Origin of the sequence: Pseudomonas sp. SWRI92 (assembly GCF_014268685.1) — a bacterium.
Taxonomy (GTDB): Bacteria; Pseudomonadota; Gammaproteobacteria; order Pseudomonadales; family Pseudomonadaceae; genus Aquipseudomonas; species Aquipseudomonas marvdashtae.
In genome coordinates this window covers 1-115,343 of record NZ_JABWQY010000001.1, presented here as the reverse complement: position 1 = coordinate 115,343, position 115,343 = coordinate 1, and the positions used below count along the sequence as shown (strand labels likewise).

The 115,343-nt window shown below is 61.6% G+C and carries 89 protein-coding genes and 1 pseudogene (1 of these 90 running past the window's edge); 37 read left to right on the top strand and 53 right to left on the bottom strand.

The window, feature by feature from the left end; translation table 11 throughout:
* The 8 genes in view from HU762_RS00440 to HU762_RS00405 are tightly spaced (at most 53 nt apart) and all read right to left on the bottom strand, a layout consistent with a single transcriptional unit that may run on beyond the window.
* Positions 1-177, bottom strand: the 5' end (the start) of a protein-coding gene (locus HU762_RS00440) for a hypothetical protein (RefSeq protein ID WP_186631382.1). It extends 294 nt beyond the left edge of the window; 177 of the gene's 471 nt are visible here — the first part of the coding sequence; it begins with the start codon at positions 175-177; its stop codon lies beyond the left edge, outside the window.
* Positions 178-190: 13 nt separating this feature from the next.
* Positions 191-1,519, bottom strand: coding sequence for a FliI/YscN family ATPase (locus tag HU762_RS00435; RefSeq protein WP_186631379.1), 1,329 nt, complete (start codon positions 1,517-1,519; stop codon positions 191-193).
* Positions 1,516-2,109, bottom strand: a complete 594-nt coding sequence (sctL, locus tag HU762_RS00430; RefSeq protein WP_186631376.1) for a type III secretion system stator protein SctL — start codon at positions 2,107-2,109, stop codon at positions 1,516-1,518. Before sctL ends, HU762_RS00435 begins: the two co-directional genes overlap by 4 nt.
* Complete coding sequence (locus HU762_RS00425; protein WP_186631373.1) at positions 2,106-2,741, bottom strand: type III secretion protein; 636 nt, start codon at positions 2,739-2,741, stop codon at positions 2,106-2,108. Before HU762_RS00425 ends, sctL begins: the two co-directional genes overlap by 4 nt.
* Complete coding sequence (gene sctJ / locus HU762_RS00420) at positions 2,738-3,520, bottom strand: type III secretion inner membrane ring lipoprotein SctJ (protein ID WP_186631369.1); 783 nt, start codon at positions 3,518-3,520, stop codon at positions 2,738-2,740. The genes HU762_RS00425 and sctJ overlap by 4 nt, the downstream gene beginning before the upstream one ends.
* Before the next feature lie 3 nt (positions 3,521-3,523).
* Positions 3,524-3,964 (bottom strand): hypothetical protein, encoded by a 441-nt coding sequence (locus HU762_RS00415; protein ID WP_186631366.1) that lies wholly within the window; start codon positions 3,962-3,964, stop codon positions 3,524-3,526.
* 9 nt (positions 3,965-3,973) lie between these two features.
* The gene (locus HU762_RS00410) at positions 3,974-4,192 is read right to left on the bottom strand and encodes a hypothetical protein (protein WP_186631363.1); all 219 of its coding nucleotides are present in this window, start codon (positions 4,190-4,192) and stop codon (positions 3,974-3,976) included.
* A 53-nt stretch (positions 4,193-4,245) separates the two neighbouring features.
* Positions 4,246-4,809 (bottom strand): type III secretion protein, encoded by a 564-nt coding sequence (locus tag HU762_RS00405; RefSeq protein WP_186632899.1) that lies wholly within the window; start codon positions 4,807-4,809, stop codon positions 4,246-4,248.
* Between the two features lie 217 nt (positions 4,810-5,026).
* On the opposite strand from HU762_RS00405, the gene HU762_RS00400 reads away from it, so the two are divergent.
* Positions 5,027-5,809, top strand: a complete 783-nt coding sequence (locus HU762_RS00400) for a tetratricopeptide repeat protein (protein ID WP_186631360.1) — start codon at positions 5,027-5,029, stop codon at positions 5,807-5,809.
* Between the two features lie 11 nt (positions 5,810-5,820).
* On the opposite strand, the gene HU762_RS00395 is transcribed toward HU762_RS00400, so the two are convergent.
* The 7 genes from HU762_RS00395 to HU762_RS00365 form a co-directional block, all read right to left on the bottom strand.
* The gene (locus HU762_RS00395) at positions 5,821-6,228 is read right to left on the bottom strand and encodes a hypothetical protein (protein WP_186631357.1); all 408 of its coding nucleotides are present in this window, start codon (positions 6,226-6,228) and stop codon (positions 5,821-5,823) included.
* Between the two features lie 13 nt (positions 6,229-6,241).
* Entirely contained in the window at positions 6,242-7,561 is a 1,320-nt protein-coding gene (locus HU762_RS00390; RefSeq protein WP_186631354.1) for a type II and III secretion system protein family protein, read from the bottom strand.
* Positions 7,558-9,699, bottom strand: a complete 2,142-nt coding sequence (sctV, locus tag HU762_RS00385; RefSeq protein WP_186632896.1) for a type III secretion system export apparatus subunit SctV — start codon at positions 9,697-9,699, stop codon at positions 7,558-7,560. Before sctV ends, HU762_RS00390 begins: the two co-directional genes overlap by 4 nt.
* Entirely contained in the window at positions 9,699-10,037 is a 339-nt protein-coding gene (locus tag HU762_RS00380) for a type III secretion protein (RefSeq protein ID WP_186632893.1), read from the bottom strand. The genes sctV and HU762_RS00380 overlap by 1 nt, the downstream gene beginning before the upstream one ends.
* A gap of 11 nt (positions 10,038-10,048) precedes the next feature.
* Positions 10,049-10,408: a hypothetical protein gene (locus HU762_RS00375; RefSeq protein ID WP_186631351.1), complete on the bottom strand. Its 360-nt coding sequence runs from the start codon at positions 10,406-10,408 to the stop codon at positions 10,049-10,051.
* The gene (locus HU762_RS00370) at positions 10,405-11,349 is read right to left on the bottom strand and encodes an FHA domain-containing protein (RefSeq protein WP_186631348.1); all 945 of its coding nucleotides are present in this window, start codon (positions 11,347-11,349) and stop codon (positions 10,405-10,407) included. The genes HU762_RS00375 and HU762_RS00370 overlap by 4 nt, the downstream gene beginning before the upstream one ends.
* Positions 11,350-11,468: 119 nt before the next feature.
* Positions 11,469-11,633, bottom strand: coding sequence for a hypothetical protein (locus HU762_RS00365; protein ID WP_162835389.1), 165 nt, complete (start codon positions 11,631-11,633; stop codon positions 11,469-11,471).
* A gap of 674 nt (positions 11,634-12,307) precedes the next feature.
* On the opposite strand from HU762_RS00365, the gene HU762_RS00360 reads away from it, so the two are divergent.
* Positions 12,308-15,709: a type III effector HrpK domain-containing protein gene (locus HU762_RS00360; RefSeq protein ID WP_186631345.1), complete on the top strand. Its 3,402-nt coding sequence runs from the start codon at positions 12,308-12,310 to the stop codon at positions 15,707-15,709.
* 115 nt (positions 15,710-15,824) lie between these two features.
* Here the strand turns inward: HU762_RS00360 and HU762_RS00355 are convergent, their stop codons facing one another.
* Together HU762_RS00355 and HU762_RS00350 are read right to left on the bottom strand one after the other, a co-directional pair.
* A complete protein-coding gene (locus tag HU762_RS00355) occupies positions 15,825-19,541 on the bottom strand; it encodes an ATP-binding protein (RefSeq protein ID WP_186631343.1) in 3,717 nt (1,238 codons plus the stop codon).
* 23 nt (positions 19,542-19,564) lie between these two features.
* The gene (locus HU762_RS00350) at positions 19,565-20,641 is read right to left on the bottom strand and encodes an ABC transporter substrate-binding protein (protein WP_186631340.1); all 1,077 of its coding nucleotides are present in this window, start codon (positions 20,639-20,641) and stop codon (positions 19,565-19,567) included.
* Positions 20,642-20,862: 221 nt separating this feature from the next.
* Between HU762_RS00350 and HU762_RS00345 the strand changes: the two genes are divergently transcribed.
* From HU762_RS00345 to HU762_RS00335, 3 genes are all read left to right on the top strand, one after another.
* Positions 20,863-21,387, top strand: coding sequence for a transporter suffix domain-containing protein (locus HU762_RS00345; RefSeq protein ID WP_186631337.1), 525 nt, complete (start codon positions 20,863-20,865; stop codon positions 21,385-21,387).
* Between the two features lie 70 nt (positions 21,388-21,457).
* A complete protein-coding gene (locus HU762_RS00340; protein ID WP_186631334.1) occupies positions 21,458-22,579 on the top strand; it encodes an HlyD family secretion protein in 1,122 nt (373 codons plus the stop codon).
* A complete protein-coding gene (locus tag HU762_RS00335; protein ID WP_186631331.1) occupies positions 22,569-23,609 on the top strand; it encodes a DUF2955 domain-containing protein in 1,041 nt (346 codons plus the stop codon). The genes HU762_RS00340 and HU762_RS00335 overlap by 11 nt, the downstream gene beginning before the upstream one ends.
* Here the strand turns inward: HU762_RS00335 and HU762_RS00330 are convergent.
* Positions 23,606-24,928: an APC family permease gene (locus HU762_RS00330; RefSeq protein WP_225923557.1), complete on the bottom strand. Its 1,323-nt coding sequence runs from the start codon at positions 24,926-24,928 to the stop codon at positions 23,606-23,608. The two genes, HU762_RS00335 and HU762_RS00330, sit on opposite strands and share 4 nt — an antisense overlap.
* Positions 24,929-25,416: 488 nt before the next feature.
* Between HU762_RS00330 and HU762_RS00325 the strand changes: the two genes are divergently transcribed.
* From HU762_RS00325 to HU762_RS00310, 4 genes are all read left to right on the top strand, one after another.
* Entirely contained in the window at positions 25,417-27,579 is a 2,163-nt protein-coding gene (locus tag HU762_RS00325) for a methyl-accepting chemotaxis protein (RefSeq protein WP_186631328.1), read from the top strand.
* Between the two features lie 220 nt (positions 27,580-27,799).
* Entirely contained in the window at positions 27,800-28,723 is a 924-nt protein-coding gene (locus HU762_RS00320) for a universal stress protein (RefSeq protein ID WP_186631325.1), read from the top strand.
* Between the two features lie 65 nt (positions 28,724-28,788).
* Positions 28,789-31,572 carry a cation-transporting P-type ATPase gene (locus tag HU762_RS00315; RefSeq protein WP_186631322.1) on the top strand — a complete coding sequence of 928 codons (2,784 nt, stop codon included), beginning with the start codon at positions 28,789-28,791 and terminating at the stop codon, positions 31,570-31,572.
* 48 nt (positions 31,573-31,620) lie between these two features.
* On the top strand, positions 31,621-32,055 hold the full coding sequence (locus HU762_RS00310; protein WP_186631319.1) for a universal stress protein: 435 nt from the start codon (positions 31,621-31,623) through the stop codon (positions 32,053-32,055).
* 150 nt (positions 32,056-32,205) lie between these two features.
* Here the strand turns inward: HU762_RS00310 and HU762_RS00305 are convergent, their stop codons facing one another.
* The gene (locus HU762_RS00305) at positions 32,206-33,639 is read right to left on the bottom strand and encodes an HD domain-containing phosphohydrolase (RefSeq protein WP_186631316.1); all 1,434 of its coding nucleotides are present in this window, start codon (positions 33,637-33,639) and stop codon (positions 32,206-32,208) included.
* A gap of 114 nt (positions 33,640-33,753) precedes the next feature.
* On the opposite strand from HU762_RS00305, the gene HU762_RS00300 reads away from it, so the two are divergent.
* Together HU762_RS00300 and HU762_RS00295 are read left to right on the top strand one after the other, a co-directional pair.
* Positions 33,754-34,515, top strand: a complete 762-nt coding sequence (locus HU762_RS00300; RefSeq protein WP_186631313.1) for an alpha/beta hydrolase — start codon at positions 33,754-33,756, stop codon at positions 34,513-34,515.
* A 165-nt stretch (positions 34,516-34,680) separates the two neighbouring features.
* A complete protein-coding gene (locus HU762_RS00295) occupies positions 34,681-36,240 on the top strand; it encodes a GMC family oxidoreductase N-terminal domain-containing protein (protein WP_238340319.1) in 1,560 nt (519 codons plus the stop codon).
* Between the two features lie 3 nt (positions 36,241-36,243).
* Here the strand turns inward: HU762_RS00295 and HU762_RS00290 are convergent, their stop codons facing one another.
* Positions 36,244-37,170 (bottom strand): LysR substrate-binding domain-containing protein, encoded by a 927-nt coding sequence (locus tag HU762_RS00290; protein WP_186631310.1) that lies wholly within the window; start codon positions 37,168-37,170, stop codon positions 36,244-36,246.
* Positions 37,171-37,286: 116 nt separating this feature from the next.
* On the opposite strand from HU762_RS00290, the gene HU762_RS00285 reads away from it, so the two are divergent.
* The gene (locus tag HU762_RS00285; protein ID WP_186631307.1) at positions 37,287-38,063 is read left to right on the top strand and encodes an SDR family oxidoreductase; all 777 of its coding nucleotides are present in this window, start codon (positions 37,287-37,289) and stop codon (positions 38,061-38,063) included.
* 10 nt (positions 38,064-38,073) lie between these two features.
* Here HU762_RS00285 and HU762_RS00280 read toward each other — a convergent pair whose 3' ends face one another.
* The 6 genes from HU762_RS00280 to HU762_RS00255 all read right to left on the bottom strand — a co-directional run bounded on the left by HU762_RS00280 (position 38,074) and on the right by HU762_RS00255 (position 45,176).
* On the bottom strand, positions 38,074-38,373 hold the full coding sequence (locus HU762_RS00280; protein WP_186631304.1) for a hypothetical protein: 300 nt from the start codon (positions 38,371-38,373) through the stop codon (positions 38,074-38,076).
* A 136-nt stretch (positions 38,374-38,509) separates the two neighbouring features.
* Positions 38,510-38,890: a hypothetical protein gene (locus HU762_RS00275; protein WP_186631301.1), complete on the bottom strand. Its 381-nt coding sequence runs from the start codon at positions 38,888-38,890 to the stop codon at positions 38,510-38,512.
* 85 nt (positions 38,891-38,975) lie between these two features.
* A complete protein-coding gene (locus HU762_RS00270; protein ID WP_186631298.1) occupies positions 38,976-40,628 on the bottom strand; it encodes a RopAA-2 in 1,653 nt (550 codons plus the stop codon).
* A 217-nt stretch (positions 40,629-40,845) separates the two neighbouring features.
* A complete protein-coding gene (locus HU762_RS00265) occupies positions 40,846-42,498 on the bottom strand; it encodes a N,N-dimethylformamidase beta subunit family domain-containing protein (RefSeq protein ID WP_186631295.1) in 1,653 nt (550 codons plus the stop codon).
* 52 nt (positions 42,499-42,550) lie between these two features.
* On the bottom strand, positions 42,551-43,876 hold the full coding sequence (locus HU762_RS00260) for an MFS transporter (RefSeq protein WP_186631292.1): 1,326 nt from the start codon (positions 43,874-43,876) through the stop codon (positions 42,551-42,553).
* Positions 43,877-43,925: 49 nt separating this feature from the next.
* On the bottom strand, positions 43,926-45,176 hold the full coding sequence (locus HU762_RS00255; protein WP_186631289.1) for an MFS transporter: 1,251 nt from the start codon (positions 45,174-45,176) through the stop codon (positions 43,926-43,928).
* Between the two features lie 100 nt (positions 45,177-45,276).
* On the opposite strand from HU762_RS00255, the gene HU762_RS00250 reads away from it, so the two are divergent.
* Entirely contained in the window at positions 45,277-46,239 is a 963-nt protein-coding gene (locus tag HU762_RS00250) for an AraC family transcriptional regulator (RefSeq protein WP_186631286.1), read from the top strand.
* 214 nt (positions 46,240-46,453) lie between these two features.
* Here the strand turns inward: HU762_RS00250 and HU762_RS00245 are convergent, their stop codons facing one another.
* Positions 46,454-47,563, bottom strand: a complete 1,110-nt coding sequence (locus HU762_RS00245; RefSeq protein WP_346656811.1) for a serine hydrolase — start codon at positions 47,561-47,563, stop codon at positions 46,454-46,456.
* Positions 47,564-47,855: 292 nt separating this feature from the next.
* Complete coding sequence (locus HU762_RS00240) at positions 47,856-48,842, bottom strand: AraC family transcriptional regulator (protein ID WP_238340318.1); 987 nt, start codon at positions 48,840-48,842, stop codon at positions 47,856-47,858.
* A 311-nt stretch (positions 48,843-49,153) separates the two neighbouring features.
* Here HU762_RS00240 and HU762_RS00235 point away from each other — a divergent pair, with 311 nt between their 5' ends.
* Complete coding sequence (locus tag HU762_RS00235; RefSeq protein WP_238340317.1) at positions 49,154-51,124, top strand: TonB-dependent receptor; 1,971 nt, start codon at positions 49,154-49,156, stop codon at positions 51,122-51,124.
* 36 nt (positions 51,125-51,160) lie between these two features.
* On the opposite strand, the gene HU762_RS00230 is transcribed toward HU762_RS00235, so the two are convergent.
* From HU762_RS00230 to HU762_RS00220, 3 genes are read right to left on the bottom strand one after another with little or no spacing between them, the layout of a single operon-like run.
* Positions 51,161-53,308, bottom strand: a complete 2,148-nt coding sequence (locus HU762_RS00230; protein WP_186631277.1) for a TonB-dependent receptor — start codon at positions 53,306-53,308, stop codon at positions 51,161-51,163.
* Positions 53,309-53,340: 32 nt separating this feature from the next.
* Positions 53,341-56,436, bottom strand: coding sequence for a hypothetical protein (locus HU762_RS00225; protein WP_186631274.1), 3,096 nt, complete (start codon positions 56,434-56,436; stop codon positions 53,341-53,343).
* On the bottom strand, positions 56,433-57,317 hold the full coding sequence (locus HU762_RS00220) for an ABC transporter ATP-binding protein (RefSeq protein ID WP_186631271.1): 885 nt from the start codon (positions 57,315-57,317) through the stop codon (positions 56,433-56,435). The genes HU762_RS00225 and HU762_RS00220 overlap by 4 nt, the downstream gene beginning before the upstream one ends.
* 304 nt (positions 57,318-57,621) lie before the next feature.
* Between HU762_RS00220 and HU762_RS00215 the strand changes: the two genes are divergently transcribed.
* The 13 genes from HU762_RS00215 to HU762_RS00155 are packed head-to-tail and all read left to right on the top strand — an operon-like array spanning position 57,622 to position 82,763.
* Positions 57,622-64,059, top strand: a complete 6,438-nt coding sequence (locus HU762_RS00215; protein ID WP_186631268.1) for a non-ribosomal peptide synthetase — start codon at positions 57,622-57,624, stop codon at positions 64,057-64,059.
* A gap of 38 nt (positions 64,060-64,097) precedes the next feature.
* Positions 64,098-69,581 (top strand): non-ribosomal peptide synthetase, encoded by a 5,484-nt coding sequence (locus HU762_RS00210; protein WP_186631264.1) that lies wholly within the window; start codon positions 64,098-64,100, stop codon positions 69,579-69,581.
* A complete protein-coding gene (locus HU762_RS00205; RefSeq protein ID WP_186631261.1) occupies positions 69,578-71,317 on the top strand; it encodes an ABC transporter ATP-binding protein in 1,740 nt (579 codons plus the stop codon). Before HU762_RS00210 ends, HU762_RS00205 begins: the two co-directional genes overlap by 4 nt.
* On the top strand, positions 71,314-73,059 hold the full coding sequence (locus HU762_RS00200) for an ATP-binding cassette domain-containing protein (RefSeq protein WP_186631258.1): 1,746 nt from the start codon (positions 71,314-71,316) through the stop codon (positions 73,057-73,059). The genes HU762_RS00205 and HU762_RS00200 overlap by 4 nt, the downstream gene beginning before the upstream one ends.
* Positions 73,053-74,156, top strand: coding sequence for a saccharopine dehydrogenase NADP-binding domain-containing protein (locus HU762_RS00195; protein ID WP_186631255.1), 1,104 nt, complete (start codon positions 73,053-73,055; stop codon positions 74,154-74,156). Before HU762_RS00200 ends, HU762_RS00195 begins: the two co-directional genes overlap by 7 nt.
* Positions 74,153-75,184 (top strand): class I SAM-dependent methyltransferase, encoded by a 1,032-nt coding sequence (locus tag HU762_RS00190; RefSeq protein WP_186631251.1) that lies wholly within the window; start codon positions 74,153-74,155, stop codon positions 75,182-75,184. Before HU762_RS00195 ends, HU762_RS00190 begins: the two co-directional genes overlap by 4 nt.
* Complete coding sequence (locus tag HU762_RS00185; protein ID WP_238340316.1) at positions 75,184-76,896, top strand: methyltransferase; 1,713 nt, start codon at positions 75,184-75,186, stop codon at positions 76,894-76,896. Before HU762_RS00190 ends, HU762_RS00185 begins: the two co-directional genes overlap by 1 nt.
* A complete protein-coding gene (locus HU762_RS00180; RefSeq protein ID WP_186631249.1) occupies positions 76,893-78,038 on the top strand; it encodes a Gfo/Idh/MocA family oxidoreductase in 1,146 nt (381 codons plus the stop codon). The genes HU762_RS00185 and HU762_RS00180 overlap by 4 nt, the downstream gene beginning before the upstream one ends.
* Entirely contained in the window at positions 78,035-78,754 is a 720-nt protein-coding gene (locus HU762_RS00175; RefSeq protein ID WP_186631246.1) for a VOC family protein, read from the top strand. Before HU762_RS00180 ends, HU762_RS00175 begins: the two co-directional genes overlap by 4 nt.
* Complete coding sequence (locus HU762_RS00170; protein WP_186631243.1) at positions 78,747-80,345, top strand: AMP-binding protein; 1,599 nt, start codon at positions 78,747-78,749, stop codon at positions 80,343-80,345. Before HU762_RS00175 ends, HU762_RS00170 begins: the two co-directional genes overlap by 8 nt.
* The gene (locus tag HU762_RS00165) at positions 80,342-81,100 is read left to right on the top strand and encodes an alpha/beta fold hydrolase (RefSeq protein WP_186631240.1); all 759 of its coding nucleotides are present in this window, start codon (positions 80,342-80,344) and stop codon (positions 81,098-81,100) included. Before HU762_RS00170 ends, HU762_RS00165 begins: the two co-directional genes overlap by 4 nt.
* Positions 81,097-81,405, top strand: coding sequence for an isochorismate lyase (locus HU762_RS00160; protein ID WP_186631237.1), 309 nt, complete (start codon positions 81,097-81,099; stop codon positions 81,403-81,405). Before HU762_RS00165 ends, HU762_RS00160 begins: the two co-directional genes overlap by 4 nt.
* Complete coding sequence (locus HU762_RS00155; protein WP_186631234.1) at positions 81,402-82,763, top strand: isochorismate synthase; 1,362 nt, start codon at positions 81,402-81,404, stop codon at positions 82,761-82,763. Before HU762_RS00160 ends, HU762_RS00155 begins: the two co-directional genes overlap by 4 nt.
* 52 nt (positions 82,764-82,815) lie before the next feature.
* Here the strand turns inward: HU762_RS00155 and HU762_RS00150 are convergent, their stop codons facing one another.
* The 5 genes from HU762_RS00150 to peaA all read right to left on the bottom strand — a co-directional run bounded on the left by HU762_RS00150 (position 82,816) and on the right by peaA (position 89,149).
* On the bottom strand, positions 82,816-84,504 hold the full coding sequence (locus tag HU762_RS00150) for an AMP-binding protein (RefSeq protein WP_186631231.1): 1,689 nt from the start codon (positions 84,502-84,504) through the stop codon (positions 82,816-82,818).
* An 83-nt stretch (positions 84,505-84,587) separates the two neighbouring features.
* Positions 84,588-85,706, bottom strand: a complete 1,119-nt coding sequence (gene peaD, locus HU762_RS00145) for a quinohemoprotein amine dehydrogenase subunit beta (protein ID WP_186631228.1) — start codon at positions 85,704-85,706, stop codon at positions 84,588-84,590.
* A gap of 24 nt (positions 85,707-85,730) precedes the next feature.
* Complete coding sequence (gene qhpC / locus HU762_RS00140) at positions 85,731-86,054, bottom strand: quinohemoprotein amine dehydrogenase subunit gamma (RefSeq protein ID WP_007933151.1); 324 nt, start codon at positions 86,052-86,054, stop codon at positions 85,731-85,733.
* 1 nt (position 86,055) lies between these two features.
* Positions 86,056-87,486, bottom strand: a complete 1,431-nt coding sequence (peaB, locus tag HU762_RS00135; protein WP_186631225.1) for a quinohemoprotein amine dehydrogenase maturation protein — start codon at positions 87,484-87,486, stop codon at positions 86,056-86,058.
* An 82-nt stretch (positions 87,487-87,568) separates the two neighbouring features.
* Positions 87,569-89,149: a quinohemoprotein amine dehydrogenase subunit alpha gene (gene peaA, locus HU762_RS00130; RefSeq protein ID WP_186631222.1), complete on the bottom strand. Its 1,581-nt coding sequence runs from the start codon at positions 89,147-89,149 to the stop codon at positions 87,569-87,571.
* Positions 89,150-89,628: 479 nt separating this feature from the next.
* On the opposite strand from peaA, the gene HU762_RS00125 reads away from it, so the two are divergent.
* Positions 89,629-91,119 (top strand): aldehyde dehydrogenase family protein, encoded by a 1,491-nt coding sequence (locus tag HU762_RS00125; protein WP_186631219.1) that lies wholly within the window; start codon positions 89,629-89,631, stop codon positions 91,117-91,119.
* 50 nt (positions 91,120-91,169) lie between these two features.
* On the opposite strand, the gene HU762_RS00120 is transcribed toward HU762_RS00125, so the two are convergent.
* The 4 genes from HU762_RS00120 to HU762_RS00105 are packed head-to-tail and all read right to left on the bottom strand — an operon-like array spanning position 91,170 to position 96,751.
* Positions 91,170-92,465, bottom strand: coding sequence for an FAD-dependent monooxygenase (locus HU762_RS00120; protein ID WP_186631216.1), 1,296 nt, complete (start codon positions 92,463-92,465; stop codon positions 91,170-91,172).
* Positions 92,462-93,139 (bottom strand): S8 family serine peptidase, encoded by a 678-nt coding sequence (locus HU762_RS00115; RefSeq protein WP_186631214.1) that lies wholly within the window; start codon positions 93,137-93,139, stop codon positions 92,462-92,464. Before HU762_RS00115 ends, HU762_RS00120 begins: the two co-directional genes overlap by 4 nt.
* Positions 93,129-94,847: an ABC transporter ATP-binding protein gene (locus tag HU762_RS00110; RefSeq protein ID WP_186631212.1), complete on the bottom strand. Its 1,719-nt coding sequence runs from the start codon at positions 94,845-94,847 to the stop codon at positions 93,129-93,131. The genes HU762_RS00115 and HU762_RS00110 overlap by 11 nt, the downstream gene beginning before the upstream one ends.
* Positions 94,847-96,751, bottom strand: a complete 1,905-nt coding sequence (locus HU762_RS00105) for a sigma-54-dependent Fis family transcriptional regulator (protein WP_186631210.1) — start codon at positions 96,749-96,751, stop codon at positions 94,847-94,849. The genes HU762_RS00110 and HU762_RS00105 overlap by 1 nt, the downstream gene beginning before the upstream one ends.
* Before the next feature lie 310 nt (positions 96,752-97,061).
* Between HU762_RS00105 and HU762_RS00100 the strand changes: the two genes are divergently transcribed.
* Entirely contained in the window at positions 97,062-97,421 is a 360-nt protein-coding gene (locus tag HU762_RS00100) for a hypothetical protein (RefSeq protein WP_186631208.1), read from the top strand.
* Here HU762_RS00100 and HU762_RS00095 read toward each other — a convergent pair.
* Positions 97,394-98,221, bottom strand: coding sequence for a nickel/cobalt efflux protein RcnA (locus HU762_RS00095; RefSeq protein WP_186631205.1), 828 nt, complete (start codon positions 98,219-98,221; stop codon positions 97,394-97,396). The two genes, HU762_RS00100 and HU762_RS00095, sit on opposite strands and share 28 nt — an antisense overlap.
* Before the next feature lie 7 nt (positions 98,222-98,228).
* A complete protein-coding gene (locus HU762_RS00090; RefSeq protein WP_186631203.1) occupies positions 98,229-98,519 on the bottom strand; it encodes a metal-sensing transcriptional repressor in 291 nt (96 codons plus the stop codon).
* Positions 98,520-99,025: 506 nt separating this feature from the next.
* On the opposite strand from HU762_RS00090, the gene HU762_RS00085 reads away from it, so the two are divergent.
* Positions 99,026-99,763: a HupE/UreJ family protein gene (locus tag HU762_RS00085; RefSeq protein WP_186631199.1), complete on the top strand. Its 738-nt coding sequence runs from the start codon at positions 99,026-99,028 to the stop codon at positions 99,761-99,763.
* Positions 99,764-99,775: 12 nt separating this feature from the next.
* Positions 99,776-100,414, top strand: a complete 639-nt coding sequence (locus HU762_RS00080; RefSeq protein WP_186631196.1) for a transmembrane anchor protein — start codon at positions 99,776-99,778, stop codon at positions 100,412-100,414.
* A gap of 82 nt (positions 100,415-100,496) precedes the next feature.
* Here the strand turns inward: HU762_RS00080 and arsJ are convergent, their stop codons facing one another.
* From arsJ to HU762_RS26635, 7 genes and pseudogenes are all read right to left on the bottom strand, one after another.
* Positions 100,497-101,717, bottom strand: coding sequence for an organoarsenical effux MFS transporter ArsJ (arsJ, locus tag HU762_RS00075; protein WP_186631193.1), 1,221 nt, complete (start codon positions 101,715-101,717; stop codon positions 100,497-100,499).
* A 9-nt stretch (positions 101,718-101,726) separates the two neighbouring features.
* Entirely contained in the window at positions 101,727-102,731 is a 1,005-nt protein-coding gene (locus tag HU762_RS00070) for an ArsJ-associated glyceraldehyde-3-phosphate dehydrogenase (RefSeq protein WP_186631189.1), read from the bottom strand.
* 82 nt (positions 102,732-102,813) lie between these two features.
* Positions 102,814-103,527, bottom strand: a complete 714-nt coding sequence (arsH, locus tag HU762_RS00065; protein ID WP_186631187.1) for an arsenical resistance protein ArsH — start codon at positions 103,525-103,527, stop codon at positions 102,814-102,816.
* Positions 103,520-103,771, bottom strand: coding sequence for a hypothetical protein (locus HU762_RS00060; protein WP_186632978.1), 252 nt, complete (start codon positions 103,769-103,771; stop codon positions 103,520-103,522). Before HU762_RS00060 ends, arsH begins: the two co-directional genes overlap by 8 nt.
* 2 nt (positions 103,772-103,773) lie before the next feature.
* Complete coding sequence (locus tag HU762_RS00055; protein WP_186631185.1) at positions 103,774-104,259, bottom strand: arsenate reductase ArsC; 486 nt, start codon at positions 104,257-104,259, stop codon at positions 103,774-103,776.
* A 27-nt stretch (positions 104,260-104,286) separates the two neighbouring features.
* Positions 104,287-104,658, bottom strand: a complete 372-nt coding sequence (locus tag HU762_RS00050) for a metalloregulator ArsR/SmtB family transcription factor (protein WP_186631184.1) — start codon at positions 104,656-104,658, stop codon at positions 104,287-104,289.
* Between the two features lie 8 nt (positions 104,659-104,666).
* A pseudogene (locus tag HU762_RS26635) lies at positions 104,667-104,753 on the bottom strand (arsenate reductase ArsC); the annotation flags it as partial.
* A gap of 304 nt (positions 104,754-105,057) precedes the next feature.
* Here HU762_RS26635 and HU762_RS00045 point away from each other — a divergent pair.
* Positions 105,058-105,195 (top strand): hypothetical protein, encoded by a 138-nt coding sequence (locus HU762_RS00045; RefSeq protein WP_186631183.1) that lies wholly within the window; start codon positions 105,058-105,060, stop codon positions 105,193-105,195.
* Here the strand turns inward: HU762_RS00045 and HU762_RS00040 are convergent.
* Positions 105,192-105,881 (bottom strand): DMT family transporter, encoded by a 690-nt coding sequence (locus HU762_RS00040; protein ID WP_238340332.1) that lies wholly within the window; start codon positions 105,879-105,881, stop codon positions 105,192-105,194. The two genes, HU762_RS00045 and HU762_RS00040, sit on opposite strands and share 4 nt — an antisense overlap.
* On the opposite strand from HU762_RS00040, the gene HU762_RS26630 reads away from it, so the two are divergent.
* From HU762_RS26630 to HU762_RS26625, 3 genes are all read left to right on the top strand, one after another.
* A complete protein-coding gene (locus tag HU762_RS26630) occupies positions 105,850-106,092 on the top strand; it encodes a hypothetical protein (RefSeq protein ID WP_238340315.1) in 243 nt (80 codons plus the stop codon). The two genes, HU762_RS00040 and HU762_RS26630, sit on opposite strands and share 32 nt — an antisense overlap.
* A gap of 173 nt (positions 106,093-106,265) precedes the next feature.
* Positions 106,266-106,883: a TetR/AcrR family transcriptional regulator gene (locus HU762_RS00035; protein ID WP_025214418.1), complete on the top strand. Its 618-nt coding sequence runs from the start codon at positions 106,266-106,268 to the stop codon at positions 106,881-106,883.
* A gap of 67 nt (positions 106,884-106,950) precedes the next feature.
* On the top strand, positions 106,951-107,382 hold the full coding sequence (locus HU762_RS26625) for a hypothetical protein (protein WP_238340314.1): 432 nt from the start codon (positions 106,951-106,953) through the stop codon (positions 107,380-107,382).
* Between the two features lie 16 nt (positions 107,383-107,398).
* Here HU762_RS26625 and HU762_RS00025 read toward each other — a convergent pair whose 3' ends face one another.
* Entirely contained in the window at positions 107,399-109,387 is a 1,989-nt protein-coding gene (locus tag HU762_RS00025) for a M10 family metallopeptidase C-terminal domain-containing protein (protein WP_186631182.1), read from the bottom strand.
* 266 nt (positions 109,388-109,653) lie between these two features.
* On the opposite strand from HU762_RS00025, the gene HU762_RS00020 reads away from it, so the two are divergent.
* Both HU762_RS00020 and HU762_RS00015 read left to right on the top strand, forming a co-directional pair.
* A complete protein-coding gene (locus HU762_RS00020) occupies positions 109,654-110,556 on the top strand; it encodes a bestrophin family ion channel (RefSeq protein ID WP_186631181.1) in 903 nt (300 codons plus the stop codon).
* A 126-nt stretch (positions 110,557-110,682) separates the two neighbouring features.
* Positions 110,683-111,294 carry a transferase gene (locus tag HU762_RS00015; RefSeq protein ID WP_186631180.1) on the top strand — a complete coding sequence of 204 codons (612 nt, stop codon included), beginning with the start codon at positions 110,683-110,685 and terminating at the stop codon, positions 111,292-111,294.
* 379 nt (positions 111,295-111,673) lie between these two features.
* Here HU762_RS00015 and HU762_RS00010 read toward each other — a convergent pair whose 3' ends face one another.
* Both HU762_RS00010 and HU762_RS00005 read right to left on the bottom strand, forming a co-directional pair.
* Positions 111,674-113,059 carry a DnaJ domain-containing protein gene (locus HU762_RS00010; protein WP_186631178.1) on the bottom strand — a complete coding sequence of 462 codons (1,386 nt, stop codon included), beginning with the start codon at positions 113,057-113,059 and terminating at the stop codon, positions 111,674-111,676.
* A gap of 6 nt (positions 113,060-113,065) precedes the next feature.
* Positions 113,066-114,757 carry an Hsp70 family protein gene (locus HU762_RS00005; protein ID WP_186631174.1) on the bottom strand — a complete coding sequence of 564 codons (1,692 nt, stop codon included), beginning with the start codon at positions 114,755-114,757 and terminating at the stop codon, positions 113,066-113,068.
* Positions 114,758-115,343: the final 586 nt, after the last annotated feature.

Sequence of the window (115,343 nt, the reverse complement as noted above, 5' to 3'; positions counted from 1 at the left end):
GATGCGCTCGGCCTCGCGAGCAAGCGATTCCCGATGCAAGTGCAATTTGTCCCTGGCGTCATTGAGGGCATGATGCGTGTCGCTGCACCGTTGCTGCTGAGCGGCCAACTGGCTGGCGGCACGCTGCTCGCGCAGCTGACGCAAGGCCTGCAAGGTGCGTAAATCATTGGTCTTCATAAAGCCTCCGGATTCATGCCAAGACCTTGCGCATGTGGCTGAGCGTCTGTTCGGCACTGCTCGGTTCAGCCGCGCCCTGGCGCATGAACGCTTCGATGGCGGCATGCCGTGCGATGGCCTCGTCGGCCAGCGGATCACTGCCGGCGGCGTATTCGCCGACGCGGATAAGCATTTCGATTTCATTGCGCCGCGCCATCAGCTCGCGGATGCGCATGGCCAGGTGACGCTGCTCATCGCTGCAAACCTGATCCATCAAGCGGCTGCGGCTGCGCAACACGTCCACCGCGGGGAAGTAATTGCGCTGGGCCAGTTCAGCGCTAAGCACAATATGTCCGTCGAGAATCGAGCGCGCCTCTTCCGCCACGGGGTCCATCGATACGTCGCCCTCCGTCAGCACGGTGTACAGCGCGGTGATGCTGCCGACCGGGCCAGGCCCTGCGCGCTCCAGCAGGCGCGGCAACGCGGAAAAGAATGACGGCGGATACCCGCGCCGGGTCGGTGGTTCGCCCACAGCCAAGCCGATTTCCCGCTGCGCACGGGCGAACCGGGTCAGGCTGTCCATCAGCAGCAACACATTGCGGCCCTGATCGCGGTGATATTCCGCCAGCGCCGTGGCGACGTATGCCGCGCGCACCCGCTCAGCGGCGGGTCGATCAGAGGTCGCGACCACCGCCACGGTGCGTGCGCGTGCCTGGGCATCCAGTTGCACATCCAACAGCTCGCGCACCTCCCGCCCCCGCTCGCCGATCAGGCCGATGACGATCACGTCCGCGTCGGTGTGGCGCACAATGCTCGCCAGGAGCGAAGACTTGCCCACCCCCGGCTCGCCGAAGATGCCCATGCGCTGCCCTTGGGCCAGGGTCAGCAAGCCATCGATTGAGCGCACGCCGAGGGACATGGGTTTGACGATCAGTTGTCGGGAAAACGGTGGCGGCGGTTCGGCATGCAGCGGGTAATGCCGCATGATTCCCAGGGGCAGGACACCGTCGCCGTCCAGATAATCCCCCATCGGGCTGATCACCCGGCCCAATTGCGCGTCGCCGACGCTGACCCCCAGCGTCTCGCCGGTGGCAATGATTTCGGTGCGGGTCGACAGGCCTTCCATCGAACCGATGGGCGACAGAATGGCTTCGTCCTGCTCAAACCCGATGACTTCCGCCGCCAGGCTGCGACCGCTGCTTGGATCGCGCAGTTGGCATAGCTCGCCGATGCGCACGCCGGCGACACTGGCCCGCAAGAGCACGCCGCGAATGCTGCGCACTGTGCCTTTCATGGGCCGCGGCCGCGCTTCGCCGAGGCGCTCGGCCAGGCGTGGAATAATCGCCGTCACTTCAACGCTCACGACTGCTGACCTTCTGCAAACGGTAGCAGGTAGCGGCGCAGATTATTCAGTTGCGCCTCCAGACCCAGTTCCACAGACCCGACAGGGCTGCTCAGCCGCGCCTGGCCAGGCGCCAGTTGATCGTCAGCTTCGACCGTGATCAGTGGCGGGCTGTCCAGCTTCGAGTTCAGGCGATGACGTACCGCCTCGACGTCCTGTCGGGGTACGAACAGGCACAGGGATTGATCCTGGCGAAACGCGTTCAGTGCCTTGCGGGTGCAACGCACAATTCGCTCAGCGTCGTCCATGTCGTCGAGCACTTCACGCACGATGCCCAGGGCCAGATCGGCCATGGACGCTTCCAGGCCGGACAACCAGCTATCGACCTTCAACGACGTCTCGACCAGCAACGCGCCAACTTCTTCGGCGCCCTGTTGGCGAGCGCTTTCGAAGCCCGCCTCGCGAGCCTGCTCCAGCCAACGCGCGCTGTCGTTGCGCAGGTTCTGCGCCTCCTCCTTCGCGGCCTGGACAAAGGCATAGCCATCGATCCACAGGTCGGCCTGTTCGGCACGAAGGATGCGCGCTGCGGGACGGGTGGGTAGTCCGCTCATCCGGCCACCTCCCCGTCTGGCGGGCCAAATGCCGCGGCGGCGCGGCGCACGATGTTCGGGTCCGCCGTGCTGGGCGAGTCGTCGACCTGCGTCAAGTCCAGACGCAACCGGAGCCAGTCACGCAACCCGGCCGGCTGGCGCTGCAGCCAGGCCGTCACACAACGGGCGCCATCATGGTCAATGGCTTCGAGCAACTCGGCAGGTTCGCGCAACAGGTCCGCAGCGCCCGCCAGCAAGCGATGCGCGAGGGCCAGCGCGAACACCTCGCTGCCCAGCGCATTGCGCAATAAGTTGACCCGGTCGCTGCGAATTTCGCGGCTCAACGTCTGCGCGTGCCAGATCGCGCCGCACAGACGCGGCAAGCGCTTGAACGCTTCGGGAGAGAGCAACAGCACCGCAAGATCCTGTTCGTCCGGCGGCGGCACAAGCGCGAGCGCCGGCAGGCGGAAATGGCCCATCAACTGCTGAAGCAGCCGCTCCTGGAAACGCGGCATGGTGTACAGCGCCGCATGCTGTTGAGCGGTTAGCGGCTGCGACCAGCACTCATGCAGATGGCGCGTATTGACGAAGGCCAGCGGTTGGTCCAGCAAGGTTTGCCAGGCTTGCCGCAGAGGGCTTGGAACCGCTGTCATTGCGCGTCTTCCAGCACGTACACCGACTGGGCACCGCGCCGCTGCCAATGCTGCCAACCGATAACGCCGGCAAGCCCCAGAGTGCAGAGCAGCAGGAAACCGAAGATCAGCCGCGCCCGGGGCAGATTGTCTTCCAGCATCCACATGCCCAGAAAGCTCGCCAGGCGCGGCTGGGCACCGCTGCGTTGGCCGGCGACAGCAGCCTTGATGGCCGTCACCGAAACGCCTTCGTAGCTCAGGCCGGAAATCCCGTTGGCGACCAGCGTCTTGATCTGCGGGATCAATTGATTGATATCGGTGGCCGGGTCGTAGCGCACCAGCACGGATGCCGAGGAAGGCGATATCACGCGCTTGAGCAAGTCGTTGTCCGGCAGCACGACGTGCACCCGAGAAGAGATGATGCCGTCGATTTCCGACACGCTGTGGGACAGTTCTTCGCTCAAGGCGTAGACCATTTGCGCCCGCTCCTGGACCGGCGATGACACCAGGCCGTTACTCTTGAAGACCTGGCCCAGGTTGGAAAACGACTGGCCCGGTAAACCTGCTTCATCAAGCAACGCCATGGCTTGGGCGAAACGTTTTTCGTCCACCACCACCGTCAGTTGGCCGTTGTCCTGTACTTTGCGCGAGGCCGGAACGCCGTCGCGCAGCAGGACGGCGACCATGGCATTGGCCTCGCGCTCGCCGAGGTTGGTGTACAGGTCGATATCGCAGGCCTGCAACAATCCAGCAAAGGCAACGACGATCGTCAAACGCAGGGCACGACAGCGGTAGGACATGGCTTATTGACCTTTCAATAGCGTGTTGGCGGAGCCGGATATCTGCGTTGCACCGCGCACCACCATTTGCGTCTCGATGGAATAGTCGAACATCTTGCCCAGCGAATGGACGATCTGATCCACCTGCTGTTCACCGACCTTTTTCGGCGGCTGCCCGCTGTTGGCGTGGTTTTGTGCCGGCGCTGCCGCTGGCGTATTACCTGGCCCCGAGGCAGCGCCCGGCGGTGAGCCGCTGGTGAGGGCATCGGCGCGTTCGGAAAAACTGCGTGAGCGGTCGATGAATCCGTTCAGGCGCTCCATCAAGCCTTCGCCGATCTGATGCGGGCTGGCGCCCTGGGGCATGCCCTTGGCATTGCCGGCCATGTGTTCGAAGAGATTCTGCGAGGCCTGTACGCCTGACGGCGGCAATGCCGCCGTGGCGGGTGCTGCGAGACTTGCGGTCATGGCGGCGGCCTACTCTTCGTCGTCTTCGGATGACTGGGCTTCGTTCAGCATTTCCTGGGCCTTGGGCATGATGATGAACTGCCCGGCGACGGTAACGGCTTGGGTGATCAGGGCTTCGGTGAGTTCGTCATCGCTCATTTCTGCCTTGGATTTGTCCACTGCGGCATTGAACTGCGCTTCCGGCGTGGCGGTGATGTGGGTGGTGCTGTCGACAGGGCTGACTGACATCGTATTGCTCCTTACCAGTGGGTTATGGGCTTGCTGTTTTTGCTTGTCGGGTTTCAGTGGCTGGCTTCAAGGGTCACCACGCCCCCACGAAATACGCGCACACCGCGCTCACGCGCGACGGGCGCAGTGACGGGGCGTTGCTGGTGGTCGACATGCTGCTGGACCATGCCCAGGTACGCCGGTGGTCCCGAGACGAACAGCTCATCGCCATCGGGGCCCGCACGGGACGACAGCTGCTTGCCGTGGACGTCCAGGCTGCCCAGGTAATCTTCAAGCTGCTCAAGGTCGTGCCCCTGAGCCTTGAACAGGCGCGTGGCGTTTTCCGCATCGGCGCTCAGGTACAGAATGTTGCCGTCGAAGTACCAGCTCAGGCCGTTGACGTTGCACAGCTGCGTCAGGAAATCCCCCGCCGACTCGCCACGAACCTTGCTGCGAGACTTGCCACGAACCTTGTCCGACATGACCACGACCAGCCCCAGGTTGTGGCCGAACTCTTCGAGTGCGGCGCGCACATCCTGCTCGACCAGCACGTAGGCATACGGCTCGGCGAACCACTGCGGCGCATCGCCGGCCGGCGCGTCTGCGGCGCGTATGCCGGTCGAGGCCAGAACCGTCATCAGTGCCGAGAAAAACCATTTTTTGAATGAAGGATTACCCATGACGGCGTCCCCCACGGGTGCCGACGGTGGAACGGGAAACACCGCGCACATAACGTTCGCTATTGCGCTTCAACTCGATAAAATGAGGCTCGCGTCGGGTGAGCCGTTTCGGTTGACCGGCCCCCGCAGCTGATCGAGCAATTGCCCCGCTGTCCTCGACCCAAGAGTCTTTCCCATGCCCAGTCGCTTCGCCCCCACGTTGATCTTGCTTGGCAGCGTCACGCTCGTATCCTGCAGCACCCCGTCCGCCTCCGACGGCAGTTACGAACGCTTCATGGGCCTGGCAGCCGACCTGCAACAACGCGGCGACACCGTGACCGCCGCCGGGCTTTATGAAAAGGCCACGCAGCTGCCGCAGGCGCAACTCGAGGCCTGGCTCAAACTGGGCGAAACACGATTGGCCAACGGTGACGCACGAGGCTCCGAGCGCGCCTATCAACAAGCGCTGGAACGCCAACCGGACAGCGCAGCCGCCTTGCTGGGCCTGGGCAGCGCACAACTGCGCCAAGGTAAGCTGGACCGCGCGGTGACGGTGCTGACCCAGGCCAGTGCGCAACCCGATCAACCCGAAGCGTTCAACCGGCTGGGCATCGCGCAGATTCTGCGGGGTCGACCCGACGCGGCCCAGGCGGCGTTCAACCAAAGCCTCACGATGGCGCCCAACGACCTCGACACCCGTTGCAACCTCGCCCTGGCCTACGCCCTGGGGGGCAAATCGCAACGGGCGCTGGACACTATCCATACCGTCGTCGAGTCCGCACGGGCCCTGCCCCGTCACCAACGCAACGCGCTGTTGATCAGCGTGCTCGCCGGCCGCGAACAGGACATCCGCACCCTGGGCCTTGACGACATTTCCAACGCGCAACGCGAGAAGCTGTTGGCTGAAGCGCGACGCATCAAGGCCATGGAAGACCCGCAAGCCCAGGCGCGCGAATTGGGGCTGGTCGATACTCACTAGGGCAAGGACAGTCATTGGCGCTCCTGCTTGTCGGCCCTTGCCTGCTGCTCGGATTGGCGCCGGCGCAGCTCCTCGCGGTCATAACCATCAATGTAGACCTGCGCCGCGCGCCCCACCGGCGCGGCCATGGTCGGACCGGTCGCCCTGCCCTGGAACAAATCCGAACGCTGCTCGACCATCTGCAAAAGCGTAAGGTTGTTGGCGCAGCCGGGTGGCAATAACGGCACGTGCGTTTCTTCATCGTCGCCCAACTGATCCTCGACCGAAGGCTTCAAGCATTCCACCGGCACCAGTTCGACCCGGCCGTCGGCGCGGGTCAGCGCCTGGTAATCCGGCGAGTAGCTCGCGGGTGTCAGCTGGGTCTTGCAACCCGCCAGCAGCGTCAGCGCCAGGCCAATCAGCAGCAGTACACGATTCATGGTTGCTCCCTGTTCAATTCATGTAGAAGCCGAACATCCCGCCGTTGCGCGGCCCCGCCGATGCCGTGGTGGTGTCCGCAGGTCGAGTGTCGAGTGGCGTGGCAAGGGTTCGCGCACGTACCGGCTGTACCAGATACGGCGTGATCAGAATCACCAGTTCGGTTTCATTGCGCTGAAAGCGCTTGGAGCGAAACAGATTGCCGAGGATCGGCATGTCGCCAAGCATTGGTACTTTCTCTACGTCCTGGCTGCTTTCGCGCTGGAACAGCCCGGCGATCGCGAAGGTCTGGCCGCTGCCGACCTCAACCCGCGTATCGGCACGCCGCACCCTGAACGACGGCACTTGATAACCGCCCACCCTGACCGTACTGGAGGCCATCAGACTGCTCACTTCAGGACGCACCTGCAGGGCGATTCGGTCGTTGGGCAGGACCGTCGGGCTGAACAGCAGCGACACGCCGTATTGCTTGTATTCGATGCCGACCAGATCGCGGTTTACCGGCACCGGCACGGCGACTTCACCCCCGGCAAGGAAACTCGCGGTCTGGCCGGTCATGGCCGTGATGTTCGGCTCGGCAAGGATCTCGAGGATGCCGTTGCTTTGCAGCGCCTCAAGCATCGCGTCGATATTCACATTGCCCGACGTCAGCCCGGCGCTGATCACGTTGGAGCCACCACTGGCCGCCTCTGCCGCCAACGCGCCGCCCGTGAGCAGGCCGAATGAGAACGTGCCGTTGTTGAACAATGCGTTCCAGTTGACGCCGTAGCGCAGCAGTTCGGAGCGCGACACCTCGGCAAACCGCACGCGGATGTTGACCTGCGCCGAGCCCTCGTATGACGCACCGTTGATTGCGCTCTTGAAATCCTGGCCTTCGGTACTCAGCAGCGCGTTCAAGTCGGTGGCCTCGCCCACACTCTTGACGCTGCCTTTGGCCACGACTCGATTACCGGTTGCCGATATCTGCGCGCTGCTGCCTGGATGCAGCGCCTTTAGCGGGCGACTGATGGCCTGGGTACCGCTGCTGACGGACAGGCTCAACGCCGCCAGTTGCTCGCCATCAGGGCTTAGGGCGATCAGGCTGGTCTGCCCGGGGGCTTTGCCAAACACGTAAATCAACCCGGGTGACACCACCTGCAAATCGGCAATACCGGGGTCTGCGACGAGCACCGAGTCAACCGGTGCCGTGAAGCTCAAGATGCGCCCTTCGCCGGACGCCAGGTCAAGGTTGCCGGTACTGCCTTCGGCGATGGTCTGCGCACAGGCGATCACGGGCAGCGCCAACGCTGCAACGGCGGCTATCCAGAAGCCACGAAACTGCACAAAACACGTCATGAGGCGCTCGCCATCTGAGTAATCGGGACGCCGCTGGCTGGGCGTCGATGAGTGATTTCGTTCAGGCTGATGGTGCCGAGTGCTTGCAGGTTGTACTCGCCGGCCAGCTCGCGAAACGACAGGACCGCCAGTTCCAGATCGCCGCGCACCACCAGGCGACGCATGCCACGCCGCAATTCGGGATGCACCAGCAATACCGTCTGGCCTTCCTCAGGCAAGCGCTCACAGGCGTGACGCATTTGCGTCAGCAGCGCGCGGTTGGTGTGTTCGGGCAATGAATCGCCAGGGTTCTCCAGACGCCGCGTGCTCGTGCGCAATTGTTCTTCCAGGCCCGGGGTGAGCACGAAGGCGCTGATGACCCGGTTGCGGTCGGCGAACTGGTGGCTGATCTGGCGGGCCAGTGCGGCGCGCAGTTGTTCGGCCAGACCCGGTGCATCGGTTTGCCGTGCGCCCCATTCGACCATTGCCTCGAGCAATGCGCGTTGATTGCGGATCGAGACACCTTCAGCGACCAGCAAGCGCAGGGCCTCGGCGATGCGTTGCAACGGCACGATGCGCAGCACTTCCTTGACTAACTCGCTGTAGAGGCCTTCCATGCGCTCGAGGATCGCTCGGGTCTCCTGGATCCCGAGAAAATCCGCTGCGTAACGGCGCACCGTGCGCTCGACCATGGCGCGCAGCACCTCGTCAGGCAGCATGAAACCGATGCCGGCCTCTTGCAGGCTGTCCTGATGATGCCGTTCTAGCCAATGCGCCGGCCGCTGGCTGAGGGGCGAATCGTGCTCCAGCAGCGCAATGTCGAGCAAGTGCGCATGCACCGGATCGTCCTTGAGCAACAAGCAATCGGGGGGCAAGTCGCCTTCGCTGACCGGCACGCCCTCCAGCTCAATGACAAAGCGGTTGGCCGCCATCGACGGATCGATATACAGGTCGGGCACGGGCACTTCGATTCCCAGGTCAGCGCGAATGTCATGACACAAGGCTTCAAGTCGCTGGCGCAGCGGCAGCTCCGGCGCCGCCTGGCCCAACGCCGAGCCCATGCTGAGCAACAGCCGGCTGTCCAGCGGCTTGCCAAGCAGCTGGGATGGTTCGGGCACGGGTGCTTGATCGTCAGCCGCTTCGCTGACAGCTTCAACGGCAAGCACCTCGACCACCCGGCCACGGCGGTACATGACGAATGCCGCGCCTCCAAGCACCGCTGCCAGGCCAATGAAAACCAGCGCCGGGAAACCTGGCAGCAGCGCAACGCCCAGCAGGATCAACGCCGTCAACCCCAGCGCCATGTGACTGGCGCCCAGTTGCTGCAGAATTTCCGTGCCGAGGTTTCCGCTGGCGTTGTCGCTGTTGACGCGGGTGACCACCGTCCCCGCCGCCACTGAAATCAACAACGCCGGAATCTGCGCGATCAGCCCGTCGCCCACCGTCAGCAGCGAGTAGGTATGCGCCGCGTCGCCGAATGACATATCCCGCTCGAGCATGCCAATCAGCATGCCACCCAGCAGATTGACCGAAAGAATCACCAGCCCGGCGATCGCATCGCCTTTGACGAATTTCATTGCGCCGTCCATGGCGCCGAACATCTGGCTTTCGCGCTCAAGTCGCGAGCGACGGCGACGGGCCTCGGGCTGATCGATGTCGCCGTTACGCAGGTCGTTATCGATGCTCATTTGCTTGCCCGGCATCGCGTCCAGGGTAAAGCGCGCCGCGACCTCGGCGACGCGCTCGGCGCCTTTGGTGATCACCACGAACTGCGCCACCGTGATGATCAAGAACACCACCAGGCCCACCACCACCTGGCCTGCGATGACAAAATCGCCGAAGGCCTTGACGATGTGGCCGGCGTTGCCATCCAGCAGAATCAAACGCGTGGTGGTGATTGACAAGGACAGGCGAAACAGCGTGCTGAGCAGGATCAGCGGTGGCAGCGCGGAGAACTCCACCGAGTGCGAAATATAAAACGCGACGATCAGGATCAGGATGCTCAGCGCAATGTTCATGCCGATCAGCGCGTCGACCAGCCAAGTGGGCAGAGGGATGATCATCATCACGATGGCCATCAGCATGAACGCAACAATGACCACGTCGCTGCGCGTGGCGGCGACGCGTGCCAGGGCATTCAGGTGGTTCATGACCCGCATCATCGAGCGGCCCTGCGGGCGGTCACATAGCGTTTGAAGCACTGGCGCGCCTCTTCCTTCCGGGCGGCGCCCCACAACGCGCGGCTGCGTAGCAACAACGCGCCCGGCGATTCGCCTTCGGCCGCCACCAACCGGTCCAACGCATTTAATGCGCGGGCCGGCTGGGCGCTGTCGGTGAAGGCCATCGCCAGGCCACGCAGCAAGATGGGATCACGCGGCGCCAGATGCACCGCAATCAACAGCATCACCAAGCCTTTTTGCGGTTGGCCGCCACGGCGATAGAGCTCGCCCATGGCCTTGAGCAACTCGACGGCGTCCTGCTCTTGGCGGCTGAGCATTTCGTGGCGCATCAGGCCTGCACCTCGGCGCGCTGTTGCTCCAGGCTGCGGCGCATGTCGATTTCCTCGCTGATCAGTTCATGGGCCAGGGTCTTCACCTCCGTCTCTGCGTCCAGGCCCGGCAGGACGTTGTGCAGGACGTATTCGAGAATCTCCAGGGAACGAGTGCTGCCGAAAAGCTGCGCAGCGATACCGTCGACACTTGAAGACTGCTCGACGTCGCCGCGCAATGAGCGACGCGCCAGGACTTCACGCTTGCTCAGGACCGTTTCGAAACGCGCGCCCTGACGCACGTTCGCCGGTTGGACAGGGTCGGTCGCAGGGGTTTTCCCGGTAGTGGTCGGCAGCAGCGGACGCGGATCGATTTTCATAGGGTGAAGGTGAACCGTTCTTCGCCCCGGGCGAGAATCACTTGGTCGTTTTCGATGCGCTCCAACGTCCAGTCATCGGCCAGGGCGGCGCCTGGGTACAAGCGCTTGCCACTCTCATTGACGACATAAGGATTAGTGCCGAACCAGACTGCCTGGAAACGTACCCGTGGCGTGGCGACTTCGGCGCGAGGAGCGACATCTGCATGCAGCACCACTTGTTGGCCAAAGCGGCCGTCATAGGCTTGTTGCACGCGAATCCACTGGCTTTTCTGCGCGGGATCGTAGCGGCCCTGCACGTTGAGCTGGCCATCGGATTCGCTGACGTTTATCTGATTCAAACGGGCTGCCGCCAGCTGTTGCTCAAGCCAGGTCGCGGCTTGCGCTGCCGTTGCGGTGCTCGGGTGATTTGCATCGACGGGCGCACTCAGTTGGCTGCGCGTCGTCGGCTCCATGGGTGAAACGGGTTCACCGCGAAAGGCAAACGCGCCGAGGCATAAAAACATCAACAGCAACGCGATGATCCATTGCGGCGCCCGCCGCGATGAGCGCATGACGTGGTCCGCAGGCTCGGATTGATTGCAGGCATTGTTCAGGGTCAAGCGAGCATCGCCAATGCGCACAGACAGCGGAAACCCCGTGCGATGGCCGCTGCCGATGGGAATCCTGAGCGTCTGGGCATCAGGCCCGATGACGATGACATCGCCGCCAAGGGCTTCGACCGCCACTCGGCCGTTAGCGAAACGCAGGGCCATGTGCCGCTCAGCAATGCCGGCGTCACTGAGCAACAGATCAGCGCTACCGGCACTGCCAATAATGTAGGTGGCTTTGTCGAGGGAGAGCGTTACCCCTTGATGCAGGCCATGGGTGATGCTGAGCAGTGGAACGCTCTTTCCCGCAGCCGATGAACCAGGCGCCGGGGTCAGGGAAATCAGGGCTGTCATATCGGGTTACCCGAGTGGTGCGCGCAGGCAAGGGCGAGTCAGACACCGAAAAGCGTAGAGTGAAATGCAGCGTAAGGGCCAGGTAGGCGAGCAGCCTTGCGGCTGCCCGCGCAGCGACGTCAGTTCTGCGGACGTTGCTTGGTCGCATCGAGCTCAGCTTTTTTGGCTGTGGTCAGCTCGGTGATCTTTGCCGACTTCTCGATAGCCATGTTGAACGTGGCTTCCATTTTTGCGATTGCGGCATCTGCGCCGCCGCCGGAGCTTGCTGGAGGGACTTCACTCATGTTGGATCTCCTTGCTTTAGATGGGATGTCTTCAGCCGCAACGCGGCGTGTTCATACTTCAGGCATCACAGTAAGGAAGCTTTATTACAATTAAACTTCAGCTCACCGCCCTGCACGAACCGATACTACGCAGATGAAACTATTCAAGGCTGTGAAAACTTGTGAAACCTCGCACCCACAACTAACAGACAGCTGCGCAATATCATTTAGCCTTCACCCAACAACTATTTGCAAAATATAATTCAAAACATTTCCCTTGATGCTGTCAGGAACTTTATTTTTATTAGTGGTCGCTGCCACTCAGTACTGGCTCCTCAATATCAGTGAATATGCTTTCGCCTCTAAGCCTCAAGCTAGAGCTTGATTTTAAGGAAAGCAACGTTGTGAAACGTTGTGAAACCTCCGGACGCCTCCTCTCCTTTGCGCATCATTCTGATAATGTCCCCGTCTCACCGAAGTTCAGCTTCGGTCGCTGCGACGATCAACTTTGCCGAAAAAATCAAACGATCAGAAGACTGAAGCGCGCCGCCTAAGACATACCACTCTCAGGACTAATATGTGCGCCACGTCACATTACTCATTGTGCGTCACTGATATTTAACACAGCGAATAAACAGCTAATCAGCAGTGTTCATAGTGACAGCCTTGATACTCATCGATACAGGAGCCCGACTATGTCTCTCACCGTGACGGATGTGACAAAAACCCCGGATAAAAACCAATCCGAATCCCAGTGGGACGGCTCGGTTCAGCGCGCCAAGGCCAAGGAAGCCGGTATCGAATGGCTACTGTCCGAGAACGATCATCGCTCGACGCAAGAGATCATCGACGGCAGTCCATTGCTCAAGAATCTGGGCAATCAGGCTGGCGTGAAAGATAAGCTCAAGGAGCGAGTGGGCGACTTCGAAACCGACCGTGACGCGGCCTATCGCGCAACGCAGGTGCTCGAACACATCGAGCAGTTGGACGAAGGCGGTAACCGCGTGGCCAGTAAAGATGTCAACAACGGCCGAGTGGACGGTTTCACCAGCCGCAGGGAGGCGCGGCACGGTACCGAAGCCGGGCGCCTGCAGGATTTCGGCAAGTATGGCTTCGATAACCTCGAGGGCCAGCTCAAGAACGTCGACGCGGTGGCCGATGACCCGGCCGTGCGTGAAAAGGCCGATGCACGGGGCATCCAATGGGAAAGGCCGGAAAATGACCAACGTTCCGCGCGGGAGATCATCGACGACAGCCCTTTATTGAAGAACCTCGGCAACCAAAGTGGCGTGAAAGACATGCTCAAGGAGCAGGTCGGCGACTTCGAGAATGACCCGGACGCCGCCTATCGCGCCAAGCAGGTGCTGGACCACATTGTGCGGTTTGACGCGAACGGCGAACGCCTGGCGGGCAAGGATGTAAACAATGACCGCGTCGATGGCTTCACCAAAAGCGGCGAGGCCAAACACGGCACTGAAGCGGGTCGCCTGCAGGATTTCGGCAAGGGCGGCTTCGACAGCCTCAATGGCAAACTTGAAACTGCCGCCAACGTTGGCAGCGATCCCAAGGCTCGCGAGGCAGGTGAAAAAGCCGGCATCGTCTGGGAGCTTCCGGAGGGCGACGAGCGCTCTGCCAGCGATATCATCGACGCCAATCCCCTGCTTAAAAACCTCGGTAACCAGAGCGGCGTAAAAGATGCCCTCAAGGAACGTGTCGGCGACTTCGAGAATGACCCGGACGCCGCGTTCCGGGCCAGCCAGGTGCTTGATCGCGTGGTTGGCTACGATGAGAGCGGCAAGGTTCTCAGCGGCGGCGACGTAGCCAACAGCAGTGTCGACGGCTTCACCAAAAGCGGCGAAGCCAAACACGGCACCGAGGCAGGACGTTTGCAGGATTTCGGCAAGTTCGGCTTCGAGTCACTGCCCAAGGCCCAGGCCAGCGAGGATATCGCCAGCTACAAGGACTTCCTCAAAGCCAAACCCGACGCCGACGCTGGCTCCAAACAAATCGCCCAGTACGCCGCCATCCTGGAGCAGAAGTACGACTCGATTCGCGGCAAGACCGGCGCCGACAGCACATTGACCGAACAGAACATCAGCGACTACAAAGACGCCAACCCCCAGCTCAGCGCCAAGGAGAAGGAAGCGCTGGAGTTCTGGTCCCAGCCGGGTGCGTTCAACATGCTCGACGCCGCCAGCAATCCACTGGCCAATAGCGCCGACGGCAAGGTCAGCAAGGCCGACATCCAAACCTGGCTGAAGAACACCGCCCCGGCGGATGCCCCTGGGCTGACCAGCATGCTGTCGAGCGTGGTATCGGGCAACGTGACCGACAATGTCGACACCAGCAAGCTGGGCCCAGATGTCTTCAAGCACCCCGAAAAATACACGGCAGAGCAAAAAGCCGCTGTGCTGATGGACCTGCAGAATGCGCAAAAACTGGTGGTCGACGGCGCCACCGCCGGGATGTGGGGCGACGACTACGGCAAGGTAGCCATTGCCAACGGCTCCGGCGCGTTCTGGGAACCGGACAAGGTGCTGCAGGATATCAACGACCACATCGCCATCCTCCAGAAGGACAAGCCTACGGCTGAGTTTCTCCAGACCCGTGGCGATGAAGCCATGAAGGAGCTGTTTGATGACAGCCCGGAGCTCAAGGCAGCGGCGACCAAAACCTACGAGGACCAGATCAAATCCGGCAAGGCACTGGACAAAGCCTGGGACGCCGCTACCAAGGACGGCAAGGTTGATCAACCCAAGGCGCTGGCGGATTTCTATGCCACTGCGCGCAGTCTCCAGACGATGTTGGGCATCGACAAGGCCGACGAGATCCAGGCAGGCGTAGGCAAGTCCTCCCACAGTGAAGAATTCAAGGCCTACTACAAAGACACGCTGGCCTCGGGCGATCGTCTGCGCGAGCTGCTCAAGACCGAAACGCCGGAAGCGGCTGCCGGCGCTTTCAGCATGGAAGTTGCGCTCTACAACGGCGCGTTGGACCCGGAGTTCACCGGCACGCTCGACAAGCAGCTGAACGACAACTTCTCCAGCATCGTCCAGGAGAACGCCTTCAAGGGCGCAACCTTCGATGACCTGAAAGCGGCCTACGGCAAGGATGGCGGCGCGGAGCTCGACGAAGGAAAAGTGCGCAAGCTGATTGACGAGATACGTCGCGAATCACCCGAACTGCTGATGAACAAAGACGGCACCATGACCACAACCGACCAGATCCTGGCGGGTTTTCGCGGCAACTGGGACATGTTCCGCCAGGGCATCAAGTCCCTGGACAGCATGAACGCCCTGGCTAAATTCGATATCAGCGGCGAGGGCAAAGGTGCGTACAGCAGCGGTGTCCTGCACGGGGTAAGTGGCCTGTTTCTGGCTGGCGTGACGATTGCCCGTGGCGTACAGGGCGCAGGCAAGCTGACCGAAAGGAACATGGTCGATATTGCCACCGGCTCAGTCATGACCGCCACCGTGCTCACCGAAGGCGGCACCAAGGCTTACAAGGAGTATCTGGATACCGCGATCAAGAACGGAGAACAGTCGATCGACGACATGCGGACCGGCAAGCTACCCAGCGATTTGCTTCAGCAGCTCAAGGACAACGTCAAGGACGGCAAGAACGCCAAGATCATTGCCAACAGATTCGAAGACAGCGCAAAAGGCCTGGGTGGGCTGGCAGGTATGGCGATGGGCGCCTACGGGATCTTTGACGGCGTGCAGGCGATTCGTCGCGGCGACAAGCTGACCGGTGGTTTCGGCATCACGGCCAGCGCGCTGGGTGCCTTGGCCGGTGCGGCGTCAGCCGTAGAGGGCGGCCTTGGGTTGCTCAGCGCCAGCCTGCCACGGCTGATCCCTTACATGTCCGGTATAGCCGGTGCAGCCGGGGTCTTGGGTGTCCTTGCCGGGGGCGTCGCCGTGCTCGCCGCGCTGATCCCCGGGTTGGTCAGGGAGGGGCAGCAACAGGCCAAGGCCGATGACTTCGCCCAAGTGCTCGGCGGCTCGATCGAGCGCTACGGCATCGACGGTGTCAAAGAAGGCACGATCAGCGACATCCCGACGAAAGATTGGCCGGGCGGCGAAGAATCGATGTCCTGACATCAATCGACGACCGTGGGCGGCAGCGCAACATTCCTCGCGTTGCCGCCTGCGCTGTCTATTTGATGAGCCAGGCCTGGTCAATCCAGTAGAAAATCTGCCGCTTCGGTGCTCATCACTTACCCAGCGGCGCATCAAGAGGAACATCGAGGGTAAAGGTCGCGCCCTGTCCAGTCCCGTCGCTGTGCACGCTCAAGCTGCCACCCATTTCCTGCGCGGCCAGCGCGCAGCTGTGCAGGCCGAAACCGTGACCGTCTTTGCGCGTAGTGAAACCATGGGAAAAGATCCGCGTCAGGTGCTCAGGCGCGATCCCATTGCCGTTGTCAGCCACCGTGATACGCAACACTGGCCCGTCAGTGAGAGCGGCGCTGAACGTGATGCACGGGCTGCGATCGATCACACCGCCCAAGGCCTGTTTGGCATTACGGATCAGGTTCACCAGAATCAACAACATCCGGTGCCGGTCCAGCGACAGCAGGGGCAAGTCGGCAACTTCCTTGACCACCGCCACCCCCTGGCGCTCCAGTGATCCGGCACTCATGCGCAAGGCATCATCGATCAACTCTGCGACCGGCACGGTCTCGACCACACTGACAGCAACGGCATAGGACTGTTGGGCAGCGACAATGGTTTTGATGTGGTCAATGCCCTTGGTGAGCTGTCCAAGCTCTTCGATGATGCCCTGTTGCTCTGCCGTCACCACCTCCGCCAGCTTGCGCAGGTAGTCAGGCAGCATCTTTCCTTTGTGGTCTTTGGTGAGAAAGTCGCTCAGGTCATGAATATGTTCGTTCATCAGTTGGGCCACCTTGCCCAGCCCCTGGGCTTTGGAGGTGCGCATCAGGCTGCTGACCAGTTCTGCCGAGACGTTCACGCTGTTCAGAACGTTGCCGACGTTGTGCAGCACAGTGGTGGCGATTTCGGCCATGCCCGCCTGGCGGGATTTTGCCTGCAGTTCGGCTTGCACCTGGCTCATGCGTAGCGCCGCGCGTATGCGCGCCTTGAGCTCCAGTGGCGAGAACGGCTTGGCGATGTAATCATCGGCGCCACTCTCCAGCCCGGAGACGCAGGCCTCGGCGCCGCCGCGAGCGGTCAACAGGATTACCGGCAAATGGGCGAAACCGGCGCTGGCTTTGATCCTGGCGGTCAGGCCGAAGCCGTCGAGCTTCGGCATCATCACATCCGAGAGGACGACATCAATGGGGCGACGCTGCAGGAGTGCCCACGCCTGCTCTCCATCCGTTGCGGTGGCGACGATGTAGTCGTTTTGCAAAAGTTCGCCCAGGTAGCTGAGCATTTCCGGGCTGTCGTCTACCACCAGCACTCTGGAATGCGAAGCGCGTTCCGGGTGTTGCCCATCCGGGACTTCCATTGAAGCTCGGTCATCGCCACTGCCATGACGCCCGTCATCGAAACGCAGGTGGCGCTGCTCGGCTGTACTCGCTGTACTCAATGACGATCGCTCATGCATCGTACTGGCTTCGGCCGGCAAGATGTTTTGCTCAGCCCCCAGCGGAAGCCGGACAAAGAAGCACGAACCCCGTCCGGGCTCGCTGTTGACGCCAACTTCGCCCCCCATCAGTTCGACCAGGTCCTTGACCAGGGCGAGACCAATGCCTGTGCCGCTGTAGTGACGCGTAGCGGAGTTGTCGATCTGGGAAAAACGCTGGAACAACAACGGCAGTTTGTCAGGCGCAATACCAATGCCCGAGTCCTGCACCGCTAGTTCAAATCGCTCGCCATCAAGGGGCGTCACTGTCAGGTGCACGGTGCCGCCGGCGGGCGTGAACTTGATGGCATTGCTCACAAGGTTAAGAAGAATCTTCTCGAAGTGCCGGGGGTCCAGGAACACCGTGCCGAGCGCGGGATCGATGCTGCAGGTCAAGGTGCAGCCTTTACCCTCGGCGACCATGGCGGCATCCTCGGCCAGCACACCCACCATCTTGTTCAAGTCGATGGGCGCCGGACACAACTCAAACTTGCCCGCTTCGGCCTTGGAAAAATCGAGGATGTCGTTCACCCGGTTCATCAAGCGCAGCGCATTGCGTTGGGCGCGTTCGACTTGCGCATGCCAGTCCGCCGGCGGGATGGCCGCCGCCGAGAGCTGCTCCAGGGGGGCGAGAATGAGGGTCAAGGGGGTGCGCAGTTCATGGCTGACCGTGGCAACGAAATCGCTTTTTGCCTGGTTAGCCGTCTCGGCCTGGTTGCGCGCCTGTATGAGTTCGATGGCTTGCGCCTCGAGCACTTCGGTCTGGTGGTGCAGCGTGTCGGTCCGTTCGGCGACCATTCTCTCCAAGGAGGCCTGGACTTGCTGTCGTTCGGCCTCGGCCTCAGCCTCCAGCACCCGGATGCGCAGGGCATTTTCCTGGAACACCCGTACGGCGCGGGTCATGATTCCAATTTCGTCGCCGCGTCCGGCCCTGGCGATCTCGGCGTTCAGGTCGCCAGCCGCAAGCCGGCGCATGACCGAGGCCAGGGCCACGATCGGCTGCGCGACGAATCGCGACGTGCTCCAGGCGATGGCGCCCGCCAGGAGGATGGCGACGGTACCGGCAACTATCGTCGCGAGCATGCCGCGATCATTGTGGACCAAGGCGTCGGAGCGCGCTTCACCCGCGAAGCGCGCCACCAACAGGCCGGCGCTTCGAGCCTCGTTGCGAACCTGGTCACGCGCGCCGCTCAAGGCGTTGCTCGCTTGATGGAACCTGGCGAATGCCGCCCGGTACCCGGCAATCTGATCGGTGACCGTCAGGGATGTAGCCCTGCTTTGCAGCCCTGCTGACGATGGAAGAACGCGGGATAGACGGGAAAGTTCGTCCAGGATGGCACCGACCGAATTGGCGATCTCGGCCGAAGGAGACAGGCGAAACGACAAGGTCTGCGCTTCCAGGGTGGCCACACGCTCGGCGAAACGCTTGGACAACGCGGCTGCATTTTGCAGCAAACCGGTGGCTGCCTGAATGTCGCTGGCGTCATGGGCAACCTGCCCATCCGTGTCACCCAACATTATCTCGAGGCGCTCGGCCATATCCCCGACGGCAGCGAGATGCCGTAGAGCCTCGCCTCCCCGAAGCTTGGGCGCCTCGCCAAGGTGCTCGACCGACAAGCTGGCAGCAGCGAGCGCCGTCGCCAACTGCTCCAGGGCCTCTCTCTCCTGTGGCGCCCCCATCACCTCGCGCAATTGTTCGACCACGGGCTGGAGTGCCGCGCAGGCGTTGCGCGCCGCAGTCGCCGATGCCTCATCACCGCTCGCCAGCATCTTGGCCACATTGGCGGTGATGATACGTTCGCCGTTACGCAGGATATCCAGGATGCGATGGGCGCTTTCGATGTTGCTCACCCGCGCTTCGTGATCATCGGCGCGGGAATCGAGCCCCTTCAGCCCATCGGCAATGCCCTGTTCAACGAGGATCGTCGCCTCTCGCATCCGGCCGTAGTGAGCCGTCATGTTCTCCGTTTCGCCATCCATGGCCAGGCTCGCCGCGCCCAAGGTGGCGATCGCCGCGGCGAGCCTTTCCAGACTGCCCTTGAGCGATTGCGCCTCGGCCACCGGAATGGCGGTGAGGCCGGCGATAGCTGTCGCCACCATGCCTTCGGCCTGGGACAGGCTTTCCTGGTCGCGGGTGGCAATGAAGTTTTCTACCCGTCCGGTGGCCCCGTTTACCGAGGCCAGGATTTCCGCGGAATGGCTGGCGGAATCCACCGCACGGACCATGCCGCGCAAGCCGTAGAGGTTCACCAGCGACACCGTCAGCATCAGGAACACCAGCGCGGCGACCGCCAGGCCGATCCTGACGGCGATGGGCCTGTCCGTGGTGGGTTTGAATGTCAACATGGCGCCTCGTACCCTGCCCGCCACTACTGCTTCGTCACCTCGGGCAAAGACGTCGGCGTATTGTTGTTGGCCGCCTCGATCATCGCCACGACGGAAGCCTGGTCATAGGAAGGATTGGCGGCGCCGCCCACCGGCATGGTGGCGAGCCAGGCGTCCAGGTCTTTCGCATCGATACGCACCAACGGCACTTCGACGAACTTCGGTACTTGCTTGCCCGCCAGAATCTGCTGGGCCACCCAGAACCCCACTTGGGAGACGCTTGGGGAGGCGGAAACAGAGACGGTCTCGTAGCCATTGGCGTCGCGCTCCTGTTTCCACAGGGCGAGTTCGTCCTGACGGTTGCCCATCACGATGATCGGCAAAGGGCGTCCCGCCGCCTTGAACGCCATGGCCGCGCCATAACCATCGCCCCCTTGAGTTGCGACGGCATCAATATTGGGCAGCGACGGCAGCGCCAGCGCCACTTCCTTGCGTGCCACGGAAGACGTCCAGTTCCCATAGACGGTCTTGGCGAATTTCAGGCCCGGATAGTCGCTGGCGGCCTTGCGAATGCCGTCGCTGATGTTTTTATCGGTGGCATCGCCGGCAATGCCGCGGATCTCCAGCAGCGTTCCGTTCCCCTTGAGGCGCTCGGCGATGTAGTCGATTTCCACGCGGCCCATGGCGGACCAGTTGTAGTCCACGGTATAGACGCAGGGTTCGGTGACCAGGCTGGCCATGACAACCACTACGATGCCGGCGTTGCAAGCGTCGCGGATCACCCCGTTGAGGGCCGTGTCGGACGCGGCCAGGATGACGATGGCGTTGACGCCGTTGACGATCATGTCCTGGATATGCGCCGCTTGTTCCGACGCTGAATTATTGGCGCTGACCACCGGAGCCTCGCGGATCAAGCCATCCTTTTGCGCCTGGGCCGCAATCTCCTGCCAGTTGCGCACCATCACTTTGCGAAAGTCGCTGCCCGCGTAGGAATTGCTGAAGGCGATGCTATGACTGGCGGTAGGGCCGTCGGCAGCTCGGGCCGGACCGGCGGCGATCATCGCCAGTCCGGTCAAGCAGCCGGCGATGCCCCACAAGACGTTGATCGATTTAGTGTTCATGCCATTCTCACGTGCTGCAGTGGCCGTGAGCATAGTCCCAAGGTGCCCGCTTCGCTCGGGGCCTGGACGAAGTAATGGGCGAACGGGCTGATTGCTCTCAGCGGCGCCTTACAGACTCGCATCCTGCGGGGTGCCGCCAGTCAACGCATTGGCCGTCCAGCTGCTAAGCTTTGTTTCGCTCCAGACCATAACCAATAAAAACTCCAAGAAGGTAACGCAGCATGGCCACGGTACAGCCCCCGGCAACGTCAAGTTCTGCGAAATGGCGCTTCAAGACAGGCATCGCCATTCTTTGCCTGATGCTCGCGTTGTGGTTGTTGGTGCCGCTGGCAGCGGCTGCGGATGTACCCCGCTCCACCATCGCGGCGATCACCGGCGCGCTGTTCATCATCAACAAGGTGCTGTTGCTGCTGGTCATCGCAGTGATGGGCAAGGCAGGTTTTCAGGAGCTCAAGCAGAAGGTGTTCGGCTATGTGTCGGGCCTTGTGCCCAGCGCTGAGCAGGAGGTAAGCACCACCCGCCACCGTATTGGCCTGGTGATGTTCTGCCTGCCGTTGGTGTGCTCGTTTCTTGAACCTTATGTCGATGCCCTCGCACCCGGTCTACGTCCTAATAGCTGGGCGTTGCAATTGCTTGCCGATGCACTGTTGGTCGGCAGCTTCTTCGTCCTGGGCGGCAATTTCTGGGAGAAACTGCGCGCCCTGTTTATCCGCTCCGCACGGGTCACCACCGCCGACGCGATCTGAGACAACGTCCGGATCGCCGCCCCGGCGCTCTATCAGTTTTCTTCAATGGCCATGACTTGCAGGTGCCGATATGCCCGATTCGCCCCGTTCCGTCGAGCCTGAGTTACACACTGAACCGCTTCCTGAAAAGCCTGTACCCGCCAATCCGCTACGGCGCATTGCGCTGGGCGTTGCGGTGTTGATCGCCGTGCTGTTCATCCTCTCCATTTTCATGGAGCGCCGCACGCCCTCGACGTCGCAAGCCGTGGTGCAAGCCTATGTGGTGGAAATGGCTGCAGAAGTGGGTGGCCGTGTGACGGAAATAGCGGTGCTGGACAATGCCCGGGTGAAGGCCGGCCAGGTGCTGTTTCGTATCGACCCGCAACCCTACAGACTTGTCGTCAGCGAGGCTGAAGCGCGGCTGGAGGAAACCGGCCAGGCAGTGGGTGCGAGCACCGCCTCGGTGGATGCCGCCCAGGCGCAGCTGGTGTCGGCGCGAGCGCAGCGCGACAACATACGCGAGCAAGCCCGACGGGTGAATCAACTGGTCGAGCGTGGCGTGTTCGCCGCCGCCCGCCAGGATGAAGCGAAAGCCTCGTTGGGCTCCGCCGAGGCGGCCGTGAGCAAAGCCCAGGCCGACCTGGAACGGGCGCGCCAGCAACTCGGGCCCAAAGGCAACGACAACCCGCAATTCAAGCAAGCCCTGGCCTCGCTGGAAAAAGCCCGACTCGACTTGGTGCGTACCGAAGTCATCGCACCCGCCGATGGCGTGATCACCCATCTCCAGCTCGCCGTGGGCCAGGTCGTCAGCGCCGGCCAACCGGCACTGACCTTCATCGACAGAGGCACCGTATGGGTGTCTGCCGCCTTCAAGGAAAACAGCCTGGAGCATGTGCAGGCCGACGACCCGGCAGAGCTGGTCTTCGATGTATTGCCGGGCCGCGTGTTCAAAGGCCGGGTTGAAAGCGTCGGCTGGGGTGTCGCGCAACAGGGCAGCAACAACTCGGCCCTGCCCTCGGTGCGCAACCAGAGTGGTTGGGTGCGTGACCCTCAGCGCTTTCCGGTACGCCTGATCGTGGAGGAACCACACCCGGTTGGCCCGCGTTACGGCTCACAGGTGAGCGTGGTGATCTATACCGATGACAATCCCATGACTAACGCGCTGGGGGCATTCATGACACGCTTGGGCGCCTGGCTGAACTATGTCAACTGAAGGGCAAGCTGCCCAGGAGCGGCTGCGGATCAAACGCCAGGGACTGCGCGTCGCCCTGGCAGTGACCGTGGGCTTGTGCACGGGTCTGGTCCTGGGCGATATCTTGCCGTTTCTCGCGCCCTTGTTCGCCATCCAGTTCCTCTTGGCCAGCCGCCGCGCGCCAGCGCTGTCCCAAGGGTTGATGACGTTGCTGGTAAGTATGCTGACCGGCGCGCTGCTGGTATTTGCCACCGGCTTGCTCGGTGAGCGGCCTTGGGTGCTGCTGCCGCTGTTGTGGCTGTTTTATTTCGCCTGTTTTATCGCCCAAGGCCAACAACTGGGCGGCGCGGGACCGGCGCTGATGCTGGTCATTGCGATTGTGGTGCCGATGCTCGATATCGTGCAGCCCGACCTGGGCGAATCTATCGTACTAGTGCTGGTGAAGGCGGTCGGCCTGGGTTTGCTGCTGACCTGGGGCGCCCATGCGCTGCTGCCTGACCCTGCAGGTGAATATGCCGACCAGGCACTCGCCCAGCCGCACGAGCTGACGCTGGTGATTCGCCAGGCCTTGGCCAGCGCGGCGATCCTGCTGGCGATGGTTGCGCTGTGCCTGAGCGACCCACGGCTGGCCACGGCGATAGTCGTGCCCATTACGGTGGCCTCGCTGCTTAGCCAGTTCTCCCTGGGCATGAGCAGCCGCACCGCCCTCGGCTTGGTGTTGGTCAACCTGCTAGGCGGGCTGGCGGCGTCCGTGGCCTTCACGCTGTTTGAACTTCGCCCGACCCTGTGGCTGGTGGCGCTGGTCCTGTTGCTGGTAAGCCTGCTGTTTGCCGGCAAAGCCGCCATCGGCAACGCCACTGGCAAGATATTCGGCGGTGGGCTAATCACCTTCCTTATCCTGTTCGGGCTCGGTGTATCGCCATTGCCGACAGAAACGCCCCAGCTGTTTTCCACCCGTATCGCCTACGTGCTGTTTGCGGTGGTCTATGCCATCGGCCTGGCCGCGCTGCTGTGGCCAAGCACGCGCGCTCTGCAACGCCTTCCCGGCTAGTTCGGTTTTACGGCAACAGGCGCGGTCATTCGAGCAAAGACATACAGCAGCATCCCCACCAGGATAAGTGCCGCGCCTCGTAGCCAAGTGCCCAAGTCTTGCTGACTCAGCAATACGAGACAAGACACGATAGCCAGCAAGGGTACCCAGGTGGGAATTCGAAAATGCTCCTGCCCAACCTTGTCCTTGCGTAACACCAACACGGCCATGTTGGTGCTGAGGAAAACGAACAACAAAAGCAGGACCACGGTTTGCGCCAACGTCGCCAGAGTCCCCGTCAGCGTCAGTGCGATAGCTACGAGCGTCGTTGCGATAATGGCCGCCCATGGAGTGCGCCTATGTGGCAGCACCCTTCCCAAGACATCTGGCAATAGCCCTAGATTGGCCATTCCATAAGTGAGTCGACTGGCCATGATCATGGTGAGCAGCGCCCCATTGGCAACCGCGATGAGGGCGATAAACGCGAATAGACGAGGCGAGATGTCAAGCCCGGAGGCCCGAACCACCTCGAGTAACGGGGCTGAGGTGGCGAGCAGTTTCTCCGTCGCCAATACTGAAGAAGCGGCGATCCCAACGGCCATGTAAACGACGCCCGCTGTCATCAGCGCGGCAAACAAGGCCCGTGGGTATACCTTGCGAACATCCTTGATCTCTTCCGCGAGATTGGCGGAAGTCTCAAAACCCACGAACGAATAGAATGCGAGCAACGCAGCTCCCAACACGGCGAGCATTGGACTGACCCCAGGCTTGAATTCCAGCGACCTCCCCAGTTCGGCTTCGCCAGAGCTGAAAAAATAACCCGCAGCGACGATGACCAATATCAACCCGGACAGCTCGATCACGGTCATCACCAGATTCGCCCCCAGGGATTCCTTGATTCCTCGCGCATTCAAAAGCGCAATCGCCAACAAGAAGACCAGAGCCGCAACGTGGGGCGATACTTCAATGAACGCTGCAAGGTAATCCCCTGCGAAGGCCAGTGAGAGGCCAGCAGCACTTGTGACCGCCGCGGCGAGCATGCAAAAACCCACCAGGAAAGATATCAGCGGTGACTTGAAAGCCTTTTCGGCAAACACGGACGCTGCGCCCGCGTGAGGATATTTCGAGACCAGTTCGGCATACGAACCTGCCGTCAGCATTGCGAAGAACAACGCGATCAACAACGGCACCCAGATCGCGCCGCCGACCTCTCCGGCGATGGTACCCGCAAGCGCGTAAACGCCAGCGCCCAGTACATCGCCAAGTATGAATAGAAACAGCATCGGCCCCGTGACAGCGCGACGCAAAGAGGTCTTGGAGGGTGACGTGTCTACTTTCATCGAAGGCTCTGCCGAGTGATGTTATTTCGCACATACATCCGAGCGCCATGCCTTCGCACAACGTCTGAGCAGTGGAAAAATCCGCGGGGTAAAAGTTCACTTAATTGCCGATGGAGGTGGGGTGCAGGGACCTATTGGAAAGACAAGGCAGCGGATAACGCCGCTAAAACCTGTACGAAAAAGATACCAAAGTACAATTTATTGATGCCGTTGCGCCATCAACAATCCACTCCTACGTGCCTGATCCGCCCGTTCATAGATGCCCGGATATTCACCGGGTCGCTCCTGCAGTTCGAATCAAAATCAAAGAACGTGGAAAGGACCTCCCGCCAGAGCCAGAAAAATAACGTCGCTACATCCTCCAGCTCAGCCATTTGCACTGGACATATCGGGTTCGAAGCAACCCAACGTTATTGGCCGAACCGTGCAAAACACAAGGGCTGTCGCCGTAATCCTCGGCGCGCCCAAAGATCGGGCTGGGAGGCTTTATGAAACTCAAATCGCTGCAAGTAAGAATCTGCATGACAGCGGGCATCTGCCTGTTTGTTTCATCATTCAGCCTGGTGCTCTACGGGCTCTTTTCCGCCAAGTCCAACGAGCAATACGTAGCGGCCGAGGTCTCTGCCTTGGTTGAGCGCGCAACTATCCGGGAGATCCAGAACCTGGCGGAGTCCCGCGCCAATGCCATCCAAGCCAAATTGCAAAATGCCCTGGACGCTGCGCGTACCATGGCCAACACTTTTGCCGCGAGCAAAGCCTCGCAAAGCCCTCTGGTGATGGGCCGAGAGCAGATCAACACCGTACTGCTCGGGGTGCTCAAGGATAACCCTGATTTCAACGGGACCTATTCCTGCTGGGAACCAGATGCACTGGACGGGCAGGACCTTGCGTTTCGCGCGACCCAGGATGGGAGCAATCCGTCGACGGGCCGCTTTACGCCCTATTGGACCCGTAGCGCGGGTGGCCACATAGCGGTGCAACCGCTGGTTGAGTATGACTCCTCGGACCGCCACCCCAACGGCGTGCCTAAAGGCGGTTGGTACAGCGGCCCCCGTGACACTCTGAAAGAAAGCGTGCTAGACCCCATTCCCTACGTGGTCCAGGGAAAAAATGTCTGGCTGACCACCCTGTCGGTCCCTATCGTCGCCAACGGCAAATTCCAGGGCGTGGTCGGGGCCGACTTCGATATTGCCTTTATCCAGAAACTCAGCGAGCAAATGTCCGCCGACCTTTACGGCGGCAAAGGCTCGGTATCGATCCTCAGCAACCAGGGCTTGGTAGTGGCGGACAGTCAGCGCACTGACTTGATTGGCCAACCCATCAAGGCGTTGTTGCCTGAGTCTTGGGAAACGGTGCTGAGCACCATCCAGAGCGGGCGCGGTAACGGCTTGCTCAATGCGCAAACCCAACAAATCGAAGTCTTGATGCCCATTGAGCTTGGCCGTACCGGCAAACCCTGGGCAGTGCTGATTCGTTTGCCCAAGGCCGTGGTCATGAGCCAGGCCATCGCCCTGGAGCAAGAGCTGCAGGCCCGCAGTATCAACAACAGCATCTGGCAGGTCTCTGTCGGTCTGGGCATCTCACTACTGGCCTTGGTCGCGTTGTGGTTCGCTGCCGCGAAAATTGTCGGCCCAATCCGCGATGCCGCTGCCTTGGCGGCCAACATCAGCCTGGGGGACTTCTCGCGGCGTCTGGTGCAGGAAACCGAAGATGAGGTGGGACAATTGTCCGCGGCGTTGAACGACATGTCCGAAAGCCTGCAACGGCAAGTACGAGTCGCCGAGCGCATTTCCGAAGGTGACCTGGATCTGGAGGTCCGGTTGTCCTCGCCCCACGATACCCTGGGCAAATCGCTGGAAAAAATGGTCAGTAACCTCAACCAACTGATCTCACAGGTACAGTCCAGCGCAACCCAGATCACCGGCAGCTCAGGACAGGTCACCGATCTCAGCCAGTCGCTGTCTGACGGCGCGGCGAACTCCGCGTCGTCCATTACCGAAATCAGCGCGGTCATGACCCAAATGGCCGCTCAAACCCGAGACAACGCCGCCAACGCCAAGAAAGCGGATGAGCAATCCCAGGCATCACGGGCCGATGCGGGAGAAAGCGATCAATTGATGGGCGAGTTGATAGCCGCCATGGCCGAGATTGACGACTCGGGCAAAGACATCACGGCGATCATCACCACCATCGACAACATCGCCGCGCAAACCAACTTGCTGGCCTTGAACGCCGCCATCGAGGCCGCTCGAGCGGGTGAGCTGGGACGGGGGTTTGCCGTCGTGGCGGACGAAGTCCGCAGCCTGGCGGCGCGCAGTGCCGAGGCCGCCCAGCAAACCGCCGCGCTGATTTCCGACTCCTCGAGCAAGACGCAGCGCGGCATGGTCATCGCTAGCCGCACCGCCGAATCGTTGAAAAATATCGTCAATGGAACTGGCGCAGTGTCCAACTTGGTGTCGCTGATCTACCAGGCCTCCAGCGAACAGGCCTCCGGATTGCAGCAAGCGAGCATCGGGCTTGAGCAAATCGACGAAGTGACGCAGAAAAATCAATCAAACTCGCTGGAGTGCGCGGTGGCGGCCAAGGATCTGTCGGAGCGGGCCGCGCTCATGCAGCGGGAGTTGGGCAGGTTCAAGGTCAAACGGTCATAGGGGGACGAGGTTGGCTCCGGGGCGGCCCATGGAGCTCGGGGGGAGCAATCCTGACCCAACATAGCGCTATTGACCAAGAACGCAGGCTTTTCATGAAGGTGATGGAAGGGTGCTTGATGTAGATCAATTGACCAACGCCGATGGCGATCATCATCCCGACAGACACATGCCGGGAAAAGGTCGCCCGGTGCCCAGTAAGTCCTAGTCCGGGAGGTTTGCCATGTCTACTCAATCACGCTTGATGCTAGTCGTCTCGCCGCTGATGGAACACAATCCGGCGTTCGACCGGGCGGCCGCACTGGCCAAGGCCGAAGGCACCGCGCTGCACATTGTCGCTTTTGACTACCTGGAAGGCCTCGCCACGGCCAGCCTGGTCAACGAGCAGGCGTTGGAGCAGATGCGTCTGGGCTACGTTGAACGCCACCGGGACTGGCTGGAGGAGAAAGCCAGGCCCCTGCGCAAGCTCGGTATAGAGGTCACGACGGAAGTGGCGTGGGTGGAGCGCCCCCTGCAGGAAATCCTGGTCCATCTCAAAGAAGCGCCGATGGAAGCACTGATCAAGACGGTGGATCCTGAATCCTGGATCTCGCGCCTCATGTTTACCCCCCTGGACGTGCGCCTGCTGCGCGAATGCGAGGTGCCGCTGCACTTCGTCAACAAAGTGGCCCATGCGCGCCCGCGCAAGATCGTGGCCGCTATAGACCCTTTTCACCGCGACGGTCGCTACGAAGGCCTCAACGACCGGATCCTGGCCGAAGCCAACAAGCTGGCTGCCAGCTGCGATGCGGAACTTGAAGTCATCTACGCCTACGACCTTTCCTCCATCACCGCCGCCGAATACGGTTTTGGCAACGGTTCGACCTTTTTCTCCTCGACACTGGCCCGACAACTCTACGAATCCCAAGGCGCAGCCTTTGACGCATTGGTCGAACGCAACGGGATCGCACCGCAACAACGGCGAATGATCATGGGCGACCCAACCAAGGTTCTAGTCAACTACGCGGCCTCCCATGATATCGACGTCATTGTCATGGGCCGGGTGCGCTACAGCGGTCTGGACAAGCTGATCGGCAGCACGGTTGAGGGCCTGTTGTACAAAATGCCGTGCAGCTTATGGGTGATTGCGCCGCAACAGATCGACTAATCGCGCACTGGTCGCTAACCGCCTGGGCGATTCAAGGCTTCAAGTTCCATGGGAAAAATTGCTCGATGAAGCCCACTGACACCCCATCAACCACCCCACTCCGTCCGCAGGCCTGGTACAACCTGCCGGCGGAACAGGTTCTCAAACGCCTGGGGGTCAGTGAGCAAGTCGGGTTGAGCGTTGCCGATGTCCAGACCCGACTGGCCCAGGCCGGCCCCAACTGTCTCCCCGAGTCACCCCGGCGCCCGACGTGGCTACGCTTTGCGCTGCAGTTCCACAACATCTTGATTTATGTGCTTCTGGGATCGGCGGCCATCACCGCCCTGCTGCAGCACCTCTGGGATACGGTAGTGATTCTCGCGGTAGTGCTGGCAAACGCCCTTATTGGCTATATCCAGGAAGGCAAGGCTGAACAAGCCATGGACGCCATCCGCCAGATGCTGGCACCGCGGGCAGCAGTGATTCGCGGCGGCGAACGCTTGAGTGTCGCGGGCGAGGCGCTGGTGCCGGGCGATATCGTTCTGCTGGAAGCCGGCGACAAAGTCCCAGCGGACCTGCGCCTGCTGCACGCAAACAGGCTGCAGATCCAGGAAGCCCTGCTGACCGGAGAGTCCGCTCCCGTAGAAAAACACACCGAACCGGCGGGAAGTGAAGCGGCCCTGGGTGATCGGGCGTGCATGGCGTTCAGCGGCACGCTGGTCACCTGCGGACAAGCCACCGGCGTCGTGGTGGCCACCGGTCCTTTAGCCGAGATCGGGCGAATCAGTCATCTGCTGTCAGGTGTGGAGACATTGACCACGCCACTGGTCCAGCAAATGAACGTCGTTGCCCGCTGGCTGACCTTATTGATTCTGGCTGTCGCCGGTTTGTTGCTGGTTTATGGACATTTCGTCGTGCATTACGCGTTCACCGAAATGTTCATGGTCGTGGTGGGCATGTCGGTCGCTGCCATTCCCGAAGGGTTGCCCGCGGTCCTCACCATTACCCTGGCCGTCGGGGTGCGAGCAATGGCCCGACGCAACGCCATCGTCCGGCGCCTGCCCGCCATCGAGACCCTGGGCTCGGTCTCCGTCATCTGCACGGACAAAACCGGCACCCTGACCCGCAACGAGATGATGGTGGCGTCGGTCGTCATCAGTGACCTCACATTCACGGTAGATGGCGCGGGCTATCAACCCGCTGGGAACGTCAATCTCGAGAATCAGTTGATCGACACCGCCAATCATTCGACCTTGGCCGAGCTCGGGCGAGCGGCAGCCCTGTGCAACGATGCAGCATTAAGACAACACCAAAGCACATGGATCGTTGAAGGCGACCCGATGGAGGGCGCGCTGCTGGTATTTGCCGCCAAGGCTGGAATCGACCGCGACGAAGAGCGACGCACCTGGGCACGCACCGATGCGATTCCGTTCGATGCCAAGCACCGCTTCATGGCAACGTTGCATCACAACCATGAGCGACACGCTACGATTTACGTCAAGGGCGCGCCTGAGCAGGTGCTGTCGATGTGCACGCAACAACGCATCGATACAGCCGCAACGGGCCGGCTCGATACCCACTATTGGCTTGACCAGGCGAATGCCATCAGCCGCAACGGCCAGAGGGTGTTGGCGTTCGCAACCCGGGCGGTGGCACCCGAACAGGCGCTGTTGGAGTTCTCCGATGTGCAGGGTTCGCTGACCTTGCTTGGCATGGTGGGCATGATCGATCCGCCTCGCCCGGAAACCGTGGAGGCGGTCAAGCAATGCCAGGCGGCGGGTATCGGGGTCAAAATGATCACGGGTGATCACCCTGGCACCGCCGCCGCGATCGGGCAACAGATCGGCTTGCAGAACCCCAACCGGGTCCTGACCGGCCTCGACTTGGACGCCATGGACGACGCCGTGCTGAAAGAAACGTTGAAAGACGTGAATATTTTCGCCCGCACCAGCCCCGAACATAAACTCAGGCTGGTGATGTTGCTGCAGTCGAACGGCATGACCGTGGCAATGACCGGCGACGGTGTCAACGACGCACCAGCACTCAAGCGTGCAGACGCCGGCATCGCCATGGGCAATAAAGGCAGTGAAGCGGCAAAGGAAGCCGCGGATCTAGTCCTGGCCGATGACAACTTCGCCTCCATCGTTGCCGCGGTTCGCGAAGGCCGGACCGTCTATGACAACATCAAGAAAGTGTTGAGCTGGACATTGCCGACCAACGCAGGCGAAACCATGACGATCATCGTCGCGCTGTTGTTTGGCCTTACGTTACCCGTGACGGCCATCCAGATTCTATGGATCAACCTGATCACCGCGATAACCCTCGGTATCGCACTGGCTTTCGAGCCAACCGAAGAAAACACCATGCGCAGGCCTCCGCGTGCCAGGCATGAGCCGCTGATCAGCGGCGCCCTGATCTGGCATATGGTGCTTGTTTCTATTCTTTTCCTTTGCGGCGTCTACGGCATCTTTGCCTATGCGCTCGATCGCGGTTACCCCGTGGAGCTGGCTCGCACTCTGGCGGTCAATACCCTGGTCGTGATGGGAATCTTTCACCTGTTTTTCATACGTAATCTCTACGGCACGTCCCTGACCTGGGAGGCCGTTCGAGGCACCCCGGTCGTGTGGCTGACAGTCGCTGCGGTGACTTTCGCGCAGTTCGCCATCACCTATGCGCCGCCGTTGCAAAAGGTGTTTGATACCCAGTCGGTACCGTTGCTCGATGGTCTGCTCATCATCGGGATTGGTCTGGCACTCTTTGTGATCATCGAGATTGAAAAACAGATTCGACTGCGCCTGTTCAGTTTCCACCGCAGTTCGCTGTACCGCGACGAAGCGCAAGATCCCTGCGATAAGGCTGCGGGACGTTAATCAGAAAAGCAGTTCAGCCTCGCCCCCGTCATTCAGGAGCTCTAAAAAATGCATAAAGTACTGATTGCTGCCGATGGTTCAGAACATTCGGAACGCGCCGTGCGCTACCTGATCGGGCTGATCCTGGACGGCGGATTGCTCGCAGGCAACGTAGAAGTTCATCTGGTGAATGTGCAGACGCTCTTATCGGCTCGCGTCGCACAAGGAATGAGTCGTGATGAGCTGGACCGTTACTACCTTGAAAAAAGTACCCTGGCTTCACGCAGAGCGATTGATTTGCTGAAGAATGAAGGCATCGCATTCACTTTCCATGCGTTACAGGGCGACGCCGCAAGCAGAATCGTAGCCTGTTCCCAATCGTTAGGCTGTGACAGCATCTTCTTGGGGTCCCAAGGCAACGGTGTCTTGGAAGGGATCTTTTTAGGCTCTGTTGCGGCTAAAGTGACCCAGCTCTCCAGCATCCCGATTACCTTGGTTAAATAGATGCACTCAACACGGGCGACAGGGCCAAGCGTTGAGCCCCGCCAGTATCAGCCACCGCTAGTCCACTTTGCGGGGCCTGCTCGTATTTGATACGCAGCTAAAATCACCCGCCGAGGTCAAATGATTGATCACAACTTATTCGACCTGACCTTAAATCAACCCTAGCGTCAGGGCTTTGAGGGTCGCCGCGGCACGGGTGGTACATTGAAGTTTACGGAACACGTTTTCCACGTGGGTGCGGACCGTGCTCGGACTGATGCCCAACTGACGCGCCACTTCCTTGTTGCTTCCTCCTGTGCTGATGCACCGTAGAATTTCGGTTTCACGCTCGGAAAGCAGGCCACCGCTTGGCCTGCAGGCAGCCATTACCGTGTCCCCGCGCGCCGCCGCGATGACCGCCTGGCAGGCTCGTCGGTCAAAGCGTCCCTGGTCCGCCTCGTCCAGCAACAAGCGGGCGGCATCGTCCTGACTCAAGGACGGCCGCCACGGTCGCTCGCTCAGTAACGCTTGCCAAGCCAGGGCGGCGGCCAGCAAGCGATGTTCGCTTTGCAGTGCGTCACCGTTGAGGCTGCGAAAGTAACCACTGCCGTCCAGTCGCTCGTAGGCGTGGGCCGCTATCTGGCCCGACACGGCCAACGCCGATATCTGGCTACAGGCTCGCGATGTCCAGTAAGGCACCAACCGCACCTGCTCAAGATCGCCTTCCAATAACGCACCCGGGGTATTCCAGACTCGATTGGGCACCGCTGCGCGGCCAAGTCCATGGATCAGCGCCGCTTGGCCGAGGTTGTCTACTGATGCCTCTGACAACCCCGAAAGCCTGGCGGCCTCCTGGACCAGCTCCGAAGAACGTCGCGAATACCCCGACAGCCACGGCAACTTGAGATCGATCACATCGCCGATAAGGGTCAATGGCACCGATGGTGCGGTTTGCCGCGAAGCAGCCACATCTGGCGTGCGCAATTGAGCGAGCCAGTCTTCGGCGTGTTGCAGCATTTCGGCGGCGAGCGCTGCTGGATAGCGTCGATCACGCTTGCTGGCGATCCACTGCAACGCCACTTCCAGGCCGTGACTGCGGGACAGGATTTCCAGATCACCGGCGAGCAACACTTGATAAACCACCTCCGGCACCCGTGGATGACGCAGGCCTGACGGCCTTCCTTCGCCGTCGTATTGCTCAAACACATGACGCAGCCCGTGTTCGACTTCGGTCCTCAAGCCCAATGTATGCGCGATATCACCGGACACCTCGCAATGAATCTGCGCCAGCGGCGTGGACCTGCGCATCGCTCGCTGGCCCGCCGCACTGAGGGTATGCGTCAGCATCGCGTTGCGGCCCTCGACATCATCGCCCAGCAGCTGGGTGAAACCCTGCGCATTGGCGGTGCACCCTGACCAGCGCAACAAGGCCACCTGGCGTCCGATCTCGGTGTGCTCGCCAGCGCCATTGCACGCTTGCGCGAGCATTTGCACCAATCGGGCGGTGCGGCGCGACTGATCGAACGGCTGACCCATGCTCAGGTCGCCCACCATGGACAACGCCAGGATGGCGTCTTCCAATTCGATACAGTCACCTGCCGACATGTCGTTTCCTCCGGGCATCCGATTGAACATTGTTGATGGCCTCGGATAAATGACCGATACCTCAGCCGCCGAGTATCGCTGAAACTGCGCTCACCCCATACAGGAGATCGCATCATGTTCAAACCCAAGGCCCTTGCCCTCTCACTCGCCATGACCTGTTCATTGTTCGGCGGCGCGGTCCATGCCGCGGCGCAGCAACCTTCTGTCGTCATCGTCCATGGCGCTTTCGCCGACGGATCCGACTGGGGCAAGGTCGTCCCGCTGCTGCAGGCGGAAGGTATCAAGGTCACCGTAGTACAAAATCCGTTGACCTCGCTGGCGGACGATGTCGCCGCCACACAGCGTGTGCTGAACAACCAGGAGAACGACGTCGTATTGGTTGGCCACTCCTGGGGCGGCACCGTCATCAGCGAGGCTGGCACCGACAAGAAAGTACGCAGCCTGGTGTACGTCGCCGCGTTCGCTCCGGATGCCGGTCAAGCCAGCAAAGACCTGGGCAAGGACTACCCTGCCCCGTCCGGCGTGAAAGACATCGCCGCCGACAAAAATGGTTTCCTGTACATGACCGCCGAGGGCATGGCCACCGGTTTTGCCCAGGATCTTTCCCCAGAGCAAACCGCGGTGATGGCGGCGACGCAAGGGCCGATCCGAGCCTCGGCCTTCGATGACAAAACCAGCGCCGCCGCCTGGAAAGGCAAGCCAACCTGGTACGTCGTGGCCAAGGAGGACCGGATGATCCAGCCTGATCTGCAACGCGCTTTTGCCAAGAAGATCGGTGCCAAGGTCACTGAAATCGATGCCAGCCACGTGCCACAACAATCTCGCGCGGCAGATGTCGCAAAAGTCATCATCCAGGCGGTTCAGAAGAGCCAGTAGTTCCAGGCCCCTTCTGCGCTGAGATCGAAGGAAGTGCTGCTGCGCCCCAATGGATTGCCACCAGTTTCAGGACAGGTTGGCCGGAAGCTGGGATGCAACACACTTCCCTCGCAGCAGTCATCGCACCAGGCGATGCAATACCACACCGTCCAAGGAAACCCTTCCATGCCTATGAATTGCGAACAGAAAAAGCACCCGTTCGATTTTATCGTCTGTGGCGCGGGAACCGCCGGTTCCGTCGTGGCCGGACGGCTGGCCGAGAATCCGGAGGTCGAGGTATTGCTCATCGAGGCCGGAGGCAGCGATGACCACCCTCACGTGCTGGAGCCGGGGAACTGGCCCCTGAACCTTGGCACCGAGCGCGATTGGAACTTCATGGGTGCCGCAAACCCTCATCTCAACGACAGGAAAATCCCGCTGAATATGGGCCGTGGGTTGGGCGGCGGGTCCAGCGTCAATGTCATGTTGTGGGCCCGCGGCCATAAAAACGACTGGGAAGATTTCGCCGCGCACAGTGGAGATCCTGCGTGGAGCTACGCATCGGTCCTGAAGATCTATCAACGCGTGGAAGACTATTGGGGCATCTGCGACTCAGTCCGTCGCGGCAAGGGCGGACCGGTTCATGTCGCACCAGTGCGAAACGCCCAACCGATTGCGAACGCCATGATCAGTGCGGCTGCCGGAATGGGTATACCTGTTTTTGACAACCCGAACGGCGCCATGATGGAAGGCCGCGGAGGTGCGGCGCTGAACGATCTCATCGTCAAGGATGGCCGGCGTAATTCCATCTACCGCGCCTACGTCGCTCCACGCTGTGGCCAGCCCAACCTCACGGTCCTGACTGATACGCTGGTCAGTCGCGTGCTATTCAAGGACCAACGCGTCATCGGCGTGGAAACCATAAACAATGGGCAGACCGAGTGCTTTTACGCCAATCACGAAGTCGTTCTTTCCCTGGGGGCGATCAACACGCCTAAGGTCCTGATGCAATCCGGAGTGGGGCCGGAGGAAGAATTGCAGCGCCATGGCATTCCAGTCGTCCAGCATCTCCCCGGCGTTGGCGCCAATCATCAAGATCACGTGTCCTTTGCGGTTATTTTCGAATACACGACACCACAACCGGTGGGTTATGGCGGCTCGGAGGCAACCCTCTACTGGAGCAGCGAGAGTGCTTTGCATCTCCCCGACATGTTCCACTGCCAGGTCGAGTTTCCAGTGCCCAGCGCAGAGACCGCGTCACTCGGCGTTCCTGCACATGGCTGGACAATGTTCGCCGGCCTTGCCCACCCGGAAAGTCGCGGACAGGTCACGCTCAGCGGCCCAAATGTGACTGATGCCCCCATCATTCAACCCAACACGCTGTCGCATCCCACCGATCGGCGCAACGCGCTGGAAAACATCCGTTTTGTCCAGGAACTGGGCGCGCAGGCCCCCTTCAAGGGCTTGGTAAAAAATGAAAGCCTGCCTGGAAAACTGAACACCCAATCGCTCGAACACTACGCACGCAACGCTGCCGTTACCTACTGGCACCAATGCGGTACGGCAAAAATGGGCCAGGACGCGATGTCCGTGGTTGATGGTCAACTGCGCGTCTACGGAATCCAGGGCGTGCGCATTGCCGATGCTTCCATCATGCCCCATGTCACGAGCGGCAATACGATGGCCCCGTGCGTGGTGATCGGCGAACGGGCCGTGGAGGCTATACGAGCCACTTACAACCTATGAGCTTCATACAGGCGCCCGAAGGCTCTCGTTGCCAACCAGATTGGCACGGGCCAAGTCGGTAAACGCCTTGAGCGCTGCCGAAGGGTTGCGCCGGTTCGGGTAATACAAACACAAGTTGTCTCGCGCCGGCGTCCAATCCTCCAGCACCCGTTCAAACTCTCCGTTCTCGATTTCGACTTGAACGTCCTGTTCCATGAAAAAACCCAGAGCCACGGCTGCCCCAACGACCGCCTTGGCAAGGCCAGGCTCGTCCAGCGTGAACTGCCCATTCACATCCAACCTGATGACCTCCCCGTCGCGTTCCAGATGCCACGGATAAATGGCTCCGTTGGGTAGGCGGATCCGTAAGCACTGATGAGTGAGTAGATCGGCTGGAGTGCGAGGCTGGCCGTGCACCTCAAAGTACGCTGGCGAGCCCACGATGGCGTAACGTTGCGGCCGGCCCAGCGGGACGACAATCATATCGCTGGGTACCAGATTGGCCGACCGCACGCCGAGGTCGAAGCCGTCAGCAACGATATCCACCAGACGCCCTTCGGTAACCAGATCGATGTGCACCTTCGGGTAACGCCGCGAAAACTCCAGGATCAGCGGCATCAGGGTCGTACGAGCGGCACTTGCAAATGCATTGATGCGCAAGATTCCCGAAGGTCCGACATTGTGCGAGCGCACCGCCTCGAGTGCCGCGCGAACATCCTGTAGCGCCGGCCCGACTTGCTCCATGTACATCCTGCCGGCCTCGGTGAGCGACACGCTGCGTGTCGTGCGATTGAACAGCCGCGTTTCAAGGTTCGACTCCACCTTGGCGATGGTATTGCTCAACGCAGTCGTCGAAACACTCAAGTCGATAGCGGCTTGTCGAAACGAGGCCCGACGCGCCACGGCTGTCACCGCCTCCAACTCGTTAAGCCCTACACGAAGATCCGGCATTTGATTGTCCTGCTTATCGGGATTAGCCATTACGTTTATGCCAGTTGAGCAAACTATCCCGTCAGGGGCAAGATCGCCGGGTGTCATCAATTCATCATCAGAGAGGAGATTACGCCATGAATCTTGATTTGAAAGGCAAGCGCATTCTGGTTACCGGCGGCACCAAGGGCGTCGGCAAAGCGGTGGTTGAGCTGCTGCTCGACGAAGGCGCAAAAGTCCTGACCTCGGCTCGCCAGGCAAACATCGAGATGCCGCCAGACTTGTGCGTTCCGGCTGATTTATCCACCCGGGAGGGTTGTGAGACGTTGGTGGCCGCGACCAAGCGAATATTAGGAGACGTCGACATCATCATCCACGTACTGGGTGGGTCATCGGCACCGGGTGGTGGCTTTGCTGCACTGGACGAGGACCACTGGCAACGCGAGCTCGATCTGAACCTGCTTCCAGCCGTACGTATCGATCGCGCCTTGGTGCCAGGCATGCTCGAACGAAACGAGGGCGTCATCATTCACGTGACCTCCATTCAGAACCGACTGCCGCTGCCCGAAGCAACCACCGCTTACGCGGCTGCCAAGGCTGCGCTTTCGACTTACAGCAAAAGCCTGTCGAAAGAGGTCTCGCCAAAAGGAGTACGTGTCGTCCGGGTATCGCCGGGATGGGTTGAAACCGAGGCGTCGGTCGCCTTGGCCGAGCGCCTGGCGAAAGAAGCAGGTACCGACTATGAAGGTGGCAAACAGATGATCATGAACGCGTTAAGCGGTATTCCACTCGGCCGGCCCTCGAAACCTGTGGAAGTGGCGAACCTCATTGCCTTCCTGGCTTCGCCTCGCGCGGCATCCATCACGGGCAGCGAATTTGTCATTGATGGCGGCACCATCCCAACGGCTTCATAAGAGGCAGCGACTATTGATGGGTGTCCGCCTCCTCAGCCGGATAAAACTCGCCCTCCTTCCCCATCTCTTTCAGCCGTTCGCGAGCGATCCGCTCAACGCTGGCCACGGCGGCCTGATCGTCAAGGTTGACCCACTGCAAGCACAGGCTTCGAACATTCTGGTCGTGGGTGCCCTCGCTCATCATTTCGTGGGTGAAGACTTGGGCGCCACGCCATAGGCAGAGCTGGGTATGAGTCCCGCCGAGCCATATTTCGTTGAATGATCTCAGGTCAGTGGTGGCCAATTGATCCACCGTGATTGTCTTATCCATTGCGCTGTACCTTACCAATCAGCAGATACAGGTAGACTTACAAGCACAGCGGGTCGTTCCCCAGCAGCATCGAGACAAGGGATGCATGTGTTCGTCTCGGCAATTGCGCGCCGCGTGCCCACCGCGTCGGTCTGCATCAGCTAGCGGCGAGCCGCCGATAGATGGCGCGCGCGCCCCAAGACAGCATCACTGCCGGGATCGAAAGCAAAGCGCAATACAAAATACCGACTGCCAGTAGCGGCCCCGCGCCAGATGCCATCATCACACACGGAATCTGCCCGAACATTACGATGGGACCTGCCACCCATCCGCGCTTTTGAAACAGCAGACCCAGCGTCAATGTCAGCGCCAGGGACGCAGGATATAGAACAGCCCAATAACATTGTGCGTCCCAGGGCTCATTCACTCCGGACGACCATGACGCCGCCAGCCAAAAGCTCACACTGGTGACGCAAGCAACGATCGTCGCCAGCCACATACTTTTCAATGACGTCCTCTCTTTCAAGTTGTACTGCATTACGGCGTCGTGGCCCTTGAACGCGCTGGCAATGTCCGATCCCTGGACATTAAGGAAAGACTAAAATGAGCGGCGAGGAAAGCTGCTACACAATATCGCCATCATCCTGGGCAGGCGGACGCGCGGGCGCTGAGGACGATGGTTGCGCCTGCGTGGCCGCGAGCGGCTGCATGGGGGTGCTCTGACCCTGAACGGCTTGGCTTTGGGAGGTGGCCGCGGCGCGTTGCCTCAGGGCTCCAACGCTTTTGTCCCAAGCCGATTGGGAGGAGGAACCAATGGCGCTAGCAACACTAATGATTCCATCCCCTGTCGCTTGAGCTGCATTTTTTGTGTGGTGGGTCGCTGAAACAGCTGTCTCTTTGGCTAACCTGGCGCCGGTGAGCGATGTCTTGACTGCCAACTCACCTCCCTTGACTGCCACCCTGCCAGCTGCATCTGCGGTCCCTTCTACGGCTTTTGGTACATGGGCATCGACAGCAGCAATGGCTTTTTTCGGCACTGATCCACCTAACGAGGCGCCCGCTGCCCACAGCCCGAACGCCACGGTACCCAATACGTTTTTTACAGCCTCCGAGGCTGCCGTAGCGGCCATTTTTCCCAACTCATGGGACTTCGCCAGGTTGGCTGTGGCGGTTGTAGCCGCGCCCATTGCAGAAAAACCGCCAATCAGCAGACCATTTCCTACCACACTGACCGGATCCACTATCTCTTTCAAGGCATCGCCGCTGATGACCGCATTCAGAGCCGTAGCCGCGCCTTCGCCCAGCCGCGCGGAGACCATCTTGACCAGGGCAGTGGCATTGAGATCCTTTAAAGTCTGGAAGTCATCCAGCCATTCGGTATCTTGATCAATAGGCTTATGGGGCTGCCCTTGCGGTACGGCATCCCGACGACCATAGAGCATTGCAGGGTCAGCTAAATGGTTCGTGCGATCGCGGCTGACATTGTAATGCTCAATTGCTATACCCACAATGATAGCCGTGACCGGCCGTAGGGCCGGTTGCAGGATTGCATCCAGGTTCTCTTTGCCAGCCGCCGTCATGGCAAGCGTTGACGCGTACATTGCTGTATTTCGTACGGCAAACCCGGTAAGCCATTTATTGGCTTCGTCGAAAGCATTGCGCAGTGGACCTTTATCCAGCGCCAGCAGCTTTTCCGCCACTGATGCTTGAAGCGACGGGTGCAGCGTATCGCTCTCGGGTTTAAGGTAATAACCAGGCTTGAGGCCCGCGATCGTCTTGTTACCGGCAGCATCCGCCATACCGGCATACAAGCATGACATAGCGTTCTCTATCGCCGCTTGGCGTACTGTATTGCCATGCTTGCCTGCTACCTGGAGGATGGATGGCTTGAAATTACCTGCCTCGGTCAGCGCCGCAAAGGGCGTCCCCCCCATCCCTGACTTTATTGACGCAAACAATCTGTCGGCCCTGGCTGCGTTTTTTTCCGCCTTCTCCATGTCATGGACGTTATAGCCCCCTGCCTCTAACCGTTGAGCGCGGTCATCGCGAATCGCGTTCAGCTCCGCGTTGCGAGCGCTTGAGGCAGAGACAGCGGGTTGATCGGAACCAGCCTCTGTTTCAAGGTGAGCCTCGAAATGGTTTTCAAGCCGCGTTCTCATCGCTGCCCCTGTAGAACTGAGGCTCGGCGAGCGAGAGGTCTGTTGCGTTGTTTCCTGCTGTATCTCATCAGGTACACGAGTCAGCTCGCGGCTTGCACCTACATTAAGCGTATCCATGGCACTGTTCTCTTAGTGATCGATAGATAGAAGAATGCAAATGCCTCCGGTATGAGCGGCGACATCCTTACGCTTGAGTGGCCGTGCCGGAAAAAGCGTTCCAAATGACCTGATAAAAACGAGAACCAAGGGGCTACTTCGCCGAACCGGCCAGCCAGTGTGGGCAGGACGTCTTTATCGAAAATTCTCAAGAGTTGCGAGAGCGTGCTTTGACGGCCTACGGACTGCGCAAGAAACGATCGAGCACGTTTTTTGTGATCATCTCGGTGTAGATGTCTGCCTGCATAAGCCCGTGTACCCATTCGCACGTGGCGGCGGTAAAGACCTCACCTCGACCTTTATGGAAGTGCACCACCATGCCGGCCCCGCGACTATGCAAATCGATACTGGCCTCGCTAAGGTTGGGCGCCAGGATGGAAGCACGGAACCGCGCATCGCCATCGCCGAGCATGAATGAATAGGCATCCTCGGATCGGCCGTGTTCGGCATTGGTCGCCCAGCCCATCGCGAGGATTTGCAATCCGCAGGGCGCACCGTCTGTGCCGAGCGGTTCTGGGAGACCGTTAACAAACGTGTACTCCAGGCCATCCACCTCATAGCCAAAGATGTTGGCTTCGTCTCCGAACATATCCGCGTAGCCCAGGCCCGTGCCCATGAAGGCCCAGTGCTGAGGCCTGAAGACTGTATACCCGCGAGGATTGCGCGGAGCCATTCCTCCAAAGCCGCCGTATATCCCCCGCAATGCATTGACCCCAAACGTCCTCGCCCCGGGGTGATCCACCCGCGGATCTTCCCAGGCGCCGGTTTGCCGACGAGGGTCGGTCGCCGCGACCGGATCAAGCGCGCCGGCATCGTACTTGTAGGCGACCTGCCGTTGCCCCTCCTCCTCCAAGCGGACCTGCCACATGAAATTGCCAGCGAAGCGCGCGACCTTGCCGCCCTCCTCGACAAAGAAATCGACATGGTCGCGCATTTCCCGCGTCCAGTACTCGTCGTGCCCTGCAAAGACCGCGCAGCGGTAGCCCTCAAGCGCATGCGGGTCGTGATGCAAATCGTCCTGGGTCAGGATGTCGACCGTGTAGCCTTGCTGTTCGGCCCAAACCACAAACGGTCTTTCGTAGGAGGCCCACCCCGCCAGCGCGTAGTACTTGGCGTAGCCGTTAAGGGAGGCCCATTCGATGAACTCGTGACGCGCCGGCCCGGGCTTGCGTTGCCGGGTCGCGTTGACAGAACGTGGCGCATCCTCGGGCAGCCAGACTTGCCCCCGCGCCCAAGGGCGTTGTGCCGACAGCAACGGCGCGCGGCCGCGCGGCGTCCCGGGGTGGAGACCGAAGTAGTGATTAGCGCCGCCCCAGTCGTTATAAGCGGCCCAGGTCGATGTGGCTGCGACAAGCACCAAGGCATCGGCGCGCTTGTGCGCCGTCTTGACGATGAACAGGTGATGCCCGAGCACGCTTTCAGCGCTATCGCGTACTTCCACTACATAGCCACCCGGCTCGGCATCAGCCGGGATTGACCAATGCCAGAATACCGGCCATTGGCACCCCTGCTCATAGGCACGTTCGGGCACCGGATGGAATCGAGCGTCAAGGCTGTCGGTTTCATGCAACGTGCGAGCGATGGCTCCATCACGATAGATCCTGAGTCTCACTTGCGGGCGATTCGAAGACAGATACAGGCACACCGAATCGCCCGGGCTGTAGGAGCGGCGATCCGAGTAGCACCAAGCGGCCGCCGAGCCCGACTCGGAAGGCACTTCGACCCAGGTCTCGCGCGCGGCCTGACGTGGCCCCGAAGTCTGGCTGACCGTCACGCCGGCGCCCGGTCGTTCACCGCGTGCAGTGGTTTGTTCAAGGTCTGTTGAGTTCATTGAATTGCACTCCTTGGGTCGGCTGATGCTGCGGATCGACAAGCCAACTGATTTAGTCCTGAGAGGCCAACGAAGACCGTGAGCCAGCCGCCAGTCGAGCACCGGGTGCCTGGATGTGCGCAAGATCGATGCCCGCCGTTTCGTCGATAAGAAAACCTGCCAGGACGGTGACCAGACCCAACCCCATGACATAGCAGACATACAGATAGCCAAGGTCGGCGCCGTCAAGATAGCTGTGTAGATACGGAGCGGTACCGCCAAAGATCGCCACCGACACCGACGATACCAACCCAACGCCTTGCGCCCGCGCCTGGGTTGGCACCTGCTCGGACAGCACTGCGGGAAATATCGCCGCGATCAGAGACCAGGCGCCTAGCCCCAGGACCTGGGCCAGGAAGAGCGTGTAGGGCTCAGTGGTCACCATTACCGAGATGGGATAGGTCAGCACGATCACGCCCAAGCCCCAGGCTATGACCATGGGCTTGCGACCTACACGATCGGACAACATTCCACAGATCGGCAACCAGCACACACAGAGGATTTGCGCGATGAGGCTGGCCACGTAGGCACCCGTCGCGTCCATGCCCTGGGCGATTGCCGTCGAAGCGCCGAACGTGACCCACGCGTAGTAGGTGACATTGGCGGCCGCTGCGAGCATGACGATGTTGCGCGCGACGCGCAGCATCTCGCCCCTGGACAATTTACGCGACGGTCGAGCCTGGCCCTGCTGCTCTACGAACACGTGAGACTCCTGCGCGCCGCGGCGCAAAAACAGCGCATAGACCCCGAGCACTCCACCGATGGCGAAGCCGATCCGCCAGCCGTAGTCACTCATGGCCTGCGCGCCCAGCAGCCAGGTCAGCATCGCTGCCACCGCCGTCGCCGCCATCACCCCGAGCGTCACCCCGACGTAGACCGAACTGGACCATAGGCCACGGTGTTTGCTTGGGGCGATCTCGGCGACATAGGTGTAGGAAACGCCTGTTTCACCGCCATGTGCGAGCCCCTGCACAAGCCGGAAAAACAACAGCGCGACCGAGGCATACAGGCCAATGCTCTGGTAGTCAGGAATCATCGCGATGCCGAGGCTGCTGATCGCCAGTAACAACATCGTGGTCACCATAATGGTCCGGCGCCCCAATCGGTCGCTCAGCCGGCCAAACAGCCATCCACCGATGGGACGCGCGACAAACCCCACCGCAAACACGGCAAGGGTTGCGAGCATCGCCGAGCGGGCATCGGCCTTGTCGAACAGATTGCGTGCCAGGTACACCGAAAAAGTTGCATACAGCGTCCAGTCGAACCACTCCAGCGCATTGCCTATACCTGCCGCGCGCAAGGATCTCAGGCGTCCTTGGTGAGACGTCGCATTGTTCATGTTGTATCTCCGGGTTACGGACAGAATCGGGGCGGCTTGGGGAGCCGGATCAAAGGTGCAGCGCCGGCCTGGCCTGGGCACTGCCATGGGCAGAAGGGACCCTCACACGCAGTGCAATCAGCAACGCGGCGAGCAGCATCAGCACGGCCGCCGCTACGAATACACCAGCGCTGCCCCCGAGGCTGAACATCGCACCGCCAGCGGCTGCGCCTGTTGCGATGGCCGACTGCACAGACGCCACCACCATGCCCCCGGCGCTTTCCGCCTGGTCAGGGACCGCGCTGGCGACCCAGTTCGACCACGCCACCGGCACACCACCAAAGGCCAGGCCCCAGACCGCCAGCAGAACGGCCTGCCCTGGCACCGAGGCCGGCAACAGGACCAACGCCAGTGCCGCAACGCCCACCAGCGCCGGCATCAACACCAGGGTGGCCAGCGGGTGACGGGGAAGCAGCCACCCGGCCAGCAGCGTGCCGACAAAGTTGGCCACACCAAACCCCAGCAGCATCAGCGACAGCCCTTGCGGGCCGATGCCGGTCGTACCTTCGAGGAACGGTCGAATATAAGTGAACATCGCAAAGTGGCCGCTGTGCACCAGCACACAGCCGAACATACCCATGGCAATGCCTGGACGCTGCAACACCTCGAGGACGGTGCGCAGGCGTGCCGGCCTGCGCGGCGCAAGGCGCGGCAGGGTGAGCGACTGGAAAGCCAGGGTCACCACCCCTACCGCCGCCGCGGCAAAGAATGCGCTGCGCCAGCCGTATAGTCCGCCCAGGTAGCTGCCCAGCGGGACCGCAACCACCGTCCCGATAGCAATGCCGCTGAAAATAATCGAGAGCGCTCGGGGCAACAACGCACCGGGTACCAAGCGCATCGCCACCGCTGCCGCCATGCTCCAGAACCCGCCAAGGGCGATTCCCAGCAAGACACGCATTAACAAAAGCACCGCGAAACTGGAGGAAACGGCGACCAAAAGATTGGAGGCGATCATCAACGTGGAAAAACCCAGCAGCACCCAGCGGCGGTCGACACTGCGGGTCAAGCCTGGCACTAACAGGCCAGCGAACAGTGCCACCACTGCTGTCACCGTTACCGCCTGGCCAGCCAGCGCTTCGGACACACCCATATCGGTGGCCATCGGCGTCAACAGGCTCGCCGGAAGGTACTCTGCGGTCAGCAATCCGAACACGCCCATTGCCAACGAGAACACGGCCATCCACGCGGGCGTTGCAGGCTCTACATCCAGCCCGGCGCCGGGACGGCTGTCGGGTACGGCATTACACACAAGGTCAGTCATTGCACGGATCTCCAATCTGAATGGCGACCCGCAGTCTAGGCGCGAGGATCTGGATGATCTATGATCGAAAACCTCTATTTTTTGACTGAAACACCTAACGATGCCGACAGATCAGTTTGCTCTCTCCTCGGAACTCATCAACGAGTTGTTGCGCGGCATGCGCCTGCGTGGCGTCGAGTACCGGCGTATCCAAGCCGGTCCAGCCTTCGGCCTGGGCTTCGCTGCCAAACCTGGGCATGCCTGGTTCCACTTCCTGGCGGTCGGCGATGCGGTGCTGCGGATGGAAGACGGGACGACGTATGCGCTGTCTGCCGGTAACGCCGTATTCATCTCCCATGGTGCGGCCCATCAGTTGCTTTCCCATACGGACGCGGCTGTTCAGGACATCGACCGTTTGGACGGCGCGCCCCTCGGTGAAACCGTCAGCGCGGTGGATACCGGAACCGATGCCAGCCCAACGCCTGCCACCATTTTGTTCAGTGGTTGCATGGAGTTTGAATTGGGCAGTATCCATGGCCTGGGCAGCCTGATGCCGGGCCTGATGCTGATCGATGCCGGCGGCCAGCGTTACCCCGGACTGGTGCCTATCCTGACCACCATGGAGCGCGAGGTCAGTGCCGCACGTGTCGGCTTCGCCGGCATCCTCGCGCGACTGGCCGACGTGGTGGCCGCCATGGTCGTTCGCGGTTGGGTGGAGTGCGCCTGCGGTAATGCCTCTGGCCTGGTCGCCGCATTGCGCGATCCACGCTTGGCAAATGCGCTTCTCGCGCTCCATCAACAACCGGGACGCGACTGGACCGTTGCGCAGCTGGCGGAGCAATGCAATACCTCGCGCTCAGTCTTCGCGGACCGTTTCCAGATGACGATTGGGATGGCCCCGCTGCGCTACGTCACGCAATTGCGGATGCGGCTGGCGAGCCAGTGGTTGACGCTCGAAAGACTGCCGATTGAAGAAGTGGCGCAGCGCTTGGGCTACACCTCCCAGGCTGCTTTCAGTCGCGCATTCAAGCGTATTACAGGCAAGACGCCTGGATTGAGTCGTCAGTCAGGCCTGCGGTATTAGTCGCGATTGCGGTACTGGGCGGTACCCACTCGTACCTGCCGGCTTCGCGCAACGACCGTTTCCGCGATGTTTATATTGCCATTATGGGAGGCCGGATCGGGGGGTTTTCCATGGCTGAACTTCCAGTGCAATGACCTCAGGACAGATCATTTAGCCATGCCCCATCACCGCCCCTCGCCTCGTGTCGACCGCCGTATTCATCCAACGCGCGAATCTACTTCAACGCAGCCACCACGGCATCGAAGAATACCATCGGGTCGATCGGCTCTTTATCAACCGGCTTGGGCTGGGCCCCGAAGGTGACAATTACCACGTTATTGGCCGGGTTGATGTAGATGTTCTGGCCCTGGATACCGACCGCCGCGTAGGCACCGTCTTTCACCGACGGCTCGGTCCACGCCGTCCACCACATGTAACCGTAGTCCAGCGACTTGCCGCCTTTGAGGGTGGTCGGCAGCGTCGCCTCCTTGACCCAGCCTTCAGGCAGGATCGACGTGCCATTGATCTTGCCGCCGTTCATGAAAAACAGCCCGAAGCGTCCATAATCGCGCAGCGTGGCGCTGATACCGCTGCCACCGATTTCCACGCCGCCAGGCGAATCGAGCCACCACCGGGCGTCACTCTCCATACCGAACGGCTGCCAGATCTTCTGCGATAAATAATCGGCCAGCGGCATTTTCACAGCGCCACGGACGATCTCTCCGAGTACCTGCGTTTCGCCAGTGCTGTAAGTGTTGGCCGTGCCGGGCTCGGCCGCTCGCGGCAAACTCGCCATCAAGGCCATTGCCGAACCCGGTTTCTGCGCTATCTGCGCTTTGAGTAGCGCGCGACGATCGGACGCCGGATCGGTGTAGGTCTCGTTCCACTTCACGCCCGAAGACATCATCAGCACGTCGCGCACGGTCACGCCTTCGTAGGCGCTGCCCTTAAGCTGCGGAACGTAATCCACCACTTGCGCATCAAGGCCCTTGATAAGGCCGTCTTTGATCGCTGCAGCCGCCAGCGTCGAGGTGATGGACTTGGCTATCGACATCGACATCCACCGAGTTTTCTCGGTGTTGCCTCGCTGGTAGGTCTCGAACACGACCTTGCCGTCCTTGAGCACGAGCATCGCCGTGATGCTGTCCAGTGCGACGAAGTCATACAGGTCGTACTTTTTGTCCCCGACAGTGAAGCGAACGTTGGGCAACTGTTTGTCTGATTTCGGCAGCGCATACGGGTGATCGCCGGCTTTAATCCTGTGGGTGGGAAACAGCCGGTCGATGTTGCGGTAGGTACTGACCGCCAGATCGGGGAGCATGGCGCCGTCATAGATCTGCTCCACGGTGCCAATCGGTTCCTGAGCGTGGGGATAGTCCTCAGCCCATGCGCCCGGGGTGATACCCGCAGCGAGCAGACCGAGCGAGAGAAGCAGCGAACGACCAGGCGCAGCCGCAGACGCACGAAAAATAGCGGATGAGTGCATAACCTATCCTTATTTTGTTTTGCTATTCACGCACGTTATGACACGCGCCCGCTTGAACCATAGCCTACTCAATGGAATCACGCCCGAGCTGAAGGACGGTGCTGTTTGCGTCTCGTCTAAGCACAGAGGTCAGTTGGCGTGGTGGTCATGGCTACTTTGCCGAGATCGATAACTTGCCTCTGCCGCCATGTTTGAGAAGCGAGGGATTGATCCCGAACTGTTTGCGGAAAGCCGTGGCGAAATGGCTGGCATTGGCGTAGCCAAGGTCCGACGCGATTCTCATCACCGACTCTTCTCCGTGCAACAATCGACTTCGGGCCTGGATCATCCGCGCTTGCTGGAAGACGCCGTAGACGCTGTTCAAGAACAATTGGCGAAACCCGCGCGTGAGCTTTGGCTGGCTCATCCCGGACTCGCGAGCGAGTTCTGAAAGACTTGGCGCCTTGCCAAGATCGGCGAGCAGGCGTTCACGCGCCCGAAGCAAGCGTTGGCGATCAATGTGGCTGACACGGCAGGTGCAATCGACATTGTGGCGCGCCTCCAGGAAAAGGCTGACCAGGGTTACGCTTTGACCATACAACCAAAGGCCGCTTCGGGGTTGGCTTGTCGGTGAGCCAGGGCCCTGGTCCATTGCCGTGCATAACAGATGCGCGGTCGCGCTCATTTCGCCACTGCGGTGCCCTCCAAGAAAACAATGATCGCAAGCCAGGGCCTTGTTCAGCAGCGGATCGAGCTTCAACTCCCACTGAGCCAACACCTCGGGACGGATCATCACCGTGATGTTGTCGATCTCCCCATGCTGGTGATAAAGACCGTGGCGACGATGGCCGTAGCTGATGCAGCCGGCGCCTTCGTCGATCACGTAGCGACGTTGCCGGCGCCCCTCTCGAAAGCTGCAGGCGGCCTTGCCCTTGAGCAGGTTGGTGAAACTGAAATGAATACATTCGCTGTCGTCCTGCAAAGGTAATTCGATCGGTTGCTCGAATTTGCTTTGCCAACGCACGATGTCGAGACCGTCCTGCAGGTTCATGCGCGTGACCCGACAGTGCGCCCCAGGTCCGAGACCACTTCCATATTCTCCCGTGATGATTCGCGAGACCGGCATCGGCTCTCCTGCGCCTCCTTGAACGACTGACATCGTGAATCTCCTGGTTGACCGGATACGGCTCGAATCAGATCACATTGGGGTAGATCTATGCAATTGATAATTATTAGCATCTGGCGCGTTTCCCAAGCTGCGCCAATTCGTTGCAGGCAACGTAACGCGCATTGATCAGAATCCTCGCTTAAGGACCTACAATGTCTGCACGACGCAACACGACGGCTATCCGTGGATCTTGCTACAAGTGTAATACTATAACAATAATTTTAACTTGGACATTGGCCAGTCCGGTACTCGCCGCCACTGACGAGACCTTTGAATTACCCGTCTCGACGGTGACCGCGCGCATGGAGCAGGAAGACCCGCGAAACCTGCCCATCAGCCTCAGCGTGATCAGTGGCGAGCAACTGCGTACCCAGCGGCTCGACACGCTGGAAAGCGCCCTGCGCAATACGTCCGGGGTCAACGTCAATTCTTCCGGCGGCCCGAATGACTTCAACGTGCTGATCCGAGGTGTCGGCTCGCTGTACCAGATGTCGATGGATGACAGCTCGGTGGCATTCAACATCGACGGTGTTCCGGTCGCCTCGCGCAGCCTCGGCTTCGGCACCCTGGATATCGATCGCATCGAGGTGCTCAAGGGGCCCCAGGGCACGATGTCCGGTGCGATTGGCCAGGCGGGCGCGGTGAACATCACCACCCGCCAGCCGACCCGCGAACCGGAAGGTTATGTACGCGGCGAGGTGGGTCAGGAGGGCCAGTTCCTCAGCGAAGGGGCCATCGGCGGACCGATCAGCGACAGCCTCAGTGGTCGCCTGGCGGTGCGCCGTGCCGGCTATGAGAGCTGGATCGACAACGACCGGACCAACGATCCCATCACCAAGCCACGCAACGAGGCTTATCGCGCCAGCCTGCTCTGGGACCTCGACGATGACACCCATGTGCTGTTCAGCGCCGAACGCCAGAAAACCGAACGCGCCACCAACTCGTTGGTGCTGCGTCCTTATGGCAGCGACCCCAGCCTGGACCTGTCGCCCGGTCTGTTCGATGACAATTACAAGACCACCGAGCGCTACACCGTCAAGGTCGATCATGACTTCGCCAACAGTCGCCTGACGTCGACAACCGCCACCTCCACCGCCGATTTCGAAGGCCTGGTCGCCTACGACAGCAAACTGATGGGCGCCCTGTATGGCACGCCCAGCGAGTACTGGGCGGTGGACAAATCTTTCGAGCGCAGCTGGAGCCAGGACCTGCACTTGAGCTCGCTGCCCGACGCCGACACGTTCTGGATCGCCGGCCTTGCCGCCAGCCGCAACGAGCGCAGCTACGACACGCCGCGCAATACCTATGGCACCGCCGATGCCAGGTTTCGCGACTTCACCACCACCACGTACGCCGGCTACGGCGAAATCACCTTCCCGCTCACCGAGCGCCTGAAGCTCACCACCGGCTATCGCCATTCCTGGGATCGCAAGACCTACGACGGCCAATACTTCGCTGGCGCCAGCGCCGTGGACGATTCACGCAAGCTGACCGACCACTACGGCACTGGCCGCGTAGCCCTGAGCTATGCGCTCACCCCGCAAACCAACGTCTACGTGCAATTGGCGCGAGGCTATAAATCCGGCGGTTTCAATGACTATGCGGCGCAGGTCAGCGACAGCGAGCCCTACAAGGCCGCTGTCAGCCGAGCCGCCGAACTGGGCTTCAAAAGTGAAACCGAAGATCGCCGTGGCAGCCTGAACGGTGCGCTGTTCTACACCCGCGTGCACGACGACCACCTGCTGGGCTACAACGCCGCAACCTTCGCCACCAACGCGTTCAATGCCGATACCCGCACCCGCGGCGCCGAACTGGAAGGCACCTGGCACTTCGACCATGACCTGACTGTCGCGGCCAGCGTCACCTACCTCGACGCCAAGATCACCAGCGCCGTGCACGGCATCCAGGCCGGTGATGTCGCGGCGGGCAACCGTACCCCGGATGTGCCGCGCTGGAGCGGCAACCTCAACATCGGTTGGCGGCACCCGTTGGGCACCTTCGCCAGCCTGGGCGAAACCACCCTGAACACCAGCCTCAATTACCGCCTGGTGGGCGAACGCGCCGCCGATCCGCAGAACCATTTCAACCTGGACAACTACGAGAAACTCGACCTGCGCGCAGGTCTGGAAAGCCGCTTTGGCGAAGTCTATGCCTTCGCCGACAACCTGCTGAACCAGACCTACGACACCTACGGCTTCTACAGTGACCCGGTGGCCTACGGTGCGCCGGCGCGGCGGCGCACCTTGGGGGTCGGCTACACCTATCAGTTCTAACCTGCCCTTTTCGACATGACGATTATCAAAGAGCACTCAGAACGAATAGCTATACCCGACGCCGGCCGAGCGCCCTCGGCCCGGCATGCCGGTGATCACCTGATCGGTGGAGTACGATCCATACAAGTCGTATCGCGCATCGAGCAGGTTGTCGCCCCACAGATAGACTTCCGAACCGCCACTCTCCAGGCCCACGTGCAGGTCCAGCTTGGCATAGCCCTTGAGGTCGTAATGATTCTGCGGATCCGCCGGGCGATTTTTCTGCACGCGATAATTGAGCAAAGTGTTCAGGCGCGGAGCGGGCAAGCCCATAAACTCCCCCAGGTCCCTTTGCCAGGCGACGCTGAAATTACCGCTCCACAGCGGCACATCCGGTACACGATTTCCCGCGGCGACATCGCCGCCAGAAACGCCCGGAGCATCGGAGGTCACCACCGCGTTGGTGTAGCTCACCGCACTGCCCAGGGTCAGCTCATCGGTGACATGCCAGGTGCTCGACAGCTCGGCACCCTTGCTGCGGGTATCGGCGTTCACGGCGCTGACCGCCAGGGTGTTGAAGTCATACCCCAGCAGGTGGTCGTCCTGCACGCGGGTCATGAACAATGCTCCTTCCAGACTCCAGGCCCCCTCGGCACTTTCATGCTTGAAACCGACTTCGGCGGAATTCACCTTGGCTGCCTTGTAGGGTTCGCTGTCCCTGACCGACGTCGCGTAGTCGTTGAAGCCCGCTGATTTATAGCCCCGCGACAGCACCGCATACAGGTTCGTCTGAGGCGTGAGCGCGTAGCTCAACGCCACGCGCCCGGTGCTGTAGTTATCCTGCAAGCGGCGGTCGTCACCGGTGCTAATGCCCCCGCTGGAATAGTCGGCACCGTAGGTCTTGCGGTCCCAGGTGTGGCGCAGGCCGGTGGTGAGTTTCCAGTCTTCGGCGATCGGATAGGTCATCTCACCGTACAGCGCATAACTGTTGGTGGTGAAATCGCGCATCTGCCGGGCGCCGTTGGTGAAATCCTCGGAATCGAAGCTGCGCTCGGAGCGTGACAGGTTTACCCCGGTCACCCAGAACACATCGGCGTCCGCCAGCGAACCCAGGCGCAGATCCTGGCTCCACACGCGCTCCTTGGCGGTATCTTCGATCAGGTATTCGAACGGTGAGCCGTAGAGCGCCTCGGTGATGTTGCGGTCGTAGCCTTTTACCGCATTGAAATCGGTGCTGGTGTAGGCGCTGATCGAGGTGATCCGTGCCTGCGCCAGGTCATGATTGAGCTCAAAAGAATAACGCTCGTTGGTCTTCTGGTTGTCATCGAACGTACCGGGCGTGTAGTCCAGGCTGGGGCGATTGCCAAACGGGCGCAGCATTTCCAGGCCGGCATAATGATCGGCGCGCTGGCGCTCGGCGATCAGCAGGCCGGTCGTACCCTGGCCGTTGTCCCACAGCAGACTGCCGCGAAAGGCCAGGTCACGAGGCTTGGTCAACGGGTCGCCGTCCTGCTGGTCGTCGACCCAGTTATCAAAGCCGCTGCGGCGCACAGCAATGCGTCCCGCGAGGGATTCGGTCAATGGCCCGCCAACCGCGCCTTCGGTCATGAACTGGCCCTGGTTGCCGACTTCGCCGCGCACATAACCTTCCAGTTCGCGGGTCGGTTTGCGCGTGGTGACGTTGATCGCGCCCGCCTCGCTATTACGCCCGAACAGCGTGCCCTGAGGCCCCTTGAGCACTTCCACTTGCTCCACATCGAGCGTCGCCATCGCCGCGTTGCGCACCGACATTGGCACCCCGTCCACATTCAGCACCACCGAGCCGTCGTCCATGCTCATCTGGTTCAGCGAACCGACGCCACGGATGCGCACGTTGGCATCGTTGGCGCCGCCCCAGGAATTCACATCCACGCCCGGCGTGGTCCGCAATGCGTCTTCCAGGCTGCGCAAGCGCCGGGTTTCGAGGGTTCGCCCGTCGATTACAGAGAGCCCGAAGGGAATATCCTTGGCGCTCTCCTCGTTCAACCGGGCACTGACCGTCAGCGGGGCCAACTCGATGACCTCCGAGCTGGCGGCAGGTTGGTAGTCTGCGGAATAGGCCGTGCATATCTGGCTGGACAAGGCCAGCGCCAGGGTTGGGGTCAGCACATTCTCTCGCCATCCAAAAGGACGGCGCAGCAGTTGGATGGACAGCTCAGGTGACATGGGAAGCTCCAAGAAACAGGGATGGTTCGAATTCATTGCGCAGTCCCCCAGCGCTTGAGCGCCACGGTAACTGCCTGATCGGAAGGCGCGCCCAGCAGGTCGTGGATCCCGGCAGGCCATCCCTGGCCGTTTCGGATATTTGCGGTCATCGTCGTCAGTTGTCCGGCGCTCTGCACGGCCACCCAATCCAGGCTGGCCAGCGGCGCATACGTCGCGACCCAGCTCTGTTCGCGGGCATCGGCCAAGGTGCCGATGGGCTCGCCGTCATTGCCCAAGGCGCGGGTCAAGTCGTCGCCCATCAACTTAACCAACGCCGAGCGGGCGTCAGCGCCGTCGACGTCACCGACACACAGCAGCCCGATCGCGCCCGCCACGCCCTGGCTCAGCAGGAGGTAGCCCGGGGCTTGCCGCAGGTCGCTGGCGTCGATCAGCATTCGGCGCGCAAGCAGTTCGGCGATATGTGCGCGACGCGTCCAGCGTCCGACGCCCGCCGGCGCTACGTCCCAATCCGGCGTCTGGCTCAGCAAAAGATGGTTCTGGCTCAACTGGCTGGCACCCATGCCGGTCGGCCACTGGCTCAGGGACTCGACGGGCGGGCGACTGCCCAGGCGCCGAGTTACACAAGCGGACATGGCTTCCAGGTCTTCATGTACTTCACGGGCGGTTTGCTGACGGCCGGCATCGGCGAGCACTTGCACACCGTCGAGGTCTTGCGTAGCGCCCGTGTGATAGGCGAAGTCCAGCGGCCCTGCGCTGTGACCCTTGATCGCCTGGCCATCCACCTCGATCAGCCATTTCCACGCCCCCGCCGGAGCCACCGCGTCTACCGCGACTGCGGACCCTGTCGGCAAACTCGGCACCTCAGGCGGCAGACCGGCTTCGGCACGTTGTACCGGCGCACGCAGCAAGCGTTCGCTGTCCAGGCCCAGACGTGGCATCACGCGGCGCGCTTGCAGCCACACTCCTCCCGGCCCCAGCCAGAATGCGTCACCCTCGGAAGGCCAGCCGGCAGCCTCCACCGTCCAGTTCAGTTGCACGTTGCAGCCGCTCGCCGCGCACTCAGCCAAAGGTACGCGCAAATGGCCGGCGGCCTGTTCAAAAAGGACCGGTCGGCCCATGACGCTTACCGTCGTGACGTGCAAACCCGACGGCAGTTCTGCGTCCAGGTGCCCATTGGCGGCGATCACGGATCCCAGCGTCCACTCACCTTCAACACGTCGCGCAACGCTGTCGACGCGCAAGTGCAAGCGGCCGTCCGCTACCTGCCAGGCGCCCGCCCCGGCCAGCCAACGCTGTTCCCATTCGGCGCGCTCGGCCCGTTCCTCGGCCACCGACCGGTATTCACCCTGCTCCACCAGATGCCGATGCAACAGCGCGCCGCTGCCGAGCAAACCCACGGCCCCCAACACCAGCAGCACAACGGGCAAGCCCCGCAGGCTGTGGCGCACATCGATCAGGCGGCGCCGCTCCGGACCACGGGGCAAGGCCAACGCCGCCACCGCGACCATCACCAGGCAGCCGGCCAGTTTCCAGCTGGTCAACGTGGCGAGATAAGGCAGCCAGGGCCCCCAGCCCGTGAGCTGCGACAAGGCCACGTGGGCCGGAATCGCCATGGCATAGGCGGGATAACTGACCAGCCCCAATTCATGGTTGAGCACCAGGAAAAACGTCAACAGCATGGACGATGCATACGCCAGGCCGGAGCGACGGATCAAGGCATGCACCAGCACCGTGAGCATCGCCAGTTCCAGCAGCGGCGGCGCGAACACCAGCGCCTGATAGATCAGCACAAAGCCCGGCGCCAGGTTATCCGGGACGACCAGCGCGCTGATCACCAGGCTGGCAATGCCCGGCACCAGTGCCAAGGCCAGCGTCGCCGCCAGCACGCAGGCCACCCGCCCCAACAAACGCAGCCACGCCGGCGCCGGGGTCGCTTGCAACATCGCGCCGAGGCCTTCGACGTCATCGCGCCGACACACCAGCCCCACCAGCGCCGCGACAATAAAGGCGATCACCAGGAACGACGAGCTCGACAGCAACGGCAAGATCAGATCCGGTCGCGGCACCATCGGCCCGCGCGCATGCCAGACAATATGGACAAACCCACTGAGTATCCCCATGGCCAGCAGCAACCCAAGGGCGACCCACCAAACGCGTCGGGCAAACAACTGCCGCACCTGCCAGCGAACCTCGCGCCACAGGGTACGCGACCATCGGCTGGCGGCTAACGGGCCGGGCAAGCGCACATGGCTGGTCAACAGCATCGGCGGCTCCGCCAATACGGCGCCACTGCGTCGGCCCATCAAGCCCTGGCGGCTGGTTCGAGCCAGGACCATGGCCAACAGCAACAAGGGCACCCCACACCACAACGCCCGGTTCAGCCAGAACCCTGGGGTCAGTGCCAGTAGCGATTGGGATTTCTGCGCAGCGGTCCAGGTTTCCACCTGGGCCTGGGCAAAGGTAAACAGCGAAGGATCAAGACTGGCGGCCAGCAGTGGGTTGATATGGCCACCCTTGAGCACCACCACCGCGAACATCCACAACAGCATCAGCACCGTCGCCAAGCCAAACGGTGCGGCCAGGCCTCGGCTGTGCAAGGCCAGCAGGTAATACAACGCACCGATCCCGGTGCTCACCGGCAACAGCAAGGCGACCCAGGCAAACCCCAGCGCCGACCAGTTTGGCGCACCGATGCTCGCCGCCGGAGCCCAGTCGAGCCAGCCCAGCACCGGGCTGACCAGAAAGCCGACGATCAATGAACTGGCGAGCAAGCCACCCACCAACGCCGCGCCGATAAAACGTCCCCACAGCAACGCCGGCAACGACAGCGGCAAGGCCAGCAGGACTTCTTCCAACTGCGCCTTGCGGTCCCTCAGGGCCGGTTGGGCAAACACCCAGGCCCAGGCAAAAAACAGGAAAAACATACAGCCGCACGACATCAGGTAAATCAGGCTCGGCGCATTGCGGGCGATATCGCTGGCGCCCATTTTCTGCACATAGTCGGCGTTGGTCAGGGCCATCAGCAGATAGCCGGTCAGGCCGAGGAACACCAGCAACGGGATGCCGCTGCGCAGCCCGGCGCGCACTTCAACCCAGGCCTCGCGCATCAGCAGAGCAAAAGTATTCATGCGTCGATCGCCTCGCCCGCCTGGGCCAGGGCCAGGTAGTAGATGTCCTCAAGACGCGGCGCGTGGGGAACGAAGCGTGGGTCGGCAGGACGTTCGCCGTGCACAATGACGCGGCTGCCCTGCGGGCTGGCGGCCACATGCAAGGCGTCGGGCAGCGACTCGCCACGGTCGAAGGACGCTTCCCACAATCGGCCCTGCTCGGCGCCCAACAACTGTGCCGGACTCCCTTCGACAATAATCTGCCCACCCGCCAGCACCGCCAGTCGGCTGCAAAGGTTCTCGACGTCTTCGACGATGTGGGTCGAAAGCAACACGATCGATTCGGCGGCGACATCGGCGAGCACCCGATGGAAACGATTGCGCTCGGCCGGATCGAGACCCGCCGTGGGTTCATCGACGATCAACAGGCGTGGCGAGCCCACCAGCGCCATGGCGATGCCGAACCGGCGCAGCATGCCGCCCGAATAAGTGGCGAGCGCCCGGTGGGCAGCCTGCTGGAGGTTGACCTTGTCCAGCAGGCCCTCGATTTCCTCGCGGCGCTGACGACTGTCGGTTCGCCCCTTGAGCCAGGCAAAACGATCGAGCAAGTCCCGTGCACTCACACCTGGATACGCGCCGAGTTGTTGCGGCAGATAGCCCAAGCGACGGCGCAAATGATCGGCATCGACCAGCACATCCACCCCGTCCAGGTGAATGCTGCCGGCGTCTGGCTGCTGCAGGGTCGCCAGGGTCCGCATCAGGCTGCTTTTGCCCGCGCCGTTCGGTCCCAGCAAACCATACATGCCGGGCCCGACGCTCAGGTCCACGCCGCGCAGCGCTTCGACGCCGTTGCTGTAGCGCTTGCGCAGGCCGCGCACTTGTAAACCCGAATCGACAGACATCTACAACTCCAGATCAGAGGGACACATGCCCTGCATGAGGGCGGCGAGCGACGGTAATCAAGGCCATGGGCCGGGCTCTACCCGATTCAAGTCATTTTCCAACCGCATCCTGCGACCGACCCGCATTGCGCGCAGCCGCCACGTCACTGCAACCGGTGAGCGAGACGCGGATGCGGGGCAAAAACGATTCGATCCGGGTAGTTGCCAAAATGAGAATGACTAGCATCTTCCCCCAAGCAACTGCCTGCCCCCAGCGCCTGGGCCAACCCCGGTCCGGGCCCTAGTAATGAGAAGACGTTGAGCCATGGCCACTCCCAGCACCTCAACCGCAACACTGCTGCGCCAGTCCCTTTCCCAAGCCCTTGAGCTGCCCGCCGAGCAGATTCCCCTGGAGGCGAACCTGATCGAATGGGGGCTGGACTCCGTCACTCTGATTCGCCTCGCCGGCCAATGGCGCCGCCAAGGCCTGGCCGCGCGCTTCGCCGAGCTGATCGCCGACCCGCGCCTGTCAGCCTGGCTGGCACTGCTCGATGTGGCGACCACCGCCCCCGCCGCGCCCACCGTACAGACGGACGAAGGGCAGCCTTTCGAACTGGCGCCGATGCAACACGCTTATTGGATCGGGCGCGCCCCCGGCCAGCAGTTGGGCGGTGTGGCCGCGCACTTCTATAACGAATTCGATGGCCGCGACGTTGACCCGGTCCGCTTGGAAGCCGCCGTTCGGGCGCTGCTGGTGCGGCACCCGATGTTGCGCGCGCAGTTTCTCGACGACGGCCGCCAGCGGGTTCTCGCGCAGAGCCCTTGGCCAGGATTGAAAGTGCATGACTTGCGCCAGGCCAGCGTCGATCAACAGCAACAACAACTGGAGGCGTTGCGCGCGGAGCTATCCCACCGCCAATTGGCCGTTGAACACGGTCAGGTACTGGATATCCAGTTGTCGCTGCTGCCCGACGGGACGCGCCTGCACTTAAATCTGGACATGCTCGCCGCCGATGCCTTGAGCCTGCGCATCCTGCTCGGCGACCTGGTGCAGCTGTATCACCAACAGCCCCTGGCCGCGCTGCACTACAGCTTCGCCCGTTACCTGGCTGACCTGCGCCGTGAACAGGCCAGCCTCGAGCAACGTACCCTTCATCAACAGGCCCGCGACTACTGGTTGCAGCGTCTGGACCGGTTGCCCGGTGCCCCGCGCCTGCCCGTCAAGACCCAGGGCGACGATCGCCAGGTGCGGCGCCGTCACCATTGGCTGCCGCCATCCCAGCGCCAGGCCTTCGAGCGCCACGCCCGGGAACATGGGCTCACGCCGGCGATGGCCCTGGCGGCGGTGTTCTGCGAAACCCTCGGTGCCTGGTGCGAGACGCCCGAACTGCTGATCAATTTGCCGCTGTTCAACCGCACGCCACTGCATGCCGATGTCGACCGCCTGGTCGGCGATTTCACCTCATCGATCCTGCTGGCTTGGGACGGTCACGTCGCTGGCACTTTTGCCGCTCGCGCCACGGCCCTGCAACGACGCTTCCACGGCGATGCGGCGCACAGCGCGTTTTCCGGCCTGGAGGTGCTGCGCGAGCTGTCCCGGCAACGGGGTGAGCAAGTGCTGGCGCCGGTGGTGTACACCAGCGCCCTGGGGCTGGGGGAATTGTTCGCCGAAGGCGTGCAGGCGTGTTTCGGCGAACCGGCCTGGATCATTTCCCAGGGCCCGCAGGTGTGGCTCGACGCCCAGGTCACCGAGCTGGATGGCGGCATCCTGGTCAATCTCGACGCCCGTGAAGGGCTGTTCGCCGAAGGGGTGCTGGACGGTTTGTTCGAAGCCTATACCGGCCTGTTGCAGCGCCTGTGCTTTGAATCTCCGGCTTGGGACCTGCCGCCGCCAGCGCTGATCCCCGCCAGCCAAATTGAGGTCCGCAACCGCGTTCAAGGCCAGGCCACGCCCCTGCCGGTACAGCGCCTGCACGAAGCGTTTTTTGCCCAGGCGCGCCTGACGCCCGAACTGCCCGCGTTGTTGCATGGCAATCACCTCGTCATCCACTACGGCGAGCTGGCCGAGCGCGCCCTGCGGGTGGCGGCCTACCTGGAAGGCCAAGGCGTCCGGCGCGGCGATGTGGTGGCCTTGCAACTGCCCAAGGGGCCCGAGCAGGTGATCGCGGTGCTGGGCATCCTGGCGTCCAGCGCCACGTACCTGCCCATCAACGTCGATCAGCCCACGGCGCGTTGCCAGAAAATCCGTGAGTCGTCGGGTGCTCGCTTATTGCTCACCGAACTGCCCGCCACCCGCACAACGCTGGACGCTCCGCGGCCCGGCGCGATCAGCGACCTGGCGTATATCCTCTATACCTCCGGCTCCACAGGTGAGCCCAAGGGCGTGGAAATCAGCCATCAGGCCGCCGCCAATACCCTGCAAGACCTGCAACGGCGCTTGCACCTGAACAGCGACGACCGAATCCTCGCGCTGTCGGCGCTGGAGTTCGACCTGTCGGTGTTCGACCTGTTTGCCGCGCTGTCGACGGGGGCGGCGGTGATCGGTATCGAGCCCGAGGCGCAACGTGATGCCGGACGCTGGCGTGAACTGGCCATGCAGCATCGCGCCAGCGTGCTCAACTGCGTGCCGGCGTTGCTCGACATGCTGCTCGGTTGCGCCCCCGCCGGCGCCAGCCTGCCCCTGCGCGCGGTGTTGCTGGGCGGCGACAAAGTCGCTCCGGACCTGGCGCCACGGCTGTGGGCCCAAGCCCCTGGCTGCCGCTTCATGGCCCTGGGCGGCGCCACCGAAACCGCCATTCACTCGACCCTGTTCGAAGTGCTGCCCGGCCAACCGTTGCCCTGGCACTGCCTGCCCTATGGCACACCACTGGATAACGTCCGCCTGCGCATCGTCGACCCGCACGGCCACGACTGCCCGGACTGGGTCGCCGGTGAATTGTGGATCGGCGGCGCCGGTGTGGCCGAGGGTTATCGCGGCGACCGGGTGCGCACTGCTGAACGCTTTGTCGACTATCAAGGCCTGCGCTGGTACCGCACCGGCGACAATGCCCGCTATCACCCCGACGGCAACGTCGAGTTCCTCGGGCGCAGCGATTTCCAACTCAAGCTGCACGGCTACCGCATCGAAGCCGGGGAAGTCGAAACCGCCCTGCTCGCCTGGCCCGGCATCGAGCAGGCGATGGCGCTGCTGGCCGGCCAGCAACTGGCGGCGGTGGTGCGTCTGACGGACGGCCCCGAAGCGCCCACCCGGTTTGACCCGCCGGGCCTCTCCCGGCATCTCGCCGAGCGCCTTCCGGGCTACATGATTCCCGGCACGATCCTGGGCTGCGCGCAGTTGCCCTTGACCGGCAACGGCAAGGTGGATCGTCAAGCGTTGAGCGCCTGGCTGGCCGAGAACAACACCCGCGTACCGGCCAACCTGTCGCCCCCCTGCGGCGCGATCGAAACGCAGGTGGCGCGTGCCTGGCAGCAGTTGCTGGGCTGTGGTGAAGTCTGCCGTGAAGATAATTTTTTCGCCCTGGGCGGTGACTCCCTGAGCGCCACCCGCCTGGTGCGCCTGCTCACCGAACAGGGGCTGGGGGGCGCGCGCATCGCCCAGGTGTTTGTCAAACCGGTGCTCGCACACTTTTGTGCCGATTTGCATCGAAAGACCCAGGCTCAAGCGCAGCGCACGATTGTGCCCGACCTGCCGCAACGCCACGCGCCTTTCCCCATGACCGAGGTCCAGCAAGCCTATTGGCTGGGCCGCGATCCGAGCCTGGCACTGGGCGGCGTGAGCTGCCACTTCTATCGCGAATACGACGTCGAGGATCTCGACCTGCCGCGCCTGCAGAACGCGCTGGAGCGCTTGATCGAGCGCCACGAAATGCTCCGCGCCGTGTTCGATCAATGCGGCCAGGCCCGCATCCTGCCCGTGCAACAGCTGCCCTCATTCAAGATCGGCCAGGGTTACGCCAGCCTCGACGACTTGCGCGAACACTGTGCCCATCGCGTGTTCGATCCGGGCCAATGGCCGCTGTTCGATGTGCAGGCAGTGACTCATGGTCGGCACACCCGGTTGGCCATCAGCCTGGATAACCTGATCCTCGATGCCCTGAGCATCCTGCGCTTCTACGCAGAATTGGATGCCCTGTACCGGGAGCCCGGATTGACGCTGCAGCCACTGGAACTGTCGTTTCGCGATTATCAACTGCAATCCGCGGTGGACGCGGCCGAACTGCAAGCCGCGCAACACTTCTGGCAGGAGCGCCTGCCCGAGTTGCCACCCCATCCGCAACTGCCGCTGGCGGTGACCCCCGCCAGTCTGGGTCAACCGCGCTTCGAGCGCCTGCAAGGGCAAATCGACGCTCAAGCCTGGGGGTCGATCCTGGCCAAGGCCCAACAACACGGCCTCACCGCGTCGGCGGTACTGCTCTGCGCGTTTGCCGAAACCCTCGGCCGCTGGAGTGCCCGCCCCGACCTCAGCCTCAACCTCACACTGTTCGATCGTCGTGCGCTGCATCGCCAGATCGATGAGGTCATGGGCGACTTCACCTCCCTGACGCTGTTGGGCTATGTACCGGTGCCTGGCGAGCGCTGGGTCGACCGCGCCCGGCGTACCCAGCGAACCCTGGGCGAGGCGCTGGAACACCGTTGCCTCGGCTCGGTCAGCCTGCTGCGGCAATTGGCTCGGGGCAATGGCGAGCAGCAGGTGAGCATGCCCGTGGTGTTCACCAGCGCCCTCGGGGTACCGAACGGCACCGCCGCGCCGGAGGACGGGCCGTTTGCCCGGCAAGTCTTCGGCCTGACCCAAACGCCACAGGTCTGGCTCGACCATCAGGTGGTCGAAGCCAACGGCGGTATAGCCTTGAACTGGGACTACGTGGTCGGCCTGTTTCCCGAAGGTCTTGTCGAAGCGATGTTCGACGCCTATTTGTACAGCTTGAACTGGCTGGCCGAGTACACCTGGGACAACCCACCGCCCGACCTGCTGCCCCAATCCCAGGCGCAGTTGCGCGCCCAGCTCAATGCCCCAGGCCCGAGTGTGCCGGGTGATCCGACCTTGCATGAGGGCTTCTTCGAACAGGCACGCCAAGCGCCACAACGCCCGGCGCTGTTGTGGGGCGAGCACGGCACGCTGAGCTATGGCGAACTCGCCGACCGGGCGCTGCGCATTGCGCGCAGCCTGGTGGACGCAGGCGTGGTGCCGGGCGACTTGGTGGCCGTGTCCCTGGCCAAGGGCCCCCAACAGATCGCCAGCGTGCTGGGCATTCTGGCCGCGGGTGCCGCGTACCTGCCGGTGGGTGTCGACCAACCGTTGCAGCGCCGCCAACGCATCCTGCAACAGGCCGGCGTGAGCCTGATGCTTGCCGGGCAGGACCCGCAGCTGTCGAGCGTCAAACACCTCGATCCGCTTCACGCGCTGGAAGCTGAGCCGCTGTCGGCGCCGCTCGCCGTCCCGGCCGCAGAACTGGCCTACGTGATCTACACCTCCGGTTCCACTGGCCAGCCCAAGGGCGTGGAGATCACCCACCGCGCGGCGATGAACACCGTGGCCGAGATCAACCGCTGCCATGGCATCGACGCCAGCGACCGCACACTGGCGCTGTCAGCGCTGGACTTCGATCTTTCGGTATACGACTTGTTCGGCCTGCTGTCGGTGGGCGGTGCGCTGGTGTTGATCGAAGAGGATCAGCGCCGCGATGCGCGGGCCTGGCTCAAGGCGTTGCAACGGCATGGCGTGACCCTGTGGAACAGCGTGCCGGCCCTGCTCGACATGCTGCTCGAAGCCAACGCCCACGACCACCAGCCACTGGGCCTGAAAGTGGCGCTGCTGTCGGGTGACTGGATTGGCCTCGACCTGCCGCAACGCCTGCGGCAACAGGCCCCCGGCTGCCGCTTTATCGCCCTGGGCGGCGCCACCGAAGCGGCGATCTGGTCGAACCATTTCCAAGTGCAACAACCCTTGCCGGGTTGGCGCTCGATCCCCTACGGCGTGCCGCTGGCGAACCAGGCCTACCGGGTGGTCGATGCCCTGGGCCGCGACTGTCCGGATTGGGTCACCGGAGAGCTGTGGATTGGTGGGGCCGGCGTCGCCCGCGGCTATCGTCACGCGCCACAGTTGAACGCCGAGCGCTTCGTCGATGGCTGGTACCGCACCGGCGACCTGGGTCGCTACCACCCCGACGGCTTGTTGGAGTTTCTCGGCCGCGCTGACAGCCAGGTGAAGATTGGCGGCCATCGCATCGAGCTGGGCGAAATCGAAGCCGCCCTCGCCCGCCACCCCTGCGTAAGCACAGCGGTGGCACTGGTCGCGGATAACCGGCTGATGGCCGCCGTCACCGCCAGCACCGACGCGCAGGCCTTGGCGCGACACTTGGAGCAATGCCTGCCGGGGTACATGCGCCCGGAGCAGATCCTGGTGCTGGAACGCTTGCCTCTGAGCAACAACGGCAAGGTCGACCGCCGGGCGCTGCTGGCCTCCCTGGCCGACGCCGCCCAAACGCGCCCGGTGGTCGACGAGCAACCGCTGCGCCCGGACGAACAGGTGATCGCCGAACTCTGGCAGCAATTGCTCAACGTGCCGAGCGTGTCGCGCCACGACAACTTTTTCCGACTCGGTGGCGACAGCCTCCTGGCCACGCGTTTTCTCGAAATGCTGCGTACCCGCCTGGGCGTTGAACTGCCCATGGGCCAGTTGTTCGGCGCCGCCACCTTGACGGAGGTGGCGCAGATCCTTGAGCGCCAGCCCAACTCGGCCACCGTTGAAGAGGGCGTCATCTGATGCCCGCACAACCCCTCTTTTCTCCAGGAGCTGTACCCATGCCCGCCGCCAAACTGCTAAGTGAACTCAAGTCCCTGGGCGTCGAACTCTGGCCCCAGGACGGACAATTGAAATTCCGCGCGCCCCAAGGCCTGCTCAATGCCGAGCGCCTGGCACAACTGCGCGAGCACAAAGAACAGATCCTGCACCTGCTCGAAGTACAGGAACGGCCATTGGTCCAGGCTGACCCGGTGAACCACCACGCACCCTTCCCGCTCACCGATGTGCAGAACGCCTACCTCTTGGGCCGCCAATCTTCGTTTGGCTACGGCAACGTGGCCTGCCACGGTTACCTGGAACTGAGCTGGCCGGCGCTCGATCCGCAGCAGGTAGAACACGCCTGGAACCGTCTGATCGAGCGCCACGACATGTTGCGCGCGGTGATTGCCAGCGAGGGCTCGCAACGTGTCCTCGGCGAAGTAAGCCCTTATTCCGTGGCCGTCACAGACCTGCGCGACGCCACGGTCGAACAGCGTCAGCACAGCGTGCAGCAGATCCGCCAAGCCATGGAGCAGAAGCTCTACCCCACTGATCAATGGCCGCTGTTCGAACTGCGCATGAGCCGCAGCGACAATGGCGATACCCTGCATTTTTCCATGGACTCGCTGATTGCCGACTGGGCCAGCGCACAGTTGCTGTTCAACGAGTTGGAACAGCTGCTGGACGATCCCCAAGCCGCCCTGCCGCCCCTGGAGATCACCTTCCGCGACTACCTGCTGGCCGAGCGTGGCCTGCTCGAAGGCAGCCGCCATCAACGCGACCGCGAATATTGGCTGGCGCGCGTCGACGACTTGCCCGCCGCACCGCAACTGCCCGCTCCCCTGAGTGGTGAAGACACGGCCGTTGCGCGCTTCCAGCGACATTCCGCGCAGCTCGACCAGCCACACTGGAACGCCTTGAAAAAAGCCGCCAGCGAACGCGGCCTGACCCCGTCCATTGCGGTGCTCGCCAGCTATGTCGGCACCCTGCAACGCTGGAGCCAGCAACCCGTTTTCAGCCTCAATCTGACGCTGCTCAACCGCTTGCCGCTGCACCCGCAGGTGGATCGATTGGTGGGGGACTTCACCTCCGTCAGCCTGCTCCAGGTCAACGATCCTCAAGACCAAGACTTCACCCAGCAGGCCCGGCAATTGGGCAGCCAGCTGTTTGCCGACCTGGAGCACCGGCTGTTTTCCGGCATCGAAGTGATGCGTGAAATCGGCCGCCGTCGTGGCCGTGAAGCCGCGGCCATGCCGGTGGTGTTCACCAGCGCCATCGGCTTGGCAATCGAACCACCGGCGGCGAGTCAGCGTCGGGTAGGCCACGGCATTACCCAGACCCCGCAAGTCACGCTCGATTGCCAGGTAATGGATGACCGCCATGGTTTGCACATCCATTGGGACGTGCGCCAAGGCGTGTTCCCCGATGGCTTGGTCAGCGACATGCAGCAGGCGTTTCTGGCTCAGTTGCAGCGCTTGGCCCTGGACCCGGACGCCTGGGAGCAACCCATGCACGTGCCTCTCCCAGCCTGGCAGCAGCGCGAGCGCCTGGCGGCTAATGCCACCACCGCGCCGCTGCCCACCGGTCGCTTGCACGACGGCCTGCTGGCCATGGCCGATGAACATCCGCAAGCGCTGGCGGTGATCGACGCCAACGGCAGCCTGACCTACGCCGCACTCGTCGAACGCGCCCTGGCCGTCGCCGCCACCCTGCGCCAGGCCGGTTGCACCGCCGAGGAACCGGTGGCGATCCTCATGCCCAAAGGCCTCGATCAGGTCGTGGCGGCCTACGGTGTATTGCTTGCCGGAGCCGCCTACCTGCCACTCGACAGCAATGCCCCGGCCGCCCGCCGCGACCGCGTGCTGCGCAGCGCCCAGGTGCGTCATGTGCTCGGCCAGTCACACGCCTTGCCCAACGCGCCGCTGGCCGATGGTCTGCACTGGCATGCGGTGGATCAACTGGCGCCGGCTCCAGCCGACTTCACAGCGGTCGACGGCAGCGCCGATGACCTCGCCTACGTGATCTTCACCTCCGGCTCCACGGGCGATCCCAAAGGCGTAATGATCAGCCATCGCGCCGCCCTCAATACCGTGCAAGACATCAACCGGCGCTTGCAGGTCAATGCAAAGGACCGCGTGCTCGGCTTGGCACAACTGAGTTTCGACCTATCGGTATACGACCTCTTCGGTCCCCTCGCCGTGGGTGGCGCACTGGTGCTGCCCGACCCGGCCCGTGGCGCCGACCCGTCGCACTGGGCGGAACTGATACAGCGTCACCAAGTGACGCTGTGGAACTCGGTGCCTGCGCAACTGCACATGCTCGCTCATTACTTGCATGCCGAACCGCGGCCGCTGGACAGCCTGCGCCTGGCGTTGTTGTCCGGTGACTGGATCCCGCTGAACCTGCCGCCGCAGCTCAAGCAGCTCCTGCCCGAACTGGCCCTGGTGGGCCTCGGTGGCGCGACCGAAGCCTCGATCTGGTCCAACCTGCACCCGATCGGCGCGATTGACCCGACATGGCGAAGCATTCCCTATGGCCTGCCCTTGGCCAACCAGGGCTTTCGCGTGCTCGACAGGCAATGGCGCGACGCGCCGACCTGGGTGCCTGGCGACCTGTACATCACCGGTGTCGGCCTGGCCCAGGGTTACCTCGGCGACCGGGCGCTGAGCGAGGCGCGGTTCTTCGCCCATCCCGTTGACGGCCAGCGCCTGTATCGCACCGGCGACCGTGGACGCTACCTGCCGGGCGGCGAGCTGGAGTTCCTCGGTCGTGAAGACGGTCAAGTGAAAATCCGTGGGCATCGCGTTGAACTGGGCGAGATCGACGCGGCATTACTCGCCACCCCTGGCGTGGACAGCGCCATCAGTCTGGTCACCGGTGACGCATCCGGCGAGCGCAGCGAGCGGAGCCTGATGGCTTTCGTCACCGCTGCGCAGACTGCACCGGAACCGCTGCCAGACGCGTCGTTGCTGACGACGATCAATCGTTATGCCGACAACCAGGTCGGCACCTTCGACGCACAATACGTTCGCGATTATCAGACAGACCTCAAGGTTGCGGCGCTGAGCTCGATGCTGGAAGTCATGCTCAAGGCCGGATTGTTCAGCGGCGAGCTGGCCGAACCCGATGCCCCGGCGATTCTCAACGCCTTGCAGGCACAGCCACGCCATCACTGGCTGGTGCGGCGCTGGCTGGGCTCGCTGTGCGAGGCGGGCCTGCTACAACTGGAACAATCGCGCTATCGACTGGCGCAACCGGCACCCGAGCCGGCGCTGGCCTGGGGCCGGGTAGAACAGGCGGTCGCCTCGGGGCTGTGCAGCCAGGCGCTGTTCGACTACCAGCTCAACCATGTCTGGCAATTGCCGCAACTGCTCAAGGGTGAGGTCAACCCCTTCGACCTGCTGTTTCCCCAAGGCCAACAGGACCTGGCGTTGCAGCTGTACGGCGGGGACGCCGTCTCGCGCTACAACAATCACAGCATCGCGGCCCTGATCAATCGCCTCGCCACGCACCATGACGGCGACGGGCCGCTGCGCATCCTCGAAATCGGCGCCGGCACCGGGGCCACCAGCGCGCCGGTGATCGGGCTGCTCGATGGCCTGGACGTCGATTACCTGTTCACCGACATGACTGCTTTTTTCCTGCCGGCGGCCAAGCAACGTTTTGCCGAGCACGCCTGGGTGCGTTACGGCGTGCTCGACATCGACCAGGATATCCGACCCCAAGGGCTCGCCAGCAACAGCGCCGATGTCGTGCTCTGCGCGGGCATGCTCAACAGCGTCAAGGACGTCGACCAAGCGCTCGCCCGGATCACTGAATTGCTCAGCCCCGGTGGCTGGTTGGTGTTCAGCGAACCCACCGGCGAATGGCCGCCGATCCTGCTGACCCAGGGCTTCATGATGACCCCGGTCAACGGCGACCACGACCTGGGCCGTAGCGGTTTGCACGACGCGCAGACCTGGCAGGCGCGGATCCAGGCGTTCGGTGGAGAATGCCTGCCCACCCTGCCCCAGGCCGGACACCCGCTGGCCGCCCTCGGCATGCAGGTGTTCGCCGCCCGTTTCAAGGCCGGCTACCGGCGCCTGGATGTCGACAGCCTGCGCCGCGCCCTGGCCCAGCGCTTGCCCGATTACATGCTGCCGGCGCACCTGCAAGTGCTTGATCACATGCCATTGACCGCCAACGGCAAGATCGACCGCAAGACCCTGGCCGGCCTGCGTCCCGCCGTTGATGCCCAGGTGTCCAATGACCAGGCGACACCGAGCGATCCTCTTACCGCCGAGCTTTGCCGGCTGTGGGCCGAGGCCTTGGGCTTGACGCAGATTGGCGTCAACGACAGTTTCTATGAAAAAGGCGCGGACTCACTGATCCTCGCCCGGGTCGCCGGTCAACTGCGTGAACAGCTGCCCCAGGCCCAAGGCTTGAGTTACGACACACTGCTGCGGCAGATGCTCAACGAGCCGAATGTCGCCGCCCTGGCGCGCCTGCTCAACCACGGCGAAAGCGCGCCAGCCGCCACTGCTGCTGGCGGCGAAGCCCAGCGTTCATCCAGCAGCAATGCGTTGGTGGTGCCGTTTGGCGGTGGCGAAGCCGGACCGGTACGGGTGATGTTCCATGCCGCCCTTGGCACGCTGGATTACTTCCAACACCTGGGTCGCGCCCTGGCCGAACAACAAGCCGGGCCGGTGATCGGCTTTGCCGTGGCCGACACTGAGCGCTACCTGGCGCTGGAACCCAAGCGCCTGATCGAAAGCGTGGCCCAGGACTACGCCGAACGCTTGATTGCCGACGGTCACCAGCGCTTCCAGTTGATCGGTTACTGCCTCGGCGGGCTGCTCGCCACCGAGGTCGCCCGGCGCCTGCTCGAACGCGGCATGGATGTGGTGGACTTGAGTCTGATCGACAGCATTCCGATGTTCATCGACACCGACGAGGAGCTGGCCTACGAGGCGATCTTCGTGCCCAACCTGAACCTGGATCCGGTGAAGACCGTGTTCGGCGCGCACATCGAAGACTATGACGTGTACCGCGCCATCGATCTGCTGATGGCCCGCGACAATCGCCGCGTGCCGGCCGGGGCCATGGCTGCGTTGAGCGGCGACCCGGGCCTGGAAGCCCTGGCGCTGGCGGTACAGCAACAATCGGCGCGCAGCCAGGAAGAACGCCTGGCCGAGTACGCGCGCCTGGCATCGGGCCAGGCCGGGGTGCCCATCGGCCCGGAACTGGTGCCGACGCTGTTTCGCGTGTGCCGCCACAGCATGCGCGCGGCACGGTTCGACCCGCCGCCGTTCCTCGGCAACATGACCTATCTGCGCTGCCTGGAGCAGCAGTCGTTCGGCATCACCGGCGGCGTTGGCCACCTGGCGGCACCGTTCTGGGAGGACGCGTGCCTGGGGCGTTTCGAGTTGATCGACGTGCCCGGCAATCACTTCAGCGTGATCGAACCGCCTCATGTCCACACCGTCACGGCGCATCTGCTGGACGCGCTACGGAAAAACTCATGACGAGCGCTTTGGATACCCTGAAACGTCCGGTCAACCGGCTGATTCGCATCGGCGTGGCGTTTGCCGCGGTCGGCGCACTGGTCAATCTGGTGCCCTTCATCGGCCTGACCGAGCTGGGCCGGTTGCTGCTGGCTGGCAGCGTCGACCCTCAAACCTTGTGGCGCTGGGCGGCGCTGGTGGTGATCGCCTTGAGCCTGGGTTGGATGGCTAACGGCGTGGCCCTGTGGTTGACCCACCTGGCGGACCACCGCCTGCAAGCCAGCCTGCGTGAAGCCATGGTGCGCAAGCTCGGGCGCGTGCCCTTGGGCTGGTACACCGACACCACCTCGGGCGCGGTGCGCAAAGTGGTGCAGGACGATCTGGAAGACCTGCATCACCTGGTCGCCCACCATGCGGTGGAACTCACCGCGGCCATCGTCACGCCCCTGGCGGGGCTAGTGTGGCTGGCCACGCTGAACTGGCGCCTGGCGCTGCTGGCGGTGCTGACCTTGCCGGTGTATGCGCTGGCCTATGCCCTGATGATGCGCGGCTTCGGCGCCAAGATGCAGTTGCTGGACAGGAGCATGAGCCGGGTCAGCGCCGCCATCGTCGAGTTTGTCCACGGCATTGCCGTGGTCAAGGCGTTCGGCCAGGTGGGCCAGGCCCATCGCAGCTATCAACAGGCGGTCAATCAGTTCAGCGAGCAATACGCCGGTTGGGTCAAACCGCTGCTGCGCCTGGAGGCGTTTTCCTCGATGGCCTTGAGTGTCCCGGTGATTCTGCTGGTGAGCCTGGGAGTGGGCAGCCTGCTGCTGGCCGAGGGCTGGATCACGCCGCTGCAATTGTTCGCCGAGACCTTGGTGGCAGTGGTGATTCCCCAGTCGCTGTTGGTGATCAATCAGAGCCTGACCGCCCAACGCACCGCCCTGGCGGCGGCCGACCGCATCGAAGCGCTGCTCAAGGTCGAAGAGCTGCCCGCGCCGAAAGTCGCCAAGCAGCCCCAGGGCAGCGACATCACCTTTGAACAGGTGCAGTTCGGCTACGACCCCGAGCACCCGATCCTCAATGGCGTCGATCTGCACTGCCCGGCCGGCAGCGTGACCGCCCTGGTCGGAGCCTCCGGCGCGGGCAAATCGACCCTGGCCAAACTGGTGCCACGCTTTCACGACGTCAACGCAGGATGCGTGCGGGTCGGTGGCGTCGATGTGCGGGAGATCGATCCACGCGAGCTGTACCGGCAGGTCGGTTTCGTCTTGCAGGACGCGCAACTGGTGCATGGGACCGTGGCCGATAACCTGCGCCTGGGCCGCCCCGAGGCCAGCGACGCAGAGATGGAAATGGCAGCCCGCTCGGCGCAGATTCACCCGCGCATCCAAGCCCTGCCCCGGGGTTATCAGTCGGTGATCGGCGAGGATGCGATGTTCTCCGGCGGTGAAGCGCAACGCCTGTCCATCGCCCGCACGCTGTTGGCCGACACGCCGGTGCTGATCCTCGACGAGGCCACCTCCCACGCCGACCCCGAATCCGAAGCGCTGATCCAGGACGCCCTGTCGGCCCTGGCCCGGGGTCGCACAGTGCTGGTGATCGCGCACCGCCTGGCGAGTATCAGCGGCGTGGACCAGATCGTCGTCCTCGATCAAGGCCGAGTGCTTGAAAGCGGTCGTCACCAATCCCTGCTGCAGGCCAACGGCGCCTATGCCCGCCTGTGGCGCGCCGGCGCCAAGCGTTCAGTCCCCGAGCTGGAGATGTTTCTGTGATCCGCAGTCTTGTCACTTTATTGGGGCCGGCGCATGCCGCACGCCTCTACCGATACCTCGCGTGGCTGGTGACCAGCGCCGTGCTGCAAGGTTTGGCCGTGGCGTTGCTAGTGCCGATCCTGCACGCGTTGTTTGCCGGTGATCTACCCACGGCGGCGGCTTGGCTGGCCGGCCTGGCGGCGATGGCCGTGCTGACCTGCATCGCCCATTACCAGCAGGCGATGAAGGGCTTTGCCCTGGCGCTGGTGGTGCTGACCACCTTGCATGATCGCCTCGGCCAACATCTGGCCAGCCTGCCCCTGGGCTGGTTCAACTCGGAGAAAGTCGGGCGCCTGTCGCGCAGCGCCACCAGCGGCACGCTGATGGTTACCGGCTTGTTTGCGCATTACCTGGGACCGGTGGTGTCCGGGGTGGTGGTGCCGGCCACGGTCGCGCTGACCTTGTTCATCTTCGACTGGCGCCTGGGCCTGACCGCCGTGCTGTGCGCACCGCTGATCTATTTCAGCCATCGATGGTCAGCCGATGCCATCGGCCACAACGATGCCCGGGTCGAAGCCGCCGCAACCCTCGCCGGAAATCGCGTGGTGGAGTTCGCCCGCTACCAGCAAGTGCTGCGGGCCTTTGGCCGCACCCAAGAGGGATACGCGCCGTTGCAGGCGGCCAATCTGGCGCAGAAACAGGCCGGCGGCTCGATGGTGTCCCAGACTTTTCCGAAATTGCTGGCCGGCGGCCTGACCGTGCAATTGGCCTTCGCCCTGCTGGTGGGCGTGGGCATCGCCCTGGCGACCCGAGGCGACATCGACGCGATTCAACTGGGCGCCCTGCTCGCCTTGGCGGCACGGTTTGTCGGGCCATTGGCCGAGGCGGCGGCACGCAGCGGGCTGTTGCGCATGGCCGGCAACGACCTGGACCAACTGGTCGGCATCCTGCGCGAGCCGCCATTGCCGCAGCCCCAAGCCAGTCAGCCGTTGAGCGACCCCGGCAGCTTTGCCTTCGAACACGTCAACTTCGCCTACGCCAGTGGCCCGACGGTGCTGCGCGACCTGACATTCCACGCACCGGCTCATTCGATGACGGCAATTGTCGGCGCCTCGGGCTCGGGCAAGACCACCGTCACGCGCCTGCTCATGCGGTTTTTCGATGTGACCGAAGGCAGCGTCAAGGTCGGCGGCGTCGATGTGCGCGAACTGTCCAACGAGGCCTTGATGGCGCAACTGTCGCTGGTGATGCAGGACGTCTACCTGTTCGACGACAGCCTCGAAGCCAATATCCGCGTCGGCAAGCCGGACGCCAGTGCGCAGCAGGTGGCTGAGGCCGCGAGCCTCGCCGGCGTCGATGAAATTGTCGCGCGCCTGCCCCAGGGCTGGCTCACTCCGGTGGGCGAAGGCGGCGCGGCGCTGTCCGGTGGCGAACGCCAGCGGGTGTCCCTGGCTCGGGCGTTGCTCAAGCGCGCCCCGATCGTGCTGCTGGACGAAGCCACTGCCGCACTGGATCCGCACAACGAAGCCTTTGTACAAGCGGCGATTCGTAGCTTGAAGCAAAGTTCGACGGTGCTGGTCATCGCCCATCGTCTGCCGACCATCATGGCCGCCGAGCAGATTCTGGTGCTGGACCAGGGCCGCCTCGTGGAAGCCGGCACTCACCCGCAACTGCTGGCCCTCGACGGACGTTACGCCGGGTTCTGGCGTGATCGCCAGCGCGCCGGTGGCTGGCGCCTGAATGCGCAGGCCCAGCCATGCTGATCGGGGTGCTGGGTGCCAGTGGCGATGTCGGTCTGGCCAGCGCTCGGGCGCTGTTGAGCCTGGGCGTGAACGCGCTGCGCCTGGGCGGGCGTGACCCACGCAACGGTGCCCGCTGCCTGGCATCGCTCCAGCAGCAATGGCCCGACGCGCGCCTGCAATGGAGCGTAGTGGACTTCAATGATGCCGCTGCCCTGGCCGGGTTCGCCCATGGCTGCGAGGTGCTGCTCAACTGCGCCGGACCCTCCTGGCGATTGGCCGACCGTGCCGCACGGGCGGCGCTGCAAACCGATGCGCACTATGTGGATGCCGCCGGCGAGGTTACGCTTGAGCCGAGTCAGTGGCGCAACCGTTGCGCCGTCCTCGGTGCCGGCCTGCAACCGGGGCTCACCGGCTTGCTGCCGCGCTGGCTGGCCGAACAAGCCTTCACCCAGGTCCTCGGACTGACCAGCTATTTCGGCCTGCGTGACCACTTCACGGCCGTGGCCGCCGATGACTTCCTGCAAGGCGCGGTGGATGGCACCAGCGAACCCTTGGCGGCCTGGCGCAACGGCCGCTGCAGCCGAGCGCTGCGCCGCAGCCGCGACGTGCTGCTGCCGTGTTTCCCCGGCCAGGTTCATGTGTTGCCCTATTTGAACCAGGAAGGCGAACGCCTGGCGATGGACCTGCGCCTGGAGATCGGCCAATGGTTCAACGTGATCACCGACGGCCATGTGCTCAAGGCGCTGGACCTGGCCCACAGCCTGCCGCGCGCCGAAGCGGTGCGGCGGTTGTGCGAGGCCAGCCTGCTGGACCTCAGCGGCCAGGCCCCCTTTGTCACGTTGCTGCTGCAACTCGACGGGCTGTGGGAGGGCCAGGCGCGCACCCGCAGCCTGGTGCTCAGCGGTGCCGGCAATGCAGCGCTGACCGGGGCAATGGCCGCCGCCACGGTGGTCAGCGTGGCAAACGGTGAAATCACTGCCGGCTGCCACTACGCCGCCCAGGCGTTGCCACCCGCCGCCAGCCTTGAACGCCTGCAACGCACCTCGGCGATCCGGGCGCTGAACCTGCTGCATGGCCCGCTCGATCACCTGCACAGCGTCGAAGAAGGTTGCCTATGAACAATGCCCTGAATGAACTTGAACACGTGAGCCAGGGCGTGATGGCCCAGGTGTTGCTGCACACCCAGGCCTTGCCATTGCAGGCCTGGCGCAGCGCCGGGCAAATCAGCCAGGCCTTGGGCACGGCCCCCCGCCATGCCTGGATCGTGCGGCGCTGGCTGGCGGCGCTGACCCGCGCCGGTGCGCTGCGCGAAGACGCCGGACGCCTCGCCTGGCAGGGCACGCCACCCAAGGCCGCCGTGGAAAACCTGCCCGGGCTCTACGCCGAACTGGGCTTCCCGGGCAGCATGGCCAACCTGCACCGCCAGGTCATCGATTGCTTGCCCGACCTGTTGCGCGACCAACTCGCCCTGGCACCGATGCTGGTGCAATCAGGTGACCCCGTCACGGTGCTCGGGGCCTACCAGCGCAACCACTTCACCGCAGCGATTAATCAAGCCCTCGCCGCACGGGCAAGCGAAGTCCGTGCCCTCGGCGATGTGCTGCGGGTGTTGGAGTTGGGCGGCGGTGCCGCCTGCACCACTCGCGCCGTGCTGGCAGCGTTGCAAGCACGCGAAAAGGACTATCGCTTTACCGACATCAGTTCGCTTATCACCGGGGCGGCCCAGCGTGAGTTTCGCCTGGAACCGGGCATGCACGTCGGTTTGCTCGACCTGGACCGGGACTTCGCCGAGCAAGGCATCGAGGCCCGCAGCCAGGACCTGGTGATCGCCGGCAATGTGCTGCACAACGCCCGCGATCTGTCCCGCAGCCTCGGGCAGATTCGTGCCTGCCTGCGAGACGGCGCAAGCCTTTTGTTCAGCGAATCCATCGCCGACAACCCGGCCATGTTGACCTTCATGCACCTGCTGCTGTCACCGCCCGCCGGTGCGCCGCTGCGTGAGACTGATGAAGTCTTCATCGCGCCCGATGCATGGCGCCAAGCCTTGCAGGCCCAGGGTTTCCAGTTGCTCGAAGTTTGGCCCGCGGCCACCGACCCGCTGGCGGCCGCCGGGCAACGTTTGTTTCACGCCGTAGGAGTTTCTTGATGACGCTGCACGTAGACATCCTGCTGACTGATCTGCCGGTTGGCGCGTTTCCATGGCATTTGCCCGCCCTGACTGACCTGGGCACTCATCAACGCTCCCCGGCACGCCTGTTGGCGGTCATCGAACGCCAGCGCCCCGCCGTGGCGATAATGAATGCCGAACAGCTGGAACGGCTGCTGGACTTCCCCGCCCTGCCGTTGACCGACCTTAGCTATCTGGAACAGGTGCTATTCGTCACGGCGCAACCGGGCGACTGGCAGCTCGCCGAGCGGGCGGCGGCGCAGCTCGATTGCAGGGTCCTGGGGTTTACGGATGCCCTCGGTGAATGGCGTGACCTGGCCAGCGTCAAGCTCGAACATCAACGCTGGCGCGAACGTGCCCTTGGGCATCCCGACGTGAGCAGCGTCGCGCTGCACGGCCAGACCTTGTTCGCCGTGCCTCACCCCTGCGAAACGGCATCGGTAGAGGATCACCTCGATGCCACGGAGGCCGCCCTCGATCAGCAGTTTGCCAGCGAGCGACTCGTCGAAGCGGTACGGCTCAATGATCGACTGAGCCACGCCGCGTTGCTGTCCATGCTCAACGGCCTGGACCATTGCGGCCTGCTGCCCGCACCGCTGAACGATGTCGCCCAGGGGCTGACGCTTGCAGGCATCGCGCCGGGTCATCGGCCATTGATCGCGCGTTGGCTGGACGTGTTGCAGGGACAAGGCCTGTTGCGCCGCGCAGGCACCCAACTGCATCCCACCCTTGCCGCCCGTGACTGGAGTGACGCCGCTCTGGAGGACATCTGGACGCAACTGACCCTGGACTGGGCGCGCAACACCGGTGGCAGCGGCACCCTCGAATATGCTCGGGAGAATGCACGTCAATTGCCGGCGCTGATGCGCGGCGACTGTGCGGCCGTGCACCTGTTGTTTCCCGAAGGACGCACCGAACGCGCGGCGGCGTTGTACCGCGAAAGCCTGGCGGCGCAGTACCAGCATCGCGCCGTCGCCCACTGGGTCGGCGCCTGGGCTGCGCGCCAGCCAGCTGATGCAACGTTGCGCGTGCTCGAAGTCGGGTCCGGCACTGGGTCGACCACCCAAGCGGTGTTGCCGGCCTTGGCCGACGCTTCGGTGGATTACTTGTGCACCGACTTGTCGCGCTATTTCAGCGACCAGGCTGCCGAGCGCCTGCAAGACTGGCAGCGGGTTCGCCACGGCGTGTTCGATATCGACCGCCCCGCCCTGGCCCAGGGTTATCGCAGCCAGGACTGGGACCTGATCATCGCCGGTGGCGTGCTCAATGCCGCGCGCGACACCGAGCGCTCCCTGGCGACCCTGCTCGCCTTGCTCAAGCCGGGCGGCTGGCTGGTGTTCAGCGAACCCACGCAGGAGGAGTTCTGGGTGATGGCCTCCCAGGCCTTCATGCTCAACCAGGCCGATGATGAACGTCAGCTCAGCAGCGCCACCTTCCTCAACCTCGCGCAGTGGCAAACCGCGCTGTCCAGGACCGGGTTCCAGGGCAACCGCAGCCTGCCCGCCGCCGGGCACCCACTGGCGCGCCTGGGCCATCGCGTCTTCGTCGCCCAGGTACCCGCCCAGCGCCTGAGCCGCGCGGCACTGGCCGCGCACCTCGAAGAGGCCGCCTTGGATCTTGAGCTACTCGACCAATTGCCCGATGACCACACGCTGGCCCAGTGGGCTCGCCTCCCGGAGACTTGTCCATGAACAGCGCCCCTGCGCGTAAACGCGTGATCGTGGCCGGCACCGCATTCGGTCGCATCTACCTGCAAGCCCTGGCCCGCGCCCATGATCGCTACCAACTGGTGGGCATCCTGTCTCGCGGCAACGCCTACTCAAAAGCCTGCGCCGACCACTATGGTGTGCCGCTGTACGAGACCGTCGAACAGGTGCCGGATGATGTCGATATTGCCTGCGTGGTGGTGCGCTCCGGCGCAACCGGGGGCGTCGGCGGTGACCTGGCCCAACAGTTTCTGCGCCGTGGCATCCATGTCTTGCAGGAGCACCCGGTGCATCACCGCGAAATCGCCGCGTGCATGCAGGCCGCACGCCAGGGCCAGGCCGCCTATGCGGTGAATACGCTGTACCCGAATATCCTGGCGATCCGGCGTTTTCTCGCCGTCGCCGCTTACCTGCGCGAGCACCAAGGGTTGGCGTACATCGAGGCCGCCTGCAACAGTCAAGTGGCCTACCCCCTGCTGGATATTCTCGGACGCCTGGCCGGTGGTCTGCGGCCCTGGACGTTCGCGACACCCGCTCCTGCGTTCGAGGGGCAACCCTTCACGCGGCTTGATGCCCGTTTCAATGGCGTACCCATCGGCTTGCGAGTGCAGAACCAGGTGCACCCCAAGGACCCGGACAACCACTCATTCTTGCTGCATCGCCTCGAAGTCGGCTGTGAAGCCGGGGTGCTGAACCTGGCCGACACCCACGGCCCGGTGCTGTGGAACCCGCGCCTGCACGCCTCAAGGGACAGCACCGACCGCCTGATCATGGCCGGCCCCGGCAGCGAACGGCTGGCCGGGCCGACGATGGTGCTGCTCGATCCGCAGGTGCCCAAGAACTACCGGCAGGTGTTCAACCAGGTCTGGCCCGACGCGGTCAGCATCGCCCTGGACGCGTTATGCCGCGACATCGATGAACCGTCGCGACGCCTGCGCAGTGGCGTCTGGGCCACCGAAGTGGCCATGGCCTGGCGCGAAATGAACAACCTGATCGGCATGCCCGCCTTGATTGAGCCGCCCGTGCCCCGCGCGCTACCGCTGGCCGATCTCCAGGCCCTTGCCGACGCCGTGCAACCCCCTCGCGGTGACGACACCGCCCAACTGCTCGGAGCGCTGCCGTTTTGAACACTGCCCGATCCTCCTCCACCTGCAGCCATGTGTTGCTGTGGGTGCGCGACTTGCGCCAGGCCGTGGCGAATTTCCGCGCCGCCGGTTTCGAAGTGACCTACGCCACCGCCGAGGCCCGCGCGCAACACGCGCACATCTGGTTCAGCCAGGGGCCGATCATCGAGTTGCTCACCACACCGCGTCACGCCTGGCTCTTCAAGTGGCCCATCGACTGCCTGGCCGGCCGTGGCGCTGGGCGCCGGATGTTGCGCTGGGCCGCCCAGGGTGAAGGGTTCTGCGACCTGGCGCTGTTGTGCGAGACCCCGGCCCTGGCGCCGCGCCTCAAGGGCTTGGCCGGATGCGGCGTGGCCATGGGCCGCACAGTGAAATGGCGGCGCACCTGTGTGGATGGTCGCCAGACGCGCTTTCGTTTCGTCTACCCGCGCCACGACCGCCTGCCCTTCCTCGTCACGCCCTATGAGCCGGCCCAGCATCCGCTCCGAATGATTCACCCCAACGGCGCAACGGGCCTGGCGGCGATCCACCTGGGCGTGCACCCCGCCGATCACACCGCCCTCAGCCTGCTGACCGGCGACGACCCATTGCTGCGTATCCAGGCGGCTGATTACACCGGCGTACAGGCGGTGCAGATCGCTGGCCTGGCGCACCCGCTGACTTTGCACGGCGCCCGTTTGCTGGGCTGCCCGACCGCTCAAGGAGATTGCCATGCTTGATGGATGCACCGACTGGCCCGAGGACTTTATCCGCCGTTATCGCGAACACGGCTATTGGCAAGGCGTGCCGTTGGGCCAACTGTTGCGCGAGCAGGCGCGGCGCACGCCGCACAAAGAGGCGCTGGTGGACGGTCAGCGGCGTTGGAGTTACGCCGAACTCGACCTGCAGGCCGACCGCCTGGCCGCCGGCCTTGCCGACCGGGGCCTGCGCGCCGGCCAGCGGGTGCTGGTGCAACTGCCGAACATCGGCGAGTTTTTCAGCCTGACCTTCGCCCTGCTGCGCCTGGGTGTGATTCCGGTGTTCGCCCTGCCGGCCCATCGCGAACATGAACTGCGCCACCTGGCCCAACTGAGCCAGGCCGTGGCCTACGTGATTGTGGATCGACACCTGGGCTTCGATTATCGGCCGCTGGCGCGCGTCCTGCGTGAACAGGCGCCGAGCCTGCAACAGGTCTTTGTGATCGGTGCGGCCGAGGAGTTCGTCGACCTGGGCGACTGCGTTGCTGACCCTCGTCCGCTGCCCGCGCCAGACTCACGGGAAGTCGCCGTGCTGCTGCTGTCCGGCGGCACCACCGGCCTGCCAAAACTCATCCCGCGCACCCATGACGATTACGCCTGCAATGCGCGCCTGGCGGCCCGCGCATGCGGCTTCGAGAGCCACACCCGCTACCTGGCGGCGTTGCCCGTGGCCCATAACTTCCCCTTGGCCTCACCCGGCGCGCTCGGGGTGTTCAGTGTCGGCGCTACCCTCGTGCTGGCACCCGAGCCCAGTCCGGACACCACCTTCGAACTGATCGAGCGCGAACGCATCACCCATACCGCGCTGATCCCGCCGCTGGTGTTGCTGTGGCTGGAAATGGCGCAATGGTCCGACCAAGACCTGAGCAGCCTGCAATGGTTGCAGGTCGGTGGCGCGCGGCTCAAGGCCGAGATCGCCGCGCGTATAGGCCCGGCACTGGGCTGTGGCCTGCAACAGGTCTACGGCATGGCCGAAGGGTTGCTGTGCTTCACCCCGCTGGATGACCCGCAAGCGCGCATCTTCGAAACCCAGGGCCTGCCGCTCACCGTCGATGACGAGATCCGCATCGTCGACGCCGATGACGTGCCGGTCGCCCCAGGCGCCGTGGGCGAACTGCTGGTGCGCGGTCCCTACACCATTCGCGGGTACTACAACGCCGGCGAACAGAATCTGCGCGCCTTCACCGCCGATGGTTTCTACCGCAGCGGCGACCTGGTGCGACGCTTGCCCGAAGGCCATTTGATCGTCGAAGGACGAACCAAGGATGTGATCAACCGCGGCGGCGAGAAAATCCCGGTGGAAGAGATCGAGAACCTGCTGCTGGGCCATCCGTTGATTCGCGATGTGGCGCTGGTGGCTTTGGCCGATGAGCTGCTGGGCGAGCGCAGTTGCGCTTGTGTGCTGGCCCACGCGGAACAGCTCGAACTGGGCACGATCAACGCCTGGCTGCGCGAGCGTGGACTGGCCGCCTACAAGTTGCCGGATCGCTTGCAGGTGCTGCGTGAGTTCCCGCTGACGCGCCTGGGCAAAGTCAACCGCAAGGCCCTGGCGGAACAGGTGCAGGCCTTATGAACAGCGAAATGTCCGCATGGTTGCGCGTGCTGCGTGAGGGCGACCAACCCCGGGCCCGCCTGGTGTGCCTGCCGCACGCCGGAGGCAGCGCGAGTTTCTTTCGTCCGTGGCTGGCGCACCTGCCGGGTGATATCGACTTGCTGGCCGTGCAGTATCCGGGACGTGAAGAACGGTTCAACGAAACGCGTATTGCCTGCCTGGCCAGTCTGGCCGAACACATCAGCCAGGCCCTGTTGAACCTGCCTATCCGCCCGCTGTGGCTGTTTGGCCACAGCATGGGCGCAGCACTGGCCTACGCCGTCGGTGTGCAGCTGGAGGCGACGGGCTTCGGCGCCGAACATGTATTTGTCTCGGCCCACCCGCCCCCGCACCGGCAACCACTCAGTGACCTGCACCGCCAGGACGACGCCGCGCTGATCGCCGACATTCTGCGCCAGGACGCCGAGGCCACAGGCCTGTGGGACAACCCGCAACTGCGCGCACTGTTCCTGCCGACCCTGCGCAGCGACTACCAGGCCATCGAGACCTGGCGACCGGCGCAGCTTGACCGCTTGGCGGCGCCCATCGACGTACTGCTGGCCCGGGCCGACACCGACGTCAGCCTGGACCAGGCCCGAGCGTGGGCGGACCTGAGCGAGCACACCCCGGACATACGCCAGTTCGACGGCGATCATTTTTACCTCAAGCAACAGCCGCGCCCCGTGATCCATCACCTGCTGCAACGCACGGCCTATCTTCAAGGAGACTCGGTATGAAAACCCCGGAACACTGCACCGGCCTGCCGGACATTCGTCACGCCATCGACACCCTCGACCGGCAGATCATCGACGCCCTGGGCCTGCGCATGCAATACGTCAGGGCGGCCTCGGCGTTCAAGCCCGACCAGGCCAGTATCGCCGCACCGGACCGCGTCGCGGCGATGCTGCCGCAGCGCCGACATTGGGCACAGGAGGCCGGTCTGGACGGCGAATTCATCGAGGGCCTGTTCAATCAGATCATCCACTGGTACATCGCGGAACAGACGGCGTTCTGGCTGCAAAAAAAGAGCACGGCCGTATGAACGAAGCCGCCTTGTTGAACGTGTTCGAAGCTGCGCACCAGCGCGCGCTGAAGTACCAGCGTCCCGTTGTCGCCGTGAGTTCGCACCCCGCACCGACGCTAGATCCCTTGGTGCTCTACGAAACGCACCGGCAGGGCTTCTTCTGGTGCGCTCACTCACCGGCCCTGACGCTGTTTGGCCTGGGCTGCGCCTGGCAGATAGAAGCCGCTGGGGCCCAGCGATTGGCCGAGGTGAACCGTCAATGGTTCGCGCTGTGTGCCGACGCAGTGATCGACGGCCCGTGTCCACCGCTGTTGCTGGGTGGCATGCGCTTCGACGCGCACCAACGTCGCGCGCCGCACTGGTCACCGTTTGCCGATGCCAGTTTTCACCTTGCCCATTGGTTGCTCAGCGAGAACGGAGACGGCCGCTGGCTGCGTTGCCAGTGCGTGGTGGAACCCGACAGTGATCCAGCCGTCCTGGTACAAAACAGTCTTGCCGCGTACGAAGAGCTTTTCGCGCCCTCACACTCGCCCGAGTCGATCCCCCAGGTCATCGAACGCAACGCATTGCCAGCGCCACACTGGCAGGCCAAGGTCGCCAACGCCCTTCGTGCCATCGACAGCGGCGAGCTGAGCAAAGTGGTGCTCGCCCGCCACGTCGAATATCAGCTCAATGCCACGCTCGACAGCGGCGCCGTCATGCGCCGGTTGCACGAGCGGCGCAGCCAAGCCCACCTGTTCGCCCTGCACCGGGGAGACAACTGTTTCATGGGCGCGACCCCGGAGCGCCTGCTCAGTTGCCATGAAGGCTACCTGACCACCCACGCCCTCGCGGGTAGCGCTCGTCGCGCCGTGACGCCCGAAGAAGACCTGAAGGTGGGCGCGGATCTGTTGGCGGACCCCAAGGAGCTGCACGAACATCAATTGGTGGTACAGACCATTTTGCAAGGATTGAAAGGCATCGTCAGCGACTTGCAGGCAGCAACCCGACCCGAACTGCTGAAGCTGGCCACGGTGCAGCATCTGAGTACCCCGATCAGCGCCAGGCTTGACGATGGACGCAGCTTGCTGGACGGCATTCAGGCCTTGCACCCCACCCCCGCGGTCGGAGGTTTGCCTGGCCCGACAGCCATGAACTTCATTCGGCATAACGAAGGTTTTGACCGGGGCTGGTACGCAGCGCCCGTGGGCTGGCTGGACTCACGGGGTAATGGCGATTTCCTCGTGGCCCTGCGTTCGGCGCTGATGACACCTGGACATTGCCACTTGTTCGCAGGATGCGGGATCGTTCGTGGTTCCCAGCCGGAGGATGAGTACGAAGAGACGCAAATCAAGCTGGCTAGCATGGAGGATGCATTACGTCTCTCGTCTTCCTAAGCGATACCAGGGCCGTTCAACGGTGCATCAATGCGCCGACTCGGCCCAGTGATTATAAGAGGTCACTTTTCGACGCTCCCAGTTCCTCAACGCTGATTTCACGCATGCGGAATTTCTGCACCTTGCCGCTGACGGTCATCGGAAAATCGTCAACGAACTTGAAATGGCGCGGCGTCTTGAAGTGAGCGATCCGGCCTTTGCAGTATTCGCGCAGCTCGTCGGCATCTGCCTGGTGCCCCTCATGCAACCTGACCCAAGCTACGATCTCTTCCCCGTAGACGTCGTCCGGCACCCCGATGACCTGCACGTCTGCCACCGCAGGATGAGTAAAGAAGAACTCTTCGATTTCGCGCGGATAAACATTCTCGCCGCCCCGAATGATCATGTCCTTATTGCGCCCGATGATCCTCAGGTAACCCTCCTCATCCATGATTGCCAGGTCACCGGTGTGCATCCAGCCTGCGTCGTCGATGGCCTCCGCGGTCGCTTGCGGGTTGTTCCAGTAGCCGAGCATCACGCTGTAGCCTCGGGTACACAGCTCGCCGATCTGACCGCGAGCAACGATCCGGTTTTGCTCATCGACGACCTTGCTTTCCAAATGCGGCTGAGTGCGGCCGACACGGGTGACTCGATGCTCGATATCGTCGTCCGGGCCGGTCTGGGTGGAGACCGGGCTGGTTTCGGTCATGCCGTAGGCGATCTGCATCTCCTTGAGGTGCAGGTCGTCGATCACCCGTTTCATGACTTCGATCGGGCAGGTGGAGCCGGCCATGATGCCCGTTCGCAGATGGCTCAAGTTCAATGATTGGCGCTCTGGATGGTCGAGCATTGCAATGAACATCGTCGGCACGCCATACATGCCGGTCGCTTTCTCCTGTGCGGCGGCCCGCAGGGTCTCCAGCGGATCGAAGGCTGCGCTGGGGTAGATCATTGTCGTTCCGTGAGTGACACAACCCAGATTGCCCATGACCATGCCGAAGCAGTGATACAGCGGCACCGGTATCACTAACCTGTCGTGCTCGCTGAGCTTCAGGCTTTCACCGACCATAAAACCGTTATTCAGGATGTTGTAGTGACTGAGGGTGGCACCTTTGGGAAATCCAGTAGTACCCGAGGTGTACTGGATGTTGACGGGGTCGTCGAATTGCAATTGCTCACCGCATTGCCGTAGTTGTTCCGCAGACACTTGTTCCGCCAGGTCCAACAGGCCCTCCCATGACAACATACCGTCAGCCGGCGTGTCGCCGAGGCTGATCACGCCCTGCAATTCAGGCAACCGGTCGCTTTCCAGTGCGCCGACAGCGCAGCGGTGGAGTTCGGGCAGCAGATCGTGAAGCATCGCGTGGTAATTGGAAGTCTTGAACGAGTCGGCACAAATCAGCCAGCGACACCCCGATTGCTTGAGCGTGTACTCAAGCTCGGTCAGACGGTAGGCCGGGTTGATGTTCACCAACACCGCCCCCACCTTGGCCGATGCGAATTGGGTAATGCACCATTGCGCGCAGTTCGGCGACCAGATGCCTACCCGTTCACCGGCCTTGAGGCCCAGCGCGAGCAACCCTCGTGCGCAACCATCCACCTCCTCGGCCAACTGTGCCCAGGTGTAGCGCAGCCCTTGATGCCGTACGACCAAAGCTTCGCGATCAGTGAACCGTTCCACCGCTCGGTCGAACGCCGCGCCAATGGTCATCGCCAGCAAGGGTGTGGTTTGCGGTCCTCTGGTGTAACTGGGAACACTCATATCGATTCTCTCTGTACGATCCAAATGTGGGCCGGGGGGTTACCCCGCAGGCGCCCTTGTTGAATGGCTTGCCCTCGTTGTTTTTAACGCGTGAATATTTGCGCCGTGGTAATCGCCATGTCGCCGCCGGGCAATTTGATGTTGCCAATCTGCTTCAAACTGTCGGCATCGAACACCGCTACGTCGTTGAAGGTACCCGCCAGGTAAATCTTGCTGCCGGCCTTGTTGAACGAAATGCAGTAGTAGGAATGATCCAGCGTAGCGGCCTGAAGCAGTTTTTTCTGCTTGATGTCGTACTTGGCCAGCCGGTTGAGCACGCCGAACATCAGGTTCGGGTCCTTGGGCGAGCGCATGCCACTGAAGTAGATCTCCGTCAGGGGGCCGAAGTCGGTGGTTTCGGTCTTGCCGGTTTTCAGGTCGATGCTGAACAGCCCATAGAGGTACTCGGCGGTCGCCGGGTCCTGCTTCTTGTCCTTGAATTTCGCTGCGGTGTAGAGCAGCGAAAAATCATGACGGTAGGTCTGCTGGTTCCACACGTAGAGCACATCCGGTGCGCTGTAATTGGCACGTTTCCAATGGCGACTGGGAATCAGCACGTCGAACTTGCCAGTGTTCACGTTGACCTTGTAGACATCCGCTCCCGCCACATACAACGTGCCATCGTCGCCGCTTTGCATGATGGTCAGCTGCCGTGGCGCCGGGAAGCTGCGAATGGGTTTGGCGTCCATGCCGGCATCGGTGGCGTACACGTCGAGCCGAGGTTGCTGCACCTCGTAACGATCGTTGAGCATCAACGTCGGATTGGCGATGGTGAACAGTTCCTTGCCGTCATGGCTGAGGGTAAAGGCGAACATCGACTTCGCTTTCTCCCCCGGTTTCTGGGTAATGCTGGCGTGGAAGACCTGCTTGCAGCTGTCCAGCTCAACGCCGTAGACATCCGCGTAGTGGTTGTTCAGCACGTAGGCGGTCTTGCGATCCGGCGACAGCTGCACGGTGCCAGGACCGAAGGCATCCGGCATTTTGCAGGTCTTGAACAGGCTGTCGGTGGCCAGGTCGATCACGTGCAGGTTGTTCGGATAATTGGTGGTCACCATGTATTCGTGACCACTTTGGAGCGCGGTGTTTTCATCGGCCAGAACATTGAGCGATATAACGCCCAGGACACCGAACGCGGCCAAGCCGCAGGCTTTGATGCATTGCATGCTGGAATCCTTCTTCATGTCCTATCACTTGTCTTTCGGAAAGACAGTGCCGAGGTTGCGCCAGTTTTCGTTGGACGCCTGGGCATCCTTGTTCCAGTCCGGGTAGGTGCTCATCATGTCCGGCACCTGGGCCGGCCACCAGCATGGGTCGGAGCAGCCATACAGGTCGGCTTCCATTGGCTGGCACAGCGACGACACGCCGCCAAACGCGTCAATTTCCCAACCTGGATCAGTGGTCGAGGCACAGCCGGCGACGGAGCTCATCGCCACCACTTCTTCGATACGGTTTTCGGCCGCGGCCTGATCGAGCTTCTGGGCTTTGTTGTTGATTGCCTTGAGATGTTTCATATCAGTGAGCCTTGCGCGGAGTGATGTAGCTGCTGATAAACGCAGGGTTGTGAGCCATGATCCGGGTGTAGACCTCGATGCCGAAGTCGACCCAGTCACGCATCAGTTCGCAGTAGTGATAGGTCGGATGAGTCGGGTCGCCGTATCGGGCGTAGCTCTCGTGGTAGCAGCCGCCGGAGCAGAGATTGCGGATCTGGCAGTCTTCGCAACCGGTGTTGGTGCGGTCCAGGCGCTGGGACAGGAAGTCGTTCAGCTCGACCTGTTTCACCCCGCTGTGAACGTTGCCGAACGTTGGCAGGCTCGAACCGGTAAAGCGGTGGCACAGGTTCAATTCGCCCTTGTGATCCACCGCCAGCATCTTCAGGCCCGCCCCGCAAGGCAGAGCCTTCTTGTGGCCTTCATGAATATCGGTGATCAACTGGTGCAGGTTGGAAAAACCGATATTGCGGTGTTCCAGCGCCGCTTCCAGATAACGCCGACCGAGCCTTTTCATGTTGGCAAACACTTCGATCAGCTCGTCGCTGGACAGGTTGAAGCTGCTGATATCGCCGGACGTCACCGGAGCAAAACCGACCTCGGCAAACCCCAGTTCGTTGAACAGGTGATCCCAGATCGTTTCGACGTCGGTGACGCCCGTGGTCAGGGTGACCCGCGCGCCGACCGGGCGGCTGTTGTAGCGCGCCAGCAGCATCTGGGCCTTGCGCCGTACCACGTCGTACGTGCCCTGCCCGCCCACGGTGATGCGGTTGCGGTCGTGCACGGTTTTCGGCCCGTCGATACTCACCGAGAGCCCGAAGCGGTGGGCGTTGAGGTAGTCCACGGTGTCTTCGGTGAGCAACGTGGCGTTGGTGGTCATGACGAATTCGACGAACTTGCCCGCTTCGGCAAAACGCTTTTCACAATAATCGACCATGTACTCGATCAGCTTGCGATTGCTCAGCGGCTCTCCCCCGAAGAACACCACCGTGAAACGCTCTTCATCCGGGGATTCGCGCAGCAGCATTTCTACCGAAGCGACCGCTGTTTCAACGTCCATCTTCTTGCCGGCCGAGGGCTTGTCGAGGTCTTCTTTGTAGCAGTAGGTGCAGCTCAGGTTGCAGCCCGTGTTGACGTTGAGCACCACGGTATTGATCGCGGTGCGCTCGACGCGTTTGGTACCGATGTCCGGGCTCAGTGGCGAGCCGTCGCTGACCAGTTCCAGGGAAATCAGCTCACGCAGGGTTTCGGTGATTTCTTCGCCGTTGAAGCGTGCGGCCAAGCGTTGGATCAGGTCGTCCGATGAACAGCCGGGACCGCGCAAGGTATCGATGATGGTGCCCGTCAGCTCATCGCTGGCGAACAGCGAGCTGCTGGGAATGTGGAACAACATGCGGTCGGCGTCGACATGCACTTCGTGCAGATTGCGTTCGACCAGATTCAAAATAGCGCCCATTGCAAACCTCCTGTGCAAGCCCCGATTCATGAGGCCTGCGGTCATTCCGAAAAGTGTCTGGAACCGCTAAAAAACAGCCAACTTATGGAATGGGTGGATTGTTCCAGCGTTGCACGGTGACGATCATGTGGCCTTCGCCGGTCAGGGACCTCCCTGCGTCGTCGATGGCGGCGATCACCTTGAGGTTGCCGGCATTGTTGGTGGACATCTTGCGCTGCGGGTTCGGCCCGGCATCGCCTGGGGTAAACACGCCGGTATCGGCCTGCATGGTGCCGGCAAACCTAACGTCTTCATCCTCTTTGGCGCGGTCATCGAAAGCCTCGACTGTCCATTGCGCCGGGAACACGCCGATGCGATAGGGCTTGCCGTCAGCGCCCTTGCCCCAGGCTTCAGCATCGAAACGACCCTGGACTTTCGGCGTCGAGCCACCGCCCTCGCCGATCCGCGCCACCGAGAATTCGGGCACGACTTTGACTTCAGCGATCTTGCTGTAGACCGACAGCGTCGGGCCTTTCAGCGTGCCGACCGTGACGTTGCGCAGGCCCGGTTGGGCATTGGCAGCCGCCTTGAGTTTGACCCGTAGGCGCTCGGGCGTTTGCTCCAGCACTTGGACCACTTCCACGCCTTTGCCGAAGTCAGGTTTGCCAGTGAGACCGCTGCCGATCAGGGTGACTTCGGTTTCGCTGCCCGCCTTCAGATAACCCGGCTGCACCGCCAGCAAACGATTGGAACCCTGCTTGGCGGCGACGAAGTCCAGCCCCCGCTCGTCGTGCTCGGCCTCGAACATCCGGCCCTGCATGGCGTTGCCCTGGGCGGCGAATACCTGGCGCATGGTCACGCCATCGATGGACACATTGCCGCGCCATTCGTAACCGGTGTAGAGAATCGCACTGCCCTCGCCGTTGAACGGGCTGCCGTCGGCGTACTGACCTTTGACGTTGACCTTGAACGTGTCGCTGCCATCGGCAGTCACGCTCATGACGCCAGCCAGTTCGCCTTTACCCGGCAGGTGCCCGCTGAAGCTCCAGTCGCCGACCAGCGCCTCGGCTTTCGGCGCGCTGCCCTGCCATGCTTTCCAGGCCGGGTTGTCCAGCGGATAACGCTTGGCCAGCAGCGGCACCATCTCTTTGCGGGCCAGATCGAACCAGTCGCGGTCGCGGGACAGGGCCTGGTACTCGAGGGACGGCCATTGGCCGAGGTGGAAGTTCACCAGGCGCTCCCATTCCTGGGCGGGTCGGCGCTGCAGCGCAACCCGTGCACCGGAGTGGCAACGGCCGCACATCTGACTGGTCTGGTCGTCGAATTTCTCAACGGTATTGAGCCGTCGCTCCAGCGCATAACGCACACCATCGGTTTCGCTCGGCGCCAAGCCCTGGGTATCGGCCAGGTATTTGACCAGGGTTCGGCGGTCGTCATCGCTGATCTGCAAACCGTGCATGATCTGCATCCGGGCAATGCTCATCAGCCAGCCTTCCGGGGTTTTGCGCTGGTGGCTGATACGGCTCAGGGCGTTATTGGCTTCAGGGGTGTGACAGCCCTGGCAGGTTTCCTTGAGGACAGTCTGGGCGTCGCGAGCTGCCAGGCTGTGAGGCGAATGCAGCGCCACGCAGGCCGCCACGGCCAGCAGACTGACGCTCAGGCCTGATCGGAGTTTTCTCTTCATCAACGTCGAACCTCGCACGGTGCTTTCTTATTTTTGTGGCTTATCGTTTTTATGGTTTCTGCCGTCGGCGACAACCCGCTGACGGAGGCAAGAGAAACGTCTGCGATGAGCAATACACGGAGCGTGCCAGCTTAACGAACATCCTTTAAATCAAATAGTTATGTGAACATCTTGGCTTTTTCGCGCATCAAAACGAAAGGGCCTGCGTCTAATATCGCGACAGCTGTTGCAGTCTGAGACAAGCATAGATGACCCCGACTGGGACACTTCATAGTCAGCGATGATGTTTCGGTAAATACGGGAATGACTCGTCGTCTCATGCATTGTCGCGATTTGCGACAAAACCCGGGTCCAAACCTTCCCCTTTCGTCGCTAAAAACCCCGCCAACAAAGGGCTATCCGCCCGTTCCTGATACTTGGCACAGCCATTGCCAACCTTGGGGAAATCCACGTCCTCACGCACAACAAGAGGTCTCATCATGCCCCTGCCTTATTTGCTCCCCGCCACCTCGGCCTTCGTCCAACGCGCCCCACGCATGCTCATCGGCGGCGACTGGGTCGAGGCCGCCGACGGTCAGACCATGCCGCTGCATAATCCGGCCACCGGCGAAGTGCTGTGCTTGGTACCACGGGCCACCCCCGACGATGTCGACCGCGCAGTGTTGGCCGCCCGTCAGGCTTTCGACGATTCGGCCTGGACCCGCACCCGCCCTCGGGAGCGGCAGAACCTGTTGTGGAAACTCGCCGACCTGATGCAGCGCGACGCCGAACTGCTGGCCCAGCTCGAATGCCTGAACAACGGCAAGAGCGCGGCGGTGGCGCAAGTGATGGACGTGCAACTGTCCATCGACTTCCTGCGCTACATGGCCGGTTGGGCCACCAAGATCGAAGGCTCCAGCGTCGACGTGTCGCTGCCGCTGATGCCCAACGATCAATTCCACAGTTTCATTCGCCGCGAAGCGGTGGGCGTGGTCGGCGCTATCGTCGCCTGGAATTTCCCGCTGCTGCTGGCTTGCTGGAAACTCGGCCCGGCACTGGCCACCGGTTGCACCGTCGTGCTCAAACCTGCCGACGAAACGCCGCTGACCGCGCTGAAGCTCGCAGAACTGGTGTTGGAAGCCGGTTACCCCGAAGGCGTGTTCAACGTGGTCACCGGCACCGGTATCACGGCGGGCTCCGCCCTGACTCACAATCCGTTGGTGGACAAGCTGACGTTCACCGGCTCCACCGCCGTGGGCAAGCAGATCGGCAAGATCGCCATGGAATCCATGACCCGGGTCACTTTGGAACTCGGCGGCAAGTCGCCGACCATCGTCATGGCTGATGCCGACCTGAAGACCGCTGCCGCGGGTGCCGCCAGTGCGATTTTCTTCAACCAGGGCCAGGTCTGCTGCGCCGGTTCGCGGCTGTATGTGCAGCGCAAGCATTTCGACAATGTGGTGGCGGATATCGCCGACATCGCCAATGCAATGAAGCTCGGCAATGGCCTGGACCCCAGTGTCGAAATGGGCCCGCTGATCTCCGCGCGGCAACAGGAACGGGTTTATGGCTACATCGAAAAAGGTCGGGAAAGCGGCGCGACCATCGCCTGCGGCGGTGAGCAATTCGGGCCGGGGTTCTTCGTCAAACCCACGGTGATTGTCGATGTCGATCAGCAGCACTCATTGGTACAAGAAGAAATTTTCGGCCCGGTGCTGGTGGCGATTCCGTTCGACGACGAGGCTGATGCGCTGCGCATGGCCAATGACAGCCCTTATGGCCTTGGAGCAAGCATCTGGTCGAACGATTTGGCGGCGGTGCACCGGATGATTCCGCGGATCAAGTCGGGTTCGGTGTGGGTCAACTGTCACAGTGCCCTGGACCCGGCGTTGCCGTTTGGCGGCTACAAGATGTCGGGGGTCGGGCGCGAGATGGGGTATGCGGCGATCGAGCATTACACCGAGTTGAAATCGGTGTTGATCAAGCTCTGACACACAGATCGTTCCCACGCTCCGCGTGGGAACGATCTGCACCTCGAATGTCAGGGCTTGAACCCTTGCCCCAGCAGCCAGCTGCGAACCGCCTGCCCCTGCTCCGCCGTCAACCCAGCCAACACCTGTGCAGTCGGCTCGGTGTGCAACCGTCGCACCAACGCTGCCAACTCAATCCCTTGCACATGCCAGATCCCCAGCGGTTGATCCGCCGTGATCACCACCTCGGCCTCATCCACAAATCCATCGCGCAATACCGGCGCCAGCTCAATCCTCAGAGCGGAGAAATTCGCCTCGGCGTGGGCGACCTCAGCATCCGGCCACTGCCGCCGCGCCTGCCAGAACGGCTGGTTCGACCAACGCTGCTCATCGGCATAAAAGTCCCGGCCAATGCGCGCGAAGCGTAAAAACAACTGCTCCACCCGTTGCTGATGAAAACGCTGTGCCAGCAACCTCCGCTCAGGTTTGCGCAACAGCGTGTTGATCACCGCAGGCGCTTGCAACGCCGAAGACAACGACTGGAAGATGCCATTACCCGACAGCGGATCCACCGCCATGGCGGCGTCGCCCACACGAATCCAATGATCGCCGCAGACCTGCGGACACAAGATCGCCGTACTGCTGCGGGCATGCAGGTGCAGATCGGTTTGCGGTTCACCCCCGAAAAACGCCTGGGTCAATGCCGACTGCTGGAACCGCTGGCGGCAGTAGTCGAGCAACAGCGCCTTGCCCGGCAACTCGGCACTGGCCACGTCCACCGTCCATTGCCAATAACACTGGCCGTCGGCCCGGCGCGCCATCCAGGCCCAGCCGTCCGCAAGGCTTTCCACAGCGCTGGCGTTGGTACCCGGCGCACCTTGCCAGCGATTGAGCAAGCTGACCGTCTCCGGCCCACGCAGGCCTTTACCAAGGGCAGGTGCCTGGCGTCCGCGGGCCTCCACCAGGAAATCCGCGAGCAGCGCGTCACGCCCTTGCAGTTCGATTCGATGTGCCGAAGCGTGTGGCTGCACCGTCAGCACTCGGCCCTCGATCAACTCAACCCCCGCCAGGCGCAAATCCTCGCGCAAGCCGCGATCGAAGCTCGGGCGATCCAGCAAAAATTCGATGTTCTGAGCATGCTGCTGACCGTTCCAGGACACCTGTCGCTGGGAAGGCTGCGCCGCATCCGTCAATGCTTGATGCAGCCCCGCACCGCGCAAGGCATCCAATACCCGCACGGAAACCCCTTCCAGTGCCGCGAAGCGCCGCCATTCACTGACCAATGTCACGGGATACCCAAGCCGTCGCAACCCCAGGGCCACCGCCGCCCCCGCAGGCCCCGCGCCAAGAATCACAATCGGCTTCATGCGCCGACGCGCCGTTCAGGGCCGTGATAACGGGCGTTCTTTTGCAGCCACTCGACAACGTGTTCGTTGCTCGCCTCGGGATTTTCGATGAGCAAGCCCACAATGTGCCCGCTCAATGCCGCACAGCCGAGGCTCGCACCCGACTGCCCCGGGTAGGTACCGTGAACACACGCGGCAAAATCCGCCTGGGCGCTGTTGAGCCACGACCATTGCTGCTCGGTGCAACGAGCGTCGCCGGTGACCCGCAGCACCTGCGGATACTTTGCCGGGAACACCCCTTCGCCCTGGGCCGGGCTGGACGCACACAGCAAAATGCCCCGCGCCACCGCCGCAGCACAGGCTTCACGCAACAGGTGACGATCCTGCCGCAACCCGAGGCTCAGATTGATCAACCGCACGTCCTGCGCCACCAGCCAATCGATGGCGGTAGCGATCTGCAAGGCGCTGGTGACGCCACGCTGGTCGAACACCTGGGCTACGCAAAAAACCGCCGCCGGTGCACGCCGGCTGATGGCCTCGATCACCGCGCTACCATGGCCCAGCGGATCGTCGCGTAGATCGCTTTCGGCCTGTCCATCCTCCTGTAGCGAGAACCGCCGACCGGCAATCACTCGCCCCCGTTGCGCCGGCGAATGACCACTGTCCACCACCCCAATCCGCAGCTCAGGCCTCATGCTGCACCGTTCTTGACGTGAGCACGCCATCCAGCAGTTCAAAGCACAGATCGGCATCGGCCAGGGTCGAGGGGCGATGGCTGATCAGGATCCGCGTACGCCCGGCGAACAACCGGTCGATGGCCGCGATCACTTCGCGCTCGGTGGCTTCGTCGACCGCCGAAGTCGCTTCGTCCAGCACCAGGATCAACGGATCCTGCAACAGCGCCCGGGCGATGGCGATGCGCTGTTTCTGCCCGCCGGACAACTGCTGGCCACGCTCGCCCAAAGGGCTGTCGAGGCCTTCGGGCAGTGACTCGACCAGGTTGTCGAGCTGCGCCAGCCGCGCCACTTCGGCAATCGCTTCGCGACTGGCGTCGGGCACCGCGTAGGCCAGGTTGTCGGCGAGGCTGCCGCGAAACAGCACGATGTCCTGACTGACTACGGCTATCCGCCGACGCAGCTGGAACAGGTCCAGTTCCCGCAGATCGACCTCCCCCAGCAAGACCCGACCGGACTGCGGATCGTGGTGCCGCTGCAGCAGATCGATCAGGGTCGACTTACCGACACCAGAGCCGCCGCTCAGGGCGACTTTCAACCCATAGGGAATTCGCGCTTGAATACCACGCAAGGTGGTCGGGCGACCGGGATGGCTGAAGTGCACGTTGTCGAAACGCAGTTCGCCAGAGACCGGCATCGGCTGCGGCGCAACCGGAGTGAGGACGGTTGGCTCTTCACCGCGCAGTTCCATGACCCGCCCAAGGCTCACGGTCATCCGCTGAATCGCTACGTAGAGCCCTAGCAGGCTCTGGACCGGGCCGACAGCCATGCCCAGATAGGTGGAAAAGGCGATCAACGCGCCCAATTGCCAAGTCCCTTGCACCACCCAGTACCCGCCAATCAAAAACGCACAGGCCCGCGACAACGATGTCAGCGTGCCGGGCACCGCTTGGGTGAAAAACTCAGTGACCTGCAGGCGCAAGAGCTGACTCATATACCCTTGGCCCAACGTCTTCAGTCGCTGCGCCTCGCGCTGTTGTTGACCGGCGGACTGGATGAATTTCATCACCGGCAAGGTCTCGACCATGAACGAGGACATGTCCGCCGAACGCTCGCGCAACTGCCGCACATCGCGCTCGACCTTACGCCGCATCCAGCGTAGCCAAAGCACGTCGAGTGGAATCAGCACCAAGGCCAGCAGCGACAGTTGCCACGACAAGGTCACCAGCATCGCCACGGCGACCACCAGGCCAATCACGCTCGACACCGCCGAGAACAGGGAATCCACGGCAAAGCGCTGGATCTCCGCGACATCGCCATCCAGACGCGACATCAGATCACCGATACGCCGCTGGCCGTAGAAACCCGGCGAGAGCGTCTGCAGATGCCGATAAAGGTCATCGCGCAGGGCAAACAGAATCCGTCCGGACAATCGCGTGTGCAGGTACCGATTGATGCCCGACAGCGCCGTGCCCAACAACCCGGCGACAATCATCAACCCGGCGATCAGCGCCAGCATCGCAAAGTTGCGCGCCAACAGGCCGTCGTCGATCAGCAGCTTGGTTAGCCAGGGTTGCACCAATACCAGCGACGAAGCGCAGACCGACAGCCCAAGCAGCCCGGCGATCGCCAACCGGTGCGGGCGCACGAAGCTGTAGAGCCAGCGCAACGCCGCTTGCAGGGCCGCGGGGTTCTGGCTGTCGACCAGCCGAACGATCAAACGCAGCATCACGAACGCAACAGTTTGAGCTTGCGATACAGGGTCGCGCGGCTGATACCCAAGGCATCGGCGGCGGCCGAGACGTTACCTTGGTGCGTGTCCAGGGACTGACGAATCAGCTCCAGTTCATGTTCACGAATACTGCCGCTCTGAGGGCGTTCGCCGACGGTCAGTTCGTCGAGCATACTGTCGGGCAGATGGTAGAGGGTGAGCACGGTGTCCCCGGGTTCACGCATGGCCAGCGCGGTGCGCAGAACCATTTCCAATTGGCGGATGTTGCCCGGCCAGTGATAGCCGCCTAGCAAGCGGATCAAATCGTCATGCAGGACCACTGTCGGCGCATCGAGTTTGGCCAGCAAACGATCGACCAGGCCATTGAAGTCGTCGCGCTCGCGCAGGGCCGGAAGCATTACGCTGATGCCGTTGACCCGGTAAAACAGATCCTCGCGAAAGTGTTTGTCTTCCACCAGACGCTTAAGGTCGCGGTGCGTGGCGCAGATCAGCGCGATGTCGATGTCTTGCTCCTCTCCAGCGCCCAGCGGCGCGACCTTGCGGTCCTGCAGTACCCTGAGTAAACGGGCTTGCAAGGCCAGCGGCATGTCGCCAATTTCATCGAGAAACAACGTGCCGCCATGGGCCTGTTGCAGGCGCCCGACCATGCCGCCCCGGCGCGAACCGGTAAAGGCGCCTTCGCGATAGCCAAACAGCTCCGACTCGATCAGGCCCTCGGGGATGGCCGCGCAGTTCACCGCGACGAAAGGTTTGTCGCAGCGGGTTCCAGCCATATGCAGCGCTCGGGCGATGACTTCCTTACCGGTGCCCGTTTCGCCCAACAGCAACACTGGCAATTCATTGGCCAGGCCTTGGCGGGCCATGCGCAGCGCCCGGGCGTAACGGGCATTGTTGCCGGCCAGGGATTCGAGATCGGGCTGCGGTTTAGCGGTTTTAATTGGGGTGCGCGATGGAGCGCTGACGTTGATCGAGCGCTGCGGCGCGCGCAGGGTTTTGTAGAAAAATTCACCCTTGGCGGTTTGCAGACTGCCGATGCCGCCCTGATGCAGGCGCGATAACAGTTGCAGGCCATCGACACCCAGGAACTCTTCACAGCGTCGGCCAACCAGCGCCGAACGCTCGGCATGGAGCAACTGACATGCCTGGGCGCTGACCGCGAGGATCTGCCCGCCTAGACTCACCGCGAGCAAACCCTGCCAGGGGGATTCGAGGTATTGCCGACGGCTGTGGAAGGCAAGGACGATCTGTTCCGGGTAACAAGCGTTGAACACGCGACTTTCGATCTGGCTGACGGCCATGGTCAGCAACGCCGTGCTGTCGTGAACGCGGCCGAGCGGGCCTTCGCGGGTCAGGTCAAGGACGCCGAGGATGTCACCCTGCGGGCAATAAATCGGCACCGAGGTGCAGGAAAAATCGGTCAGACGGTCTAGGTAATGTTCGCCGCAATCGATCATCGTTGGCCGGGCTTCCACCAGCGCGGTACCCAGCGCGTTGGTGCCGCGCGCCGCTTCGCTCCAACACGCGCCCAGCGTGATGTCTTGCAGGTTGCTACCTTTGAAACGATCGGCGCGCCCTTCGGCTGCCAGGATGGTGGCGTCGGAATTGGCGAGGATGATGAGCCCTTCCTTGCCCTGGCGCTCGGCCAGATAATCGATGGCCGGCATCGCCGCATCGATCAACAACCGATTGCTTTCCAGCAGCACTTCAAGGCTGGCGTTCGACTCCAACGCCAGTTCTTGCTTGGCATTGAAATGCACGCCATGACTGAGACTGCGCCGCCAGGACGCATCGATTTCCGCGCGCAATACGCCATCGGGAACGGTGCCCTCGAGGTGCAGTTTTTCCCGGGCCAGCCGGGCCTCGCGATGAAGTTTGGGATGAGTTGTTTTTATCAGCATCATCAAGCGCTCCGGATCGGTCCGCCCTGCGCCCTTCTAGGTTCAGCGCCTTGCCGCCATCTTTACGTTAACGTCAGGGCATTGGCAAGTGCCTTATGGCATTTATCAGCACCCCTATGGGATTGACGACCAACACCGTCGCTGGCCGAACGCTTGATGTACCGGCTTCCATAAAACCATCTGCCGCTGTCTGGTAACGAAAGCCTGTCACTACGGCGGGTAGCCCATACTTTCGAATCAGAGGAGCAACTTTTTCCAGGTTGGATGTCTACCGGATACGTCGTTTCGCAACACCACTGGAGCTCAATACCCCATGCACAAAATCACCACGTATGCCTTCGCATTACTGTGCATGGCCGCAGGGCCAACTTATGCTGATGACCCTGATAAGGAAATCCGGGAGCAATACCAGCGGTACTGGGAACACCAGCGAGAGATGGAGAAAGCGGATCAGGAAAATAACAGGGAACACCGAAAGGCCCACGAAGAGATGGCTCGCGAAAAACGCAAGCATTACGAGGAAATGGAGCGAGAAGACGCCAGGCGCAGGGCTGAGTTTTATCGAAAGCGAGAAAAGGCTTATCGTGAAACCTCTGGCGCAGCAGCCAGAGCCCGATCAGCGGAGCTGAGTCTTAGTCATAAGCCTTATGCGTTCAAACCGTTCCAGCCGTGAACGCCCACGTACAGACCAACCCCAATGATCAACACGCTGGACAAATAAGGCGCCCGACGCGCAACGGTGCTCAGCCACGGCCAGCGGTTGGTGGCTTGCCGTGCGCCAATGGCTGCCGCCGCTCCCACAGTAACCAAGGTGATCGCCAAGCCAATGCTGAAACACAAGACAAGCATGCCGCCCAGCGCGACTTCTTTAACTTGAAGGCAGAGCAACAGAACGGTGATGGCAGCCGGACAAGGAATCAGTCCACCCGTCAGGCCGAACACAATGATCTGGCCCGTGGTGACTTCACGGTTGGTGAAACGCTTGCGGATATCGTTGGCGTGCGCCCGTTCGTGGGCGTCCTGGTAACCTTCCAGAGACAGCTCCAAGTCCTCCAATTCGGCGTGTTCATGCCCATGGTCATGTTCGCCCTGATGATGCTCATCACCTTGCTCGAACTTGAACATCTGTTCGCCACGCCAGGTACGCCAGAGCATCCACAACGCGATGGCAATGATCAGGGCCGCAGATGCGAGTTGGAAGTACGGCTCCGTCGTCTCAGCGTCCAGCCCTTGGCCCAGGTACATGCCACCGATCGCGACCAGCCACACCACCGCAGTGTGGGATAGCGTCGCCGCCAATCCCAGCAAAACCGCCTGCTTTACCGACCCCCTGATCGCCACGATAAACGCCGCCATCATGGTTTTCGAATGACCCGGCTCCAGGCCATGCAAGGCGCCCAGCAAGATGGCGCTGGGGAAATACAGCCAGGCGTGAGCGCCGCCTTGTTGCAGCAATTCAGCAAAATTGGGCATGTCGAGCCTAGAGGTACTTGGTGATTTGTTTGAAGGCTTCCAGCGGCGCGCGCTCACCTTTGTTCAGCGCCGAAACGGTGTCTTCCAGGCAGTGATCGATGTGATCCTGGATCAACGTCCGCTTGGCCTGGCACACCGCTTTCTCCACCGCATGCAACTGCTGGGCGATGTCCACGCACTCACGCCCCTCTTCGATCATGAGGATGATGCTGCGCAAGTGACCGTCCGCGCGCTTGAGGCGCTTGACGATCGCTTCATGACTTTGGTGGGTATGGGGATGGCTGTGTTCGTCGCTCATGACTTGAGTCTCGGACTTCAATGAATTACGCTGGCAATCCTATCCCCCCAGGGGGGATATGGCAAACCCAGAATAACGAGTCGAAGCACGATCATTATGTTCAGCAGGACACTGACAACAGCAGTGGTATTCGCGCTGGCTTTCGCCATGTTCATGGCCTGGGCCGGGCATACCCGTACGCTGTCGATGATGTCGGACCAGCCCTCTTGGGATGTCGCGCAAGACGCTCATCATCATTCTCATGATGAGCAAGCTGACATGACGTGTTCGAACTGCGCGGATCACTATCACTCCCCCCTGACCCCCGATCATCAGCACGAGACACCGCAACTCACCTCCGTGTCGATCCTGGCGGCCCAGCCACAGCTCTCTCCACAAGGCGAGGTCCTTGGTTACGCCGTTCCTCGTGCGCCCATTTTCCTGATCGAACGCCCACCTCGCCCTTCGCGTGCCTCCTGACATGGTCGCCCTGCGGCCCTTGATCACTGCAACGAAGGATTCTATCCATGCATTCGCACTCCATGAGTGGCGTCGACGCGCTCACTGCGCCATCGCATCGCACACTCCTGCTGTTGGTTCTATTGCTCGCGTCATTTCTTCTCGGAATGCCCGAGGCCCTCGCCCACGCCGTCGCTGAAGGCGATAAAGGTTTTATCCAGGAAAGCGCCGGCGTCATGTTGCTGCCCTTTGTCTACATGGGCGCCAAACACATGATGACGGGCTACGATCACCTGCTGTTTCTGTTCGGGGTGATTTTCTTCCTGTATCGCCTGAAGGACGTAGGGCTCTACGTCACGCTGTTCGCGGTCGGACACTCGACCACCCTGCTGCTCGGCGTGCTGACCGAGGTCAGTATCAGCTCCTTCATTATCGACGCCATCATCGGTTTCTCGGTGGTGTACAAGGCGCTCGATAACCTGGGCGCATTCCAGCGCTGGTTCGGTGTCCAGCCCAATACCAAGGTCGCTACGCTGATCTTCGGCCTGCTCCACGGGTTTGGCCTGGCAACGAAAATCCAGGAGTACGAAATCTCTCCCGACGGCCTGATTCCCAACCTGATCGCCTTCAACGTTGGTGTCGAGATCGGCCAGTTGCTGGCCCTCAGCGCCATTCTCATTCTGATGGGGTATTGGCGGCGCACCGGTAGTTTCTGGCGCCATGCCTATACCGCCAACGTCGCCATGATGAGTGCCGGTTTCCTTTTGATGGGTTACCAGATCACCGGCCTGTTTGTCTCCGCCTAAGGAATTTCGACCATGTTCAATACGCCACTCCCCACTGTTAATGAACTGCCCAGCGCCCACCAACTGGTGCGCTCGACCGTCATCGCCTTGCTGGCTGCGGTCGGCTTGTTGGTCACCGTCGTCATGCCTTCGGAATATGCGATTGATCCAACGGGCGTGGGCCGTGTACTGGGCCTGACGCAAATGGGCGAAATGAAGATCACGCTTGCCCGGGAGGCGCTGGCGGATGCGGCGCCGCAGCTGGTGCAAGAGGCTCCGGCTCCGCAGATTGCAGCTGCAACCCCTGCAGCTCAACCTGCGCCTTCACCCCCGGTCCAGCCCAGCCCGGCCCTGAAGACAGATGAAATGACCGTCACGCTAAAACCGGGTGAAGGGACAGAAATCAAACTGGAAATGCTCAAGGACAAAACTGTCAGCTATGAATGGACGGCATCCGGCGGGCCGGTGAACCATGACACCCATGGCGAACCCTATAACGGCGAAAAGGGCTATTTCCATAGCTACTCCAAAGCCAAGCAAGTCAAAGGGGACAAGGGCGAATTCACCGCTTTGTTCGACGGCACCCATGGCTGGTTCTGGCGTAATCGCACGAGTAATGACGTGACCATTTCGTTGAAGACGACAGGTGATTACCTGAGCGTCAAACGCTGATTCCAGTCGTAAAACGTTTTTGATTCGTAAAACCATAAGACCAGGGCCGCAAATGCGGCCTCGGGTCCATCACAGAATGGCTTCAAATCGCCTTGGCATGCCTCGGTAATGCGATGGAAATCAGGGCGGCCAGCAATACGAATACGCTCGAGATCCACAAACACGCCTCCAGACCATATAGCTGATAAACCCAGCCGGAAAGCACGGTTCCAATCAGTCGTCCCATGGCGTTCGACATGTAGTAGAAGCCCACGTCCAGCGATACGCCATCTTCCTTGGCATAGGACACGATCAGGTAGCTGTGCAGGGACGAATTCACCGCAAACAGCACACCAAAAACCATGAGGCCGCCCAGCAGTACCGTCTGTGGAGACCACCCGGTGTTGAGCCCAAGCGCAATCAAGGCTGGCAGGCCCGCCAGGGCAAGTGCCCACACAAAGGCCGCACGCCCATCCGGAACATGCCCACTCTTCTTGCCGGTGATCCTGGGTGCGAAAGATTGCACGATACCGTAGCCAATCACCCAGGCAGCCAGGAAGCCACCAACCCTCCAGAAGTCCCAGCCGAAGACGCTGTTCAAGTACACCGGCAAAGCCACCACGAACCAGACATCGCGGGCGCCGAACAGGAACATCCGCGCCGCCGAAAGAATGTTGATTGCCCGGCTTTTGGACAAGAGCTCACGAAACTTGGGTTTGGCTTTTGCCTTGCCCAAGTCCTTCTTCAACAACATCACGCTGCTGATCCAGATCACGGCCAGGACACCCGCCATGGCCAGTAAAGCGCCTTTGAAGCCGATCAGGACCAGCAAGGCTCCCCCAAGAAAGAAGCCAACACCCTTGAGTGCGTTCTTCGAGCCGGTGAGGATCGCCACCCATTGATAAAGCTTGCCCTGCTGCCCATCGGGGACCAGCAGCTTGATCGAGCTTTTGGCGCTCATCTTGTTCAAGTCTTTGGCAATCCCAGACAGCGCCTGGGCACCCATCACCCAGGGGATGGTCAGCCAGGCAACCGGAACCGTAAGCATCAGCAATGCTGCGACCTGGATGCCCAGCCCGATGTTCATGGTCCGGTTAAGACCCAGCCGGGCGCCGAGGTAACCCCCCACCAGATTGGTGATCACGCCGAAGATTTCGTAGAACAGAAACAACGCGGCGATTTGCAGCGGGCTGTAGCCCAACGCGTGAAAGTGCAGCACCACCAACATGCGCAGGGCACCATCGGTGAGGGTGAAGGCCCAGTAGTTGCCCGTCACGAGCAGGTACTGCCGCACTTCCGGAGCGAGGGCTGACAAGGCTTTCATGACCGCTCCTTAGACTGCCAGACCGACCAGTCTGGCCAATTCAACGGTGCGGTTGGCATAACCCCATTCATTGTCGTACCAGGCATAGAGTTTGACCTGGGTGCCGTTGATGACCATGGTCGACAGCGCATCGATGATCGATGAACGCGGATCGGTACGGTAGTCGATAGACACCAACGGACGTTCCTCAAAACCGAGGATGTCTTTCAGCTCGTTCTCGGAAGCGTCCTTGAGGAGCTGATTGACCTCTTCGACAGTGGTGGCCCGCTCGACTTCAAAGACACAGTCGGTCAGCGAAGCGTTGGCCAGCGGCACGCGCACGGCGTGACCATTCAGGCGTCCACGCAGCTCCGGGAAGATCTCGGCGATGGCGGTGGCCGAGCCGGTGCTGGTTGGAATCAGACTCATGCCTGAAGCACGCGCACGACGCAGATCCTTGTGCGGCTGATCGAGGATGCTTTGGGTGTTGGTCAAGTCATGGATAGTGGTGATCGAACCGTGGCGAATGCCCAGCTTTTCGTGGATGACTTTCACAACGGGCGCCAAACAGTTGGTGGTGCACGAAGCCGCGGTGACGATGCGGTGCTGCGCGGGATCGAACAGGTGCTGGTTGACGCCCATGACGACGTTCAACGCGCCCTGCTCTTTCACCGGAGCGCAGACCACTACACGCTTGACGCCCTGATCCAGGTAGGCCTGCAACACCGCCACGGTTTTCATCTTGCCGCTGGCCTCGATCACCAGATCGCAGCTCGTCCAATCTGTTTCGGCAATCGATTTGTCGGCCGTTACTTTGATCCGTTTTCCGTCGATGACGACGTTGTCGCCGTCGGCGCTGGCTTCGTTGTGCCAACGGCCATGCACCGAGTCGAAGTTGATCAGGTGCGCATGCGTCACCGCGTCGCCCGCTGGATCGTTGATCTGCACGAATTCGAACTCTGGCCAGTTCCAGGCTGCTCGTAGAGCAAGGCGACCGATCCGGCCAAAACCATTGATGCCAATTTTAATAGTCATGTTGTCGTGCTCTGTCTCTGGTATCAGTGGGCGTTCGTCTGGGTGTCGAACTGGCCGATGTATTCAATGTGGGCGGGGCCTTTCAAATCGACCGCTGGTTAACACGCTTCATCAGTTCCTCTGCGGACTCCTTGCGCTCGGAATAACGATCCACCAGATAGTCCTGCCGGTCGCGAAGCAGCAGCGTGAATTTCACCAACTCTTCCATCACATCCACGACACGGTCGTAGAACGGAGAAGGTTTCATCCGACCGTTGTCGTCGAATTCCATATAGGCCTTGGGCACGGATGATTGATTGGGGATGGTGAACATGCGCATCCAACGTCCCAGCATTCGCAGCTGATTGACCACGTTGAACGACTGCGAGCCGCCGCACACCTGCATGACCGCCAGGGTTTTACCCTGGGTCGGGCGTACCGCGCCCATGGCCAGAGGCACCCAATCGATCTGTGCTTTGAACACAGCGCTCATGTTTCCGTGACGCTCTGGAGAGCACCAGACCTGTCCCTCGGACCACAACACCCAGTCGCGCAGCTCCTTCACGCGTGGATGGTCGGGGGCGTCATCTGGCAGCGGTAAACCTGACGGATTGAAAATCCGCGTCTCGGCGCCAAAGTGCTCCAGCAGTCGAGCGGCCTCCTCCACCAACAGACGACTGAAAGAGCGCTCACGAGTGGACCCGTACAGCAGCAAAATGCGCGGCTTGTGGATGGAGGTCTTTTCGATACCAAGCTTGTCTGCCGAGGGAAGATCGGCCAGTTCAGTATCAAGCTGAGGAATAGCGTCATCAAACATAGTCTTTGTCCTGCGCAACGGTGTTCTTGGATTCATCGAACCAGCGACGTTTCAGCCAGAGGGCCACACCGACCAGGGAAATCAATACCGGCACCTCTACCAACGGTCTATGTTGGTTGTGCCGACTGTTGAGCCACTGCGGCCAGCCTTCGAACAGACTCCCCAGACCGATGCCCAAAGCCATGGCGAGAAAAATCCACAGCGTCTGGTAACGGTCCAGAAATGACAGGCGGCTTTTACTCATGATCATTGCTCTTGTGGTTGCAGCGTGCCAATGAGAGCCAGCTCTGCCTTGAGCTGCTCGGCATTCAGTTGAGAAAGCGGTAAAGCCAGGAAGGCTTGGATACGGGTTTTGATCTGCTCCAGGGTGGCTTCAAACGCCGCCTCTATCTCTTCCTGAGTTCCGTGGTATTGCGAAGGGTCAGCCAACCCCCAGTGGGCCTTGATGGCCGGCCCGAAAAAGACAGGACATGCCTCCCCGGCGGCCTTGTCGCACACCGTGACGACGTAATCAGGTGCCAAGTTCATATGGGCATCACTGGACTTGCTGGACAGCCCGAGCGTCGAGATACCGGCCTTTTCCAACGTTTTGAGACTCAGCGGATGCACTTCGCCTTTGGGTTGACTACCCGTGCTGTAGGCTTTCATGCCGTCAGGCGCCAAGTGATTGAAGACCGCCTCACAAAGGATGCTGCGGCAGCTGTTGGCAGTGCAGAGAAAAAGGATTTTCATCAGGCGGTCTCATAGTCGAGGGCGGAATCAAGCGACCTTGTTTTCACAGCACACGGCTGCACGTTCAGGACGGTCACCCATTTCATCAAGGCGTTTGGCATCAGGGCTTAACCAATGCTTGTTGCTTTGGAACGTAATCGTCAGCACTTGATGAACCCAATCGGGGAGATTTGGGTGCAGCCGGTAATAAACCCATTGGCCTTGCCGACGGTCCGAAAGCAGCCCGCACGTGCGCAACTGCGCCAGGTGCCTGGAGATTTTTGGCTGACTCTCGTTCAACGCGCAGGTCAGTTCGCAAACACAAAGCTCTCCTTCGCGCGTGATGAGCAGCATGGTGCGGACACGGGTTTCATCAGCCAGGCATTTAAAAACAGTGGTGGGTGTCAGATGGTCAGCCATATCGATTCTCAGCGTTTGGTTTTCACCAAGACAAACATCTTGATGCGCTCATGAGTTTCATGAAGCGTGTGGCGAAATGCGTCGGGCTTGGTGCTGGCGCTACAAACGAACAGAACACGGGTTCTGCTGGTCATCGTGGATGATCTAGCTCACATACGGTTTTTCGAATATACGTTTTTGTGTATTAGCGGTAAAGCCAGACGCCAGTGAAAACTCTGAAAAAATCAGATTCACTGCTAATACCACCCATTAACCCCTGTATTTACTGGGGCATCAGACAACCGCTCAGCAGAACCTCAGCATATACATCTGGATAATCGGATATATGGATTTTGTAATAGGGTTGTCATGCGCTTGAGAGTAGCCTCGGCTCGATCCAACCAACCTGGAGCCCGAGAGATGAAAAAACGCATGCCGCAGTATCGGATCTCCAATGCAGCACGCGCCGACATTGTCGATATTCTAGAAATACTGTGGTTATCTGATCCCTGGCGATATCACGCAAAGCGCGAGCATCGCGTAGACCTGTTCGACTAGCCGGGCTGTTTGCTGCCCAGCACCAACGCAACACCCCCCAGCACAGCGGCGGATGCCAACACCATCCTTACGCTAAGGCTTTCCCCCAGAAAAACGATACCAGCCAGCGAAGCCAGGATGGGCACGCTCAACTGCACCGTCGCGGCTTGAAACGCTGCAAGATAACGCACCGCGACGTACCAGACCGCGTAGCCAACGCCCGACGCCAGCGCGCCGGAAAGAACCGCATAAAATATCCCCAGCAGATCCCAACGCAGCTCTGAGAGAAACGGCAAACTTGCAACCAAGACCAGGGGAATCGAGCGCAGAAAATTGCCGGCTGTGGTTGCCAGCGGATCGGCGACAGTTTTGCCAAGCAGTGAATAGATCCCCCATGCCACCCCCGATAACAGCATCGTGAGTGCGCTAACGGGGTCAGGTGCTGCGGCACCTGGAAGCAGCAGACTGACCAAGCCAACAATCGCCAGCACAAACCCAACGACTGGCAACGTGTGCATCCGCTCGCCTTTGAACATGCCGTACAGAACCATGCTCAGCTGAACCGCGCCAAACAGCAGCAATGCCCCCGTCCCGGTCTCCAAATGACGGTACGCGAAGGAAAAAGCGAAGACGTAAACGAACAAGGCAGCGGCCCCCTGCCAACTGCCTTTGCCTATGGTTGAGGTCCGCCTCAAGGCACACAACAGTCATAACACCAAGGCCCCGCTGGCCAGCCGGACAACGCTGAAACTCGCAGCATCAATGTCGGTGTGCTTAAGCGCCAGGCGGCACAGCAAGGAGTTCGCGGCAAAGGCGAGCATGGCGAAACAGATCATCGCGATCAATCTTGCCGAGGCTGACGAGCTGGACGCCTTCGTTACGGGGTTGCTTATTGTCATGGTCGATCCCAATGCCTAGGCAGGCTCTCAGAACTCTTGACGCCACCGCGCCCTTAAAAACACGTTAAACGCCTCTGTACCGATCGGTCAATACAACTATCTTCCTGCAACCATGGGATGAGCTTCGCCCGTCTGTATCCTTCACCGCGCACGCATGGGTATGATTGGCGCTCAACCGGTTGGAATTGACCCATGGGAAAAAAGAACGCCGTCGTCGCTGCCGAACCTGCTGAAACAAGCACTAAGGAGCGGATACTGAAGATCGCTGCGCAGCTGTTCTCGACGCGCGGGTTTCACGCGACCGGCATGGCTGAGTTGGAAAAAGCCACTGGCCTGGCTCGAGGCGCGCTGTATTACCACATCGGCAGCAAGGAAGAATTGCTGTTCGAAATCACCAGCCGGTATTTGCGAGTGCTCATCGCAGAAGGTACGCCCCTGTGCGAGAGCGACCAGCCTGCAGAAGATAAATTTCGCCAATTCTCGGCCATCGTGATGCGCACGATTGTCACCCACCTGGCCGAAATGACGGTGTGTTTTCGAGAAGTGTATTCGGTCATTGGCGAGCGCCAGACTGAATTGCTCGACCTGCACCGGCAGTATGAAAAGCTCTGGTCGAATATCCTCAAGGCTGGCGTGAGCGAGGGGACCTTCCGCACATCTGACTCGTTAGCCGTGAAGGCTATTCTTGGTATCCACCACTACAGCTACTTGTGGATCAAGCCCGGTGGCCCGCGCTCTCCGGAATCCATCGCGACGTTCTTTTGCGACACCCTCCTGCCCGGACTGAAGGTTGAGCCGCGCCCGGCTTGACTGTCATCAGCGGCGCTTTAAATGCACCGCCTCCCGGGACCTCCTCCACATTCATGTTCCCTCACCGATGGTTGTCCTAGCGACTGGACCACGCGCGTTTTTCGTATGCAAATCGCTGGTCACCTACCCTTCCGGCACCCAGAAACTGACGCGCAAGGGCCTGCATGAGATGCGTGGCATCGCCTGGAGCGGACACGGCAAAATTACCCGCGTTGACGTTTCCATCGATGGAAATGGCAACACGTGGCTACTATCCTGTCCATCGCGGCCAAGTGGGACTAACACTTGCGATGACAGACGAAGATGTCGAGGGCTTCATAAAAACCACCAAGGACATTATTCATCTCATTTACGCGAAGGATTAATATCCCATCACCACATGCCCCGCCGGTCCTCGATACGCCGGCACGATTGCTGCGTATCGAGAGCCAGGAAAAGAGTCTTGAACCTCTTTTTCATACGGCCATCTCTATGTTTTTTTACTCACTTTGAGGCCTGAATTTTCGTCCGCTGAATCAAGCCAGGGTGTAGTCCGGTGGCATACCCAACAGCTGTATTTCCTCAATGCCAGTGTGTGTCGAAGCGAAAATGAACGACTCACTCTGAAACTGATAACTACCCTGCAGCGTGACCTCGAATCTGGCACCTGACTCATCGGTGTCCAGGCTTCTGAGATAGGTAAGCGTGTTATCCGCGTTTGTCCTGACTTGAAGAGTGCCGTTGTGACCGCTCCCAAGGCCGACGAAGCCCAGGGCCGAGACGTCAATCCTATCGACGCCTTGTTCGAAGCCAAAAATGCGATCTGCAGAATTTACCGAGTCCGTCCGGTAACTGTCGCTCACTGAACCGAAGTGGAACGTATCAATGCCACCGCCCCCCACTAAAAGATCCCGTCCCGCGCCGCCATCAAGCGAGGTATTTCCCAGGCTGCCGGTCAACGTATCGTTCCCTGCCAATCCCATAAGCGTTTCTGTCCAACCGTGCGCGAAGAGGGAATCGTTGGCGTCGCTTCCACTCAAGAGGCCGGGTGTAAAGAGGAGGTTGTTTGCATCCAGCTGTTGACTGAGGTCGCCATCAAACACAAGCTCGAAGCGCTGACCGTCGGGATCAGCATCGTAGCTCTTCAGGTAGGTCCGCGTGCCCTCCTCGTTCACCTTCAATGCAAGCGTTCCCCCATGACCATTACCCAACGCCGTAAAACCAAGCGCTGAAAGATCCAGCATATCCTCGTCTGTATTGAAGTCGCGGATTCGATCACTAAAGGCAGTATCAGCGGTTCGGAAGCTGTCCGTCATCGACTGGAAGCGGAACACGTCACCGCCCTCGTCCCCGGTGAGCAGGTCGCGGCCACCACGGCCATCGATCAGATCGTTGCCGGCCCCACCTGAAATTGCATCGTTGTAGGAGTGGGTACCTACTAACAGATTATCCTCTGTACCACCGGTAAGGTGCCTGTAGCCGTCGTCAGGATTCCCAAAGGTTGTATCAAGGTTGCCATCCGGGTCCAGCCGCATAATGCCAAGATTGGTCCCATCAGCAGAGGTGGAAACTGTTCCGGAAACGAGGATTCGACCGTCAGCAAGCACCACGGCATCTCTTCCACTGATGCCCGGCGCGGCGAAACCGTCGGCCAGCTGCCCACTGCCACCGAAGGTAGTATCGAGACTGCCGTCGGGATTGAGGCGATAAATGCCCGCCCCATTCTCGAAACTGCCAAGGACGAGAATCTTTCCGTCGGCCTGTACGGTGACCCCTGAAGCGGAACCCTTCGAATAGGACGCGATGCCGTCGACATCAAATTCCCTGTCCAATGTTCCATCAGCGTTCACATGGACTATCCCTTGAGTGGAAGTCAACAGAACCTTGCCGTCCTGCTGGAGCGTCAAGCCGAAGGGAGAATAATTTCCTACGCCAGCAATCTCCAGGCGCCCGTCGCCGCCGAAGCTCAGGTCGATTTCACCGTCTGGCGTAAGGCGCGCAATTTCCGTGTAACTTTCGTCGTCCACAGCGGAAAAACCTACCAGGATGCTGCCGTCTGCCAGCACCGCGATTGCATTTTGCGCATCATCGCCCACTGGGGTAACCACCCTGCCACCTTCGCCAAAGCTTTTATCAAGGGCGCCGTCGATATTGAATCGCGATACCGTTGCCTTGGAGCCTGAATCGATCACAAGGTACTTTCCACCTAACTGCACCGCTGCCCCGCCGCCAAACTCGGCAGCACCGCCATACCAATAGCTGACGTAAGGGCCTAAAAAGCTTTTGCCATCGTCACTGAAGCTCGTATCGACAGTGCCATCAGGATTGAACTTGCTCAGGGTAGCCCGGTAGTCAGCCGCCCAATAATCGTCATCGAAGGAATAGGATGAGCTGTACCCCGCGAACCAGATAGAGCCATCGGCGTCCGCCACTATGCGACCGGGCTCATCTACACCGGTGTAGCCTACGGTAACCAGACCCGTTTTTAGTGGCGAGTTCTGGGGGGAGCGGAGTGAATCTTCCATTTCACAGTCCTCTTTCAGCATGTTTTAGACGGGGATAACTCTAGTCCACATTGATTGACGTTGTGGCTTGATGCTTGTGCCTTCCATTAAGAATCGTAGTCGCAGGCGATCCAATTCCAGGATGCCTTTGAGGTGCGCAAACAACATTTCGACCTTTGCGCATACATCGACCAAAATGTCATGCTTCCCGCGCCAACCGAACCTTTGCCCCCAAGCATCGTCCGAGCTTAAGCGTTTAAGCTAACTGCTCGCCACGAGGTTTCCGTTTGAAAGCTGCCATCGTCAAAAATTACCGTCTGATCGTCAAGACCATGGGCTATGTGGGCTGGGCGTTGTTCTGGTTGTTGCTCTGGGACATCGCCGTCACGGTGGACTTCATGCTATTTCTCAACGCCAAGCTGAACCTGCCGCTGATGCCGCTGACCTTGCTCGGCTCGGCGTTGGTGGTGTTGATCAGTTTCCGCAACAGCAGTGCTTACAACCGCTGGTGGGAAGCGCGGACGCTGTGGGGGACGATGATCAACAATTCACGCAGCTTCGCCCGTCAGGTGCTGACGCTGCTGGACGACGCCGGCAGCGAGGTGAATCCGGTCAAGTCGACCCTGTTGCGCCGCCACGTCGCTTATGTGAATTGCCTCGCCGCGCATCTGCAAGGCCAGCCTTGTCCCGAGGAGGTGCGGGCGTTTATTCCGGCCGAAGAGTTTGCCCGCAGTGGCACGACCAATAACTTTGCCAACGATATCCTCACCGGCTCGGCGACTTTGCTCGCGCGGGAATACCAGGCCGGGCATCTGGACAGTATTCGCCTGGCGCGTCTTGAGTCGACGCTGGTGGACCTGTCCAACAGTCAGGGCGGCATGGAGCGGATCGCGAATACGCCGCTGCCCTACCCTTATGTGTATTTTCCACGGCTGTTTATCTCGCTGTTCTGCCTGATTGTGCCGGTTGGACTGGTGGAGTCCCTGGGCTGGTTCACGCCGCTGGCTTCGACCGTGGTTGGGTTTATGCTGCTGGCAATCGAGCGCATCGGCACCGATCTGCAGAGCCCGTTTCGCCACAGCGAACATCAGATCCAGATGGAAGCGCTGTGCGAAACCATCGAAAAAAACCTGCAGTCGATGCAGCGCGATTCCTTGGGTGATGTGCGCGGGCTTAAAGAGAACGCTTGAGCAATCGGGAACCGGCAGCTTGTGAAGGCTCCGAATGAATCAAAACGCCGGCGCAACATCCGCGTGATAACGTCCAATGGGCGCAAGGCAGGCATAACCAAGCTCACTTTTTTCGGAAGATCTTTTATGAAGTCACCAAAAGTCGATGATTACATCACGCAATGGCCATTGCTGGGCATGGGCTCTGCTGCCCCTTGGGCGGTGACTCAGGATTGCGAGAATCGGATCCTGGCATTGCTTGAAGCGCTTGGCGCGGGATACCGGCGTCAAGGCAATATTGCTGTTCATGAAACTGCCGTCATTGAGCAAGGAGCCGTACTGAAGGGCGCAGTGATCATCGGCGAGGGCTGTTTCGTAGCTACGGGCGCCTACCTTCGTGGAGGTGTGTATCTCGGGAGAAACTGCATTATTGGCCCCAGCTGTGAGCTGAAAAGCACCTTCATGCTGGATGGCAGCAAGCTTGCACACTTCAATTTCGTTGGCGACTCATTGATTGGCGAGTCGGTAAATGTTGAAGCCGGTGCGATCATCGCAAACTATCGTAACGAACTGGACGGGGCTGCTATAAAAATCCGCCACGAAGATTATGTGATCGAGACAGGAGTCAGCAAATTCGGAGCGCTGGTGGGTGATGGCTGCAAGATTGGCGCAAACGCAGTGATCGCTCCAGGCGCTTTATTGCGGCCAAAAACATATGTTCCTCGTCTTGGATTGATCGACCAGTTCGCCTACGATTAACATTCTTAACCGTTGGTACCGTCACAAAAACGCCCTCCCCACCGGCCCAAGCCCACCGCATATAAACCTAGGCCCGTTCCCAATCTCGAGGATCATCCGGCAATCCAAGGATGGTGGTGTCCAGCAGCTCAAACGTTTCGGGATGGAGTACAGAGCTGGTTGCGTCGTTAAGCAAATCATCAATGGCATGCATAAATGCTGTGATAGCTGCCCAAGCTCTCGTGATCGAACACCGGATGGAATTCCCTATCGCACGATTGGGCGATGTAGAACGTACCGACTCTTTCGAGGCACGAGCAGTAGGGTAAGTGCAGAAACAGCTGGACACGCCGAGGCATGTCAGGCTGATGAGCATGATAAAGAAAGATCGCGTGCCGTCCTAAACAACAGCGCTCATACGGAAATAGACTGCAGCAGCCATCACTGCCACTGCAATCACAGCCAACAGGCCTTCGCGTTTCAACAGGTGCCAAGGCAACTGTCCGACCCTCAGTTTTAGCGCTCGTAATGCTCGAGCCCACATTGAAGCCTTACCGCCGCTCAGTGCGTCATTCGTGAAGTAGATCGTACCGAGGAACACCACCACTGGGCTTACCCACCGCAGCCACAGGACATCGCTGGACCATGCGCATGCCAGGGCTGCGGGCACTGCACTGGGGAGTACGTGGCGGAGCAACAAGAGCCCAGCGCCTTGTCGGTACCAGCGGCGCGGTAATAACAATCGACTGATCAGCACATCCAAACGCCCCGCTACCACAGCCACCCTAGCCCAAACATGGTATGCCTTCATGCCGATCCAGTTCACGAACATCATCATCAGCGGCATTAACAACACCACGCCCAACCCATCTTTCTTCATCGGTCCGAAGAACACCGAAGCGATAAGCACGGCAGACAGCGCCATCCACAGAAAAAGGTAGACTCTTCGATAGCTCGTGGGTGGTAACCACTCCCGCCAGTTGTCGAGTGGTTGCAACCCAAGGCGCTGGGGCAATTCAGGAAATTGATATTCGATGGCTTGCGCGAGCCCTGCAAAACGTTGCCAGTCGAGACCGCTAAAGCCGTCAGCCATTTCACGACGGCGGCGGTCAGTCATGGGTTTGAACAGCATAGCGGCTGCCTGCCCGTGCATCTTATCGTCGTCGAACCTGGCCAAATCGCTGAGTACGGTCTCTGCCAAGGCTTGTGCCTCGCATCGCCGGATCAGGCGATCCCAGCGCCAGTACTCGCATGGTAGGTTGCCCTGGGTTTCATCCCAGCCCATGACCTGGCACACCCCATCGAAGAAGGTTGGCGACCATCTCTCTGCGGATTCGAGCCAATCCAAAATATTCTGCTCGAACTGCTGCCGGCGCTCGAACGACAATAGCCAATCGCTCGCCAGCCAAAGGCGTAGCGCATCCATTACTTGACGGTCTTTGCCCTCAGCCAACCACTGCTGCATCTGACTCAGGGACGGTTCCGGTGGGCTGGCGGTAGTTGGAATGTCGACGCGCTCTCTGAGGATGACCAGCGTGGGATCTTCCGTCGGCTGGTAGCGCTCTGGAGTTGACGCGCTTACGGCTGACGGGGCGTAAACGACTTCCCTTCCGGCCTGCGCACGCCAGCGCGCCTCGGCCAACGAGGCTTCATAGGCTTCACGAAGGCGCTGGAACTCATTGGGGTTTTCGTCTGGGCGGTGGATTCTGAGCAGCCGTGCATAGGCGCGTTTGATGCTGCGCTCGTCCGCGTCCGGGGTGATGCCCAGCACTTGCCAATGACTCATGGCGGCTTAACCCTCTTGCTCGAAATGAGCAAGGCGCTGGGTAATATCGACACGGGCTTTACGGATCCGGTGTTCATCCTGAGTGTCGAGCATTTGCTGAAAATGGTTCGCCAGCCCGGCGATGTACTGCCGGCCATCGCCAAGGCCTTCTTGATAAAGGCGGTCCAATCGAGCCAGCAGCAGGGTATTGATCTGCTGATCGCGCGGGTGCACTTTCAGCGCTTCGAGGGCGGCCAGCCGTTGCGCGATTTCTTCGGGAGCCAGTACGCCAGGATTGTTCTCGATAACCAGCCGGCGGGTTTCGCCATTGGTGGGCAAATGCACCTGGGCTTCGAGCAAACCGTTATTGTCGTAGGTGAAGCGTACGTCCAGCGTGACCTCCCCGGCCTTGCGCGGTGGTACGGGAATTTCCAGTTCACCGAGGAAAATGTTGTTGGCCACCAACCGGCTTTCGCCCTGGTAGATACCCAGCCTGACCACCTTCTGGTTATCGCTGACGGTCGACACGTCACGGGAACGGCTCACGGGCACCACAGTGTTGCGCTCGATGATTGGCAGGTAGTGACCGCTTTGGTAATCGGTGCCTAGCTGTACTACGGTCTCGATCCCCAAGGTATAGGGGCATACATCGGTAAGAACCACTTCCTCGAGGGAAGCATGGCGCGCCTGCAGCGCCGCCTGGATGGCCGCTCCCTGCGCAACAACCTCGTCCGGGTTGAGCTGCATTGCCGGAATTCGCCCGAAGAGAGTCGCGACCAACTTACGCACCAGCGGCATGCGCGTGGTACCGCCCACCAACAATATTTCGTCCAGATCCGCGACCTTGATCCGGGCATCGCGCAGCGCGCGTTCGATCGGCGTGCGCAGGCGGTCCAACAAAGGCTGGACGATGTCCGCCAGATCGCTCTGGGTCAGTTCCAGACTCCACTCCCGCATTTGCTCGCGAAGGATAAAATGGGCGACTTGCGCTTGCCCCAATGCATGACGAACACGCTGAGCCTCACGCCGCAACCGCTGTGCTATGGCGGGGAGGGTTATGTCGGGGAGATCAGCGGAACCGATTTTGGCGATGAAGTGCTCCACGAGCCGGTCATCGAAATCTTCACCCCCAAGAAAGTTGTCCCCCGCGCTGGCGCGCACTTCCATGACGCCCTCGAACAGCTCCAAAATGGACACATCAAAGGTGCCACCACCGAGATCGAACACCAGGAAGGTCGTTTCCTTTCGCTCTTGAAGGCCATAGGCCAAGGCTGCGGCAGTAGGTTCGTTGACAAGCTTTTCGATCTTCAGTCCGGCCAACTCACCAGCAATACGGGTGGCCTTGCGCTGAGCGTCGCTGAAATACGCAGGTACGCTGATCACCGCTTCGTGAACAGGCTCGCCTAAAGCACGCTCGGCATCGGCCTTGAGGCTGCGCAGCAACATCGCCGAGAGTTCTTCCGCACGGTAAGCGCGCCCGCTCAGCATCGTTTCACGGGAGCTGCCCATATAACGCTTGAATAGAGACGTGGTGAGGTGCGGGTGGGTATGCAGCCGTTCGCGGGCAATTTCCCCGGCGATCAGTTGACCGTGGTCGTCGAGGCCAACGACGCTGGGTGTGAGAAAGCTGCCCAAGGCATTAGGGAGTAGCCTGGCGCTTTCGCCATCCCAAGCAGCCACTAAGCTGTTGGTAGTGCCCAGGTCGATACCTATGATCACAGTCACTTTTCCTTAAATGAGGCGACCGCCCAACAGCGGACCTTGGTCGTAGGCCCAGACATTACACTGGACACGGTTGCGGATTCACGGTCGGAGTTATCGGCCGAGCTGATGGCGGTTTTAATTTTGCGGGATCGGAGAACATAGCCAACATCAATCAAGCACGCCAGCGATACCAGACGCTAATCCTCACAGCGTTGCGCGCTATCGCCAACATACCCTCTCGCGTTGGTACCCAAAATCGCGACGAATTCACACTAACTCTTCGCAGCCATCACCTCATCCACTCACGCCAGCATGCAAACCAGCGCCTGAAAACGGTCAAAAGCCCGCGCTAGGTGGTGTTTTTCGTGGAGCAACCGACGAAGTGATCGCGATCGTCAGATCTCCTTCAGGATGCATGAAGGCGTGCCTACACCAGGTGAACGAGCCCGAATGTCTAACGCGGTGCCTGCAAGGCTGAGGCATTTTTCAGATCGAGTAGGAGGCGGATTTACATCCGCCGTCCTCTCACACCACCGTACGTACGGTTCCGTATACGGCGGTTCAGGTTATACGGATAAACCGTTAATCGTATCCAGTATCG

What these genes read in the sequence shown, in the direction of transcription:
- HU762_RS00180 (WP_186631249.1), top strand. Translation starts at nt 76,893, where the DNA reads ATGAACAGCGCCCCTGCGCGTAAACGCGTGATCGTGGCCGGCACCGCA.
- HU762_RS00300 (WP_186631313.1), top strand. Translation starts at nt 33,754, where the DNA reads ATGTTCAAACCCAAGGCCCTTGCCCTCTCACTCGCCATGACCTGTTCA.
- peaD (WP_186631228.1), bottom strand. Translation starts at nt 85,706, where the DNA reads ATGCAATGCATCAAAGCCTGCGGCTTGGCCGCGTTCGGTGTCCTGGGC.
- HU762_RS00415 (WP_186631366.1), bottom strand. Translation starts at nt 3,964, where the DNA reads ATGACCGCAAGTCTCGCAGCACCCGCCACGGCGGCATTGCCGCCGTCA.
- arsH (WP_186631187.1), bottom strand. Translation starts at nt 103,527, where the DNA reads ATGTTTGATGACGCTATTCCTCAGCTTGATACTGAACTGGCCGATCTT.
- HU762_RS00055 (WP_186631185.1), bottom strand. Translation starts at nt 104,259, where the DNA reads ATGAAAATCCTTTTTCTCTGCACTGCCAACAGCTGCCGCAGCATCCTT.
- HU762_RS00235 (WP_238340317.1), top strand. Translation starts at nt 49,154, where the DNA reads ATGGAGCAGGAAGACCCGCGAAACCTGCCCATCAGCCTCAGCGTGATC.
- HU762_RS00010 (WP_186631178.1), bottom strand. Translation starts at nt 113,059, where the DNA reads ATGAGTCATTGGCAAGTGCTGGGCATCACCCCGGACGCGGACGAGCGC.
- HU762_RS00390 (WP_186631354.1), bottom strand. Translation starts at nt 7,561, where the DNA reads ATGACGTGTTTTGTGCAGTTTCGTGGCTTCTGGATAGCCGCCGTTGCA.
- HU762_RS00225 (WP_186631274.1), bottom strand. Translation starts at nt 56,436, where the DNA reads ATGAATACTTTTGCTCTGCTGATGCGCGAGGCCTGGGTTGAAGTGCGC.
- HU762_RS00210 (WP_186631264.1), top strand. Translation starts at nt 64,098, where the DNA reads ATGCCCGCCGCCAAACTGCTAAGTGAACTCAAGTCCCTGGGCGTCGAA.
- HU762_RS00315 (WP_186631322.1), top strand. Translation starts at nt 28,789, where the DNA reads ATGAAGCCCACTGACACCCCATCAACCACCCCACTCCGTCCGCAGGCC.
- HU762_RS00185 (WP_238340316.1), top strand. Translation starts at nt 75,184, where the DNA reads ATGACGCTGCACGTAGACATCCTGCTGACTGATCTGCCGGTTGGCGCG.
- HU762_RS00165 (WP_186631240.1), top strand. Translation starts at nt 80,342, where the DNA reads ATGAACAGCGAAATGTCCGCATGGTTGCGCGTGCTGCGTGAGGGCGAC.
- HU762_RS00360 (WP_186631345.1), top strand. Translation starts at nt 12,308, where the DNA reads ATGTCTCTCACCGTGACGGATGTGACAAAAACCCCGGATAAAAACCAA.
- HU762_RS00060 (WP_186632978.1), bottom strand. Translation starts at nt 103,771, where the DNA reads ATGAGTAAAAGCCGCCTGTCATTTCTGGACCGTTACCAGACGCTGTGG.
- HU762_RS00105 (WP_186631210.1), bottom strand. Translation starts at nt 96,751, where the DNA reads ATGATGCTGATAAAAACAACTCATCCCAAACTTCATCGCGAGGCCCGG.
- HU762_RS00410 (WP_186631363.1), bottom strand. Translation starts at nt 4,192, where the DNA reads ATGTCAGTCAGCCCTGTCGACAGCACCACCCACATCACCGCCACGCCG.
- HU762_RS00025 (WP_186631182.1), bottom strand. Translation starts at nt 109,387, where the DNA reads ATGGAAGATTCACTCCGCTCCCCCCAGAACTCGCCACTAAAAACGGGT.
- HU762_RS00370 (WP_186631348.1), bottom strand. Translation starts at nt 11,349, where the DNA reads ATGACAGCCCTGATTTCCCTGACCCCGGCGCCTGGTTCATCGGCTGCG.
- HU762_RS00095 (WP_186631205.1), bottom strand. Translation starts at nt 98,221, where the DNA reads ATGCCCAATTTTGCTGAATTGCTGCAACAAGGCGGCGCTCACGCCTGG.
- HU762_RS00015 (WP_186631180.1), top strand. Translation starts at nt 110,683, where the DNA reads ATGAAGTCACCAAAAGTCGATGATTACATCACGCAATGGCCATTGCTG.
- HU762_RS00335 (WP_186631331.1), top strand. Translation starts at nt 22,569, where the DNA reads ATGTCAACTGAAGGGCAAGCTGCCCAGGAGCGGCTGCGGATCAAACGC.
- HU762_RS00085 (WP_186631199.1), top strand. Translation starts at nt 99,026, where the DNA reads ATGCATTCGCACTCCATGAGTGGCGTCGACGCGCTCACTGCGCCATCG.
- HU762_RS00275 (WP_186631301.1), bottom strand. Translation starts at nt 38,890, where the DNA reads ATGCAGTACAACTTGAAAGAGAGGACGTCATTGAAAAGTATGTGGCTG.
- HU762_RS00405 (WP_186632899.1), bottom strand. Translation starts at nt 4,809, where the DNA reads ATGACGGTTCTGGCCTCGACCGGCATACGCGCCGCAGACGCGCCGGCC.
- HU762_RS00155 (WP_186631234.1), top strand. Translation starts at nt 81,402, where the DNA reads ATGAACGAAGCCGCCTTGTTGAACGTGTTCGAAGCTGCGCACCAGCGC.
- HU762_RS26630 (WP_238340315.1), top strand. Translation starts at nt 105,850, where the DNA reads ATGGTTGAGGTCCGCCTCAAGGCACACAACAGTCATAACACCAAGGCC.
- HU762_RS00045 (WP_186631183.1), top strand. Translation starts at nt 105,058, where the DNA reads ATGAAAAAACGCATGCCGCAGTATCGGATCTCCAATGCAGCACGCGCC.
- HU762_RS00310 (WP_186631319.1), top strand. Translation starts at nt 31,621, where the DNA reads ATGCATAAAGTACTGATTGCTGCCGATGGTTCAGAACATTCGGAACGC.
- HU762_RS00295 (WP_238340319.1), top strand. Translation starts at nt 34,681, where the DNA reads ATGCCTATGAATTGCGAACAGAAAAAGCACCCGTTCGATTTTATCGTC.
- HU762_RS00380 (WP_186632893.1), bottom strand. Translation starts at nt 10,037, where the DNA reads ATGCTCAGCCGCCAAGAGCAGGACGCCGTCGAGTTGCTCAAGGCCATG.
- HU762_RS00345 (WP_186631337.1), top strand. Translation starts at nt 20,863, where the DNA reads ATGGCCACGGTACAGCCCCCGGCAACGTCAAGTTCTGCGAAATGGCGC.
- HU762_RS00260 (WP_186631292.1), bottom strand. Translation starts at nt 43,876, where the DNA reads ATGAACAATGCGACGTCTCACCAAGGACGCCTGAGATCCTTGCGCGCG.
- HU762_RS00325 (WP_186631328.1), top strand. Translation starts at nt 25,417, where the DNA reads ATGAAACTCAAATCGCTGCAAGTAAGAATCTGCATGACAGCGGGCATC.
- HU762_RS00100 (WP_186631208.1), top strand. Translation starts at nt 97,062, where the DNA reads ATGCACAAAATCACCACGTATGCCTTCGCATTACTGTGCATGGCCGCA.
- HU762_RS00395 (WP_186631357.1), bottom strand. Translation starts at nt 6,228, where the DNA reads ATGAATCGTGTACTGCTGCTGATTGGCCTGGCGCTGACGCTGCTGGCG.
- HU762_RS00240 (WP_238340318.1), bottom strand. Translation starts at nt 48,842, where the DNA reads ATGTCAGTCGTTCAAGGAGGCGCAGGAGAGCCGATGCCGGTCTCGCGA.
- HU762_RS00285 (WP_186631307.1), top strand. Translation starts at nt 37,287, where the DNA reads ATGAATCTTGATTTGAAAGGCAAGCGCATTCTGGTTACCGGCGGCACC.
- HU762_RS00270 (WP_186631298.1), bottom strand. Translation starts at nt 40,628, where the DNA reads ATGGATACGCTTAATGTAGGTGCAAGCCGCGAGCTGACTCGTGTACCT.
- HU762_RS00195 (WP_186631255.1), top strand. Translation starts at nt 73,053, where the DNA reads ATGCTGATCGGGGTGCTGGGTGCCAGTGGCGATGTCGGTCTGGCCAGC.
- HU762_RS00400 (WP_186631360.1), top strand. Translation starts at nt 5,027, where the DNA reads ATGCCCAGTCGCTTCGCCCCCACGTTGATCTTGCTTGGCAGCGTCACG.
- sctJ (WP_186631369.1), bottom strand. Translation starts at nt 3,520, where the DNA reads ATGTCCTACCGCTGTCGTGCCCTGCGTTTGACGATCGTCGTTGCCTTT.
- HU762_RS00050 (WP_186631184.1), bottom strand. Translation starts at nt 104,658, where the DNA reads ATGGCTGACCATCTGACACCCACCACTGTTTTTAAATGCCTGGCTGAT.
- HU762_RS00080 (WP_186631196.1), top strand. Translation starts at nt 99,776, where the DNA reads ATGTTCAATACGCCACTCCCCACTGTTAATGAACTGCCCAGCGCCCAC.
- HU762_RS00125 (WP_186631219.1), top strand. Translation starts at nt 89,629, where the DNA reads ATGCCCCTGCCTTATTTGCTCCCCGCCACCTCGGCCTTCGTCCAACGC.
- HU762_RS00330 (WP_225923557.1), bottom strand. Translation starts at nt 24,928, where the DNA reads ATGAAAGTAGACACGTCACCCTCCAAGACCTCTTTGCGTCGCGCTGTC.
- HU762_RS00115 (WP_186631214.1), bottom strand. Translation starts at nt 93,139, where the DNA reads ATGAGGCCTGAGCTGCGGATTGGGGTGGTGGACAGTGGTCATTCGCCG.
- HU762_RS00355 (WP_186631343.1), bottom strand. Translation starts at nt 19,541, where the DNA reads ATGTTGACATTCAAACCCACCACGGACAGGCCCATCGCCGTCAGGATC.
- HU762_RS00190 (WP_186631251.1), top strand. Translation starts at nt 74,153, where the DNA reads ATGAACAATGCCCTGAATGAACTTGAACACGTGAGCCAGGGCGTGATG.
- HU762_RS00150 (WP_186631231.1), bottom strand. Translation starts at nt 84,504, where the DNA reads ATGAGTGTTCCCAGTTACACCAGAGGACCGCAAACCACACCCTTGCTG.
- HU762_RS00320 (WP_186631325.1), top strand. Translation starts at nt 27,800, where the DNA reads ATGTCTACTCAATCACGCTTGATGCTAGTCGTCTCGCCGCTGATGGAA.
- sctL (WP_186631376.1), bottom strand. Translation starts at nt 2,109, where the DNA reads ATGAGCGGACTACCCACCCGTCCCGCAGCGCGCATCCTTCGTGCCGAA.
- HU762_RS00070 (WP_186631189.1), bottom strand. Translation starts at nt 102,731, where the DNA reads ATGACTATTAAAATTGGCATCAATGGTTTTGGCCGGATCGGTCGCCTT.
- HU762_RS00035 (WP_025214418.1), top strand. Translation starts at nt 106,266, where the DNA reads ATGGGAAAAAAGAACGCCGTCGTCGCTGCCGAACCTGCTGAAACAAGC.
- HU762_RS26625 (WP_238340314.1), top strand. Translation starts at nt 106,951, where the DNA reads ATGGTTGTCCTAGCGACTGGACCACGCGCGTTTTTCGTATGCAAATCG.
- HU762_RS00350 (WP_186631340.1), bottom strand. Translation starts at nt 20,641, where the DNA reads ATGAACACTAAATCGATCAACGTCTTGTGGGGCATCGCCGGCTGCTTG.
- HU762_RS00110 (WP_186631212.1), bottom strand. Translation starts at nt 94,847, where the DNA reads ATGCTGCGTTTGATCGTTCGGCTGGTCGACAGCCAGAACCCCGCGGCC.
- peaB (WP_186631225.1), bottom strand. Translation starts at nt 87,486, where the DNA reads ATGGGCGCTATTTTGAATCTGGTCGAACGCAATCTGCACGAAGTGCAT.
- HU762_RS00220 (WP_186631271.1), bottom strand. Translation starts at nt 57,317, where the DNA reads ATGTCTGTCGATTCGGGTTTACAAGTGCGCGGCCTGCGCAAGCGCTAC.
- sctV (WP_186632896.1), bottom strand. Translation starts at nt 9,699, where the DNA reads ATGCGGGTCATGAACCACCTGAATGCCCTGGCACGCGTCGCCGCCACG.
- HU762_RS00255 (WP_186631289.1), bottom strand. Translation starts at nt 45,176, where the DNA reads ATGACTGACCTTGTGTGTAATGCCGTACCCGACAGCCGTCCCGGCGCC.
- HU762_RS00215 (WP_186631268.1), top strand. Translation starts at nt 57,622, where the DNA reads ATGGCCACTCCCAGCACCTCAACCGCAACACTGCTGCGCCAGTCCCTT.
- HU762_RS00280 (WP_186631304.1), bottom strand. Translation starts at nt 38,373, where the DNA reads ATGGATAAGACAATCACGGTGGATCAATTGGCCACCACTGACCTGAGA.
- HU762_RS00290 (WP_186631310.1), bottom strand. Translation starts at nt 37,170, where the DNA reads ATGCCGGATCTTCGTGTAGGGCTTAACGAGTTGGAGGCGGTGACAGCC.
- HU762_RS00250 (WP_186631286.1), top strand. Translation starts at nt 45,277, where the DNA reads ATGCCGACAGATCAGTTTGCTCTCTCCTCGGAACTCATCAACGAGTTG.
- HU762_RS00120 (WP_186631216.1), bottom strand. Translation starts at nt 92,465, where the DNA reads ATGAAGCCGATTGTGATTCTTGGCGCGGGGCCTGCGGGGGCGGCGGTG.
- HU762_RS00340 (WP_186631334.1), top strand. Translation starts at nt 21,458, where the DNA reads ATGCCCGATTCGCCCCGTTCCGTCGAGCCTGAGTTACACACTGAACCG.
- HU762_RS00205 (WP_186631261.1), top strand. Translation starts at nt 69,578, where the DNA reads ATGACGAGCGCTTTGGATACCCTGAAACGTCCGGTCAACCGGCTGATT.
- HU762_RS00090 (WP_186631203.1), bottom strand. Translation starts at nt 98,519, where the DNA reads ATGAGCGACGAACACAGCCATCCCCATACCCACCAAAGTCATGAAGCG.
- HU762_RS00305 (WP_186631316.1), bottom strand. Translation starts at nt 33,639, where the DNA reads ATGTCGGCAGGTGACTGTATCGAATTGGAAGACGCCATCCTGGCGTTG.
- HU762_RS00425 (WP_186631373.1), bottom strand. Translation starts at nt 2,741, where the DNA reads ATGACAGCGGTTCCAAGCCCTCTGCGGCAAGCCTGGCAAACCTTGCTG.
- HU762_RS00265 (WP_186631295.1), bottom strand. Translation starts at nt 42,498, where the DNA reads ATGAACTCAACAGACCTTGAACAAACCACTGCACGCGGTGAACGACCG.
- arsJ (WP_186631193.1), bottom strand. Translation starts at nt 101,717, where the DNA reads ATGAAAGCCTTGTCAGCCCTCGCTCCGGAAGTGCGGCAGTACCTGCTC.
- HU762_RS00170 (WP_186631243.1), top strand. Translation starts at nt 78,747, where the DNA reads ATGCTTGATGGATGCACCGACTGGCCCGAGGACTTTATCCGCCGTTAT.
- HU762_RS00230 (WP_186631277.1), bottom strand. Translation starts at nt 53,308, where the DNA reads ATGTCACCTGAGCTGTCCATCCAACTGCTGCGCCGTCCTTTTGGATGG.
- peaA (WP_186631222.1), bottom strand. Translation starts at nt 89,149, where the DNA reads ATGAAGAGAAAACTCCGATCAGGCCTGAGCGTCAGTCTGCTGGCCGTG.
- HU762_RS00160 (WP_186631237.1), top strand. Translation starts at nt 81,097, where the DNA reads ATGAAAACCCCGGAACACTGCACCGGCCTGCCGGACATTCGTCACGCC.
- qhpC (WP_007933151.1), bottom strand. Translation starts at nt 86,054, where the DNA reads ATGAAACATCTCAAGGCAATCAACAACAAAGCCCAGAAGCTCGATCAG.
- HU762_RS00365 (WP_162835389.1), bottom strand. Translation starts at nt 11,633, where the DNA reads ATGAGTGAAGTCCCTCCAGCAAGCTCCGGCGGCGGCGCAGATGCCGCA.
- HU762_RS00375 (WP_186631351.1), bottom strand. Translation starts at nt 10,408, where the DNA reads ATGAAAATCGATCCGCGTCCGCTGCTGCCGACCACTACCGGGAAAACC.